Genomic DNA, 115,343 nt, shown 5'->3' on the forward strand with positions numbered 1-115,343 from the left:
ACCGGTGAACGAGATCCGGAACACCCGCGCCGGCACGCCGCCCACCAGGCCCTCCTTCCAGGTCATGAACGGGAAGCCGTCCTTGTCCAGGTCGATATCGGTGACTTCGCTCAACAGTTTGCGGCTGTTGGGGCCCGACAGGGTCATGGTCGCCCAGTGGTCGGTGACGGAGGTGAAGTACACCTTCAGGTCCGGCCATTCGGTCTGCTGGTAGATCTCCAGCCATTGCAGCACACGGGCCGCACCGCCAGTGGTGGTGGTCATGATGAAGTGGTTGTCGCCGACGCAGGCGGTCACGCCGTCGTCGAACACCATGCCGTCTTCCTTGCACATCAGACCGTAGCGGGCCTTGCCCACGTCGAGCTTGGTCCAGGCGTTGGTATAGATGCGGTTGAGGAATTCGCGGGCATCCGGGCCCTGGATGTCGATCTTGCCCAGGGTCGAGGCGTCCAGCAGGCCGACGCTTTCGCGAACGGCCTTGCATTCGCGCTTGACCGCAGCGTGCATGTCTTCACCGTTTTTCGGGAAGTACCAAGGACGTTTCCACTGGCCGACGTCTTCGAATTCGGCGCCGTTCTTCACATGCCAGGCATGCAGCGCGGTGAAACGTACCGGTTCGAAGATGTGCCCGCAGTGCCGGCCCGCTACCGCGCCGAAGGTCACCGGCGTGTAGTTCGGACGGAACATGGTGGTGCCCATCTGCGGGATGCTCACGTTCAGCGAGCGGGCCGCGATGGCCAGGCCGTTGACGTTGCCCAGTTTGCCCTGGTCGGTACCAAAGCCCAGTGCGGTGTAGCGCTTGACGTGTTCCACCGACTCGAAGCCTTCGCGGGTGGCGAGTTCGATGGCGGCGGCAGTGACGTCGTTCTGCAGGTCGACGAATTGCTTCGGCGCCCGTGCGGTGGATTTTTCGTGCGGCACCTGGAACAGCGCCAGGGTCGGCTCTTCATGACGGCTCAGGGCTTTGGGCAACACGCCCTCCACCGCCTTGAAACCGGCCTCGCTGGCTGCGCGCACACCGCCCTCAAAGCCATCGGCCAGGGAATCACCGAGGCTGTAGACACCGTTCACGCCACCGACACACACGCGTTTCTGCGGTGCTTCGCCGGGTACGAAACCGAGGATATCTTCGCGCCAGATCGGCTTGCCGCCCAAGTGCGAAGCCAGGTGGACCACCGGGCTGTAGCCGCCGGAGCTGGCCACCAGGTCGCAGTCCAGCCACTCGCCAGGGCTGGTGACTTTGTGTGCCTTGACGTCGATGGCGGCGATGCGGGCGCCGGTGACGCGCTTGCTGCCACGGGCTTCGATCACGGCGCTGCCGGTGAGGATGCGAATGCCCTTGGCCCGCGCTTCTTCCACCAGCGCACCACGAGGGTTGCTGCGGGCATCGGCAACGGCGATCACTTGCAGGCCGGCATCGAACCAGTCCAGGGCCACGCGATAGGCGTGGTCGTTGTTGGTGGACAGCACCAGTTTCTTGCCCGGTGCCACGCCGTAGCGACGCACGTAGGTGGACACCGCACCGGCCAGCATGTTGCCCGGCACGTCGTTGTTGCCGTAGACCAGCGGACGTTCGCAGGCACCGGTCGCCAGTACCACGCGCTTGGCGCGGACACGGTTGATACGCTGGCGCACCTGACCGATCGGCGCACGGTCACCGAGGTGATCGGTCAAGCGCTCGTGGATGGTCAGGAAGTTGTGGTCGTGATAGCCGTTCACGGTAGCGCGAGGCAACAGCACCACCTCGGGCATCGAACGCAATTCAGCCACAGCCGCGGCGACCCACTCGGTCGCGGGCTTGCCATCCAGGCTCTCACGGGAATCGAGCAGGCTGCCGCCGAACTCTTCCTGCTCGTCCGCCAGGATCACTCGCGCACCGCTGCGACCGGCAGCCAGTGCGGCGGCCAGGCCGGCAGGACCCGCGCCGACCACCAGCACGTCGCAGTGGCGGTTCATGTAGTCGTAGGTGTCCGGATCGTTCTCGGTCGGCGAGCGACCCAGGCCTGCAGCCTTGCGGATGTACTTCTCGTAAGTCATCCAGAACGATTGCGGGTACATGAAGGTTTTGTAGTAGAAGCCCGGCGGCATCAGCTTGCCGCCGACCTTGCCGAGAATGCCCATCATGTCGTTGTTCACGCTCGGCCAGCCGTTGGTGCTGGTGGCGACCAGGCCCTGGTACAGCGCCTGTTGCGTGGCGCGCACGTTAGGGATTTGCGTGGCTTCGGTGGCACCGATCTGCAATACCGCGTTCGGCTCTTCGGCACCGGCGGCGAAGATGCCGCGGGGACGGGAATACTTGAAGCTGCGACCGATGATGTCCACGCCGTTGGCCAGCAATGCAGCGGCCAGGGTGTCGCCTTCGAAGCCTTTGTAGGTCTGGCCGTTGAAGGTGAAGCTCAGCGCTTTGTTGCGGTCGATCCGTCCGCCGTTGGACAGGCGATTGATCTGGCTCATACCTTCTCTCCCAGAGCCTGTGCGGCCGCTTTCGGACTGTCAGCCTTATCGGTGAATTGCGGCTTTTGGCCGATCTTGTAGGTTTCGAGAATCTCGTAGGTCACGGTGTCGCGGGTCGCGTTGAAGTACTGGCGGCACCCGGCAGCGTGAATCCACAGCTCGTGATGCAAACCACGAGGGTTGTCGCGGAAGAACATGTAGTTGCCCCACTCCTCGTCGGTGCAGCTGTTGGGGTCCAGTGGGCGCGGGATGTGCGCCTGGCCGGACGAATGGAATTCCTCTTCGGAGCGCAGTTCGCCGCAGTGAGGACAGAAGATGTGCAACATAGGGATTTCTCCTGTTAGTGGGCGACGGCAGCAGCGCCGTGTTCGTCGATCAATGCACCGTTGTGGAAACGGTCGATGGAAAATGGCGCGGCCAACGGGTGCATCTCACCCTTGGCCAGGCTGGCGGCAAACACGTTGCCCGAGCCCGGGGTGGCCTTGAAGCCGCCGGTGCCCCAACCGCAGTTGAAGAACATGTTCGGCACTGGCGTTTTGGAGATGATCGGGCAGGCGTCCGGCGTGGTGTCGACGATGCCGCCCCACTGGCGGTTCATGCGCACGCGCGAGAGGATCGGGAACATCTCGACGATGGCCTGGATGGTGTGTTCGATCACCGGGTACGAACCGCGCTGACCGTAGCCGACCCAACCGTCGATACCGGCGCCGATCACCAGGTCGCCCTTGTCGGACTGGCTGATGTAGCCGTGCACGGCGTTGGACATGATCACGCTGTCGATGATCGGCTTGATCGGCTCCGACACCAGCGCTTGCAGTGGGTGGGACTCGATCGGCAGGCGGAAGCCGGCGAGCTTGGCCATGTGCCCGGAGTTACCGGCGGTGACCACGCCGACGCGCTTGGCGCCAATGAAGCCCTTGTTGGTTTCCACACCGATGCACACGCCGTTTTCCTTGCGGAAACCGATCACTTCGGTCTGTTGGATCAAGTCCACGCCCAAGGCGTCCGCCGCCCGGGCAAAGCCCCAGGCCACGGCATCGTGACGGGCGACGCCGCCGCGACGCTGGACGGTGGCACCCATCACCGGGTAACGGGTGTTCTTCGAGCAGTCCAGGTAAGGGATCTCCTCGGCCACTTGTTTGGCATTCAGCAGCTCGCCGTCCACGCCATTGAGGCGGTTGGCGTTGACCCGACGCTCGGAGTCGCGGATGTCCTGCAGGGTGTGGCACAGGTTGTAGACGCCACGCTGGGAGAACATCACGTTGTAGTTCAGGTCCTGGGACAGGCCTTCCCAGAGTTTCATCGCATGTTCGTACAGGTGGGCCGACTCGTCCCACAGGTAGTTGGAGCGCACGATGGTGGTGTTGCGCGCGGTGTTACCGCCGCCCAGCCAGCCCTTCTCGACCACGGCCACGTTGGTGATGCCGTGTTCCTTGGCCAGGTAGTAGGCGGTCGCCAGACCATGCCCGCCACCGCCGACGATGACCACGTCGTAGACTTTTTTCGGGGTGGGCGTGCGCCACATCCGTTGCCAGTTTTCGTGATGGCTGAGAGAGTGCTTGAAGAGGCCGAAGCCCGAATAGCGTTGCATAGTCATTTACTCCAAAACCGACTCAGCGATAAACCGGGAAGTCCGCGCACAGGGCCGCCACTTGCTGGGCGACATTGGCCTCGACATCGGCGTCGCCGAGGTTGTCGAGGATGTCGCAGATCCAGCCGGCCAGCGTCACGCATTGGGTAACCTTGAAGCCGCGAGTGGTCACCGCCGGAGTGCCGATGCGCAGGCCCGAGGTCACGAAGGGCGACTGCGGGTCGTTTGGCACGGCGTTCTTGTTGACGGTGATATGAGCGCGACCCAGGGCGGCGTCGGCGTCCTTGCCGGTCAGGCCCTGACGGATCAGGCTGACTAGGAACAGGTGGTTGTCGGTGCCGCCGGACACTACATCGTAGCCGCGCTTGATGAACACGCCAGCCATGGCCTGGGCGTTCTCGATCACTTGCTGCTGGTAGGCCTTGAAGCCAGGTTCCAGCGCTTCCTTGAAGCACACGGCCTTGCCGGCGATCACGTGCATCAACGGCCCGCCCTGGGCGCCTGGGAATACGGCGGCGTTGAGTTTTTTCTCGATCTCTTCGTTGGCCTTGGCGAGGATCAGGCCACCACGCGGACCGCGCAGGGTCTTGTGGGTGGTGGTAGTGACCACGTCGGCGTAAGGCAGCGGGTTCGGGTACAGACCGGCGGCCACCAGACCAGCCACGTGGGCCATGTCGACGAACAGCAGGGCACCGACCTTGTCAGCGATCTGGCGGAAACGCGGGAAGTCGAGGGTCTTGGAGTACGCCGAGAAACCGGCGACGATCATTTTTGGCTTGTGCTCCACCGCCAGACGCTCGACTTCGTCGTAGTCGATCAGGCCGGTGGTGGTGTCGATACCGTATTGCACCGCGTTGTAGAGCTTGCCCGAGGACGACACTTTGGCGCCGTGGGTCAGGTGACCGCCGTGGGCCAGGCTCATGCCCAGAATGGTGTCGCCCGCTTGCAGCAGGGCCAGGTACACGGCGCTGTTGGCCGAAGAGCCGGAGTGCGGCTGGACGTTGGCGTAATCGGCGCCGAACAGTTGCTTGGCGCGTTCGATCGCCAGGGCCTCGACCTTGTCGACGTGCTCGCAGCCACCGTAGTAGCGCTTGCCCGGATAACCTTCGGCGTATTTGTTGGTCAGACCGCTGCCCTGGGCCTGCATGACGCGCTTGCTGGTGTAGTTCTCTGACGCGATCAGTTCGATGTGATCTTCCTGGCGTTGCTCTTCGGCGTTCATCGCCGCCAGCAGTGCATCATCGTAACCCTGGATCTGGTCTTGCTTGCTGAACATCGCGTCTCTCCCAGCGGCGTCATTGCGCCTTTTGTCTTGGTGAGGCACCGCCCGTTCGACAGTGCCCTTTGGATGCGATGGTATGGCTGGCGCAGGCAGGTCAAATGCCTATGGACGCCACGCAACGGCGCGTTTACGACATGCATTCAAAAGCACGGACGCGCCTGGCTCTCCCGTCACGGAATCACGCCACCGCCAGGCGAACCGCTAGCAGCGTCAGAAAATGCGCCGGATAAAGCGCATAAGCCCAACGCCGCATCGCCGGGGGACGAACACGACCCGCCTGTCGCAAAAGCAACAGCCCGAGCCCTGGCGCAAACAGGCAGTTCAGCAAACCCCACACTGCCACTTCGTTGCCGAGCCACGCCGCGCCATACAGAACCCGCCATTGATTGGCCGCCACGCACACAATCCCTGGCAACAAGCCCAGGTACCAGGGCCGGCGCAACACCAACAACATCACCAGCGGCAGCAGCACGCCGAAAACCCCGAACATCAGCCGCGACGAGAACAGCGCCGCCAACAATAACGCTGCTACCGCCAGCATTCGCGCCTGTCGCGTCGGAATCTGCCAACCGCGTGCGACCAACAAACCCAGGACCAGGGTCGGCATTACATTAAGGGTCGCGGGATCGGGAAAGAACAAGCGGTAGGGAACTTCGCTGATGGCGCTGAACAGCAGCAACCAGCCCAGGTAACGCCCCCGATCAACACTCGACCCGCTGCGCGCCAGATTGGCCGCCATCGCCAGGCAAAACCAGGGGAATGCCAGACGCCCTGGCACATACAGCCAATCGGCGGAGAAACCGACATATCGCAGATGATCGAGCACCATCGCCAGCAGAGCCAGCCACTTGAGCAGGTCAAGGGCGCCGTCGCGCTGGTTCATACGGGAGGAAACTCGATGACTTTGTGATTTGCTGACAGAAACATCCGGTGTGTTCCCTCCCTAATCTTGGGTAAAGTGCGCACCAACATTGAACACGGCGTCGTGGACCCAAACACGCCGGACCATGGGATTCCCCACACGGGAATTCCGCCAGGGATCTCTTTACCCAGGACTCTCTATCTAAGGAGCAAGGCCATGACCGACAAGAGTCAACAGTTTGCCAGCGACAATTATTCAGGCATTTGTCCCGAAGCCTGGGCCGCCATGGAAGAAGCCAACCAGGGCCATCAGCGCGCCTACGGCGATGACGAGTGGACCCATCGCGCGGCGAATGATTTCCGAGCCTTGTTCGAAACCGACTGCGAAGTCTTCTTCGCGTTCAACGGCACGGCAGCCAACTCCCTGGCGCTGTCCTCACTCTGCCAGAGCTATCACAGCGTGATCTGCTCGGAAACCGCCCACGTCGAAACCGACGAATGTGGTGCGCCGGAATTTTTCTCCAACGGTTCCAAGCTGCTACTGGCGCGCACCGAAAACGGCAAGCTGACGCCCGACTCGATCCGCGAGATCGCCCTCAAGCGCCAGGACATCCACTACCCCAAGCCGCGGGTCGTGACCCTGACCCAGGCCACGGAAGTCGGCAGCGTCTATACACCGGAGGAAATTCGCGCCATCAGCATCACCTGCAAGGAACTGGGGCTGAATCTGCACATGGACGGCGCTCGCTTCTCCAATGCCTGCGCCTTCCTCGGCTGCTCACCAGCGGACCTGACCTGGAAAGCGGGCGTGGACGTGTTGTGCTTCGGCGGCACGAAGAACGGTATGGCGGTGGGCGAAGCGATCCTGTTTTTCAATCACGACCTGGCCGAAGACTTCGATTACCGCTGCAAGCAAGCCGGGCAACTGGCCTCGAAGATGCGCTTCCTGTCCGCCCCCTGGGTCGGCCTGCTGCAGGACGACGCCTGGCTCAAGCACGCTCGCCACGCCAACCGCTGCGCCCAATTGCTGGCGCAACTTGTCAGCGACATTCCCGGCGTGGAACTGATGTTCCCGGTCCAGGCCAACGGCGTGTTCCTGCAACTCTCGGAACCTGCCATCGCCGCCCTCACCGCTCGCGGCTGGCGCTTCTACACCTTCATCGGCAAGGGCGGCGCGCGGTTCATGTGCTCGTGGGACACCGAAGAAGCACGAGTGCGGGAATTGGCGGCGGATATTCGCGAAGTCATGTCCAACTAAATAGAGACACACTCAAGACCGCTGATCGTTCCCACGCTCCGCGTGGGAACGCAGCCGGGGACGCTCCGCGTTCCCCTGCCCCGCCCCAGCGTCAGAACTCGATCCGCACATCCCCCTTTGGCACGCTGCAGCACGACAGGATGTACCCCTCGGCCTCGTCGTCCTCGGTGATCCCGCCGTTGTGGTCCATTTCCACTTCGCCGCCCAGCTTCAATACCTTGCACGTTCCGCAGATGCCCATGCCACAGGCCTTGGGAATCATCATGCCGAGCTTGGCAGCAGCGGCGTGGACGGTTTCGCCCGGCGCCACGCGAATGCTCTTGCCCGAGGAGGTGAACTCCACCAGGTGCAGGTCCGCCGCATCGACTTCCGGTGCCTCGGCGGCCTGTTCGGCCTGTTCCACCGCGTCGGCACGGGCTTCCGGTGGCGTGGCCCCGAAGGACTCCTCGTGATAGCGCTTCATGTCAAAGCCGGCATTTTCCAGCAGGCGCTTGACCGCGTTCATGTACGGCGTCGGGCCGCAGCAGAACACTTCGCGCTCAAGGAAGTCAGGCGCCATCAGTTCCAGCATCTTGTGGTTCAGGTAGCCGCGATAACCCGCCCACGGCTCGCCCAGGCCGTGTTTCTCGCAGATCAGGTGCAGGCTGAAGTTGTCGATCCGCGACGCCATGTGCTCCAGCTCGCGGTGATAGATGATGTCCTTGGGCGAGCGGGCGCTATGGATGAACACCATGTCGACGTTGCCGTTGGTGTCGTAGTACCAGCGTGCCATGGACATCACTGGCGTGATGCCGACACCGCCGCTGAGGTAGAGCACTTTCGGGGCAGAGAAATCGATGGCATTGAACAGCCCCACCGGCCCGTGCACCGCCAGCTCCTGGCCTTCGTGCAGGGTGTCGTGCAGCCAGTTGGAAACCTTGCCCCCGGGCACGCGCTTGATGGTCACCGAAAAGCTGTAAGGCACCGACGGCGAGCTGGAGATAGTGTAGGAACGCATGACCTGCTGGCCTTCGATTTCCAGCTCCAGCGTCACGAACTGCCCCGGCTTGAAGAAGAACATGATCGGCTGGTCGGCCATGAAGCAGAAGGTACGCACATCCCAGGTTTCCTGGATGACTTTGACGCAACGCACGATATGTCGGCCATTGGCCCAGGTCTGGGTGGTGACCGGGTTCAGGAAATTATTGGACATACTGTTCTCCACGGCCGACTGCCGGCCTTCATGGTGGCGATTGTGCGCAGGCGCCGGGAGCGTCGTTTACCTATTCGCGACATCCACGTACTTATCGCGACCAGCCCCCAACCACCGGGGCTTGCGCGTCGGGAACAGATTGGGCCATGTCGCCCATGGATAAGGTTCCGGCCCTGCGCGGCCCCACACTCGCCCCAACAGACAAACAACGTTTTCTGCCTTGCGTAGCACAACCGATTAGCCATATTTCGCCGGCCACACAGATGGCCATGAGGATAAAACGATGGACGTAACTACAACCCTGAGCCTGGGCGATCCACTGGAACCCGCACGCAAGGCCACCGCACAGATGCTGCAGGAACGCGAGCGCACGTTCTCGCTGCCGCAGCCGTTCTATTGCGATGAGCGCCTGTTCGACATCGACATGCAGGAAATCTTCCAGAAGGAATGGCTGATCGCCGGCATGACTTGCGAGATCCCGACCAAGGGCAACTACCTGACCCTGCAGGTAGGCAAGAACCCGATCATCGTGATTCGTGGCGCCGAAGGCGTGGTGCATGCGTTCCACAACGTCTGCCGTCACCGTGGCTCCCGGTTGTGCACCAGCGACAAGGGCAAGGTTGCCAAGCTGGTCTGCCATTACCACCAGTGGACCTACGAACTGGACGGTCGCCTGCTGTTCGCCGGCACCGAAATGGGCGCCGACTTCGACATGAAGCAGTACGGCCTCAAGCCCGTGAACGTGAAAACGGCCGGCGGTTACATCTTCATCAGCCTGGCGGAAAACCCACCACCCATCGATGACTTCTTGTCCACGCTGAACCACTACATGGAACCGTACGACATGGAAAACACCAAGGTGGCGGTGCAAACCACCTTGATGGAAAAAGCCAACTGGAAACTGGTGCTGGAGAACAACCGCGAGTGCTACCACTGCGGCGGCTCACACCCGGAATTGCTCAAGACCCTGTTGGAATGGGACGACGTCACCGACCCACGCGCCGACCAGGCCTTCAAGGACCACGTGGCCGAATCCGCCGCCGCCTGGGAAGCCGAGAAAATCCCTTACGCCCACAAGAGCTTCGGCCTGCGTAACCGCATCGTGCGCATGCCACTGCTCAAGGGCACCGTGTCGATGACCATGGACGGCAAGCAGGGCTGCGCCAAGCTGATGGGCCGCATCAAGAACCCGGACCTGGGCTCGATGCGCATCCTGCACCTGCCGCACTCGTGGAACCACTGCATGGGCGACCACATCATCGTGTTTACCGTGTGGCCGATCAGCGCCCAGGAAACCATGGTCACCACCAAATGGCTGGTGCACAAGGACGCAGTCGAAGGCGTGGACTACGACGTGGAGCGCATGCGCCAGGTCTGGGACGCCACCAACGACCAGGACCGTCGCCTGGCCGAAGAAAACCAGCGCGGCATCAACTCCACCGCCTACCAGCCGGGCCCGTACTCCAAGACCTACGAGTTCGGCGTGGTGAACTTCGTGGATTGGTACAGCGAGCGTATGCTCAACAACCTGGGAGCTGAGCCGGCGCCGTACCTCAAGGGCGTGCCGGTCCAGGGCTAAAAGCAAAAGCTTCGCGAGCAAGTCCGCTTCCACACGGGATCTTCAGTGCAATGGAGATCCGGTGTGGGAGCGGGCTTGCTCGCGAAGACGGTTCAAGCAGCACCGATCACTTCGAAGACCACCGCACCGACCCATCCTCGCCATAGAACGTCTCTTCGATGTTCTCCCCCACCAACCGCACCTTCACATACCCGTTCAAGACCCGCTCCGGATACGCCGGATCCCCCGCCAACTCCGTCTCCGACCATAGCACCCGGGCGTGCCCGTTCAGCTCGCTGGTGGTGCCGTAGGGAATCGCCCCATGTCCGGCGCAACGTGCATGCAAACCGCCTTGAGGCGCATAGCAGATGCCGTTGTGCAAATGCCCCCAGTACCAGTAGTCCGGCTCGCGCCCGAGGGCGTCGCACACCGGCTGATAAAGCGCAGTCTTGTGGTGTCCGGAAATATCGAAGCCCTGGTGATGACTGAGCACCATCAATTTCTTGCGTATGGGCAGGCCTTTCATCCAGTTGATCTGCTGCTCGTTGAGCGTGCCATCCATGTACAGGTTCATGGCGTCCGAGGCATAGGCGGTGTCCAGACCGACCACCAGCCAGTCGTCGTTGTACAAGGCAAAGTAACTGGTCCCCTGCTGCACGGGGAAGCGCGCCGCCAGTTCCTTGAAATAGCCATGGGCGCCGCTGTACATCTCGTGGTTGGAATTGAGGGTGAACGAGCCATGTTTGCCTTGAGGCCAGCCCGCCATGTCGACATCTTCCTGGGACTGAGTCCCGGCGTAATACACATCCCCCAGGTGAATGGTGAAATCGGCTTGTGCCAACTGCATCTGATTGGCTACGGCCACCGCCGGGGCGTGGCTGTCGAACGGCCCGGTGCCCCAGTCGCCGGCGATGGCCAGGACGACATCGTTGTCCATTTTCACCAAAGCCGGATTGGTCGCGAAGGTCGCATGGTGACGCAGGTTCTCGATCCATTTGAGCAGCGCCTCGCTCCACAGCAGGTCCAGCAACTCCCATTTACGACAGCCCAACAAGGTGCCGTCCTTGAGCACACGGGTCGGCAATTCGTCCTCGCTTTGCGGCAAGGGCGTGGCGTTGCCGATCTTCAGGATCGACAGACCGTGGGCCAGTTCCCATGGGACGGCCGGTTCGTCATCCGGCAGGTCACCGTGCTCGATGACGTGCCGGGCCTGGTCATGACCCCGTTGCAACAGTTTGACGATGGCCTGGAACTCCTCGGGCTCCAGGTCGTTGACGAGTTTTTTCCAGGACATTTCCAGGCGCGTCACCAACCCGTGCAACCGGACCTTGACCTTGTCGAACTCATGTTCCAGATGATGCAGTAATGACATGTGAACGCTCCTTCGCAATGCCCTGGGTCACAGGGTTTTCATGAACTCGATCAAGGCCCGTTTGTCGGCGTCCGACAGCTGCGTGCCATACAGGTGGCCGCCGTTGTGATTGCCTTCCAGGCGGGTGTCGTATTTGAAATCCGCCGAAGCTTTCATCTGCTCGCCACTGGTGATGAAGCCCACCTTCTCCGGGTCGTAGATGTCGGAGCCGGTGTAGAACACCTGCGGACGTCGTTCCGGCGGCTGCAGCAGATCCCACAAAGTCGGTACCGAGCCGTTATGCAGGTACGGCGCCCGCAACCAGATACCGTCGGTAGGCGTGTTGCTGTAGCTCTGGGTCTTGCGGTAGGCGCCGAAGTCGAACGGCGGTTTCTTGAAGCCGTGGAAAGCCGATACCAGCCCTGTGGTAAAGGAGTTCAGGCGATGGGGATCGGTGCCCAGTTGGTCGATGTTGGTGGTGACCTGCCCGGTGTCGGCGCGACCGAAGTCATGGCAACCGGCGCAGTTCTGCTCCCAGATCGGCTTGCCCTGGGCGACTTTTGCCTGATCCAGGGCGAACGGCCAGGCCGGCGCCTTGTGGCCCAGCAGCCAATTGGTGACCCGGTTGAAACTCGGCGGCAGCACCGATTCCGGCGTCGCACCCACCGCCATGGCCGCGGCGTAGTTACGCTCGTGGATCTTGTTGTTATTGCCGTCCCAGTGCAGGTACATCGACTCCCGGGGTTTCTGGTTCCAGACCTGCGGCAAGTCCACGGTGCCGATGGTGGAATCATCCGGGAAGCCGAACACCACCATCTTGGTCGGGTTGAACGTGTCGGTCCGCCCTGGTCCCTGGGCCGGGCGTAGCTTCTGCCAGGCGTAGGCCTGCTTCTGCTTGATCAGCGCGCTTTTGGCCATCGGGATGATCAGGTAGCGGTTATACAGCTTCTCGAAAAAGCCCAGCTGGAATTTGGCGTTGATCGCCGCCATCACCGCATCGACGGTGAATTTCGGGTCACTGGCGCAGTCGTAGGCAAACCACTGGAAGGCCTGCAGTTGCAGCGTATTGGCCGGTGCGCTGGCGACCGGGATCGCTACGTCAGTGGCATTGGCCCGATAGGAACCGGTGTGGCACAAGGCGCAGTTCGGTTCTACCGTGGGATAGCCGAGCTGCCGCTTGGCCATCCCGATGGGCAGGTCGTTGCCGTTTTCATAGAGGAAACCGAACACCTCGTAGCCACCGGGCTTGGGCATTTTTTCCGGGCACATCTGCGGCAGCACGGCGAACAGGTAATAAGGAATCCGCGCCTCGATGCCCAGCCCGATGGCCGCGTATTTGTAATGGTCCTCATCGGACTTGAAGTCCGGTTGCGGCACCTCTCGTATCATCTGGTACCAGGTCTGGTAGCCGATGAATCCCAGCACCAGTACCACGACCAGCGCACCCACCTTGAAGCCATGGCTTTTCCAGCGTTGCGCCCAACCTGCGCGCCACGCTCGCCACCCGGCGCAAAGCAAGGCCAGCGGGCGATTGGCGACCGGACTGCCCAGGTAGAGCAGGGTCCCCAGCACCAGGAACATGGTCAGGTCGCCCATCAGCATCGGCTTGAACAAAGGCCCCTGGTTATTGGTGTTGATCAGGTAGATCCAGAACACCACCGCCACCAGCCGCGACAGCACGCACAACCACGAATGAATCACGAAACGCGGCGCATTGAACCCGGAGGGCATGTAGAACAGGCTGATCCCCACCAGCAACATGCCGGTGTTTTCCAGCCAGGGATCGGACAACACGGGGGGCAGGCCGAGCATGGACGTCAGCAACGCCGGCGCGAACAACGCCGGAATCGCAAAGACCATGTTCATGACGATCCCCACCCAGATGATGCGTTGGAACCAGCGGATGTAGGTATTCATGGGCATCCTTTTTCCTTGGGCCTATTCATGAGGTGCGGTGCTCTTCAGTCCGCCTTCGCGAGCAAGCCCGCTCCCACAGGAGATCGCGTACCCCTGTGGGAGCGGGCTTGCTCGCGAAACAGTCGACTCGATCCGGCCTCAACCCAGGGCCGTCTTCTCCAGGTGTCCGAGGATGATCGGATACACATCCATCACCGCGTCCTTGCCGAAGATGCAGTCGATATGGCCGTAGCCCGGCACTTCATGGCGGCTGAACAGTTGCGGGCCATGCATGTCGCACAGTCGTTCATAGGTCTTGAGGGTGCTCTGCGGCAGGTAGCATTGGTTGTCGGCACCGCTGATGAAGCAGATCGGCAATTTCAGCCGGTCGAAATGCGGCATGTAGACGTCGTTGCCCTTGAAGTCCACCAGATGCCCCTTACGCACAATCAGCGCCAGGTGTTCGAAGGTGTGCATGTTCGACTCGCCGAACAACTCATGAAGGTTGTCGTGCAGGGTTTCATTGAGGGTGTCGTGGCGATACAGCGAGGCGTACATGAAGGTGATGCGGTGGCAAACCGGGTTGGTGCAGTAGCCCTGGGCCTCGATCCGGGCATAGCCATTGAGGGCCTTGTCATAGAGTTTGTTGAACCAGTTCTCCTTGGTGTCGGCATAGGCCGTCAGTGATTTGATGCCGATGGCGTCGAGCATCCCCGGCAGATGCAGGCCGGCCTTCAGTCCGGTGGCGGTGGCAACCACCGTGTCGGCGGCGATCTGCGAGCAGACCACCGAGCGCACCCCTTGCAAGCCCGCCAGCATCGACATAAAGAAGGTCGTCGCGCCATAGCAATGCACCACGCATTGCACGTCACGGGCCAGGGTCGCCTGCTGGATCTGCTCGATGGCAGCCTTGAAGTCGTACTGGGCCACTTGGTCACCGTTCCATTCCCGCTTGCTGGCGGGCAACAGGATGCTCACCCGCAGGTCCAGCAGCCAGACGTCGTACTCGTGCTTGCACAGGTATTCCAACAGGTTGGTATGGATGGTGTCGGTGGAAAAGATGTTCGAGCCCACACCCAGGCCATGCACCAACATCACCGGGCCCTTGCTGCCCGCCTGGTAACGGGTCAGACGCAGTTGGACGTTGTCTTCTGTCTCGAAGAAATGCACCGTCGGCGCCGGCGCGTCCAGCGGTCGCTTGATGCGCGGCGGCGCATCCGGGTTGAAGTAGATGTCGCCGGCAAACACCCCGCCATAGCTCTCCCACAGGATACCGGCAAAGAACTTGCCGAACCGTGCCAGGGCATCCAACCGTTCGCGCTCGTTACGTGCGTTGAGCACTTTCATAGTGGTCATCTGCTTGGCGAAATCGGCCGGCAGAATGTGCATCACCCCCGAACCGATCACCGCGCCGGTCTTGTCCGGCCCGTGGTAAAGCGTGACATAGAGGGTACTGGTGTCGTGCCAGATGTTCAGCACGCCGTTGTCCTCGGGCACGGTTTTGAAGGCGCTGAAGTAATAGTCGCTGCCGTCCTCGGCGGTCAGTTTCATGTCGTAGTTCATGTGCCGCACGCCGACCTGTTCCTGGTATTGCTCGAACAGATTGAACACCCCATTGCTGGCCACCAGCGGTTGTGGTGAGAGCAGCGGCGCATCGAGGGTGCCAACGATGGTCGCGGCGTGTTCTGGCTCCTTGATCAGGCGATTGAGGTCATCGGCGGTGATGGTCAGCGTAAACTCGATGGGCGAATTGTCCGCCTTGCCACGTTTGGCCGCTGCTTCGTACAGCGTAAGGTCGGTGCCCTGCGGCTGGGTGAACGCCGTAGAGAAAAAGCCCTTCATGGTTTCAGTGAACTGCACCCCGAGGGTAGGCGCCGCCACCGGCTTGCGCGGTGCCGAAGGCAGGGTGTAGTCGATCAGCCAGCCATGATCGGCCGCCAGCAGCGCCATGTTGCGCTCGCTCACCGCCGAAATGGTCAGCAGCGGGTTGACCGCCAGGGAGGTCGGAATCACCGCACCGTCGGCCACGTACAGGTTGGGGTAGACCTCCGTGCCGCTGGCACCGCTGAACACCTGCCCCTTGTGATTGACCACGCCCTGGGTGGCATCCTCACCCATCACGCACCCACCCAACGGGTGAACCGAAACGATGCTGTGCTTGAGCAGCTTGGTCCAGATCGGGTTCTCGACCCAGATCCCGCCCAGCGCCTTGGTGCACTGGTGCAGGCGTTCGTTGCCCAGGGTGACGTTCTCCTGCTCGCCGACGCCGGGCCAGTCGATGCGCAACTGATCCTTGTCGTCGAGCACCATGCGGCCCTTGCCATTGTCGTGGCTCATGATCAGGTAGGTCTGCATGTTATGCAGCGCGCCGTGGTAGGGGCCGCGCAGGAAGCTTTCAGCCTCCCGCCCCTTGTATTTGAGGCTGGCACCGAAGCCGGTATCAGTAGGTACGCCGATCATCTCGGCGAACGCCGCCATGCTCGGCACCATCGGCCGGCCGAGGGCGCCGGGGATCGAGCCTTCTTCGATGACCATGCGGCTGCGCCAATCGCCTTCGGTGCGCATGTCGATGATGGAAGTAATGCATGGCCCCACCGGTTCCAGCTCCTTGGCCGAATGGGCACCGAAACCGATGCCGTTGATGGTCTGGTCGCAGTTGTGGCCGAACCCGAGGATGTCGCCGTTGCCGCTCATGTTTTCGCCCAACTGGTTGGACATCGACAGGCCCTTGTCCCGTGAGCGCAGCATGATTTCCGTGGTGCCCAGGGTGCCGGCGGACACCACCACAATGTCGGCCCGCACGAACAACGTTGGCGCCGAGAACAGCTCGCGGCCGCTGTCCAGGTACTGGAAGTGCACGATCCAGCCGTTGCCGTCGCGCTCCAGGTGGCGCACCTCGGCCTGGCAGAAAATCTCCGCACCGTGGTTCCAGGCATCGGGCAGGTAATTCATCAGTGTGGTGTTCTTGGCCTTGTTGTTACAGCCCGAGACGCAATCGCCACAACCGTTGCATGGCAATTGTTCGACGCCGACGTGGTTGAGGTTGTTGGGCAACTTGTCGAACGTCACGTTGATCGGCGGCTTGTAGAAATGTGCGCTCTGTTTGAGATAGTCGGCCGATTTGCTGTGGGCATCGAGCTTGGGCAGGTTTGGCTCCGAGGCCGGATAGGCGTTGGGCTTGAGCATCTCGCGAGCCCGGGCATAGCCTTCCTTGAGCAACGTGTCTTGATGGTCACGTACCGCCTGTGGCCAGCGCGGATCCTCGAACACACCAGGTTCTGGCTCCAGCGAGACGTTGGCATTGATCAGCGAAGTGCCACCCAGGCCGCAACCGACCACCACGTTCTGCTGAGCATTGACGTGCAGGTCGTACAACCCGGTTCGCGAGCCAATGTGACCGTCCGGGTCATGGACCTGCAACTCCTCGGTGGCCGCGAGCATGGTGTTGGGGTACTCGCCGGGCTGGATTTCCCGGCCACGCTCCAACAGGCACACCTTGCGTCCGGCCCGGGACAGGCGCGAGGCGGCAATGCCGCCGCCATAGCCTGAACCGATGACGATCACATCGTAATGTTCCTGGATTTGGCTGATGGGGGTCGATATCCGTGTCATGTTCAAGTCCTCTCAGGCGGAAGGGGCAACTCTGCGGTTGCCTGTCGATCAGGCGTACAGACGCCTGGCCACTCTCTCTTCGGGATTGAGCGGCAGTCAGCGGTGCTACAGGGGAAAAACCAGGTGCGTATCGACGCGCTATAGCCGTGCACGCTGATGAATGGCGCGCCGTCGGGGTAACAGGGTGGGAGGCGTCGGGACGCACTTCACAGGAAGGTTCGGGCAAAAACGGGAGAGCGGGTTATCCATCATGTGTTCTCCCTGAACCTGACATGGATATAAGGTAGCGATGTCCTTGTGCCATTGGAGTGAAGACAGGCGACAGCGCCCCGTCAAGGCAGTTCCTTAGAACTGTATGAAATTTGATCTATCGCGGTTTGAACTAAGCCAGCCGGGCTCCGCAGCCTTTGGCAAACAAGTTATCCACAAGCCCACCCACAGCTATTGGGGAAAAGTGCGTCTTGTTGAGCAATATCCTGATCGACAGAGCCTTGAAAGCTATGAATTATGAACAGGCGAGCCGTTGACTGCGCGCAGATCAATTTTTGATCATTCCCGCTAACGCCTTGAATGGCTTGGCTTACAGGACATAGCGAACACCTTATCCACAGAAGCACCAACAGCGTTTGGGGGTAATTTTGACGTTTCTGTGGAAAACCGCCGTGACGGTCTATAAGCCATGGAAATGTTATGTGATTTCAGAAAAACCGAGGCAATTGATCATTAAATAAACAACTCTCTGCAACCCCCGTTTCACAAGGCCTGGAGACGATAGCGAACATCTTATCCACAGAAGCGCCAACAGAGATTGGGGGCAAGTCGGAGCGGTTTAAGTCACCTGCCAATCAGAAAACCTCAGTAAAAAACCGTCAGTTAGGCTGGTTATTTTTTGAGCGCAGGCTTGAAGGGCTTGATTGGCGTGGGGTGTGGCGATGGACGAACAGGTTATCCACAGTGGGGCGCACAGGTATTGTGGGAAACTTTGCCAAGGTTGTGGGTAAATGAGTTTCCCTGTGGAAGCGGATTTGCTCGCGAAAGTGACGTGTCAGGCAACATCTTCCTGGCTATTACCACACTTTCGCGAGCAAGCCCGCTCCCACAAAGACTCGCAGAGATTCCGAAGCTAGCGAACGACGCCTTCTTCAATCAGCAGCTTGAGAATCGCCTCGGCGCCTGCTTCGGGGCTGACGCCCTTGAGCACCTGCCCGCCTCCGCCGCTGGCCTTGGCCGTGGCGGCTTTCATGCGGTCGGCGCCGCTCTTGGCCTTGATTACTTTCAGGCGCTTGGGCCGTGGTTTGGCCGGTTGCAGAGTGGCCACTGCCAGCAGAGTATCGTCGATCACTTCGACTTCCTCGGCGTGCAGCACGCCCCGTCTGGCCGGGCCATAGGCGCTTTGCCGAGGTTTGGGCGCGGCGTTATCCACAGTTGCCAGGAAAGGCAGGCGCACCTTCAGGCGGCGGCGCTGCCCTCTAGGCAAGGCTTGCAGCACCAGGGCCGCCCCATTCTCGATGGATTCCACCTGGGCCAGCCCTACCACCAGCGGCCAACCGAGGTTTTCCGCCAACAGAAACGGCAGCATGCCCGAGCCCTCGCCGGTCTCCGCCTGACTGCCGGTGAGCACCACCTGGGGCGCGGCGTCGCGCAGGTAATCGGTCAAGGCCGGCAGCGCGTCGGCGCCCGTCGGGTTTTCCAGCACGTGAAGTTCGTCCAGGCCCATACCCAGGTAAGCGCGCAGGGCCGGTTCGGCGACATCGCCCGCATGCAGCACCTGCAAGTCGTTGCCAGCCAGTTGCAGGCCCAGCTCCACGGCGCGGGCGTCCTGCTCGGCGCGCCGAGGGCGACCGGAGGTCGGGTGGGCGCCAATGGACACGAGGCTGATCACTTGAGTCGTCATGGTTGAATCCTTAGCTTAAGCCGCATCGCGTTTGGCTTCGTTGCGGTAAGCCTCTACCGCCGCGATCAGGGCATGGAAAATCGCCGTACTGTCGCCGATCACCGACAAATCCGCCCGTTTGATCATGTCGCAGCCCGGATCGAGGTTGATTGCCACCACCTTGTCGCAGGCACCGATGCCTTGCAGATGCTGGATCGCCCCGGAGATGCCCACCGCAACATAGACCCGCGCCGTGACCCAGGTGCCGCTGGCGCCGACCTGGCGGTCGCGGGCCATGAAGCCATCGTCCACCGCCACCCGCGACGCGCCTTCGGTTGCGCCCAAGGCTGCAGCGGTCTGATGGAACAGTGCCCAGTCCTTGACCCCGTTGCCGCCAGAGAAAATGAACTCGGCTTCGGCCATCGGGATCGCGCCCGGATCCACCGCCACCGCGCCGAGATCTTCGATGCGCGAAAGGCTGCGGGCCACGCTTGTGGATAACTCCACCGGCAAGGCTTCGTGACGGGTTTCGCTGACCGGCTCGGCACATTCGGCCGCTGCCAGGATCAACCGGGCCAACGGCCGGGCCAGGTCTTGCAGGCCCGCGCCAGCGCGGCCGATGCACTCCTCGCCCTTGACCTGCCAGACCCGCGTGGCCGGGCGTTCGCCCAGGGCCGCGGCAAAGCGGCGGCCCAGTTCGGCCCCGCCACTGCGACTGTCAGGCAGCAACCAATGACGTGGGTTGAACTGGTTATCCACAGCCCGCAGGCCCTGGACCCGTTGTTCCGGTGCATAACCGCTGAATTCTTCGCCTTCCAGCACCAGCAGGCGGTCGACACCGGCCGTGGCGAATGCATTTTCCTTATGCTCACCGAAGACCACCGCCAATACCGCACCATCGGAACCGGCCAATTGGTGGGCCAGGCCCAGCAGATCGCGGTCGTGACTGCTCAGGCGCCCACCGACCATGTCGGGCACGACGCTGATGTAAAACGCCGGTTGCGGCACCTGATGCAGCGGCAGTAGCACTTCAGTGGCGGCGCTGCGCTTGGTGGTCCCGCCCTGCTGAGCGCCGCTGCGGTCGATCCGCTTGATGCCGTTGGGACCGATGAAACCCACCCCATGGACATTCTTGCGGACGATGCCGTTGGGCCCCATCCAGCTGTGTTGTACCGGTTGCATGGCCGCATGCAATGGATGCAGACGGTTGCGGGCGATCCGCTCGGCGCGAGGGTCGCGACGGATGATGTCGCTCATTAATGCACCTCCGCAGGTTCACGTTTGGCCGAGGCCATGGGCTTGGTCGGTGCCGCATCTTCGAGCAATGCATCGGCCACCAGCTCGGCGATGTCCTTGATCATCGGGCGAGGCTCGACCACGCCTTCGAGCATTGCGGTGCATTGTGGACAACCCACGGCCACCAGCTCGGCACCGGTTTCGCGGATGTCTTCCATGCGCATGTCGGGGATACGCTGCTTGCCCGGAATGTCGGTGATCGGCGCGCCGCCACCGCCACCGCAGCAGCGGGAGCGGAAACCGGAGCGCTGCATTTCCTTGACCTCGATACCCAGCGCACGCAACACCTGGCGCGGCGCCTCGTATTCACCGTTGTAGCGGCCCAGGTAGCACGGGTCGTGATAAGTCACGCTGTCGCCCTTGTGCTGGCCAAGGCTGAGAGCGCCGGCGTCGATGATTTCCGCCAGGTAGGTGCTGTGGTGTTGCACCAGGTAGTTGCCATCGAAGGCGCCGTATTCGTTTTTCAGCACATGGAAGCTGTGGGGGTCGCAGGTCACGATGCGGTTGAAGCGGTACTTGGCCAGGGTCTGGATGTTGCGCTTGGCCAGGAGCTGGAACGTCGCTTCGTCACCCAGGCGTCGGGCCACGTCGCCGCTGTCGCGCTCTTCGAGGCCGAGCACGGCGAAGTCGATGTTTGCCGCCTTGAGTACTTTGACGAAGGCCCGCAGGGTGCGTTGGTTGCGCATGTCGAAGGCACCGTCGCCGACCCAGAACAGCACGTCGGTGGCTTTCTTCTCGCTGAGCAGGTTCAGGTTCAGGTCCGCCGCCCAGTTCATCCGCCCGCCCGGGGCGAAGCCACCCGGGTTGTCGGTGGCGATGAGGTTTTCCAGGACCTCGGCGCCTTTGTTCGGCGTGGCGCCTTTTTCCAGGGTCAAGTGCCGACGCATGTCGACGATGGCATCGACATGCTCGATCATCATCGGGCATTCCTCGACGCACGCCCGGCACGTGGTGCAGGACCACAGCGTCTCGGCGTCCACCAGGCCGTTGACGATCGGCTGATGAGGATTGCCGCCGTGCTCGCCCACCGGCTTGCCAGGGTACGGGCTACCGGCGAATTTGGCATCGGTGCCGCCGGCCAGGCCGACGACCATGTCCTGGATGAGTTTTTTCGGGTTCAGCGGCTGGCCGGCGGCGAACGCCGGGCACGCGGCTTCGCATTTACCACACTGCACGCAGGCGTCGAAGCCGAGCAGTTGGTTCCAGGTGAAATCCTTGGGTTTCTCCACGCCCAGCGGCGCGGCAGGGTCGTTCAGATCCAGCGGCCTGAGACCGGTGGAGCGACCGCCACCAAAGCGTTCGGCGCGACGGTGCCAGGCCAGGTGCAGGGCACCGGCGAAGGCATGCTTCATCGGCCCGCCCCAGGTCATACCGAAGAACAGCTCCGAGACGCCCCACAGCACGCCAATCCCCAGGATTGCCGCCAGCAGCCAGCCGCCGAAATTCTCCGGCAGGATACCGGCCACCGGCAGGGTCACCAGGAAAAACGATGCCGAGAACGCCAGCAGGCTTTTCGGCAGGCGCATCCACGGGCCTTTCGACAGACGCGACGGCGGATTGCGCCGACGCAGGTAGACGAAGATCGCGCCGACGAACATCACCGCCGACATCAACAGCAGTGCGTAGCCGAGGAAGCGGTTATGCAGGCCAAAACCGTGCACCAGGATCGCCAGCACGATGGACGCCACCGCACCACCGGCCGTGGCAACGTGGGTATTGGCAATGTACTTGTCCCGCGCCACCACATGGTGCAAGTCCACCATGTAGCGCTTGGGCATCGCGAAGAGGCCGCCGATCAAGTCGACCTTGGACGGCCGGCCACGGCGCCACATGTTTACCCGGCGCAAAGCGCCGAGGACCGCTAGGCCCAGGGCGGCGAAGAGCAGGATGGGGAGAAGGGTGTTCAACATAGGTGAAGCTCCCAAAGACCTCAGGGTCTTGCAGGCACAGAAACCTGAATGTCTTGCTCGATTCCTGTGGGAGCGGGCTTGCTCGCGAAGGCGGACTCACATTCAACATCGATGTCGACTGGTCCACCGCTTTCGCGAGCAAGCCCGCTCTCACAGGGTTATCCACAAGCCGTTAGAAATCCTTGCACAACCGCAGGGCGTCATAGATGGCCGCGTGGGTATTACGCTGAGCCACGCAGTCGCCAATGCGGAACAGCAGGTAGCCATCGCCGCTCTGCTCCAGGCACGGTTGAGGCTTGATCGCGAACAAGGCTTCGACATCGATCTGGCCCTTGTTGCGCGAACCTTCCTTCAGCGCGTAGTAGATCTCTTCATCCGGCCGTACGCCGTTCTCCACCACCACCTGGTCCACCACGCGTTCTTCCTTGGCACCGGTGTATTCGTTCTCCAGCACCGCCACCAGCTTGTCGCCTTCGCGGTAGACCTTCTCCAGCATCATGTCCCCGGTCATGATCACTTCTTTGGGGTACATGCTGCGGTAGTAGGTGGGGAACGAGGTGCCGCCAATCGCAACGCCCGGCTTGATGTCGTCAGTGACGATCTCGACCTGGCTGCCCTTGTCGGCCAGGAAGTCGGCCACCGACATGCCGGTGAACTCGCAAATGGTGTCGTAGACCAGTACGTTCTTGCCCGGCGCAACCTTGCCATCGAGCACGTCCCAGCTGCTGACCACCAGCCCTTCGGCGGCGCCCCAGTGTTCGTTCTGCTCCAGGTTCGGATGCCCGCCGACGGCTAGCACCACCACATCCGGACGCAAATCCATGATGGTCGCCGCGTCAGCCGCCACGCCCAGGCGCAGGTCGACTTTCAGCCGTGCCAGCTCCAGTTGGAACCAGCGGGTGATACCGGCAATCTGGTCCCGTTGCGGCGCCTTGGCGGCCGTGGTGATCTGCCCGCCGATGAACTCCTTCTTCTCGAACAGGGTCACGTCGTGGCCACGCTCGGCCGCCACGCGAGCGGCTTCCATACCCGCCGGGCCGGCACCAACCACCACCACCTTGCGTTTCGGCCCGGTGGATTTCTCGATGATGTGCGGCACGCCCATGTATTCACGGGAGGTCGCGGCGTTCTGGATGCACAGCACATCCAGGCCCTGATACTGACGGTCGATGCAGTAGTTGGCGCCGACGCATTGCTTGATCTGGTCGACCTGGCCCATCTTGATCTTGGCGATCAGGTGCGGGTCGGCGATGTGGGCGCGCGTCATGCCGACCATATCGACGTAACCGCCTTCCAGGATCCGCGTGGCCTGGTTCGGGTCTTTGATGTTCTGTGCGTGCAGCACCGGAACCTTGACCACTTCCTTGATACCGGCGGCCAGGTGCAGGAATGGCTCCGGTGGATAACTCATGTTCGGAATGACGTTGGCCAGGGTGTTGTGGGTGTCGCAACCCGACCCCACCACGCCGATGAAATCCAGCATGCCGGTGTCGTCGTAATACTTGGCGATCTGCTTCATGTCTTCATGGGACAAACCATCCGGGTGGAACTCATCCCCGCAGATGCGCATGCCCACGCAGAAATCGTCGCCCACTTCGGCGCGCACGGCTTTCAGTACTTCCAGACCGAACTTCATGCGGCCTTCGAAGCTGCCGCCCCATTCGTCGGTCCGCTTGTTGACCCGCGGGCTCCAGAACTGGTCGATCATGTGCTGGTGCACAGCGGACAGCTCGACGCCGTCCAGGCCACCGGCCTTGGCACGACGAGCTGCCTGGGCATAGTTGCCGATCACCCGCCAGATTTCTTCCGGCTCGATGGTCTTGCAGGTAGCACGGTGCACCGGCTCACGCACGCCGGACGGCGACATCAGGGTCGGCCAGTTGAAGCCGTCCCAACGCGAACGACGCCCCATGTGGGTAATCTGAATCATGATCTTGGCGCCATGCTTGTGCATGGCGTCGGCCAGGTTCTGGAAGTGCGGAATGATGCGGTCGGTGGACAAGTTCACCGAGCTCCACCATTCCTGCGGGCTGTCGATGGCGACCACGGAAGAGCCGCCGCAGATCGCCAGGCCGATACCGCCCTTGGCCTTCTCTTCGTAGTACTTCACGTACCGGTCGGTGGTCATGCCGCCGTCGGTCGCATAAACCTCGGCGTGGGCGGTACTGAGGACGCGGTTGCGGATGGTCAGTTTGCCGATCTGGATCGGCTGGAACATTGCTTCAAAAGCCATGGCGCGATCCTCGACTTACAACGGCTTGACGATGAACAGGCCGTCGTCGTGGCCTTCTTCGGAACCGCCGTAGACCTGCTCGGCCACGGTGCGGATCGAACTGCCGCGGGCGGCGAGGATCTGGTCCATGGCACCGGCGAACCAGCCGGTGAACATGTAGTCGACCTTGCGCCCGACTTTGCCGTACACGTAGACGAACGCCGAGTGTTCGAGCTTGACGCTGGCAGTGCCTTTGTCCAGGTCGATGTCCTGGATCTTGAACAGACCCCAGCCACGCTGCGACAGGCGCTTCATGTAGTGCTCGAACACCGCGACGCCTTCCAGGCCGTGGCATTCGGCTTCTTTCTCGCACCAGTGCCAGGCAGACTTGTAGCCGGCCTTGTAGAGGATTTCGGCGTAGGCTTCGGCGCCCAGCACTTCCTCGATCCCCATGTGGTTGTTGACGAAGAAGTGACGCGGCACGTAGAGCATCGGCAGGGCGTCTGAGGTCCAGACACCGGTTTCGCTGTCGACTTCGATAGGCAGTTGAGGGGCGATTTTAGCCATTGAAACTTGACTCCGGAAATTCGTGATGTTGCCCGCGGCGCGGATGGCCGCAGGTAAAGGATTCGGTGCAGCAGCGGCGTTTATTCGCCCCAGACGTCTTTCAAAACGTTCACCCAGTTCTCACCCATGATCTTGCGTACCACCCGCTCGGAATGACCACGCTTGAGCAGCGTCTCGGTGAGGTTCGGGAACTCGCCCACGGTGCGGATGCCCAGCGGGTTGATGATCTTGCCGAAGTTGGTCAGGCGGCGGGCGTAGCCCTTGTCGTGGGTCAGCATCTCGAAGAACGCCTGATCGTGACCCTGGGTGAAATCGGTGCCGATGCCGATGGCGTCTTCGCCAACGATGTTCATGGTGTATTCGATGGCTTCGGCGTAGTCGTCGATGGTCGAATCGATGCCCTTGGCCAGGAATGGCGCGAACATGGTCACACCGACGAAACCACCATGATCGGCGATGAATTTCAGTTCTTCATCGGACTTGTTGCGCGGGTGTTCCTTCAGGCCGGACGGCAGGCAGTGGGAATAGCAGACCGGTTTCTTCGATTCGAGGATGACCTCTTCGGAGGTCTTGGAACCGACGTGGGACAGGTCGCACATGATGCCGACACGATTCATCTCGGCGACGATCTCACGACCGAAGCCCGACAGACCACCGTCGCGCTCGTAGCAGCCGGTGCCGACCAGGTTCTGGGTGTTGTAGCACATCTGCACCACACCGACGCCGAGCTGCTTGAAGATCTCGACGTAGCCGAGCTGGTCTTCGAAGGCGTGGGCATTCTGGAAGCCGAAGATAATGCCGGTCTTGCCCTGCTCCTTGGCCCGACGAATGTCGGCGGTGGTTTTCACCGGAATCACCAGGTCACTGTTTTCGCGGATCAGTTTCTGGCTGGCGGCGATGTTGTTGATGGTGGCCTGGAAGCCCTCCCACACCGACACGGTGCAGTTGGCCGCCGTCAGGCCGCCCTTGCGCATGTCTTCGAACAGGTCACGGTTCCATTTGGCAATGATCAGCCCGTCGATAACGATGCTGTCGGCGTGCAATTCGGCTGGGCTCATCAGGCAGTCCCCTTTTGTCAGATTTCATGCGCCGAATCGTGTGCCGGCGCTTTGGGGCCAGCATATGCCTGAGGGCCGTGGCGACCGGGTGCAAAAACGACAGGGGAATTGCCGAAAGCGTCAATCGGCGACAAAGGGCAGTGACGGGCCTGCCCACACCGTCTGTTCTTTGCCCGACGCTTGCGCCAGAATCCGCCGCACCACTGGCTTTCACTGGACTCGAGCGGCAGCGCAATGAAATCAATCTTCCTGGCTTTGGCACTGATCAGCACCGTCGCCCATGCGACAGAAGACACCGAACCGAACCCTTGCGACGCCGTCGAAAACGACGTCCAGACCCTGGCCTGCTCGGCCTATGGCAGGGCAGCCGCCGAACAATTGCTCAACGAAAACCTGCAAAGCCTCAACGAACGCCTGCAAACCCGCTACGCCAGTGACAAGACCAAACTCAGCGACATCACCGGCAAGATCAAGGCAGCCCAGCAACTGTGGCAAAAACAGCGGGACGCCGACTGCGCCATCGCCGCCTTCCCGGCCAGACCCGGCAGCGACGCCTACAAAATCGCGGAAAACGACTGCATGGCTCAGGTGAGCGATGACCGGTCGGAGTTTCTGGAGTCGATCGGGCAGGAGTGATGACGGGGCGCTATTCAGCATTAACCACAGGCCAGTAGCCGCCTACTGTCAACTCTGACAGTAGGCGGTCCAAACAGAGAAGCCTAGGATCGGCACGTGACAGGAGTTCACGTACTTCGGCCTAATTGCCAGGGAGCTGATCATGCTGACTCAATATATTCTTCCCCAGACCCGGAAAAACCCCTCATCCGGCAGTGCTGTCGCTCAGCTGGAAGACGGTACGCCGTTCCAGTCCACTCTCATCAATTTTGCCTACGACTATTACACGACGGACCGAAAGCTGCGCCTGACCCTTTCCGCCGTCCAGGTGCCGGACGACACGGCTCCCGAGCGGGTCATTCGCGGTATCGAAATGGTGTTCAACCCAGATGTGACCACCGAGACCCTCATGATCGGAGAGCAAAAGGTGCACGTCACTTACTGGACCATGTGGGCAGAGAACGGCCAGACGCGCTTCCTGACCAACGATGCCGACAACGGCTCCGTCTCTGTGATTTTCAATCATGAGGAAGAAACCTACCTTGGTAGTTTCACTTTCGGCTCAGCCGGAAGCGTTATCCAAGGCAGTTTCTCCATCCAGGGACGGGATAACTTCACCCTTTGAGGCACTCAACGAGCATCGTCGGGTCCAGCCGTATAGACAAGTCGAGCACGACAATCAATGGATTATCGTATGCACGCGCTTACCGTCCTGCCCTTCTACGGCGTGATCATTTTTATCGCCATCATAGTGGGCATCGAGGCTGGTCACCGGATCGGCAATCGCCATCTTGCCCTGGACCCGGAGGGAGCCCGCCAGGGTATTGGAGCGATTGAAGGCGCGGTGTTCGGCCTGTTGGCGCTGTTGATCGCCTTTACCTTTTCCGGCGCCGCCTCGCGCCTGGATCAGCGTCGAGCGCTGATCGTTGCCGAAACCAACGCCATGGGCACCGCCTGGCTGCGCCTGGACCTGTTGCCCGCCAGCGAGCAACCCGGCGTGCGCCAGGCGTTCCGGGACTATGTCGACGCCCGCATCGAGTATTACCGCGATTTGCGCGAGGATCAGGTCGACGAGGCGGCCCATGACCGGGCCAACGCCTTGCAGCGGACCATCTGGAAAAGCACGATCGGCGCCTTGCAGAAGATGCCCACCCCGACGTTGGGAACCAGCCTGCTGCAAGCGCAGAACGAAATGTTCGACATCACCACCACCCGCGCCGTGGCCCACGAAACCCACCCGCCTCTGATCATCTACTTGATGCTGGTGACCATGACCCTGGTCAGCGCCGTGCTGATCGGCTATGGCATGGCCGGCACGGCGCAACGCCATTGGCTGCACAGCCTGGGCTACGCGACGGTCATGGTTTGCGTGCTGTATGTGATCCTGGACTTCGAATACCCCCGCTTCGGTATCATCCGGGTCGATTATTTCGACAAGATCATGCTGGACCTGCGCAGAACCATGGACTGAGGCAAATTCCAGGCGCCCCCGGGTGCCGATGGGGATAGACTTGCGGTCCAGACCTCACATCACGAAGGCTCAAATGATCATCTGCGGCATTGAAATCAAAGGCAGCGAAGCCATCATCGCCGTTGCCTCGCTGGGTCAACAGGGCTTGAGCCATGTCGCGCACAACACAAAGAAAATCACCCTGGACGACGATGACGAAGCTGCCAACGTCAAGGTGTTCGCCGCCCAGGTAAGGGCGTTTGTGCTGGAAAACGGTATCGAACGGATCGCCATCAAGAAGCGCAGCAAAAAAGGCGAGTTCGCCGGTGGCCCGACCACGTTCAAGATCGAAGGGATTTTCCAGCTATTGGAAGGCTGCGAAGTAACACTGCTGTCACCGCAGACCATCAATGCCCAGAGCAAAAAGCATGACTTCGCTTTGCCGACGACGCTGAACAAGTATCAGCATGAGGCGTACAAGGCGGCGTGTGCGGCGTTGGTGAAACAATAATGCCCCCAGGCAAAGCAGATTTCCTGTGGCAGCGAGCAGGCTCGCTCCCACAAGGGTCTGTGTACGCCATCAGACCACCTTGCGCCGATCCTCTCGCGGACAGCGCTCGAACCGAGCTCGATAACTGCGTGTGAAATACGACGGCGACTCGAACCCACAGGCGATACTCACCTCCAGCACGCTCAAGTCAGTCTGGCGCAGCAGTTGCCGGGCCTTTTCCAGGCGCAGGCGCAGGTAGAAGTTGCTGGGGGTGTCGTTCAGGTGCAGGCGAAACAGGCGCTCGAGCTGGCGCCGCGTGACATTGATGGATTCGGCCAGGGCCAGGGTGCTCAGGGGCGGCTCGCTGTGTGCTTCCATCTCGCCGATGACGTGCACCAGCTTCTTGTTGCGAATGCCATAGCGGCTGGCGATCTCCATGCGCTGGTGATCCTTGCGCGGCCGGATGCGCCCGAGCACGAATTGCTCGCTGACCTGGATCGCCAGGTCGGCACCGTGGGCCTGGCCGATCAGGTCGAGCATCAAATCGATGGAGGCGGTGCCACCGGCGCAGGTGATACGACGGCGGTCGATTTCGAACAGTTCCTGGGTCACGCTGAGCGTTGGATAGGATTCCTTGAACGCCTCGATCGCTTCCCAGTGCAGGGTCACGCGATGGCCCTCCAGCAACCCCGCCTCGGCCAGGATCACGCTGCCCGTGTCGATACCGCCCAGGGTCACGCCATCGCTGTCCAACCGGTGCAACCAACGCTCCAGCGTCGGGGTGGCGAATTTCAACGGCTCGAACCCCGCCACCACCCACAAGGTCGCGCCTTTCTTCAAGGGTTCCAGTGCAGCATCGGCGTTGACCGACATGCCGTTGCTCGCCAGCACCGCCCCGCCATCGGCACTCAACACATGCCAGCGGTACAGTTCGCCACGAAAGCGATTGGCAACCCGTAACGGCTCGATGGCCGAAATGAAGCCAATGGCCGAAAAACCTGGCATCAACAGAAAGTAGAAATCCTGGGACATGGCGCACTCGACCGACGGGTAGCGTGGGGACCTTGATACGCCACTTGCCTGAGCCGTTCAAGAGGTCGCTGCAGTGCAAGTGCGCGTCGCCGCAGTGCGTTTTGCAAAGGGGCCGGCTGCGTAACTTGACATCACCGGCGCACAGACGCCGGACACTCATAACAATAAGCTGCCGAGGACCCCGCGATGAAACGATTGATCAGCACCTGCGTTCTTGCTTTGAGCGGTACTACTTTCCTGACCGGCGCAGCCATGGCAGCCGAGCCCGCCGCGTGTCAGAACGTGCGCCTGGGCGTGGTCAACTGGACCGACGTCATCGCCACCAGCGCCTTGACCCAAGTGATACTCGACGGCCTCGGCTACAAGACCAAACAGACCAGCGCTTCCCAGCAGATCATCTTTGCCGGCATTCGTGACCAGCGTCTGGACATGTTCCTTGGCTACTGGAACCCGTTGATGACCCAGACCATCACACCCTTCGTCGAAGCCAGGCAGGTGAAGGTGTTGGACCAGCCCAACCTCGGTGATGCACGCGCCACCCTGGCCGTGCCGACGTACCTGGCCGACAAGGGCCTGAAGACCTTCGCCGACATCGCGAAATTCGAGAAGGAGCTGGGCGGCAAGATCTATGGCATCGAGCCGGGCTCCGGCGCCAATACCCAGATCAAGGCGATGATCGCCAAGAACCAGTTCGGCCTGGGCAAATTCCAACTGGTGGAGTCCAGCGAGGCCGGCATGCTCGCGGCGGTGGACCGCGCCGTACGGCGCAAGGAAGCCGTGGTGTTCTTCGGCTGGGCGCCCCACCCCATGAACGTCAACGTGCAGATGACCTACCTGACCGGCAGCGACGATGCCCTCGGCCCGAACGAAGGCAAGGCCACCGTCTGGACCGTCACCGCACCGAACTACGCCGAGCAGTGCCCTAACGTCAACCGCCTGCTGAGCAACCTGACCTTCAGCGCCGAAGACGAGAGCCGGATGATGCAGCCGCTGCTCGATCACAAGGATCCGCTGGAGTCGGCCCGACAATGGCTCAAGGACCATCCGCAGGACAAACAACGCTGGCTGGAAGGTGTGACCACCTTCGACGGCAAGCCAGCCGCCGACAACCTGAAACTGACCAGTAACTGATCGAACGATCTCCATCTGCGCAGCTGCCGAACGGCTGCGCAGTGACTTAACACGCCTGAAGGAAATCGCACCATGAACCACGACGTCATCATCACCTGCGCACTCACCGGTGCTGGCGACACAACCGCCAAGAGCCCTCACGTACCGGTCACTCCGAAGCAGATCGCCGAGGCCGCCGTCGAGGCTGCCAAGGCCGGAGCCACCGTAGTGCATTGCCATGTTCGCGATCCCCGGACCGGCAAGTTCAGCCGCGATGTGGCGCTGTACCGTGAAGTAATGGAGCGCATCCGCGAGGCGGACGTGGACATCATCGTCAACCTCACCGCCGGCATGGGGGGCGACCTGGAAATCGGTGCCGGTGAACGCCCCATGGAGTTCGGCCCCAACACCGACCTGGTGGGCCCGTTGACTCGCCTGGCCCATGTCGAGGAGCTGCTGCCGGAAATCTGCACCCTGGATTGCGGCACCCTGAACTTCGGCGACGGCGACACCATTTATGTCTCCACCCCGGCGCAGCTGCGCGCTGGCGCCAGGCGCATCACCGAATTGGGGGTCAAGGCCGAACTGGAAATCTTCGACACCGGCCACCTGTGGTTCGCCAAGCAGATGATCAAGGAAGGCCTGTTGGACGACCCGCTGTTCCAACTCTGCCTCGGCATCCCGTGGGGCGCGCCGGCCGACACCACCACCATGAAAGCCATGGTCGACAACCTGCCGCCGGACGCGGTGTGGGCCGGCTTTGGTATCGGCCGCATGCAAATGCCGATGGCCGCCCAGGCGGTACTGCTCGGCGGCAACGTGCGGGTCGGGCTGGAAGACAACCTGTGGCTGGACAAGGGCGTGCTTGCCACCAATGGGCAGCTGGTCGAACGCGCCCGCGAAATTCTCAGTCGCCTAGGGGCGCGGGTGCTCACCCCGGCTGAAGGTCGCAAAAAGATGGGGCTGACCAAGCGTAGCTAGCCAGAACCGACTCCAAACCCTGTGGGAGCAAGGCTTGCCCGCGATGACGATGTATCAGTCGACATTAGCGCTGAATGTATCGCCGCTATCGCGGGCAAGCCTTGCTCCCACGGGAGACAGTTAATCCCCTTTAGGAAATCACCATGCGCTTTATCACGGACATCAAAACCTTCGCCGCCCTGGGCAGCGGTGTGATCGGCAGCGGCTGGGTCAGCCGCGCCCTGGCCCATGGCCTTGACGTCGTAGCCTGGGACCCCGCGCCGGGCGCCGAAGCGGCGCTGCGCAAACGTGTTGCCAATGCCTGGGGTGCGCTGGAAAAACAGGGCTTGGCGCCCGGTGCCTCCCAGGACCGCCTGCGTTTCGTCACCACCATCGAAGAATGCGTGCGCGACGCCGACTTCATCCAGGAAAGTGCCCCCGAACGCCTGGAACTCAAACTCGAGCTGCACAGCCAGATCAGCGCCGCTGCCAAGCCGGACGCATTGATCGGCTCCAGCACCTCGGGGCTGTTGCCGAGCGAGTTTTACGAAGGGTCCACCCACCCGGAGCGCTGCGTGGTCGGCCATCCGTTCAACCCGGTGTATTTGTTACCGCTGGTGGAGGTGGTGGGCGGCAGGCACACCGCGCCCGAGGCGGTCCAGGCCGCCATGCAAGTGTATGAATCCCTGGGCATGCGACCCCTGCACGTGCGCAAGGAAGTACCCGGCTTCATCGCCGACCGACTGCTCGAAGCGCTGTGGCGCGAGGCGCTGCATCTGGTCAACGACGGCGTGGCCACCACGGGTGAGATCGATGACGCCATCCGCTTTGGCGCAGGGCTGCGCTGGTCGTTCATGGGCACGTTCCTGACGTACACCCTGGCCGGCGGCGACGCCGGGATGCGTCACTTCATGGCTCAGTTCGGCCCGGCCCTGCAACTGCCGTGGACCTACCTGCCGGCCCCGGAACTGACCGAGAAACTGATCGACGATGTGGTAGACGGAACGCGTGAACAACTGGGCAACCACAGCATCCCGGCCCTGGAGCGCTATCGCGATGATTGCTTGCTGGCGGTGTTGGAAGCGGTGAAAACCACCAAGGCCAAACACGGCATGGACTTCACCGAATAACCTTGTGGGAGCGAGCTTGCTCGCGAAGAGGCCAGTACATCCGCTAAAAATTTTCTAGCCGATAGACCGCTTTCGCGAGCAAGCCCGCCCCCACATAAACCCAATCTTAATTTGGATGGTCATCATGCCCACCCTCACCACCTACCAAACCCACATCCGCCCCGAATGGGTCGATTACAACGGCCATCTGCGCGACGCCTATTACCTGCTGATTTTCAGCTACGCCACCGACGCGTTGATGGACCTGCTCGGCATGGATAGCCTGAACCGTGACGCCAGCGGCCATTCGCTGTTCACCCTCGAACTGCACCTTAACTACCTGCACGAAGTGAAGGTGGACGTCGACGTGGAAGTACGCACGCAAATCATCGGCCATGATGCGAAGCGCCTTCACCTCTACCACAGCCTGCACTTGGCCGGCGGGGATAAAGCGCTGGCGGGTAATGAGCAAATGCTGCTTCACGTCGACCTGGCCGGCCCGCACTCGGCGCCTTTCACGGAACCGACCCTGGGCAAACTCAAGGCGTTGCTCGAGGCTCAAGCCGACCTGCCGCCCCCGGCCTACATCGGTCGGGTTATCGCCCTGCCCCCTGCCCGATAGGACTGGAGACCGTCATGAACACCGCCGCCGCATTTGCCGACTTCCGCCGGTACCCATTGGTTCAGGCACTGACCGCTGCAACGTCTCTGGCCGACCGGGTGCAGGTCACCTGGGCCGATGGCCGGATCAGTCCGTTTCACCATCAATGGTTGCGGGACAATTGCCCTTGCCCTCTATGCGTCTACACCGTCACCCGCGAACAGGTGTTGGAAATCGTCGATGTGCCTGAAGACCTGGCACCGACCGCGACACGCCTCGACGACGAAGGCTGTCTGTGCGTGGATTGGCAGGACGGTCACCAGAGCCGCTTCGACCCAGGCTGGCTGCGCGCCCATGCCTACGACGACCAGTCCAGGGCCGAGCGCCTGGCGAACAGGCCCCAGCGCCAGCTCTGGCAGCGCGACTTGCAAATACCGGTATTCGATTACCAGGCCCTGATGGACGATGCCGGCGCCTTGCTGCAATGGCTGCTGGCAGTACGCGACATCGGCCTGACTCAGGTGCGCGGCGTCCCTACCGAGCCCGGTTCGCTGAAACGGGTCGCCCAGAAAATCTCCTTCATTCGAGAGAGCAACTTCGGCGTGCTGTTCAACGTGCAATCGAAGGCCGACGCCGACAGCAATGCCTACACCGCTTTCAACCTGCCCCTGCACAGCGACTTGCCGACCCGCGAATTGCAGCCGGGCTTGCAGTTCTTGCATTGCCTGGTGAACGACGCCGAGGGCGGCGAGAGCATTTTTGTCGACGGCTTTGCCATCGCCGAGGCCTTGCGCCAGGAAGACCCGGAGGCCTTCGATGCGCTGTGCCGGATCCCGGTGGAGTTTCGCAACAAGGACCGCCACAGCGACTACCGCTGCCTGGCGCCCATCATCGCTTTGGATGCCCTGGGACAGGTTGCCGAAGTCCGTATGGCGAATTTCCTGCGCGGGCCGTTCGACACGTCGGTCGAGCAGATGCCGAGACTCTATCGCGCCTATCGCCGCTTCATCGCCCTGACCCGCGAATCACGATTCCGAGTCATGCAGCGCCTGGAGCCTGGCCAGCTCTGGTGCTTTGACAACCGCCGCACCCTTCACGCACGCAATGCCTTCGACCCGGCTACCGGAGGCAGGCATTTCCAGGGTTGCTATGTTGATCGGGATGAGCTGTTGTCGCGGATCCTGGTGTTGCAACGCTAGACCGCGTAACGGCGATTCGCGAGCAAGCCCGCTCCCACAGGAGTACGCTTTTCAATGTGGGAGCGGGCTTGCTCGCGAAAACGGTCTCAGCGACGCCACCTCAACACCTGATTCACCCAGGCAAAAAAATCCCCGATCAAGCCGTGACAGGATCGGGGCAGGTTGCGTTACTGGAGGAGCTTTCCCGCGAGGGTGACCAAACCATCGTGATCCAGCTTGAGGCCAGTGTGCCCCAGTCGCCGCCGTGAGGAGTTAACCGAAAACGACCTGTTCATAGGTATCCGTGCCATTGCGACAATCTACCCTTGCCGCCGCTTCGGGTGGCTACCAGAATCGAGGCAGACCCCAATCCCCGAACAAGGAAAAGCGTCATGATGTACGCCGATTTGATCGACCAGGAAGACCTGTTGGGCCACCTCAAGTCCCTGGGCCTGCAGATACCCAACGGCTACACCGCCGAGCAGGCCTGCCTGTGCGCCGTGCGCGGCCTGGACAACGCTCGCGCCAACGACCTGCGTCGTATGGTCAGGGACATGTACACCAGCAGCGCAACCATATTGCCGGCCGTTCGCCAGGCGATCGAAGAGCAGTTGTTGCCGGCATTGGCGGATTACCAGAAAAACCACAACACCTGAAACCAATCGCGAGCAGGCTCGCTCCCACAGGGGACTTTGCGGATGCAACAGATAGTGTGCACACCGCAGATCCTGTGGGAGCGAGCCTGCTCGCGATGAAAGCGCCTCGGTCTACAGCCTCACACTGGCAAACGTCGACTCATTACGCGCCTGGCTCAACGCCGACAGCGGGCCGGACAACGGCGATAGCACCATGGCCTGTGGCAGCGGCACCATGGCGACCTGTTGCGTGGTGTTGGAACCGACGCGCTCGTCCCGTGGCGGAATGCCGAAGTATTCGCGGTAGCACTTGGAGAAGTGCGGCGTGGAGACGAAACCGCACACCGAGGCCACTTCGATGATCGACATCGGCGTCTGCTTGAGCAGTTGCCGTGCCCGGATCAGCCGCAGCTTGAGGTAATAGCGCGACGGCGAGCAATGCAGGTATTTCTGGAACAAACGCTCCAGCTGACGCCGGGACACGGCGACATACACCGCCAGTTCATCGAGGTCGATCGGCTCTTCCAGATTGGCCTCCATCAGCGCCACGATTTCCTGCAGCTTCGGCTGGTTGGTGCCGAGCATGTGCTTGAGCGGCACGCGTTGGTGATCCTGTTCGTTGCGGATGCGCTCATAGACGAACATTTCGGAAATAGCCGCCGACAGCTCGCGACCATGATCGCGACTGATCAGGTGCAGCATCATGTCCAACGGCGCGGTGCCGCCAGAGCTGGTGAAGCGGTTGCGGTCGAGGGTGAACAGACGAGTACTCATCGACACCCGCGGGAAAGCTTCCTGCATCGCGGCCAGGCATTCCCAGTGCACGCTGCAATCGAAGCCGTCCAGCAGGCCGGCGCAGGCCAGGGCCCAACTGCCGGTGCAGACCGCGCCCAGGCGACGCGATTGGCGGGCCTGGCCTTGCAACCAGGACACGTGCTCACGGGTCACGGTGCGCTGGATGCCGATACCGCCACACACGATGACAGTGTCCAGGTGTGGTGCTTTGTGCATGGAGGCATCGGGGGTGATCTGCAGACCGTCACTGGCCCAGACTTGCCCGCCGTCGACGGTGAGGGTGGTCCAGCGATACAGCTCGCGACCGGATAACTGGTTGGCCATGCGTAGCGGTTCTACCGCGGACGCCAGGGAAATCAGCGTGAAATTGTCCAGCAGCAAAAAGCCGATGGATTGAGGCGCACGGTTCTGGGGTTGGGCCCCGGAGTTGGACGTCGTCATCGCGGTATCTCCTCACACAAAGCGGGTGATGGCCTCAGGCGGAGGCTCTTGTTATTGCCATCGTCCTGTTGCCAGAGACGGGCTTTTTGGTGATAGAGCAATTGCCGTGCCTAAAGTTGAATGTGTGTTCAATAACTCCTGAAAACGACATCGCGTCCCGTCTAAACAAGGCGCGCATCGAGTATGGATATCAGCACTATTCTCGGCTGGCGACGGCTGTCACGGTGGACGGTGAGCAGTTCGGTAGCACTTGTGGGAACTGGGCTGCGCCGCTTGCGCAACCGGTATCACCACAGGACGGGTGACGAACGGTCGGGCGCCGTAAAACGGCTGGCCCGACAAATGGCGTCTTGTCTGTTAGCGACGCGCTAAAAGGTGGCGTGTTTTCGACTTGCTGCTCATTTTTCGAGCGATTTGCAGATCACCATCAGGACCGGTGAAGGCTTTCTGTGGCGTGTTGTCAGCACTCCACCGCACTCACCGCCAACCCGCCCCGCGAAGTTTCTTTATATTTGTCATGCATGTCGGCGCCGGTATCACGCATGGTGCGGATCACCCGATCCAGGGAAATGAAATGCTGGCCGTCGCCGCGCAGGGCCATCTGCGCAGCGTTGATAGCTTTCACGGCGGCAATGGCGTTGCGCTCGATGCACGGCACCTGCACCAGACCACCCACCGGATCGCAAGTCAGGCCAAGGTTATGCTCCAGGCCGATTTCCGCCGCATTGCACAGTTGTTCCGGCGTAGCGCCCAGCACCTCCGCCAGCCCTGCCGCGGCCATGGCGCAGGCCGAGCCCACTTCACCCTGGCAGCCGACTTCAGCGCCGGAGATCGACGCATTCTTCTTGCACAGAATGCCCACCGCCGCCGCACCGAGGAAATAATCCACCACGTTGGCGTCGGTGACGTCCTCGCTGAACTTCATGAAGTAATGCAGCACCGCCGGAATGATGCCCGCCGCGCCATTCGTCGGCGCCGTTACCATGCGCCCACCGGCAGCGTTCTCCTCGTTGACCGCCAGGGCGTACAGGTTGACCCATTCCATCGCGCTCAAAGTCGAGCCGATGACATTGGGCTTGTTCAGCTCCTGCAAACTGCGGTGCAATTTGGCCGCACGCCGACGCACGTTCAAACCGCCGGGCAGAATGCCTTCGTGCTTGAGGCCATGCTCGACGCATTCCTGCATGGCTCGCCAGAGTTTCATCAGGCCGCTGCGAATTTCTTCTTCCGAACGCCAGACCTTTTCGTTGGCCATCATCAACTCGGCTACGCGCAGGTTGTGGGTGCGACACAGCTCAAGCAACGCTTCGGCACTGGAAAAATCGTAAGGCAACTCGGTAGTGTCCAGGTCCACCACGCCGCTGGACGCTTGGGCCTGATCGACCACGAAGCCGCCGCCAACCGAATAATAAGTGTCACGGTGCAACTCGCCGTCGTCGCCTTCGGCCACCAGCGTCATCGCGTTGGGGTGGAACGGCAGGTTTTCATCGATCAGGCGCATGTCCCGTGCCCAGACGAATGGCACCGACAGGCGATTATCCAGCAGCAGGGTTTCGGTTTCGCGCAGCCGCTCGATGCGCGGGCCGATCTGCGACGGGTCGATTGCGTCCGGCCACTCTCCCATCAAGCCCATGATCACCGCGTTGTCGCTGCCATGGCCAATACCGGTGGCCGACAACGAACCATATAACTGCACTTCGATCCGGCGCACTTTCTCCAGAAGCGACATACCACGCAGCGCCTCAACGAACAGCGCCGCGGCGCGCATGGGCCCCACGGTGTGGGAACTGGACGGACCGATACCGATTTTAAACAGGTCGAAAACACTGATTGCCATTGCCTAGAACCTCCAGAACGGGCACCGGAGCGCCCAGTGACGGAGCTGCTACGCTCAACGCCGGGATGGCCGCATCATCCGGCTTTTGCCTTGGGGTTCGACGTCTGACACCGACGCAATCATGCCCACCAACGTCGCCCGGTTTACGACAGGCTCCTGCGCCGTTTTTTTGCGTGTCAGAGGCCGACCAAGGGCGGAAAAAATCTGTAAACGACGTCACCGACACTGGATGCGACCATCCCTGTACTGGATACGACCCACCCTGTAGGCGACAGATTTGCACTGGTACATGATCGGTTACGGCTCGTTTTCAAGGCCGCGTGTCGAGACAGTGTTCACGCGCCACCAACCGCAACACTCATACAAAGCGCGGATGTCCGACCGGACACCGCCGATAAAACACCAGGAGTCCACTCATGAAAGGTTCCAAGCCGTTGTTGTTGGCCGCCATGCTGAGTCTTCCGATGCTGGCCAACGCAGCTGAACCCGAGCAATGCAGCACCGTCAACTTTTCCGACGTCGGCTGGACCGACATCACCGTGACCACCGCCACCACCAGCGTGATTCTCCAGGCCCTGGGCTACAAGACCAAGACCACCATGATTTCCGTACCGGTGACCTACAAGTCCCTGGCCGACGGCAAGAACATGGATGTATTCCTCGGCAACTGGATGCCGACCATGGAGAACGACATCAAGGCCTACCGCGATGCCGGCACCGTGGAAACCGTGCGGACCAACCTCACAGGCGCGAAGTACACCCTGGCGGTTCCCGAAGCCTTATATGAAAAAGGGCTCAAGGATTTCAAAGACATCGCCAAATTCAAGAAAGAACTCGACGGCAAGATCTACGGCATCGAGCCGGGCAACGATGGCAACCGTCTGATCCAGAGCATGATCGACAAGAACGCCTTCGGTCTGAAGGACGCCGGCTTCAAGGTCGTCGAATCCAGCGAAGCGGGCATGCTGTCGCAGGTTGAGCGGGCGTCGAAACGCGGCACCGACGTGGTGTTCCTCGGCTGGGCACCGCACCCGATGAATACCCGCTTCAAGATCCAGTACCTGACCGGCGGCGATGATTTCTTCGGTCCGGACTTCGGCGCGGCCACCGTAGCGACCAACACCCGCAAGGGTTACACCCAGGAATGCAGCAATGTCGGCCAGTTGTTGAAGAACCTCGAGTTCACCGTCGACATGGAAAGCAAACTGATGGGCAACGTGCTCGACGACAAGATGAAGCCGGAGGCCGCCGCCAAGGCCTGGCTGCAGAAAAACCCACAAGTACTCGATACCTGGCTCGCTGGCGTGACCACCATTGACGGTAAACCTGGCCTGGAAGCCGTGAAAGCCAAGCTCGCCCAGTAATCGTTATGCCGGGCAGGTTCGCCCGCCCGGGCTGTTTATCCCTTGCATGCGGACGTTCATACCATGCTGATTGATCAGAAAATACCCTTAGGCCAGTACATCGCGAGCTTCGTCGAATGGCTGACGCAACACGGTGCCAGTACCTTCGATGCCATCGCCGCGTCACTTGAAGCGATGATCCACGGCGTGACATTTGCGCTGACCTGGTTCAACCCGCTGGCGTTGATCGGCCTTATCGCCCTGCTGGCACACTTCATCCAGCGCAAATGGGGCCTGACGGTATTCGTCATCGCGTCGTTTCTACTGATCCTGAACCTGGGTTACTGGCAGGAAACCATGGAAACCCTCGCCCAGGTGATGTTCGCCACCCTGGTTTGCGTAGTGATCGGCGTGCCGCTGGGCATTGTTGCCGCGCACAAGCCGATGTTCTACACGATGATGCGTCCGGTGCTCGATCTGATGCAGACCGTACCGACCTTCGTGTACCTCATTCCTACCCTGACCCTTTTCGGTCTGGGTGTGGTCCCGGGCCTGATCTCAACGGTGGTGTTCGCGATTGCCGCGCCCATCCGCCTGACCTACCTGGGCATCTGCGACGTTCCGGAAGAACTGATGGACGCCGGCAAGGCCTTTGGCTGCTCCCGTCGCCAGCTCCTGTCGCGCATCGAACTGCCCCATGCGATGCCCAGCATCGCGGCCGGTGTCACCCAGTGCATCATGCTGTCGTTGTCGATGGTGGTGATCGCCGCGCTGGTGGGCGCCGATGGCCTGGGCAAACCCGTGGTCAACGCACTGAACACCGCCGATATCGCCCTGGGCTTCGAAGCAGGCCTGGCAATCGTACTGCTGGCGATCATGCTCGACCGAATCTGCAAACAACCCGACGCAAAAGCAGGGGGTGACGCATGAGCATCATTCGTTTCGAAGACGTCGATGTCATTTTCTCCAACCGCCCCAAGGCCGCACTGGACCTGCTGGACAAAGGTTTTTCGCGTCCTGAGATCCTGCAGCAGACCGGCCTGATCGTCGGCGTGGAAAAAGCCAGCCTGTCCATCGAGAAAGGTGAGATCTGCGTCCTGATGGGCCTTTCCGGGTCCGGCAAATCCAGCCTGCTGCGCTGCATCAACGGCTTGAACACCGTCAGTCGTGGCAAGCTGTTCGTCGAGCACGAAGGGCGACAGATCGACATCGCCTCCTGCTCCCCCGCCGAACTGAAGATGATGCGCACCAAGCGCATCGCCATGGTGTTCCAGAAGTTCGCCCTGATGCCTTGGCTGACCGTGCGCGAGAACATCAGCTTCGGCCTGGAAATGCAGGGTCGTCCCGAGAAGGAACGGCGCAAGCTGGTGGATGAGAAACTCGAGCTGGTGGGCCTGACCCAGTGGCGCAACAAGAAACCCAACGAGCTGTCCGGCGGTATGCAGCAACGGGTCGGCCTGGCCCGCGCCCTGGCGATGGACGCCGATATCCTGCTGATGGACGAACCCTTCTCGGCCCTCGACCCGCTGATCCGTCAAGGCCTGCAGGATGAGCTGCTGGTACTGCAACGCAAACTGCAGAAGACCATCGTGTTCGTCAGCCATGACCTGGACGAAGCCCTGAAACTGGGCAGCCGTATCGCGATCATGAAGGACGGCAAGATCATCCAGTACAGCAAGCCGGAAGAGATCGTGCTGAACCCGGCGGACGACTATGTGCGCACCTTCGTCGCCCATACCAACCCGCTCAACGTGCTCTGCGGTCGCAGCCTGATGCGCACCCTGGACAACTGCAAGCGCATCAACGGTTCGGTGTGCCTGGATCCGGGCGGCGACTCCTGGCTCGATCTGGCCGAAGGCAACACCATCAAGGGCGCACGGCAGAATGGCGCCACCCTGGACCTGCAGAATTGGGCGCCGGGCCAATCGGTCGAGGGCCTGGGCCGTCGCCCGACGCTGGTGGATTCCAACATCGGTATGCGCGATGCCCTGCAGATCCGCTACCAGACCGGCAACAAACTGGTGCTCCACGACAACCAGAAAGTGGTCGGGATCCTCGGCGACAGCGAGTTGTACCACGCGCTGCTCGGCAAGAACCTGGGCTGAGCCCACACCAACAAAAACGCCGCGAGAGATCGCGGCGTTTTTGTTAGTGCTGAAGATGGGCCGATGCCTCAGGCAGCGGCACGGCTCCCTTGCAGTACCACGGACTCCTGCTCGATCTGCACGTCCCGGCGCATGGCCTTGTGCAAGCCAAACATGAAGAACACCAGCACCACCGAGAACGGCAATCCGGCCAGCACCACCATGGTTTGCATGGCTTCGAAGTTACCGGCAAACAACAGACCGATGGTCACCAGCGTAATCACCACCGACCAGAAGATCCGCAGCCAATGTGGCGCATCTTCATCCACGGTGCCGCCCTTGCACGAAAGGTTGGCCATCATCACTGCACCGGAGTCCGCCGGGGTCAGGAACAGTACGAAACCCACAAAGATCGACACGCCGATCACCACTTTCGACGCAGGGTAATGTTCGAGCAATTGGTAGATCGCCATGGACGGCTGTTCCAATGCCGTCTTGCCCAGTTCCACGGCGCCCTGGTTCATCACCAGGTCCAGGGCCGAGTTACCGAAGATCGACAGCCAGGCCAAGGTAAAACCCAAGGGAATCAACAACACGCCGGCCACCAGTTCGCGCACCGTGCGGCCACGGGAAATACGCGCAATGAACATGCCCACGAATGGCGCCCAGGAAATCCACCAGGCCCAGTAGAACAGGGTCCACAGGCCCAGCCAGCGGTCGGCCTCGGCGCCGTCGCCCTGATACACATACAGGTCGAAAGTCTTCAGTACCACGCCGTTGAGGTAATCGCCGATGTTCTGCACGAAGCCGTTGAGCAGGTGCAGGGTCGGACCGAACAGCAAGACGAAGATCAGCAAGCAACTGAACAGCACGATGTTCAGGTTGGACAGTCGGCGGATGCCGTTTTCCACGCCGGACACGGCCGCGATGGTCGCCACGGTGCTCATGACGATGATCACGATCAGCAGGTTGGTGTTGCTGTGTGCCATGCCAAACAGGTTTTCCAGCCCGGACGCGACCTGCAGGGAACCGATCCCCAGGTTAGTCACCAACCCCAGCAGGGTCACGAACATGCCGAAACCGTCCACGGCGTGTCCGGCAGAGCCCTTGACCCAGCGCTCGCCCACCAGCGGATACAACGCCGAACGCAAAGCCAGTGGTTGGTGATGCCGGTAGGCGAAATACACCACGGCCAGGCCGACCAGGGCGTAGATCGCCCAACCGTGCAGGCCCCAATGCAGGAAGGTCAGCTGCACCGCCTGACGCGCCGCCTGATGAGTACCGGCCGCACCCTCCGGCGGATTGAAGAAGTGATCCAACGGCTCGGAGGCGCCGAAGTACAGCAGCGAAATGCCGATGCCCGACGAAAACAGCATCCCGGCCCAGGCCCCGTAGCTGAAGTCCGGCGTATCGTCCCGGCTGCCCAGCTTGAGCTTGCCGTAGGAAGAAAAGGCCAGGCCGACCACGAAGACCAGATAGGCCGCAATCACCACCATGTAGTACCAGCCGAAGCTGCGGGACAACCACGCCTGGGCGATGCCGAGCAACCGACCGGCCTCCTGCGGCGTGGCGATCAGGACGGCGGTCAGCAGCAGGATCAACACGGTGGAGGTGTAGAACACCCAACCGTTGACCGTCACCTTCTGCGGTGGGTTTTTTATTAGAGAGGCAGAACTCATTGCACGGATGCTCCAGGCAGTGCGAGAGAAGGACAGGACACGCAATCCCCGACCAATCGGTAAGTGGGCAGCCGACCGGCGGGTGTTATAAAGACACCCACAAAGCTCCTGCCCCGCAAATCGTGGGTCACAGGCTTCGGATGTCTTGTTTCTGCGCCATTTACTCGTAGGAAATTTCGGTAAATCGCGACGAATTGTCGCAGAGCTTATTCTTTGTTGATTGAACGTTCAATCAAAACAAAATAGACTGGCCCTCGATGGCTGGACGTGACCCGTCCGCCGGATGGCCTAAGGAGATGTGCAGATGCCCAAGGTCGGTATGCAACCCATACGCCGCCAGCAATTGATCGAAGCCACGTTGCAGGCTGTCGATCAGGTCGGGATGGGGGACGCCAGCATTGCGCTGATTGCCCGCTTGGCCGGTGTCTCGAATGGCATCATCAGTCACTACTTTCAGGACAAGAATGGCCTGATCGCGGCCACGGCCCAGTACCTGATGACTGTCCTGAGCGAGAACGTCACCGCGCGCCGTCAGGCGCTGGAGGATACGAGCCCGCGGGCGCACCTCAAGGTGATCATCGAAGGCAACTTCGACGCCAGCCAGGTCAACGGCCCGGCAATGAAAACCTGGCTGGCCTTCTGGGCCACCAGCATGCATCACCCGTCTTTGCACAGGTTGCAGCGGATCAACGATCACCGTCTGTATTCCAACCTGTGTTGCCAGTTCCGTCGCGTGTTGCCCGTCGATGAGGCGCGCAGTGCGGCACGGGGCCTGGCCGCTCTGATCGACGGGTTGTGGCTGCGCGGCGCGCTGTCGGGAGACGCGTTCGACACCGCCCAGGCACACCGGATCGCTTACGAATACATGGATTTCCAACTGGCCAAGTCAGGGGCGCCAGAGCACACAGAACCGCTCGACTCCTGAACCGCCACCGACCCGCGTAGTCAGCTGTAAAGGACGCGCCCGGTGGATACGCCAACCACTTATGCACTTGCGAGGACTTTATGGCCCGTTTCGAACTGCAAAAACTCTACATCGATGGCGCGTACAGCGATGCCAGCGGCGACGCCACTTTCGAAGCCATCAACCCGGCCAACGGTGAAGTGCTCGCCCTGGTGCAACGCGCGACCAAGGAAGACGTCGAGCGCGCCGTGGTCAGCGCCGAAAAGGGTCAGAAAGTCTGGGCGGCCATGACCGCCATGCAGCGCTCGCGCATCCTGCGCCGCGCCGTGGACATCCTGCGCGAGCGCAACGATGAGCTGGCTGCCCTGGAAACCCTGGACACCGGCAAGGCTTATTCCGAAACCCGTTACGTGGACATCGTCACCGGTGCCGATGTGCTGGAGTACTACGCCGGCCTGGTACCCGCCATCGAAGGCGAGCAGATCCCGCTGCGCGACACTTCGTTCGTCTACACCCGTCGCGAACCCTTGGGCGTGGTGGCCGGCATCGGCGCATGGAACTACCCGATCCAGATCGCCCTGTGGAAATCCGCTCCGGCCCTGGCGGCCGGCAACGCGATGATCTTCAAGCCAAGCGAAGTGACCTCGCTGACCACCCTGAAACTGGCCGAGATCTATACCGAAGCGGGCGTCCCGGCAGGTGTGTTCAACGTCCTGACCGGCAGCGGCCGTGAAGTCGGTACCTGGCTGACCGAACACCCACGCATTGAGAAAGTCTCCTTCACCGGCGGCACCGACACCGGCAAGAAAGTCATGGCCAGCGCTTCGAGCTCTTCGCTCAAGGACGTGACCATGGAACTGGGCGGCAAGTCACCGTTGATCATCTGCGACGACGCCGACCTGGATCGCGCCGCCGACACCGCGATGATGGCCAACTTCTACAGTTCCGGCCAGGTCTGCACCAACGGCACCCGCGTGTTCGTACCGAGCCATCTCAAGGCTGCATTCGAAGCCAGGATCGCCGAACGCGTGGCGCGCATCCGCGTGGGCAATCCAGAGGACGAAAACACCAACTTCGGCCCGCTGGTGAGCTTCGCCCACATGGAGAGCGTGTTGGGCTACATCGAGAAAGGCAAGGCCGAAGGCGCACGCCTGCTATGCGGCGGCGGTCGCCTGACCGACGGCGAGTTCGCCAAGGGCGCGTTCGTCGCTCCGACGGTGTTCACCGACTGCACCGACGACATGACCATCGTGCGCGAAGAAATCTTTGGCCCGGTGATGAGCATCCTCACCTATGACACCGAGGAAGAAGTCATCCGCCGCGCCAACGATACTGATTTCGGCCTGGCTGCCGGTGTCGTGACCCGCGACCTCAACCGCGCCCACCGCATCATCCATCAACTGGAAGCCGGTATCTGCTGGATCAACGCCTGGGGCGAATCCGACGCCAAGATGCCGGTCGGTGGCTACAAGCAATCGGGCGTGGGCCGCGAGAATGGGATCAGCTCGCTGAACAACTTCACGCGCATCAAATCGGTACAGGTCGAGTTGGGCGATTACGCGTCGGTGTTCTGAATCGGCGTCGCCCATGCGGCCGTCATCGCGAGCAGGATCGCTCCCACAGGAGTCCCCCATTCAATGTGGGAGCGAGCCTGCTCGCGATGGAGTGCAAAGCACTCCTCGGCCCTGACCTGAACCCATTAACAGAGGGTACATTTCATGTCCCAAGAATTCGATTACATCATCATCGGTGCCGGCTCGGCCGGTAACACCCTGGCAACCCGCCTGACCGAAGACGAAGGCGTCACCGTCCTGCTGCTCGAAGCCGGCGGTCCGGACTATCGCCTGGACTTCCGCACCCAGATGCCCGCCGCCCTGGCGTTCCCGCTGCAAGGCCGGCGCTACAACTGGGCCTACGAGACCGACCCGGAGCCGCACATGAACGGCCGCCGTATGGAATGCGGTCGCGGCAAGGGCCTGGGCGGCTCTTCGTTGATCAATGGCATGTGCTACATCCGGGGCAACGCCCTGGACTATGACAACTGGGCCAAGCTACCCGGCCTGGAAGACTGGACCTACCTGGACTGCCTGCCGTATTTCCGCAAGGCGGAAACCCGTGACATCGGCCCGAACGACTACCACGGCGGCGACGGTCCGGTCAGCGTGACCACGCCCAAGCCCGGCAACAACCCGTTGTTCCAGGCCATGGTCGAAGCCGGCGTCCAGGCCGGTTACCCACGCACCGAAGACCTCAACGGCTATCAGCAGGAAGGCTTCGGCCCGATGGACCGCACGGTCACGCCGAACGGCCGTCGCGCCAGCACCGCTCGTGGCTACCTGGACGTCGCCAAGAAGCGCTCGACCCTGACCATCATCACCCATGCCCTGACCGACAAGATCCTGTTCGAAGGCAAGCGTGCCGTGGGCGTGCGTTACCTGGTAGGTGCCGCTGAAGAGCGCGTCGAGGCCCGCGCCCGCCGGGAAGTGCTGCTGTGCTCTGGCGCCATCGCCTCCCCGCAGATTCTGCAACGCTCTGGCGTCGGTCCCGCCCAGTTGCTCAAGAGCCTCGACATCCCGGTGGTCCACGACCTGCCGGGCGTCGGTGAGAACCTGCAGGATCACCTCGAGCTGTACCTGCAATACGCCTGCACCCAACCGGTCTCGCTGTACCCCTCGCTGCTCTGGTACAACCAGCCGGCCATCGGTGCCGAGTGGCTGTTCAACGGCACCGGCATCGGCGCCAGCAACCAGTTCGAGGCCGGCGGTTTCATCCGCACCCGCCCGGAATTCGATTGGCCGAACATCCAGTACCACTTCCTGCCGGTGGCGATTAACTACAACGGCAGCAACGGTGTGAAGGAACACGGCTTCCAGGCGCACATGGGCTCCATGCGCTCGCCGAGCCGCGGGCGGATCCGACTGAAGTCCAAGGACCCGCGCCAGCATCCGAGCATCCTGTTCAACTACATGGCCACCGAGCAGGACTGGCAAGAATTCCGCGACGGCATCCGCCTGACCCGCGAAATCATGCAACAGCCGGCGCTCGATGCGTTCCGCGGCCGCGAGATCAGCCCGGGCATCGACGTGCAGACCGATGAACAACTGGACCAGTTCATCCGCGAACACGCCGAAACCGCGTTCCACCCGTCCTGCTCGTGCAAGATGGGCACCGACGACATGGCCGTGGTAGATGGCGAAGGTCGCGTGCACGGTCTGCAAGGCTTGCGTGTGGTGGATGCTTCGATCATGCCGATCATCACCACTGGCAACCTGAACGCGCCGACGATCATGATGGCCGAGAAAATCGCCGACAAGATTCGCGGCCGCCAGCCCCTGCCCCGCAGCACCGCGCCGTACTACGTGGCCGGCGACGCCCCCGTGCGTGGCAAGCCATTGCGGGAAGTCGGCCCTACCGCGCAGTAACTGTCACACCGCCATCGCGAGCAGGCTCGCTCCCACAAGGAATGGTGTCGGGTACAAATCTTGTGTCCGACACCGATCAAAATGTGGGAGCGGGCTTGCCCGCGAAGAGGTCAGCACATTCAACGTCTTCACCGCCTGTCACACCGCCCTTCGCGAGCAAGCTCGCTCCCACAGGGATCTGCGGTGAATACTAATCCGGTGCCGCCCTGACATCCACACCCCCTTGCTCCTTGATCCCTCCCCCACCCCAGGCCTAATCTAGAGCCGCCGCGTCAATGCGCCACACCTCGCTGCACCGTCACTTCCAACAAGGAGGTTCCATGTTCGACTTCCACCCCCAGCTCAAGCAGCGCTTCGCTGCCTTGCGCACGGGCGCCGAATTTTTTTCCCTGCGTTATGTGCGCGAGTCCGGCCAGCATCTGTCGGTACGCAAGAACATCGCCGAACCGCCCAGCCTGAACCGTGACGAAGGCGCGATGCTTACCGTCCGGGTGAACGGTATCGAGGCTTACGCGGCCACCAACGACTTGTCCCAGGCCGGCCTGCAAGCGGCGCTGGAGCGGGCCGAGCAGCAAGCCCGCCGACTCAAGCCCCATGCCTTGCTCGATCTGCGCGAACAAAGGGCGTCCACCGATCGCGCCGATTACTTCTCGCCCCATTTCGACCAGGCGTTCCCCTCGCTGAGCGATTGCTTCCAACTGCTGGGCGACGAATCGGCAGCGGTCCCCCGGGACGAGCGCCTGGTGAACTGGCAAGTCAGCATCGGCCTGACCCAGGTCGAGCAGATCTACCTCAACAGCGCCGGCGCCGAACTGCGCCAGGCCCAACGTTTCATCTACCCGGCCCTGGCAGTCACCGCCTTCGACGGCCATGACAGCCAGACCCGCACCCTGGGGCGCGAGAACTTCGGCCAGCAGGGCGGCTTCGACGTCATCCAGCGTTGCGGCCTGGTCGGCGCCGGACCGAAGATCGCCGACCAGGCCCTACAACTGCTGCTGGCACCGAACACCCCGCAAGGCCCTCGGGACCTGTTGCTGATGCCCGACCAGATGATGCTCCAGATCCACGAATCCATCGGCCATCCACTGGAGCTGGACCGGATCCTGGGAGACGAGCGCAATTACGCCGGCACCAGCTTCGTCAAGACCAGTGATTTCGGGCACCTGCAGTATGGCTCCAGCCTGCTGAACGTGACTTTCGACCCGGACATTCCCGAGGAACTGGCCAGCTACAGCCATGACGATGACGGCAGCCCCGCCAGCAAACAGTTCCTGATCCGCGAAGGCCTGCTGCTGCGTCCACTGGGAGGTGCGCTGTCGCAATTGCGTGCTGGCCTGGACGGTGTCGCCAACAGCCGCGCCTGTGGTTGGAACCGCCCGCCCATCGATCGCATGGCGAACCTCAACATCGAGCCGGGCGATCAGACTCTGGAGCAACTGATCCAGGGCATCGAGCACGGCGTGCTGATGCGCACCAACCGTTCCTGGTCCATCGACGATGCGCGGAACAAATTCCAGTTCGGTTGTGAATGGGGACAGTTGATCGAGAACGGCGAACTCAAGGGCGTGGTGAAAAACCCCAACTACCGGGGCATTTCCGCGCAGTTCTGGAAGAGCCTGCGGGCCGTGGGCGATGCCGCTACTCGACAGGTCCTCGGCACGCCGAACTGTGGCAAGGGTGAGCCGAACCAGGTCATCCGCGTCGGCCATGCATCGCCGGCGTGCGTGTTCAGCAACGTTGATGTGTTTGGGGGGGACGCCTGATGAGTACCGTCAATAATCAGGCCGAGGCGTTCAAGACGCTGGTCGACTGGCTGCACGGTGCACTGCGTGCGTCCGAACAGTTCACCCTTGGCTACGCCGCAGAATCCTCGGCCTTCGTGCGCTTCAACCATGGCAAGGTCCGTCAGGCCGGGCAGGTGCAGCAGGCCAACGTAAGTTTCAAACTGATCGACGACGGTCGCCATGCCGATTTGCAGATCACCTTGTCCGGCGACACCGCAACGGACCTGCAACGCCTGTCCGAAGGGCTGCAACAGCTGCGCGATACCCTGCCGCTGCTGCCAGCCGATCCGTACCTGCTGCTCAACCCCAACCACTGGCAAAGCGACAACACACAGGCCCATCCGCTACCGGACACCGAACAGGCCGTTGCCGAAATCACTGGCGCCGCCCAGGGCCTGGATCTGGTGGGAATCTATGCCGCCGGGCCCATCAGTCGTGGCTTCGCCAGCTCTGCGGGCGCGTTCGGCTGGCATCAAGCCAACAGCTTCAACTTCGACTTCAGTCTGTTCCACGAAAACGGCCAGGCCGTGAAAGCCAGCTACGCCGGACACCAGTGGAGCACCGAAGGATTTGCCCAGCGCTTCGAACTGGCACGCCAGCAACTGGCGTTCCTGGGTCAACCGCTGCGTACGCTGCCACCCGGCGAGTACCGCGCCTATCTGGCGCCGGCCGCGTTGGAAGAAATCATGGGCATGCTCAGTTGGGGCGGTTTCTCGGCCCAAGCGATTGGCAGCAAGCAGAGCCCGTTGCAGAAGTTCTATGCCGGCGAAGCGCATTTCAACCCCAATGTGTGGCTGCGCGAGCAGGTCAGTGGCTCACTGAGCCCGGCGTTCTCCGATGAAGGTTATCCGCGCGACGACCTGGCATTGATCGCCAGAGGCACGGCGCTCGATCGCTTGGTCAACTCCCGCAGCGCCGCCGAATATGGCCTCGCCGCCAACGGTGCAAGCAGCTACGAGTACCCCACGGCGCTGGACATGAAAGAAGGTCAGCTGGCCCAGAAGGACATTCTTGAGCAGCTCGGCACCGGGTTGTACATCAGCAATCTCTGGTACCTGAACTACTCGGATCAAGCCGCCGCCCGCCTGACCGGCATGACCCGCTTCGCCACGTTCTGGGTCGAGAATGGCCGGATTGTGGCGCCGGTCAGCACCATGCGCTTCGACGACAGCGTCTACAGCCTGCTGGGTTCGCAGCTCGAAGGCCTGACCCGGGAGCGGGAACTTCTGCTCTCGGCCAGCACCTACAGCCAACGGGCCACGGCCTCGATGCTGTTGCCCGGAGCCTTGATCAAACGCTTGACCCTGACCCTGTAAAAAAGCATCGCGGGCAAGCCTTGCTCCCACAGATGGAATGCAAGGCCATGTTCAACACCTGTGGGAGCAAGGCTTGCCCGCGATGAAGCCACCACCCATCCTCTGACACCCAAGAGGCCCCATGCCCAACCGCGCCCCGCTTGATGCCGTCACTGCCCGCTGGCTCCCCTGGGTAGTGGCGATCGCCTTCTTCATGCAGTCCCTGGACGGGACCATTCTCAACACGGCCCTGCCCGCCATGGCCACTGACCTGGCGGAAAACCCGCTGCGCATGCAGGGCGTGATCATCGCCTACATGCTCACCGTGGCGTTGTTGATCCCGGCCTCGGGCTGGATCGCCGACCGCTTCGGCACGAAGAAAATTTTCTTCGGGGCGATCCTGCTGTTCAGCTTCGGCTCGCTGCTGTGTGCCCTGTCCAATTCGTTGAGCATGCTGATTGGCGCCCGGGTCATCCAGGGACTGGGCGGCGCGCTGATGCTGCCGGTCGGCAGGCTGGTGGTGCTGCGCGCCTACCCGCGCTCGGAACTGGTGCGGATCATGGGCTTCATCACCATCCCCGGCCTGCTAGGCCCGTTGATCGGCCCGACCATGGGCGGTTGGATGGTGCAATACCTGACCTGGCATTGGATCTTCCTCATCAACCTGCCGGTGGGCGTGATCGGCTGTTATGCCGTATGGAAGTTCATCCCGGACCTGCGCGGCTCCGAACGCACGCGGTTCGACGGGCTGGGCTTCTTGCTGTTCGGCGCGGCGATGGTATTGATCACCATCGCCATGGAAGGCTTGGGTGAACTGCATTTGCCGCACCTGCGGGTGATGCTGCTGCTGTTTGGCGGCATGGCCTGCCTCGCCGCCTACTGGGTGCGGGCCGGACACGTCGAAAACGCCCTGTTCCCGCCCTCGCTGTTCAAGACCCGGACCTTCGCGGTGGGCATCCTCGGCAACCTGTTCGCACGCCTGGGCAGCGGCGCCTTGCCGTTCCTGGTGCCGTTGTTGCTGCAAGTCGCCCTGGGTTATTCGCCATCCCAGGCCGGGATGAGCATGCTGCCCCTGGCGGCGGCGGCGATGGTCGCCAAGTCGGTCGCTCGACCGTTGATTGAGCGTCTGGGCTACCGCATCGTCCTGACCGGCAATACCCTGGCCTTGGGCATCATGTTGGCGAGCATGGGCCTGGTGAGCGAACAGACGCCGTACTGGCTGCTCCTGGCGCAACTGGCGGTGCTGGGGGCGATCAACTCGTTGCAATTCACGGCGATGAACACCGTGACCCTGATCGACCTCGACGACGCCAGCGCCAGCAGCGGCAACAGTTTGCTGTCCGTGGTGGCGCAACTGTCCCTGAGCCTGGGCGTGGCCTGTGCCGGTGCCCTGCTCGGTGGTTTCACGGCCCAGGTCGGTAATGACGGCGTGGACACAGTACTGGGCGCGTTCCAATTGACCTTCGTGACGGTGGGGATCATGGCGATGTTGGCGGCGACGATTTTTTCCCAGTTGTCGAAGGAGGATGGCCGGCGGCGCAAGCGTCCCGATGAGCATATCGAGCACTAGAATTTTGAATGCACAGCTCGTCCAGAAGGTTCGAAGGAAGTGGCACGAGGCTGCTACACTGCGCGACATTTTGTTTTGCAGGCCCGCCCCGTGACCACCATCGCCACCGCTTTCAATACTTTGCCGCTGTCCGCCGCCATGCTGGCTAACCTCGAATCGCTCGGTTATGCCCAGATGACGCCGATCCAGGCGCAAAGCTTACCGGTGATCCTCAAGGGCATGGACCTGATCGCCCAGGCCAAGACCGGCAGCGGCAAGACCGCAGCCTTCGGCATTGGCTTGCTGAACCCGATCAACCCGCGCTACTTCGGTTGCCAGGCGCTGGTGATGTGCCCGACCCGCGAGCTGGCCGACCAGGTCGCCAAGGAACTCCGTCGCCTGGCCCGGGCCGAAGACAACATCAAGATCCTGACCCTGTGTGGCGGCGTGTCTTTCGGCCCACAGATCGCCTCCCTCGAACACGGCGCCCACATCATCGTCGGCACCCCGGGACGCATCCAGCAACACCTGAGCAAGGGCACGCTGGTGCTCGACGGTCTGAACACGCTGGTGCTCGACGAAGCCGACCGCATGCTCGACATGGGCTTCTACGACGCCATCGAAGACATCATCCAGCAGACTCCGGAACGCCGTCAGACGTTGCTGTTCTCCGCCACGTACCCGGTGGGCATCAAGCAGCTGGCCTCCAAATTCATGCGCGATCCGCAGCAAGTAAAGGCCGAGGCCCTGCACTCCGACGCGCAGATCGAGCAGCGCTTCTACGAAATATCCCCTGAAGCGCGCATGGAGGCCGTGATCAAGGTGCTGGCGCATTTCCGCCCGGCCTCTTGCGTGGCGTTCTGCTTCACCAAACAGCAAGTGCAGGAAACCGTCGATCACCTGACGGCCAAGGGTATTTCCGCCGTTGGCCTGCATGGCGACCTGGAACAGCGCGACCGTGACCAGGTGCTGGCGATGTTCGCCAACCGCAGCACGTCGGTGCTGGTGGCCACCGACGTGGCGGCCCGTGGCCTGGACATCGATGCCCTGGACATGGTCATCAACGTCGAACTGGCCCGGGACCCGGAAATCCACATCCACCGCGTCGGCCGCACCGGACGCGCCGGTGAAAAAGGCATCGCTATCAGCCTGGTATCGCCGTCCGAAGCACACCGCGCCCAGGCCATCGAACAGTTACAGAAGTCTCCGCTGAATTGGGATCAACTGGACAACCTCAAGCCCCAGGGCGGCGGCCCGCTGCTGCCGGCCATGAGCACCTTGTGCATCGCCGCCGGACGCAAGGACAAGGTCCGCCCCGGCGACATCCTCGGCGCCCTGACCGGTGAAGCCGGCATTCCCGGCACCCAGGTCGGCAAGATCGCGATCTTCGACTTCCAGGCCTATGTGGCCGTGGAACGCGGCATCGCCAAGCAGGCGCTCAAGCGCCTGAACGAAGGCAAGATCAAGGGGCGGTCGTTGCGGGTGCGGATTTTGTAGAAGCGATCTTCAATCCACCGAAGATCCTCTTGTGGGAGCGGGCTTGCCCGCGAAAGCGGTGCATCAGTCTATTCAATGCTGACTGGCACGCCGCCTTCGCGAGCAAGCCCGCTCCCACCTATTTAGTTGTGTGGCGATTTGAGAGGACACCGTTTTGCGCTCTACCGAAGTCGTGATCATTGGCGCTGGCGCCGCGGGGTTGATGTGCGCGATGACCGCCGCCGGGCGCGGTCGACAGGTCATGTTGCTGGACCACGCCAACAAGGCCGGCAAGAAAATCCTCATGTCCGGTGGCGGGCGTTGCAATTTCACCAACATGTATACGGAACCGGGCAATTTTCTTTCGCAGAACCCGCATTTCTGCAAATCAGCCCTGGCTCGCTACACCCAGTGGGATTTCATCGCCCTGGTGGCCAAGCACGGCGTGCCCTATCACGAGAAGAAACTCGGTCAGTTGTTCTGTGATAACAAGTCCAGCGACATCCTCGGCATTCTCCTGGACGAGTGCGACCAGGCCGGTGTGCGCCTGCACCTGGACACCTCCATCGAGCAGATCGAAAAAACCGACGGCGGCTATCTTCTGCAAACCACCCTCGGCACCGTCGCCTGCCAATCCCTGGTCATCGCCACCGGCGGACTGTCGATCCCGACCCTGGGGGCCACCGGTTTCGGTTATCAGGTGGCCAGGCAGTTCGGCCACCAACTGCTGCCGACCCGCGCCGCACTGGTGCCTTTCACCATTACCGATCAGCTCAAGACGCTGTGCACCGAACTTTCCGGCACGTCGGTGGACTGCCTGGTGAGCTGCAACGGCCAGAGCTTTCGCGAGAACATTTTGTTCACCCATCGTGGTCTCAGCGGCCCGGCGATCCTGCAGATCTCGTCGTTCTGGGAGCCAGGCGATACGGTGCAGATCAACCTGCTGCCGGATCACGACGTGCCGCAGTGGCTGCAACAACAGCAGGCCGAGCGCCCCAACAGTGAGCTGAAAACCCTGTTGGGCGAGTTGTTCACCAAAAAAATGGCCAACCTGCTGGCCGACACCTGGTTCGTCTCCAAGCCCATGAAGCAGTACACCCACGCGGAGCTGGCGGACATCGCCGAGAAGGTGGCGAGCTGGAACGTCATCCCGGCCGGCACCGAAGGCTACCGCACCGCCGAGGTTACGCTGGGCGGCGTCGACACGCGGGAAGTGTCCTCCAAAACCATGGAATCGCTGAAAAGCCCTGGCCTGTATTTCATTGGCGAAGTGCTGGACGTCACCGGCCACCTGGGCGGGTTCAACTTTCAGTGGGCGTGGGCATCGGGGTATGCGGCGGCGCAGTACGTCTGAATGCTGGCGAATATCTCCTGTGGGAGCGGGCTTGCTCGCGAAGGCGGTGTATCAGCCAATTCAGATGCCGGCTGACACACTGCATTCGCGAGCAAGCCCGCTCCCACAAGGGGGCCGGTAGTGCTTTAGAAATCGTATCCACACGCACCGGAACACTTTTTGCTGTCGGATGTGATCGCCCCCATTGCGTCGGCGTCATTACTGCCTCAATTTAGTGTCATTGCCCGTCAGGCCTGTGCATTTCATGTCATCGACCTCGTTCCGTCAGTCTCTGCGTCGCCTTTGGGCGTTGGATAAATTCAGCTACAGCGTGCGGGTATTCATCGCCCTGACCGGCAGCATGGCGCTGTGCTGGTACCTGGACGAAATGACCCTGCTGATCCCCTTGTTCCTGGGCATCATCGCCAGCGCCCTGGCCGAGACTGATGACAACTGGCAGGGCCGCCTCAACGCACTTGCCGTGACCCTGGTCTGCTTCAGCGTCGCCGCGTTGTCCGTGGAACTGCTGTTTCCCTACCCCGTTCTGTTCATCTTCGCCCTGGCCCTGGCGAGTTTTGGCCTGACCATGCTCGGCGCCCTGGGGGAACGCTACGGCGCGATTGCCTCGGCCACGTTGATTCTTTCGGTCTACACCATGATCGGCGTGGACCAGCGTGGCGGCGCGGTCAATGACTTCTGGCACGAGCCCCTGCTGCTGGTGGCCGGTGCCGCGTGGTACGGCATGCTGTCGGTGCTGTGGCACGTGCTGTTTTCCAATCAGCCGGTGCAACAGAGCCTGGCGCGGTTGTTTCGCGAGCTGGGTCGCTACCTGAAACTCAAATCGTCGCTGCTCGAACCGATTCGCCAACTGGACATCGAAGCCCGTCGTCTGGAGTTGGCCCAACAGAACGGCCGGGTAGTGGCGGCTCTCAACACGGCGAAGGAAATCATCCTGCACCGCGTCGGCAATGGCCGGCCGGGTTCGAAGGTCAGCCGCTATCTGAAGCTGTATTTCCTCGCCCAGGATATCCACGAACGCGCCAGCTCATCCCACTACCCTTACAACGCGTTGGCCGAGGCGTTCTTCCACAGCGACGTGCTCTTTCGCTGCCAACGCCTGTTGCGCCAGCAAGGCAAGGCCTGCCAGGCCCTCGCCGAGTCGATTCAGATGCGCCAGCCGTTCATCTACGACGACACGTTTGCAGAAGCCCTCAACGACCTGCACGCGTCCCTCGAACACTTGCGTATCCAGAGCAACCCGGCCTGGCGTGGCTTGTTGCGTTCGTTGCGGGCACTGGCGGCGAACCTCGGCACCATGGACCGTTTGCTCAGCGATGCCAGCAACCCCGACGCTCTGGCCGATGCCACCGATAGCAGCCTGCTCGACCGCTCGCCGCGTAACCTCAAGGATGTCTGGCTACGCCTGCGTACCCAGCTCACGCCCACCTCGTTGTTGTTCCGCCATGCTCTGCGCCTGCCCCTGGCGCTGAGCGTCGGCTACGCCATGGTGCATCTGATCCACCCTTCCCAGGGCTATTGGATCATCCTCACCACCCTGTTCGTCTGCCAACCCAACTACGGCGCGACCCGACGCAAGCTCGGCCAGCGGATCATCGGCACCGCCATTGGTCTGACCGTGGCCTGGGCGCTGTTCGACCTGTTTCCCAACCCGTTGGTGCAATCGTGCTTCGCCATTGCCGCCGGGGTGGTGTTCTTCACCAATCGCACGACCCGCTACACCCTGGCGACGGCCGCGATCACCATCATGGTGCTGTTCTGCTTCAACCAGGTCGGCGACGGCTATGGGCTGTTGCTGCCGCGTCTGTTCGATACCCTGCTGGGCAGCCTGATCGCCGGGCTGGCGGTGTTCCTGTTCCTGCCGGACTGGCAGGGTCGCCGGTTGAACAAGGTGTTGGCGAATACGCTGACCTGCAACAGCATTTACCTGCGCCAGATCATGCAGCAATACGCCGCCGGCAAGCGCGATGACCTGGCATACCGCCTGGCCCGCCGCAACGCCCATAACGCTGACGCCGCGCTGTCTACCACCCTGGCGAACATGCTGATGGAGCCGGGGCATTTCCGTAAGGAGGCCGACGTCGGGTTCCGCTTCCTGGTGCTGTCGCACACGCTGCTCAGCTACCTCTCGGGCCTGGGCGCCCACCGGGGCACGGAGTTGCCGGGCGACGTGCGCGAACACTTGATCGAGGGGGCCGGGGCGAAGCTGGCCTCCAGCATCGACGAGATCGCCCAGGGCCTGACCAGCAAGACGCCCATCGCGATCCAGAGCGATGAGGAAGAAGCCCTGGCCAATGAGCTCGAACAGATGCCCGACGAAATCGATGAAGGCCAGCGACTGGTGCAGACGCAACTGGCGCTGATCTGCCGCCAGCTCGGCCCGTTGCGCACCTTGGCGGCGCACCTGATCAAGGATGCGGCTGAGGCTTGAGGCCGGAACAGCCTCTACATCCCATGCTGCCTCAGTAACCGCGCATAACTTCCATCCGCCTTCATCGCAGCAATCGCCCGATCGAACCCCGCGACGATCTGCTCATGTTCCGGGTTCTTCAGGCTGACCAGGATATGCAGGCTGTTTTCGCTCAGGGGCTTGGGCAGGAACTCTACGGAATTGCGCACCTTGGCCGACTCTCGGGCCAGGTAGTAACGAGCCACGTACTCATCTTCCAAAGTCAGCTTCACCCGGTCGGCGGCGAGCATGCGTACCGCCATTGCAAAGTTATGCACAGGGACTTTCTGCAACTGCTGGTCCTCATCGAATGCCTTGGAATAGGCATAACCGCGAACCACGGCGATGGGATAAGCGTACAGCTGTTGCAAATTGTCGAACTCGACGGCGGCATCCTTGCGTTTGAGAAAGCGCACGCGGTTGAGCAGGTATTCGGCCGAGAACTGGCCTATATGGGTGCGCTCCTCGCTGTACCAGGCATTGACCAGCACGTCATAACGGCCTTCGCTGATCCCCAGCATCGCTCGGGCCCAGGGTACCTGCTCGAACTCACTGGCATAACCCGCCCGCGCCAGCGCGGTACTGACGATGTCGGTCGCCAGCCCTCCATTGACCAGCGTCGAATCGGTAAAGGGTGGCCATCCATCGCCCACCAGACGCAATTTCTGCGCGCAGGCGTCGTAGCCCCATAACAGCAACCCGATCAAAACAAGAGCTCGATGCAATCGCGGCATGCCAAACATCCTTGAAGGGTGCAAAGCCCGTGTTTTTAGCCGAAACTCAGGCACAGCCCAAAATCTGCGTCCTAACATTAGCTCATTGAAGCCACTGCGCAGCGCCTGCCAACAGATTACATAAAGGCGACAGCACCGTGACAAATGAATGATGGCATTTTGGCCTTTTCCAGGTTTTTCCGGTCGCGGCAAAAGAGACATGTGATGACAGGGCGCTTAATATCGGCATCGGTTTTTTCAGGAAATTCAAAATGGACATCGATTGGGTCTGCAAACACCACAGTGACCTGAGCAGGGAACAGCTGTACGCCATTCTGAAATTGCGCGCCGAAGTATTCGTCGTCGAGCAGAACTGCGCCTATCCGGACGTCGACGGCCTGGATCTGGCGGGCGACACCTGCCACTTGATGGCTTGGCAGGATGATCACCTGGTGGCCTACCTGCGCTTGCTCGACCCCCATTCGCAAAACAGCGACGTGATCATCGGACGCGTAGTGATCGCGCCACAGGCTCGGGGGCAGGGCCTGGGCCACGCGCTGATGGAACAGGGACTCAAACACGCCGAAAAGCATTGGCCCGGCACTGCGATTTCACTGTCCGCACAGGCGCATTTGCAGGGGTATTACGGACGCTACGGCTTTCAAGCAGTAGGTGTCGAATATCTGGAAGATGGGATTCCGCATATAGGCATGCATCGTCCTTGAGTACACCATCGCGAGCGGGCTCGCTCCCACACCGCGTGTTTTGGTGGGAGCGGGCTTGCCCGCGAAGAGGCAAGTCCAGACAAAGCCCAAAGTCAGGGATACTCGAGCACCGCCTTGATCCGCTCCAGATTTCCCTCGATCCACCTCCGGTCAATCGCCCCCCAATCGCGTATCCGATAACACCCGGCATGGTGACGAGCCCCTTCCTGCTGTTCGAACTCGCACACGATATCCAGGTCCGCCAGCGCCGCGACGGTGTCCTGGGCGGTACGCCGAGGCATGCCGGTGGCTTCGGTGAGTGCCGGAACGTTGCGGGCCACGCCACTGTCGATCAGATAGGCCACGTACAAGCGGCGATAAAAGCTGCTTTTTGTCTTGCTGACATCCATCCGGTCATTCCTTTTGTGATTGCAGATCGCGCCAGGTCAGGTAAACCCGCAAGTCGAATTCCAGTTGGTGGTACCCCGGCAGCATGTGCTCACAGAGTTGATAGAACGCCTTGTTGTGGTCCGACTCCTTGAAGTGAGCCAGCTCGTGCACCACGATCATTTTCAGGAATTCGGGCGCCGCCTCCTTGAACAGCGATGCGATGCGGATCTCTTTCCTGGCCTTGAGTTTGCTGCCCTGCACACGCGACACCGTGGTGTGCAGCCCGAGGGCCCGATGCGTCAGGTCAAGGCGGTTGTCGAACACCACCTTGTCGATGGCCGGTGCGTTGCGCAGATGCTGTTGCTTGAGATCCAGCGCATAGCCGTACAAGGCCTTGTCGCTCTGGATCGGATGTCGACCGGGATAACGCTGGTGCAGGTAATCGCCCAGGCGGTCCTGGGCAATCAATTGCCGCACCTGGGCTTGCAGGGCGGCGGGGTACGCCTGGAGGTATTTGAGCGCGGTCATCGGCACGGGAACGTCGAAAAAGGCAGACAGTGTAGCGAATTCAAGCCTGAACCGCGCTCCAGTCAAACGGTTTGGCGAAGGCATCGGTGTCTTCGGCCATCAGGGGGTGAGCCACGAGAAAACCCTGCACATATTCGCAGCCGTGTGCTTGCAGCCATTGATACTGCTCCACGGTTTCTACCCCTTCGGCAATCACCCGCAAGCCCAATTGCGAGCACAGGTCGATCACCGAGGCGGCCAGCGCTGCGTCCCGGGGCGAATCCGGTAATCGGGCAATCAGGTGCCGGTCGAGCTTGAGCGTATCGAGCTCAAGGTCACGCAAGTGCGTTAACGAACACGGCCCCGAACCGAAATCATCCAGCGCGACCCGCACCCCTAGATGACGCAGCAAGCGCAACTGCTTGTGAGTTTCGTCAGGGTTGCGCATCAGCGCATCTTCCGTCACCTCGACCTCCAGCTGTCGAGGTTTCAACGCATGACGCTCCAGCACCTGGCGCAGCTCGGTCACCAGGTTGGGCATACCGAACTGGGTGCTGCTCAGGCTCACGCCCAATACCAAATCATCGGAGAACAACCGCTCCCAGACTTTGCGCTGGGCCGCGCTGCGATGATAGATCCAACTGCCCAGCCGACTGATCAATCGCGCCTCCTCCAGCAACGGCAGGAACAGGCCCGGTGGAACATCGCCGACGCTCGGATGCTGCCAGCGCAATAACGCCTCGAACCCACGGATACGTCCATCGCCAATGCTCACCTGAGGTTGGTAGACCAGATTGAAATCGCGGTTCTCGATGGCCGAGCGCACACTCTCTTCGAGCATCAGCCGGGAACGGGCCCGACCGTTCATTTCGTGGTCGTAGAAACGGTATTGCTGGCGACCGGCACGCTTGGCCTCGTACATGGCGATATCCGACGCGCGCAGCAGGCCGTCGAGATTGGCACCGCAATCCGGATACGTCGCGATACCGATGCTGGCCCCCAGCGTGACATCCATGCCCTCGATCTGCTGGCAGATCGAGACACGCTCGATCAGCATCTCGGCAATCTTGGCGGCCTGCTCCGGATGCTCCAGGTCCAGCAGGGCCGTGAACTCGTCACCACCGAGCCGCGCCAGGATGTCGAACGGTCGCAGGCAGGCCTTCAACTGCTCGGAAACCCAGCGCAACACCCGGTCGCCAGCATCATGGCCCAGCGAATCGTTGACTCGCTTGAAGCCATCAAGATCCAGGTACAACAGCACCCAGTTGCTCTCCAGCCGCTCGCTGCGCATCAGCAGGTTCTCGGCGGTCTGATAGAAGCCCCTGCGATTGAGCAAACCGGTCAACGGGTCCGTGACAGCCTGGAATTCGAGTTGCTGATGCAAGTGGCGAACCACCGACATGTCCTGGAGAGTCACCACCATGGCTTTCTGCTCCGAAGGCAACGGTGCGCAGGACAACGCCACCGACACCTGCTGGCCGGGCGCTGTGCGCAACACCGCATCGTGCAGGCGCCAGGTCTGGCCACGGCAATAAGCGACGTGGATATCGGAATCGGTCCACTGGGGAATGTGCGGCTTCTGCAGATAGTCCAGGAACGGCGTGCCCTGCAATTGCTCGGCGGTGGCATTGAGCAGGCGACAAGCCGATGGATTGACGAAGCGGATGCAGCCGTCTTCATCCACCACCAGGATACCTTCCGCGGCGTTATCCAACACCGAGGCGTTGAAAGCCCTGGCCGCTTCCAGATCCTGACTCAGGCGCTGCAAGGCCCGGCGATTGCGCTGGTGCTCCAGCAAGGCATGGACCTTGGGCTTTAGGATCTGCGGATCGAAGGGCTTGAACAGGTAATCCACGGCACCACTGGCATAGCCCTTGATCACCGCATCCTGGGATTGCTCATTGGCGGTCAGGAAGATGATCGGCGTGAGCCGCGTCCGCTGGCTACCACGCATCAGACGGGCCACCTCGAACCCGTCCATGTCCGGCATCTGCACGTCCAACAACACCAGGTCGATGTCATGTTCGAGCAGCAGATTAAGGGCCTCGACACCCGAGGACGCGGTCATGACCTGCCAATCCTGACGCTGCAACAACGCACGCATGCTGAGCAGGTTTTCAGGGTAATCATCAACAACCAGAAGGACGGAGCTGTCTTCACCAAGCGTAGGTTGCACGCATTCCATGCTGCTTCTCTTATCGGGGCGCCATGTCCGGTTTTTAAGTAGCAAAACGGACAAATTACTGTGATCTCACTCTAGACCGGGTTTCCAAAAAGCAGTAGCTGTCATCGCGCCATCATCCTGACAAAGCCCGAAATAGCCGACTAACGGTCACCCGCCTCAGGCACAGAAACTGCAATAGACCTCAGCGACGCACCATTGACGTCAAACATCCGCCGAACAAACCACAAAAAGCTCATTCCGGTGTTATCAGGGCGCCCCGAACGCGCGGGTTAGAGCCTTCGCGGTGGCGTGCACATTTTTTTCACGACAGGATCTGAACATGATTGACCTTAACACCTGGAACCTGAGCATTCCCGAAGGTAGCCCAGCTATCACCATCGAAACCCCACGCCTGGCACAAGGGTTCAAGGACCAGTACTTCAACGCCGAAACCGGTGTTGCCTTCTTCTGGGCCCCGGTCACCGGCAGCACGACCGCCAACGCGATCTACCCGCGCAGCGAACTGCGGGAAACCTACAGCGATGGCTCTTTGCGCAACTGGCTGTACTCGGCGGCGGATAACAAGCTGCGCGCGACCCTGGCCGTCAACCAGGTGCCCAGCACCGGCAAGATCGTGATCGGCCAGATCCATACCAAGGACAGCAACAGCCCCATGGTCAAGCTGGAATACCAGTACAAGACCTACAGTTCCACGGGCAACATCGTCGCCAAGGTCCGCATGCGTCCCGACGACGAAACGGGCCAGGTCATCACCATTGCCACGGGTGTGAAGCTCGACCGCAACTTTTCCTACCAGATTCACCTCAGCCCGAAGGGTGCACTGGGGATCAGCGCAGCGGGCTATAGCTGGCGAACCACCATCGACCCGAGCTGGAAAGTCAAACCGCTGTATTTCAAGGCGGGCGCCTATGTACAGGACAACACCGGCTACACCACCGAAGGCGGAAAAGTGACGTTCAGCCTGCTGGAAATCCAACACAACATCTGACTTTCACGGGGCACAGCAGCAGGGACCGCTGCCTGTGCGAGGCGCTCAAACGACAGATGCCATAGGGCCATCGTTCAAAATATTTCCAGCTTGGCCGACCAACGGTCATGCTCCTCGGGCACAAAATCGACCAGGGCCACTCTGACGGACAGGAAAAAGTTCACTCCACGCATCATCCAGTCGTCTGAAAAGCTCGAACTAGAGGCTTCGGCTAGGTTTTGCAACTTTTTACTCTGTAGAGGGCCCGCACATGGTCGATCTTGCAACCTGGAACTTGAGCATCCCCGAAGGCAGCCCGCCGAAAACCATTGAAACGTCTCAACTGGTGGATGGTTTCAAGGATAAATATTTCAACTCCGAAGGCAGCACGGTGTATTTCTGGGCGCCGGTCACCGGTACAAAGACTGAAAACGCGATCTATCCGCGCAGCGAATTGCGCGAGACCTACAAAGACGGCACCTTGCGTAATTGGTTGTACCCCGAGGCCGACAACTTTCTGAATGCCACCTTGACCGTCAACCAAGTGCCCAGCAGTGGCAAGGTGGTGATCGGTCAGATCCATACCAAAGACAGCAACAAACCCATGGTGAAACTGGAGTACCAGTATAAGGACGCCAACGACCTCGGTGACATCGTGGCCAAGGTCCGCATGCGTCCCGATGACAGTAAGGCCCGGATCATCACGGTTGCCAGCGGGGTAAAGCTTTCCCAGGCGTTTTCCTACCGTATTCATCTGGATCGTACCGGTGATTTGGGCATTACGGCGGCGGGTCGGAGCTGGTATACCACCATCAGTTCCACTTGGCGGGTCAAGCCGTTGTACTTCAAGGCTGGGGCGTATGTGCAGGACAACACGGGGTATACCAGCGAAGGTGGGAAGGTGACGTTCAGTCGGTTGGATATTGATCACAACACTTGATACTCGCTTAGGCGCTCGAACTGATGTCAGCTTTCATGGCGCTATCAGAAAGGGGTGTATATCCGTTTCTTCGGTAACGGCGGCTTAGGGTTCCGCCCTTACGGCGGGTTACTTTTGAAAAGGCGCCAAAAGTAACCAAAAGCGCCTTGCCCCACCACTGGGCACCTCGCTTACGCGAGGTGTTCCCTCACTCCGGCATTGCTCCGTGGGCCCGCCGCGAAGGGCCATCCATGGCCCAGCGCGGCTAACCCGGCATCCATGCCGGGTTGCCCACTGCGCAATGCCTGCGTTCGGCCCTTGTGGTTAATGGGGCGCTCCAGATCAAAAGCAAAAGCAAAAGCAAGGCGGCCTAAAGGCCGACCTGTTTCTTGCCGGTGTATCCGATCCAAATGTGGGAGCGAGCCTGCTCGCGAAGGCGGCCTGACAGCCGACCAATCTCTCCCTGTTGCCCGATCCACCACAGCATCGACATCCCCCAAGCGCTACGGCAGCGAAAATACCGCGCACCTGCCCTTCTGAAAACCTCGTAGGAAAACACGCACCGTGGCGAGGGAGCTTGCTCCCGCTGGGCTGCGAAGCAGCCCCTTCTTTTCGTCAGACCTAGCCGAGGTCCAATGTCTACGGCGGCTACGCCCCCGAGCGGGAGCAAGCTCCCTCGCCACGGCTTTTGCGGGCGTCCTACAGGTCGGTTGTTGCGTCAAAAATCCGCTCTGAATTCGCTTTATAGTTAGGTCGTCACTGGCTTTGGTCGGTGACGGGGTTTCGCAGCCCCCGGTGAGTTAGAATCACAACCGTCAAAAAACGACTTGGCAACATTTGCCTGAGCTCGGCTTTTCATGGCGGCTGTGTGTGGGAGATCTTCGGGTCTGCCGGGTCCTAACTCCTCGGTCTGCGAACCCGCACGCGGCTGCCACCCATTTGTTTCGCAGCAAAGCAGTGGTCACTTTTCTTCGAGTTAGGAAATGCCATGACAACCGAACGATCTTTTCGCCGTTTCACACCACTTACCCCAATCGCCACCACCCATCCCACGTTGTTCATCGACAGCGCAGCCCCCCTGTCCGAACTCCACGCCTGCGCCAGCGAACGCCTGCACGCCACCCTCGACTACCTGACCCTCATGGCCTGCACCACCCTGCGCGACTCGGCCGAGAACGACATCAATACCGTCACCAATGTCGCCCGTATCATGGTCCAGGACGTGGCGGATGTTTTCGGAGTGATCGAACAACGCGGACTTGAAGAACAATAAAGTGCTCGCGATGCGCCGGGTCAGCAGAATAAACAACTATAAAAATTGGCAGTCCTTATGGCCGGGTGCTTATACGAATTGACAGCAACAAAAAAATGGGCAACCCCGTAAAGTTCTAAAGAACTGTTACTTATTACAGTAGCCAAAAATTCAACATTCTCCAGACTGAGCTTACCCATATGGGTAAACCTCAAAAACAGGGAGTTAGGACATGATCAGCAAACCTTTATTTTTGGCGCTGCCGCTGTTGCTTGGCGCCGCCGCCCAAACGCATGCAGCCTGCGACAGCTCTTTGGTCCAAAGCTTCGTGGGCAAGGTAGCAGACGCCACAACCGTGGAAGAAGCCGTTAAAACCGCGAACGCAAGCCTTGCCAGGACAATCCCACCGCCAGGCAAAGCAACAAAGGACTTCGTTCAGGATCGTCTTAACATCTACACTGACGAGGACAATAAAATCACATCGTTAAGTTGTGACAAAGGCTCGGCAATTAAACTTCAGTAATTCAACACACTGCCATAAAAAACCCGCATCACTGCGGGTTTTTTATGACACTTGAAAATCAGTTGACCTTAGCGTTCAACTCACCCTTCAGATACCGCTGATACATGCCTTCCAACGAGATCGGCTTGATCTTCGAAGCATTACCCGCAGTGCCGAACGCTTCATAACGCGCGATGCATACATCACGCATGGCGGTCACGGTGGCGCCGAGGAATTTGCGTGGGTCGAATTCGCTCGGGTTGGTCGCCATCAGGCGGCGCATGGCGCCGGTGGAGGCCAGGCGCAGGTCGGTGTCGATGTTGACCTTGCGCACGCCGTGCTTGATGCCTTCGACGATTTCTTCAACCGGTACGCCGTAGGTTTCCTTGATGTCGCCACCGTACTGGTTGATGATCGCCAACCACTCTTGCGGCACCGAGGACGAGCCGTGCATCACCAGGTGGGTGTTGGGGATGCGTTTGTGGATTTCCTTGATGCGGTCGATGGCCAGCACGTCGCCGGTAGGCGGCTTGGTGAACTTGTAGGCGCCGTGGCTGGTGCCGATGGCGATGGCCAGGGCGTCGACCTGAGTCTTCTTCACGAAGTCGGCGGCTTCTTCCGGGTCGGTCAGCATCTGGCTGTGGTCCAGCACGCCTTCGGCGCCGATGCCGTCTTCTTCACCGGCCATGCCGGTTTCCAGCGAGCCCAGGCAACCCAATTCGCCTTCCACCGAAACGCCGCAGGCGTGGGCCATGGCAACGGTCTGCTGGGTGACGCGCACGTTGTATTCGTAGTCGGTCGGGGTCTTGCCGTCTTCGCCCAGGGAGCCGTCCATCATCACCGAGCTGAAGCCCAGTTGAATGGAGCGCTGGCAGACGTCCGGGCTGGTGCCGTGGTCCTGGTGCATGCACACCGGGATGTGCGGGAATTCTTCGATCGCCGCCAGGATCAGATGACGCAGGAATGGCGCACCGGCGTATTTGCGCGCACCGGCCGAAGCCTGGACGATCACCGGAGAGTCAGTCTTGTCAGCGGCTTCCATGATGGCGCGCATCTGCTCGAGGTTGTTGACGTTAAAGGCTGGAACGCCGTAGCCGAACTCGGCTGCGTGGTCCAGCATCTGACGCATGCTGATAAGTGCCATTGTGTGTCTCTCCCGGTCGAGGGTCGTTAATCGTGCCAGCCTGCCGGAGCGGCGGCGGCTCTTCAAGTCATTGCGGATCGGGGGGTGTCCCCGGCCCGGGTGTTCGGTGAAGCAAAATTCTCGAAACTACAGGGCGCCCTGTGGGAGCGGGCTTGCTCGCGAATGCGGTTTCACATTCAACGAATGTGCAAGCTGATCCACTGCATTGGCGAGCAAGCCCGCTCCCACACTGGATCTCTGTGAGTCAATCGGCCTTGCAGCCACGCCCGATCAGGTCATTGGTCGCGACCCAGTACGCCAGGCCTTCCTCGCCCTTGATGTGGAACGCCAGCATGTCGTCGCTGTACAGCGCACCCGACGCCCCCGGTTCCAGTTTCAGGCGATAGACCTGCTCGGCGCCGCCGAGGCGGACATCGACGGTCTTGTGGGCGTCATCGGTGTAGCGCCAGATCACCTTGGCTTCGCTGTCGCAAGTCCAGGTGGTCCAGCCCGCCACAGGCTCGGACGGATGCAGCAGATTCAACTGCGCGCAACCGGCCAGCAATGCCAACGCCATGACGGCGATAAAGCCTTTCATCCGTGTTCCTCGACTGACGACACACGCCGCCAGCCCTGAGTTAAAGGGTCAGACCCGTCAAGGACAACCATGTTCCTTGGCCGGGGTTTGCGTTTCGTATTTGTCCAGACCGTCCGGCCCCGAACGCTTGTTCAGGACCGGGTTGGTTTCCGCTTGCCAGTCCGCCTGGTAGCAGCCCGACGCGGGCTCACTGGGGGCCGGCTCCGGGGTGGCTTGCGGCTGACTGCCGCAAGCGGTCAGGGCCACGGTCAGTGACAAAAGCATCCACGTTTTGACCATCGGAACACTCCCTTGCCTGGTCATCGGAATCTCAGGCCTTGGCCCGGCTTTCCAAGACTTCTACCGCCGGCAGCACTTTGCCTTCGACGAATTCGAGGAACGCACCGCCGCCCGTCGAAATGTAGGAAATCTGCTCGGCCACGCCGTACTTGTCGATGGCCGCCAGGGTATCGCCACCACCGGCAATGGAGAACGCAGCGCTTTCAGCGATGGCCTGGGCCAAGACCTTGGTGCCGTTGCCGAACTGGTCGAACTCGAATACACCGACCGGACCGTTCCACAGAATAGTCTGGGAAGATTTCAGCAATTGGGCGAAGTTGGCCGCGGTCTGTGGGCCAATGTCCAAAATCATGTCGTCTTCGGCTACATCGGCGATGGCCTTGACGGTGGCGGCAGCGCTTTCAGCGAATTCCTTGGCAACCACTACATCCACGGGCAACGGCACGCTGACCTTGGCGGCGATTTCACGGGCGGTGTCCAGCAGATCCGGTTCGTACAGGGACTTGCCGACCGGATGACCGGCCGCCGCGAGGAAGGTGTTGGCGATACCGCCACCTACGATCAATTGGTCGCAGATCTGGCTCAGGCTGTTCAGCACGTCGAGCTTGGTAGAGACCTTGGAACCGGCCACGATGGCGGCCATCGGCTTGGCGGGGGCGCCCAGGGCCTTGCCCAGCGCATCCAGTTCGGCGGCCAGCAATGGGCCCGCCGCCGCGATCTTGGCGAACTTCGCCACGCCATGGGTCGAACCCTCGGCACGGTGCGCGGTACCAAAGGCGTCCATCACGAACACGTCGCACAGGGCAGCGTACTGCTGGGCCAGTTCGTCGGCGTTCTTTTTCTCGCCCTTGTTGAAGCGTACGTTTTCGAACAGCACGACGTCGCCGGCCTTCACGTCCACGCCGCCCAGGTAATCCGCCACCAGCGGCACTTCGCGGCCCAGGGCGCGGCTCAGGTAGTCGGCCACCGGCTTGAGGCTGTTCTCGGCCGAGAACTCGCCCTCGGTTGGACGGCCCAAATGCGAGCAGACCATCACGGCCGCGCCTTTTTCCAGGGCCAGCTTGATGGTCGGCAGCGAAGCCAGGATACGCGCGTCGCTGGTGACGACACCGTCCTTGACGGGGACGTTGAGGTCTTCGCGGATCAGTACGCGCTTACCTTGCAGATCGAGGTCGGACATCTTCAACACGGTCATGGGTCGCAATTCCTGGATAACTGTTTAGTTAGAGAGCAGGTTTGTTGGAAGCAGAACGCGAAGTCGCTGCTTGCAGATAATGTTCGGCAACGTCCAGCATTCGATTGGCAAAACCCCATTCGTTGTCGAACCAGGCCAGGATGTTCACGAGCCGTGGCCCGGAGACACGGGTCTGGCTGGCATCGACGATGGCCGAATGTGGGTCATGGTTAAAATCACAACTGGCATGGGGCAACTCGGTATAGGCCAGAAGGCCTTTGAGCGGGCCGCTGGTGGCGGCATCGCGCAGGATCCGGTTGACCTCGGTGGCGTCGGTATCGCTCACGGTCTGCATCGTCATGTCGAGGCAAGACACGTTCACCGTCGGCACCCGCACCGCTTTGGCCTGAATTCGCCCAGCAAGTTCCGGCAGCAGCCGTTCGATGCCCCGCGCCAGACCAGTGGACACCGGAATCACCGACTGGAACGCCGAACGGGTGCGGCGCAAGTCTTCATGGTGATAGGCGTCGATCACAGGTTGGTCGTTCATCGCTGAGTGGATGGTGGTGATCGATACATACTCCAGGCCGATGGCCTGGTCCAGCAGACGCAACAGCGGAACGCCGCAGTTGGTGGTGCAGGAGGCGTTGGACACCAGCAGCTCATGTCCGGTCAGGCAATCCTGGTTCACGCCGTAGACGATGGTGGCATCCACATCCGCTTCGCTGGCCATCGGCTGGGAGAACAGTACCCGTGGCGCACCGGCCGCGAGGAAACGCTCGCCATCTTCGCGGGTGTGGTAGGCACCGGAACACTCGAGCACCAGATCGACACCCAGGGACGCCCAATCGATGCCTTCGGGGGTAGCGCTGCGCAGGACTTTCACGCAGTCGCCATTAATATGCAGACAATCGCCGTCGACCCGCACGTCACCGGGAAACCGACCGTGGGTGGAGTCGAAGCGTGTCAGGTATTCGATACTGGCCATGTCGGCCAGATCGTTGATCGCCACAATTTCGAACCCGGCCTTCGCCCCTCGCTCGAACAACGCACGCAAGACGCAACGACCAATCCGGCCGTAGCCGTTGAGTGCAACTTTGTAGGGACGCGGTTGGGGCATGGGATTCTCTGACCAGGGTGAATCCATCAGGGCAGCGTTGGCTGAACCGACGCTATCGCGAGCAGGCTCGCTCCCACAGGGTCGGTGAAGATCCTTGTGGGAGCGAGCCTGCCCGCGATGGCGTCAGAACAGGCGATGCATGCCTGGACTTAGTCTTCCAGCAATTCTTCAGCCTGACCCAAGATATTTTCCAGGGTGAAACCGAACTCCTCGAACAACGCCGACGCAGGCGCGGACTCACCATAGGTGGTCATGCCGATCACGCGGCCTTCCAGGCCCACGTACTTGTACCAATAATCGGCGTGAGCGGCCTCGATGGCGATCCGGGCGCTGACTTGCAGCGGCAGCACCGACTGCTTGTAGCCGGCGTCCTGGGCATCGAACACGCTGGTGCACGGCATGGACACCACGCGTACGTTGCGGCCCTGTGCGGTCAGCTTGTCGTAAGCCTGGACGGCCAGGCCGACTTCCGAACCGGTGGCGATCAGGATCAGCTCAGGCTCGCCAATGCAGTCCTTGAGCACGTAGCCGCCACGGGCGATTTCGTCGATCTGACCCGCTTCGCGGGGCTGGTGCTGCAGGTTCTGACGGGAGAAGATCAGCGCCGATGGGCCATCGTTACGCTCGATGGCGTATTTCCAGGCCACCGCCGACTCCACGGCGTCGCATGGGCGCCAGGTGTCCAGGTTCGGGGTGCAGCGCAGGCTTGCCAGTTGCTCGATCGGCTGGTGAGTCGGGCCGTCTTCGCCCAGGCCGATGGAGTCGTGGGTGAACACATAGAGCACGCGCTTTTTCATCAGCGCCGACATGCGCACGGCGTTGCGAGCGTACTCCATGAACATCAGGAAGGTGGCGCCGTAAGGCACCAGGCCGCCGTGCAGGGCTACGCCGTTCATGATGGCGCTCATGCCGAACTCACGCACGCCGTAGTACATGTAGTTGCCGCTGGCGTCTTCGGCGCTGACACCTTTGCAGCCTTTCCACAGGGTCAGGTTGGAACCGGCCAGGTCGGCCGAACCGCCCAGCAGCTCCGGCAACAGCGGGCCGAAGGCATTCAGGGTGTTCTGGCTGGCCTTGCGGCTGGCGATGGTTTCGCCCTTGGCAGCCACTTCGGCGATGTAGGCCGAGGCTTTTTCGGCGAAGTCGGCCGGCAGCTCGCCACTGAGACGACGCACCAGCTCGTTGGCCAGCTCAGGGAATTCGGCGGAATAGGCGGCGAAACGCTGATCCCAGTCGGCTTCCAACGCACGACCTTTTTCCTTGGCGTCCCATTCGGCATAGATGTCGGCCGGGATTTCGAATGGACCGTGTTCCCATTTCAACGCGGCACGGGTCAGAGCGATTTCCTCGGCACCCAGCGGGGCGCCGTGGCAGTCTTCCTTGCCTTGTTTGTTGGGCGAGCCGAAACCGATGGTGGTCTTGCAGCAGATCAGGGTCGGCTGGGCGCTTTTGCGAGCCGTTTCGATGGCGGTCTTGATCTCTTCCGGATCGTGGCCGTCGACGTTACGAATCACCAGCCAGTTATAGGCTTCGAAGCGTTTCGGGGTGTCGTCGGTGAACCAGCCTTCGACTTCGCCGTCGATGGAAATGCCGTTGTCGTCGTAGAAAGCGATCAGCTTGTCCAGGCCCAGAGTACCGGCCAGGGAGGCGACCTCATGGGAAATGCCTTCCATCATGCAGCCATCACCCAGGAAAACGTAGGTGTGATGGTCGACGACCTTGTGCCCCGGACGGTTGAATTGCGCCGCCAGGACTTTTTCCGCCAGGGCAAAGCCCACGGCATTGGCCAGGCCCTGGCCCAGCGGACCGGTGGTGGTTTCCACGCCTGGGGTGTAGCCGTATTCCGGATGGCCCGGGGTGCGGCTATGCAGTTGGCGGAAGTTCTTCAGGTCGTCGATCGACAGGTCATAACCGGTCAAATGCAACAGCGAGTAGATCAACATCGAACCATGGCCGTTGGACAGCACAAAGCGGTCACGGTCAGCGAAAGCCGGATTGGCCGGGCTGTGCTTGAGGTAGTCGCGCCACAGCACCTCGGCGATATCCGCCATGCCCATCGGGGCACCGGGATGGCCGCTGTTGGCTTTCTGCACGGCATCCATGCTGAGGGCACGAATGGCATTGGCACGCTCACGACGGCTGGGCATCGCTGTTCTCCTGCGGGAATTGAGTAAGTGAATAACGAAACTGAAAAAAGGCGTGCATTTTCCCTCACCCACCCCCTGGGAGCAATGACAGATAGACGTCCAGAGCGGTTTTTCGGGTGGATAAAGTCGCTTTCGCCAGGTGAAACCTGTCCACTGGAAGCTTGTAGAGTCCATAAAGACCAGCGAAGTGCCATTTATCGAGCAATATCAAAAGTTTTTGATATTGAACTTGCGGTGATGCCACCCCCTGTCTAGACTGCCGCGTTATGAACTTACGCGCGCCCTCCATCCAGCATCACCCTAGCGACGAACTGGCGGCCCTTTGCAAGGCCGGTGGCGACCCGCTGCGGCTCAATGTATTGCGCGCCCTGGCCAATGACTCATTCGGCGTGCTGGAACTGGCGCAGATCTTCGGCATCGGTCAGTCCGGCATGAGCCATCACCTCAAGGTCCTCGCCCAGGCCGACCTGGTGGCGACCCGTCGTGAAGGCAACGCCATTTTCTACCGCCGCGCCCTGCCCCACACCGATCTTATGGGTGGCAAGCTGCACGCTGCATTGCTTGAGGAAGTGGACGAACTGACCCTGCCGACGGACGTTCAGGCTCGTATCGCCCAGGTGCACGGACAACGGGCCGCGGCCAGCCAGGATTTTTTCGCACGTGTGGCGGAAAAGTTTCGTGCCCAGCAAGACCTCATCGCGGGCTTGCCGCAGTACCGCGAAAGTGTCCTGGCGCTGCTCGACAAACTGAGCTTCGAGCCTACAGCCACGGCCATCGAGGTCGGCCCCGGCGACGGTGCGTTCCTGCCGGAACTGGCACGACGTTTCAGCCAGGTCACGGCGCTGGATAACAGCCCGGCCATGCTCGATCTGGCTCGCCAGGTGTGCGAACGTGAAAACCTGACTAATGTCAGCCTGCGTTTGGCCGATGCTTTGGGTGGCGTGCACCTGCAAGGCGACTGCGTCGTGTTGAACATGGTACTTCATCATTTCGCCGCTCCGGCCGATGCACTCAAGCACATGGCCGGCCTGTTGCGACCGAGCGGAAGCCTGTTGGTGACAGAGTTATGCAGCCACAATCAGAGCTGGGCCAGGGAGGCCTGCGGTGATCTCTGGCTGGGGTTCGAACAGGACGACCTGGCCCGTTGGGCCACCACTGCGGGCCTCGTGCCCGGGGAAAGCCTCTATGTAGGCTTACGAAATGGTTTCCAGATCCAGGTCCGCCATTTTCAGCGGCCGGCTGGTGACACTCACCATCGGTAACTTGTAGGAAAACATCGAGATGAGCGAATACTCCCTTTTCACCTCCGAGTCCGTGTCTGAAGGGCATCCGGACAAAATCGCCGACCAGATTTCTGATGCGGTGCTGGACGCCATCATTGCTGAAGACAAGTTCGCCCGCGTGGCGTGCGAGACTCTGGTGAAAACGGGCGTGGCGATCATTGCCGGCGAAGTGACCACTTCGGCCTGGGTCGACCTGGAACAGATCGTCCGCGACGTCATCCTGGGCATCGGCTACAACAGCTCCGACGTCGGTTTCGACGGCGCAACCTGCGGCGTAATGAACATCATCGGCAAGCAGTCGGTGGACATCGCCCAAGGCGTTGACCGCAGCAAGCCTGAAGACCAGGGCGCCGGCGACCAGGGCCTGATGTTCGGTTATGCCAGTAACGAAACCGACGTGTTGATGCCGGCGCCGATCACGTTCTCGCACCAACTGGTGCAGCGCCAGGCCGAAGCCCGCAAGTCCGGCTTGCTGCCGTGGCTGCGTCCGGATGCCAAATCTCAGGTCACTTGCCGTTACGAGAATGGCAAGGTGGTTGGCATCGACGCCATCGTGCTGTCGACCCAGCACAACCCGGAAGTGTCCTACAAAGACCTGCGCGAAGGCGTGATGGAGCTGATCGTCAAGCACGTGCTGCCTGCCGAGTTGCTGAACAAGGACACCCAGTTCCACATCAACCCGACCGGCAACTTCATCATCGGTGGTCCGGTGGGTGACTGCGGCCTGACCGGACGCAAGATCATCGTCGACAGCTACGGCGGCATGGCCCGTCACGGCGGTGGCGCGTTTTCCGGCAAGGATCCATCGAAGGTCGACCGTTCGGCGGCCTATGCCGGCCGCTACGTGGCCAAGAACATCGTCGCCGCCGGCCTGGCCGAACGCTGCGAGATCCAGGTGTCCTACGCCATCGGTGTTGCCCAGCCTACGTCGATCTCGCTGAACACCTTCGGTACCGGCAAGATCGGTGACGACAAGATCATCAAGCTGGTCCGCGAAGTGTTTGACCTGCGTCCATACGCCATCACCACCATGCTTGACCTGCTGCACCCGATGTACCAGGAAACCGCAGCCTATGGCCACTTCGGCCGTACGCCGCAGACCAAGACTGTCGATGGTGATACCTTCACCACCTTCACCTGGGAAAAAACCGACCGCGCCGACGCCCTGCGCGCTGCTGCCGGCCTGTAATACCCGTTGAGATAAAAAGCCCCTGGCGACCCGTTCGCCAGGGGCTTTTTCATTCCGGATGTTTCTCCCTCCACCGAGGGGGGGAGATAAGCTACGTCCGCCGGGCCACCAGTAAAAACGAAGCCGCACTGGCCAACAAGCCAGCACACAGCCGGTTGAACAGACGCTTGCCGCTGGGGTGGGCGAATAGTCGCCGCGCGTAGATCCCCATGTAGCAATACAAACCGATGGCGATGCACTCCAACGCCAGGAACAGCCCGCCCAATACAGAGAACTGCTGGACGACGGTGCCGGAACGGTCGACGAATTGGGGCAGGAACGCCGTGAACAGCAGGATCGCCTTCGGGTTGCCGATGGCCACCAGAAACTCCTGGCGCGCCAGACGCCCCATGCCCATCGAGCCGACCGTTGTCTCTTCACCGGCCTGAGGTTGCGCACGCCACAGCTGTACGGCGAGATAGAACAGATAGCCGGCGCCAACAACCTTGATCCCCAGGAACAACAGTTCCGAGGTGTGCAGCACTGCGGTCAGTCCGGCCGCGGCCAGGGCAATCATGATCGCAAATGCCAGCAGCCGACCGATGCCACCACTGCACGCCCGCACAAAGCCATAACGCGAGGCGTTGCTGATGGACAGCAGGTTGTTCGGCCCAGGCGCCATGTTCAACGCAAAGCAAGCCGGAATAAAAACGGCAAGTGTCGTCAGGTCCATCGCGGGCACTCCTGGCAGGGTGGATCGAAACGCCATTCTGCCCGGCCCGACGACAGGTTCAAGGGACAGTTGCACGGCTAAATCACGCTGCACTGTACCGCCACGACGTTGCCATCAGCACCGCAACGTTCGGTAACGCTCCAGGCCTCGCAGCTTGCGCAACCGTGGCTAGCCTTGAAAGACCTGACCAAGCAAGGATGCTTCAATGCCATCGTTATTTCACGCGCTGCTCTTTTCACTTTTCATCGCTGCCCCTGCTATCGCGGCGCCCTGTCCTGACTGGCCGGTCGAACGTACCCAGGCAGAAATCGAAGCCCGGCAACGGCAGATCGACGCCTGGGACGACAGTTATCATCGCCTCGGCCAATCGCTGGTGGCCGACGAGCTTTACGATCAGTCCCGCGCACAACTGGAGCATTGGCGCAGTTGCGTCGACCTGCGCACGCCAACCGATCCTTTGCGTACGGCGCGGGGAAAAGTGCCGCACCCGGTGGTCCATACCGGCCTTGAAAAGCTCAAGGATGCGACTGCCGTACAAGCCTGGCTGAATGGTCGAAAGGACGTCTGGGTGCAACCGAAAGTCGACGGCGTGGCGGTAACCCTGGTCTACCGCGACGGACGCCTGCACCAGGCGATCAGCCGCGGGGATGGCATCCTAGGTCAGGACTGGACCTCCAACGCGCGCAAAATCGGCGCCATCCCGCAACGGCTGCGCCAACCTCGGAACCTGCTCGTACAGGGCGAGCTGTATTGGCGCCTGGGCACCCACGTCCAGGCCGAAACCGGCAGTCTCAACGCCCGCGCAACCGTGGCGGGCCTGATAGCACGCAGCAACCTGACCGCGCAGGAAGCGTCGGACATTGGTCTTTTTGTCTGGGAATGGCCGGAAGGGCCTGACACCCTGCCCGGACGAATGGCCGCGCTGGCTGAGCTGGGTTTCGCCGGCACCCTCGACTACAACCAACCTGTCCGGGCATTGGCCGATGCCGAACATTGGCGCGACCACTGGTATCGCACTCCGCTGCCCTTCGCCAGCGACGGGATCGTCCTGCGCCAGAGCCGCCGCCCACCGGCCAACCGCTGGCAAGCCCGGCCGCCGTCCTGGAGCGTGGCCTGGAAATACCCTTATGCCCAGGCCCTGACCGGGGTGAGGAAGGTGCGCTTCAACATCGGTCGAACCGGGCGCATCACCCCAGTACTGGAACTTGAGCCCGTCCTGCTGGACGACCGCAGGATCCGCCGAGTGAGCGTCAGCTCCCTCAAGCAATGGGAGGAAATGGACATCCGTCCCGGCGACCAGGTCGCCATCAGCCTGGCCGGACTGACCATTCCGCGCCTCGACAGCGTCGTGCTGCGCAGCATCGTGCGGGAGGACGTCAATGTCCCGGTGGCAGCCGACCATCACTTGCTGAGTTGCTGGCAACCGACACCAGGCTGCGAGAGCCAATTTCTTGCGCGCCTGAACTGGCTAAGCGGCAAGCAGGGACTTGCCCTGCCCCATGTCGGCCCCGGCACCTGGGAAAAACTCCTGACTGCGGGTCGACTCGACGGATTGCTGGATTGGATGACACTCGATGCCGCCGAGCTTGCTAACATGACCGGCTTCAGCGAACGCAGCGCAGCCCGTCTGCTCGAAGGCCTGCACAGTGCTCGCCAACGGCCGTTCGGACAATGGCTCAAGGCGCTGGGCCTGCCGCCTGTCGGTGAAGCCCGGCTGGAAGGGCCATGGCACGCGCTGGCCGAGCGTGACACCGAACAGTGGCAAGCCGAGGCCGGTATCGGGCCGGGACGTGCTGCGCAATTGAGCGCTTTTTTCCGCGACCCGCAGGTACGAGCGTTGAGCGAAGTATTGCGGGCTGCCGGGATCGACGGTTTTTGATCGGCCCGTGCGGTTGAACCCAAGGGGCACGTGTGCGTTCCAACAGCGCACCTGAGCCGGATGAATCGCGCGCTTTCACGGATTTGTTTTTTGGAGTTGCTATGAATTTCCTGCCACCCGCTATCCTGCTGGCCTTATGCAGCGTCATGGCCGCCCCCCTGTGGGCGGACGAGCAAGTACCGGAACTCACTGGCTGCGCCGCCAAGCGTCAAGGCATCGTCAACCAGATCGAACTGGCCAAGTCCCAGGGCAACCAGGACCAGCAGGCCGGCCTGGAAACCGCGCTGAACGAGGTTACCACCCATTGCACCGACGCCTCCTTGCGCAAGGAGCGTGAAAACAAGGTGCTCGAAGCCAAGCACGAGGTCAGTCGTCGCCAGGAGGACCTGGAGAAAGCCATGAAGAAAGGTGATCCGGAGCGGATCAACAAGCGCAAGGATAAACTGGCGGCTTCCCGCAAGGAATTGCAGGAAGCCGTGGAGGAGCTGGATAAATGAACGAACGCCTTCAGTAATCCCGAAACTCTTTATGGCAGGCACTGCAGGCGTCTTCTACTTTCTGCACCGCCGGGCCCAGGTAACTGGCCCTGTAGGGCTGAACCTTGCTGGCAGCCACCAACTCAGCGGTGGCTACCTCCAGGCTACGGGCCAGTTCCTGGAAGCGCGCCTGCTTTTGCCAGACCTCATCCCGGGCGCTGGTGTGATCCTCCTCGCGTACTTGCGGGAAATGCTTCCACGGCTCGCGGGACAGTTGATCCAGTTGCACCGCGCCTTCGGCGAAACGCGGACCATTGAACGGAACGCGACCGCGCAACATACCGCCCAGTTCTTCATTGGTCTTGAGCATCTGCTTGAAAATAGCCTTGCGCTGGCCCAATGGAGAGTTGGGGTCGACACCGCCGCAAGCGGAGAGCATCAGGCAGGCCAGCACAGCCACGGAAAAACGTTTTGCAAACATCTTGGCCTCGGGTCGGGAAACGGCAGCCAGTATCCTCGTGTCGCCGGCAAAGACCAATAGCCCTATTCACAATGCGGTTGTCTGCATGCCCTGAACATGCACGCCATCCGCGAAGGACATTTCATGAACCGCTTCAAGACCTGGCATAAAAGCCTGGCACTGTCCCTCTCGCTCATTGCCTTGTTGAGCGCCTGCAACCGCGGCGAAAAAACCGAGGAGCCCAAGACTCATGCACTCGCCACTTATGTCAGTGCACCGTGGGAAGCGTTGCCGACGGTCTCCAATGAAGACCTGCTGGCCGGTTTCGGTTCCTGGCGCAGTGCATGCACCCGGCTCAAGGCCGATGCGACCTGGGGCGCGACCTGCGCGGCAGCGGCCAATGTGCCGCTGGTGGCCGCCGATGTGCGCAAATTTCTGAAGCAACACCTGGACGTCTATGGCCTGCGTTCCGGGGATAACAGCCCCAACGGCTTGATCACCGGTTATTACGAGCCGGTTTACCCCGGCAGCCTGACCCGAACCGCCGCTGCCAACGTGCCAGTGTACGGCGTACCTGACGACATGATCATTGTGTCGCTGGACAGCATCTACCCCGAGCTCAAGGGCAAACGCCTGCGCGGCCGCCTCGAGGGCCGGGTGCTCAAGCCCTACGACGACGCTGCCGCCATCGAAAACAACGGCGTGAAGGCGCCCGTGATCGCCTGGCTGACCGACCCGATGAACCTGCAATTTTTGCAAATCCAGGGCTCGGGCCGCATTCGACTCGATGACGGTCGCCTGTTGCGCATCGGCTATGCCGACCAGAACGGCCACCCTTACCGCCCCATCGGCCGTTGGCTGGTGGAACAGGGCGAGTTGAAGAAAGAAGAGGTGACCATGGGCACCATCAGCGCCTGGGCCAAGGCCCACCCGACCCGGATTCCCGAGTTGCTGGGCAGCAATCCCAGCTACGTGTTCTTCAACCGCAACCCCGACAGCAACGAAGGGCCACGCGGCTCGCTGAATGTACCGTTGACTGCCGGCTATAGCGTGGCGGTGGACCGCAAGGTGATCCCGCTGGGGAGCCTGTTGTGGTTGTCCACCACTCGACCCGATGGAACCCCGTTGAACCGACCGGTCGCCGCCCAGGACACCGGTGGCGCCATTGCCGGCGAGGTCCGGGCGGACCTGTTCTGGGGTACCGGCGAAGCCGCGGGGGAACTGGCCGGGGACATGAAGCAACAGGGCCAGATCTGGATGCTCTGGCCCAAGGGCATGCCATTGCCGCAAGTGCCGCAGGTGTCGAATACCGTGACAGCTAATCCTTGAGCGTCGTGTTGCCTGTGGGGCCCCCACAGGCAACAACGAAATCAACAGGCTCAGATCGAAACAAAGAAGAAACTGGCGATGAGCCCCAGCCCCACCAACCACACCAGAGAACGCAGGATTGCCCAGTCCGCCAGGTAGCAAATGATGTAGAGCAGACGACTGGTGATGAACAGCACCGCCAGCACGTTGATGGTCACCAGTTCGGCATTGCCGGCCAGGTGCGCAACGATCACAGCGGCGGCGAATGCCGGGGTGATTTCAAAGCTGTTCAGATGCGCGGCATAGGCACGCCGGGGTGCGCCTTCGAGACTCTCCAGGAAATCCCGGGGGTCGTGGTTATCCTGCAACCGGTATCTTCCGCCGATCTTGGCGATGGCAATGCACACGTAAGGCAGGATGATGGCGATCAAAATACACCACAGGGCAACCGTCATGACGCAGTTCCTTCTTTGGGTTTCATGGATAAATCAGGGATCCGGTCTCCGGTCAGCGCTTCATCACCAGCATGCCGACCAACACCAGTGCGCAGGCTAAGAGCCGCAGCCGACCAAAAGGTTCTTTCAAATAGCGCGTACAACAGCGCCGCCACCAACATCAGGACCGTTGCAAGCACAGCACACTCCTTTTCGTACCCGTCAAACGACCGATGATTTTTTCGCGATCCGTCGACAGCTGTTTATACTGCAAACGACCACGCCGCATTCAGTTGCGCATAAATCAATTCCAATAATTTCGCTGCTGCCCCCGTTTGCTCGAAGGGCATCGGCATGCGTATGCCTGATCAGAGCGTCAAGACTACAGACAGAGACCTTGCGCATGCCACTCGCCTTGCTTGCCCTGGCCGTTGCCGCTTTCGGCATCGGCACCACCGAATTCGTCATCATGGGGCTGCTACCGGATGTCGCCCGCGACCTGGCCGTGAGTATCCCCCAGGCCGGGCTGCTGATTACGGGCTATGCCCTGGGCGTCGTGTTCGGCGCGCCGGTGCTCGCGGTCGGCACCGCCAACATGCCGCGCAAGGCCACGCTGCTGGGCATGACATTGATGTTCATTCTGGGCAACGTGCTCTGCGCGCTGGCCCCGAACTACCTCACCCTGATGGCTGCGCGGGTCATCACCGCTTTGTGTCACGGCGCATTTTTCGGTATCGGCTCGGTGGTAGCTGCCGGGCTGGTGGCGCCGAACAAACGGGCCCAGGCCATCGCGATGATGTTTACCGGTCTGACCCTGGCCAATGTCCTGGGCGTACCGCTGGGCACGGCATTGGGACAATACGCCGGCTGGCGCTCGACGTTCTGGGCGGTGTCGGTGATCGGCGTGATCGCTGCCATTGCCCAATGGGCCTGGCTGCCCAGGGAGATACCCATGGAAAAAGCCAACCTCGCCAGCGAGTTCAAGGTCCTGGGCAAGGCGAACGTGCTGCTCGCTCTGGGCATGAGCGTGCTGGCGTCCACCAGCCTGTTCAGCGTTTTCACCTACATCGCGCCCATCCTGCAGGACATCACCGGCGTCAGCCCCCACGGCATTACGATCATGTTGCTGTTGTTCGGGGTCGGATTGACGGCGGGCAGCTTTCTTGGCGGGCGCCTGGCGGACCGACGCCTGCTGCCGTCACTGGTAGGCATGGCCCTGGCCGTGGTGCTGGTACTGGCGGCGTTCAGCCAGACCAGCCAATCCGTGATCCCGGCGGCGATCACGCTGGTGTTGTGGGGGATATTCGCCTTCGCCCTGTGCCCGATCCTGCAATTGCTGATCATCGATCAGGCCCACGAAGCGCCGAACCTCGGTTCGACCCTGAACCAGAGCGCGTTCAATCTTGGCAACGCGACCGGTGCCTGGATCGGCGGCCTGGTGGTGTCCAGCGGGGTCAACCTGGCCGACCTGCCGTGGACCGGCGCCCTGGTCGGCGGATTGACCGTGCTGACCGCCGTGTATTTCATTTATCGCCAGCGTCGCCAGGAGATCCCGCTGGGTGCGGCCGACTAGGCGTGCCGCTCTCGCTGCGCACCTGTGCGTGACTGATCAGCGCGAAGATGCAACTGCCGCCGATGATATTCCCCGTCAGGGTCGGCGCGGCGAACACCAGCCAGAAGTCCTCCCATGACAACTGGCCGGCGAAGACCAGGTAGGACACTTCGGCCGAGCCGACGACGATGTGGGTGAAGTCCCCGAGCGCCATCAGGTAGGTGATGAGAATGATGATCCACATCTTGGCGCTTTCCATGGAGGGGATCATCCAGACCATGGTGGCGATCATCCACCCGGAAATGATGCCCTTGGCGAACATCTGGCCCGTGTCGTTTTCCATGACCTTGCGGCCGATTTCCAGGAAAGCCAGGTCGGTGCGGCGGTCGAAGATCGGCAGGTGCAACATCACGTAGGCCACCAGCAGGGTACCGCACAGATTGCCCACCAGCACCACCCCCCACAGCCGCAACAAACGGCCGAAATTGCCCAGGGTGGGCTTGCTCATGATCGGCAGCACGGCGGTCAGGGTGTTTTCAGTGAAGAGCTGCTGGCGCGCAAGAATGACCGCGAGAAAACCGGCGCAGTAGCCGAAACTGGCGATCACCTTGAAGCCTTCGTGATCCGGCAGTCGGGAGTTGAGCAGCCCCATCGCCATCAACGACAGGCCCATGGTCAATCCGGCTGCCAGGGCCGACCACCAGAGCGCGGCGACACTGCGTTCCAGCTCCTGGTTGCCCTGGGTGCGGATGATTTCGTGCAGCACCGCCGCCCGCGGGGGCTGGTTGCGGTCCACATCGTGTTGCTCCTGAGCCGACAGGTCAGGGGTCTTGCCTTCTTCGTGGGTGTTCATACAGCTCCTGAACCGGTGGCGTGATGTAGCTACGACACGCGGCGTTCGGAGCTGTTCAGTGGTGCACTGAAGTTCCTGGGCCTTGAAACCGCCCCCCTCACTCGACTACAGCATCCTTGAACTGATCCTTGACGTACTTGATCTCGGTCCGGCCATGGGGCGCTGGCAAGCCATCTTCGCCGAGATTGACGAAGACCATCTTCTCGACGGTCAGGATGCTCTTGCGGGTGATTTTGTTGCGCACTTCGCAGGTCAGGGTGATGGAGGTGCGGCCGAACTCGGTGGCGGTGATACCCAGCTCGATGATGTCGCCCTGGCGAGAGGCGCTGACGAAATTGATCTCGGAGATGTATTTAGTCACCACACGCTGGTTGCCGAGCTGGACGATGGCATAGATCGCCGCCTCTTCGTCGATCCAGCGCAACAGGCTGCCACCGAACAGCGTGCCATTGGGGTTGAGATCTTCGGGCTTGACCCATTTGCGGGTGTGGAAATTCATGATCACTCCTGAGTATCGACCGCTGAATAGCCGCATCATGGCAGACCCGGCGGGCAGGCTCTACGTCGCTGTTTCAATAACGTCCATCGGCATTTTTGATTTGCCGACAGAAACCCTTTGGAAGATCCGATTAGCCCGTTATAATCGGCCCGTTTTATCCGGCCATCCCATAGGGCCGTTCCCGCCACCTGTCCGAGGGGCGCTGCAGCAGGCTCGACCTGTCAGGCTCGGATGGGGCGTTGTTCGTACGGGTTACCCGCACGGACACTAAACGCACAACGGCGCCCATTCGCATACATTACGAATGGAGGCTCTTCATGAGCGCTGTCATCACGCCTGCCGCTTTTACCGATTACAAAGTCGCCGACATGTCCCTGGCTGCCTGGGGCCGTCGCGAGATCATCATCGCCGAATCCGAAATGCCTGCCCTGATGGGTCTGCGTCGCAAATACGCCGGCGAGCAACCGCTCAAGGGTGCGAAGATCCTTGGCTGCATCCACATGACCATCCAGACTGCCGTGCTGATCGAAACCCTGGTTGCCCTGGGTGCCGAAGTGCGCTGGTCGTCCTGCAACATCTTCTCGACCCAGGACCAGGCCGCTGCCGCCATCGCCGCCGCCGGTATCCCGGTATTTGCCTGGAAAGGCGAGACCGAGCAGGAATATGAATGGTGCCTGGAGCAGACCATCCTCAAGGATGGCCAGCCATGGGACACCAACATGGTTCTCGACGATGGCGGCGACCTGACCGAGCTGCTGCACAAGAAATACCCGGCCGTGCTGGACAAGGTCCACGGCGTGACCGAGGAAACCACTACCGGCGTGCACCGCCTGCTGGACATGCTGGCCAAGGGCGAGCTGAAGATCCCGGCCATCAACGTCAACGACTCGGTGACCAAGAGCAAAAACGACAACAAGTACGGCTGCCGTCACAGTCTGAACGACGCCATCAAGCGCGGCACCGACCACCTGCTGTCGGGCAAGCAGGCCCTGGTGATCGGCTACGGCGACGTGGGCAAGGGTTCGGCCCAGTCCCTGCGCCAGGAAGGCATGATCGTCAAGGTGTCCGAAGTCGACCCGATCTGCGCCATGCAGGCCTGCATGGACGGCTTCGAGGTGGTTTCGCCGTTCATCGATGGTAACAACGACGGCTCCGAAGCCAGCATCGACAAGGCACTGCTGGGCAAGATCGACCTGATCGTGACCACCACCGGCAACGTCAATGTCTGCGACGCCAACATGCTCAAGGCCCTGAAGAAGCGCGCCGTGGTCTGCAACATCGGCCACTTCGACAATGAAATCGACACGGCTTTCATGCGCAAGAACTGGGCGTGGGAAGAAGTGAAGCCACAGGTCCACAAGGTTCACCGCACTGGCGCTGGCAGCTTCGACCCACAGAACGATGACTACCTGATCCTGCTGGCCGAAGGCCGCCTGGTGAACCTGGGCAACGCCACCGGTCACCCAAGCCGCATCATGGACGGTTCGTTCGCCAACCAGGTCCTGGCCCAGATCTTCCTGTTCGGCCAGAAATACGCCGACCTGCCACCGGCTCAGAAGGCCGAGCGCCTGACCGTGGAAGTACTGCCCAAGAAACTCGACGAAGAAGTGGCCCTGGAAATGGTCCGCGGTTTCGGCGGTGTGGTCACCAAGCTGACCAAGCAACAGGCTGACTACATCGGCGTCACCGTCGAAGGCCCGTTCAAGCCGCACGCCTACCGGTACTGACAGCAGCTGCAAGCCTTGAGCTTCAAGCTGCAAGTAAAAGCTGTTTGTTTACTTGCGATTGAAGCTTGGGGCTTACCTCTTCATCGCTATTACGCAGCCGCGGGTTACAAGCCAAGCACAAGAATCGGCATACCGAACGCTTGTGGCTTGAAGCTCGCAGCTGGAGGCCCTCCATGTCCCAAGACCGTCGCTACAGTTTCGAGTTCTTCCCGACCAAGACCGATGCTGGACATGAAAAACTGATCGCCACTGCTCGTCAGCTGGCCAGCTACAACCCCGACTTCTTCTCCTGCACCTATGGTGCTGGTGGTTCGACCCGTGACCGCACCCTGAACACCGTGCTGCAGCTGGAAAGCGAGGTCAAAATTCCCGCCGCTCCGCACTTGTCCTGCGTGGGTGACAGCAAGGACGATCTGCGCAACCTCCTGACCCGTTACAAGGCCGCCGGCATCCAGCGCATCGTTGCCCTGCGCGGTGACCTGCCGTCGGGCATGGGCATGGCCAGCGGTGAGCTGCGCCACGCCAATGACCTGGTGAGTTTCATTCGCGAGGAAACCGGCGATCATTTCCACATTGAAGTAGCCGCCTATCCGGAAATGCACCCCCAGGCGCGCAATTTCGAAGATGATCTCCTCAATTTCGTACGCAAGGCCAACGCTGGCGCGAACAGTGCCATCACCCAGTATTTCTTCAACGCCGACAGCTATTTCTACTTCGTCGAGCGTGTGCGCAGGCTGGGTGTGGACATTCCTGTCGTACCGGGAATCATGCCGATCACCAACTACAGCAAGCTGGCGCGCTTCTCCGACGCCTGCGGTGCCGAGATCCCGCGTTGGATCCGCAAGCAACTGGAGGCCTATGGCGATGACTCCACCAGCATCCAGCGCTTCGGTGAAGAGGTCATCACACAAATGTGTGAGCGTTTGTTGCAGGGTGGTGCACCAGGGCTGCATTTCTATACCCTGAATCAGGCCGAGCCCAGCCTTGCGGTCTGGAACAACCTCAAGCTGCCGCGTTAACGCTTAATGTGGTGGTAGATCAAGGCCTTGGCGAAAACCAAGGCCTTTTTACTATCCGAGAACACCAAGGATTGCAGCCGATGCCAAACGGTCAAAGGTCAACGACCCCACAACTCATTTATCTGGTCTACGGGGCCGAGACCTATCACCAGGAAGCAGTATTCAGCATCGCCAGTGCCATCGCCGGCCTGCGCGAGACGCCGGATGAAAAGCTGGACATCCAGGTATTTACCGACAACCCGATGCCTTACACCGGGCTGCCGGTGCGCTTGCGCGCCCTGGACAACGAAACCCGCCAAACCTGGATCCAGCCCTACGGCTATCACTTTCGCGCCAAGCATGTGGTCATGCAGAAGGTACTCGAAGAAGCTGAACTGGCCCTGCTGATCGATACCGATACCTTCTTCCATTGCTCGCCCCTGGAGCTGTTCCGGCGCGTCCAGCCAGGTACGCTGCTCTGTAACGCAATCACTCTGAACTATGGCGCCAACAAGGACGCCGAGCTTTACGTGACCCTGTCGCAAGCCCTGCGGCAACGGCACCTGGCGGACGATGACATGCCCTTGCTCAACTCCGGAGTGATCGGCATGCATTGCAGCGATGCGCACGTGCTGGACCGCTCCATCGCCCTGATGGATGAGTTTTATCCAATGGCAAAAGGTGCCTACACCCTGGAAGAGTTCTGCCTGTCAGTGGCGGCCTATCGCCAAGCGCAGGTACGCGAGTGTCCGGACCTGATCCATCACTACTGGAGCCGCAAGCAGCTGTTCCGCGCCAAGACAAAGGCGTGGCTCGATAAACACCATGCTGCGCCTGTATGTCAGCGAGCCCTGGATGAAACACGGCAGGTCACCGCAACCCTTCCCCGTCCCCCAACCATGCAGCGCCTGCTCTATAAGCTCGTCACTGTGGCATTGCCGGGTCAAAAGCGGCAGTTCATGCGCGAAATTCTCTACGGTTGCTATCGCCACGCCAATCAGTTCGACCAGGCTTGCGCCCCGGTCTGGTGGGAAAAGGCCCTGGAAAACGTTGAGCACCGCCTGAAAAAACCGTTGGAAGATCATGAACTCAAACGCTGGCTCAACCACCCGTTGATCCGCCTGGTATTGGGCCGGCGGCGCGAAGCGATCTACCAGCACCTGATGCAGGCAAAAAGCAACTGAACCGCAAGCCAGAGCGCTCTGGCTATTTGTAGTGCACTCGTCGTAACCTCCGGCCATGCCCATCATTGCCCGGTTACTGACTGTCTTTCTTCTCTTGTGCCTGAGCATGGCTGCCCGGGCCGAGAAGTTGCGCATCGTCACCGAGCCCTGGGCACCTTACGTTTACGAGGAAGGCGGCAAGATCATGGGCCTTGACTACGAAACCGCGGTCATTGTCTTCAAGCGGTTGGGAATCGATGTCGAATGGCAGCTCCTGCCTTGGAAACGTTGCCTTGCGATGCTGGAGCAAGGCCTGGCGGATGGGGCTCTGGATATCTTTCGCAGCGACGAGCGCGAAGCCCTGCTGCTCTACCCCAGCGAACCGTTGTCGGAAGTCGAATTCGTGCTGTTCCATGCCAACGCACGGCCCCATCCGTTTCGCACGCTCGACGACCTGAACGGCCTGACCGTCGGTACATCCCCCGGCTACCTGTACAGCCAGGCCTTCCGGGAATCGACCTTGTTCAAGCGCGAAACGGCGCCCACCCATGAAGCCAACTTCGGCAAGCTGCAACTGGGTCGGATCGACCTGCTCATCACCGATCGACGAGTGGGCCGGCAATTGCTCAAACAGATGCAACTGGACGACCAGATCACCGAAAACCCGACGGTTGTGAGCCGCCAGAGCCAATATCTGGCGGTACGACGCAAGGCCGGAATGGATTTGCTGGCACAACGCTTCAGCGCCGAACTCAAACGGTTCAAACGTGAACCAGCCTATGCCGAGCTGAGCGCTCGCTATGACAGCGCCCCATCGGCGCGACGCTGAAATCAGCCGTTGAGCAGCAGGAAAGCAACGCAAGGCGATTGCTCTGTTATACTCGCCCCTTCCCGCCAGGCTCACGCCCGGACGCCCGGTCTTGCAAAAGGCACCCCGACACCGCTACAGCGCAGCTTTCAGCCCGCGCGAGCCTTGTCCGGCCCCGCCTTCCAGACCCGGCAGGACCGGACGGGATGACGTCTTGTTGAACGTCATTCGCGCCAGGCAAGACATCCCTTGGGCCAGGCCCTCACTAAAACAGGATTACTCATGTCCTTTGCTTCCCTCGGTCTCTCCGAGGCTTTAGTCGGCGCCATCGAAGCCGCCGGCTACACCGAGCCTACCCCGGTGCAACAGCGGGCCATCCCCGCCGTGTTGCAAGGTCGCGATCTGATGGTCGCAGCACAGACAGGTACTGGTAAGACTGGCGGTTTCGCCCTTCCGATCCTGGAGCGGCTATTCCCCAACGGTCACCCGGACAAATCCCAGCGTCACGGCCCGCGCCAGCCGCGCGTACTGGTCCTGACGCCAACCCGCGAACTGGCCGCCCAGGTGCACGAGAGCTTCAAGGTCTACGCTCGCGACCTGAAATTCGTCAGCGCCTGCATTTTCGGCGGCGTCGGCATGAACCCTCAGGTCCAGGCCATGGCCCGTGGCGTCGACGTGCTGGTGGCCTGCCCGGGTCGCCTGCTGGATCTGGCCGGTCAAGGCAGCGTCGATCTGTCCCACGTCGAGATCCTCGTGCTGGACGAAGCCGATCGCATGCTGGACATGGGCTTTGTCCATGACGTGAAGAAAGTCCTGGCCCGCCTGCCCGCCAAGCGCCAGAACCTGCTGTTTTCGGCGACGTTCTCCAAGGACATCACCGACCTGGCCAGCAAACTGCTGCACAACCCGGAACGCATCGAAGTCACGCCGCCGAACACCACGGTCGAACGTATCGAACAGCGTGTATTCCGCCTGCCGGCCAGCCACAAGCGTGCGTTACTGGCACACCTGATCACCACGGGTGCCTGGGAACAGGTTCTGGTGTTCACCCGTACCAAGCACGGCGCCAATCGCCTGGCCGAGTACCTGGACAAGCACGGCCTGCCGGCCGTCGCGATCCACGGCAACAAGAGCCAGAACGCCCGTACCAAAGCCCTGGCCGACTTCAAGGCCGGTGAGATGCGCATCCTGGTTGCCACCGACATCGCCGCCCGCGGCCTGGACATCGACCAGTTGCCCCACGTGGTCAACTTCGAGCTGCCGAACGTCGACGAAGACTACGTACACCGTATCGGCCGTACCGGCCGGGCCGGTCGTTCGGGCGAGGCAATCTCGCTGGTCGCGCCGGATGAAGAGAAGCTGCTCAAAAGCATCGAGCGCATGACCAAGCAGAAGATCCCGGACGGCGATCCGATGGGCTTCGATGCCAGCACGATCGAGGCCGAAAAGCCTGAAGTGCGTGAGCGTCCGGACGTGCGTAACCCACGCAATGCCCGTGGCCCACGCGGCGACGGCCCGAACGGCAGCGGCGGCGGTCGCAAGGACAAAGGCAAGGACAAGGGTAAGGAAAAACCGGCCGGCAACGGCCGTGGCGAACGTCCGGCCCGTGAACACAAGCCTCGCGAAGGTACCCCGGCCCGCGAAGCGCAGCGCCAGACACCTCCTCGCCCTCCCGCCGATCGCGCCCCGGATGAGTTCCTGGACGACGATATCGACAACTTTGGCAACCGCGTCGATTACGTGCCACAGCAGAAACCCTCTCAAGGTCGCGGTCGCCGTCCAGGCGCCCCGGCCCAGGGCTCGGGTGCTCCGCGCGGTGGTCAGTCCCAGGGTCGTCAGAATGGCCCGCGCAACGGCGGCGGCTCCGCCAACGGCAGCCCATCGGGCAAGCGCAGTGGTCCACGTAGCGGTGGCGCTCGTGACGGTCAGGCTCGCCGCGAGGACTCCCGCCCTCGCCGCCCGGCCCGTGACGACCAGGCGCGCCAGGAACCAGCAGTGCAGAGCCCACGCGGCAACCAGCCGAAAATCATGCACAAGGAATCGAAGCTCGATCGTTTCCCGACGCCTGAACAGCTGGATCAACTGCCCAGCCGCCCACGGGGCGAGAAACCAGCGCTGCTGACCCGCAATCGCTGAGTTTTCCAAGCCGTAGAAAATGCCCCTGATCCCGCGATCAGGGGCATTTTTATTGGAACAGCCCATATATCCCTATGGGACACATTCCTGATGTGGGAGCGAGCCTGCTCGCGATGGCGGCGCATGGATGAACATCTCTGTTGGCTGATCCGACGCTATCGCGAGCAGGCTCGCTCCCACAGGGGTTCGGGGTTGGCTGTACCTTATTCATACAGCAATAAAAAAACGCCCTCGACCGTAAGGCCGGGGGCGTTTTTTTGTCAGGCGCGAAAATTACTTCGCTTTGACACCTTCAAAGGTCACATACAGCTCAACCACATCGGACGATGGGCCCAGGTCTTTCTGTTTGCCGAAATCGGAACGCTTGATGCTGGTCGTACCTTCGAAGCCAGCACGGTAGCCGCCCCATGGGTCTTTGCCTTCACCCAGGAACGTGGCCTTGACCACAATCGGCTTGGTGACGCCCAGCAGGGTCAGGTTACCGGCTACATCAGCCGTTTCCTTGCCATCGGCGTTCTTGCCGGTGGGCTTGACGCTGGTGGAAACGAACTTGGCGTCGGCGAACTTGCTCACGTTCAGGAAGTCACCGCTGGCGATGTGCTTGTCACGCTCGGCGTGGTTGGTGAACACGCTGGCGGTGCGAACGTTGAATTCGATCTTGCTGTCTTCCGGCTTGGCCGCGTCGAAGCTGAACTTGCCGTCGATATCCTTGAAGGTACCGGTGATGTAGCTGTAGCCCAGGTGGCTGATCTTGAAGTCGACGAAGGCGTGCTGGCCTTCCTTGTCGACCACATAGTCGGCAGCCATGGCCTGACCAGCCGTCAGCAGGGCGGAACCGATTGCCAGGGCGGCGAGCGTCTTTTTCAACATGCTTTCTATTCCTTTGGAGTCGAGGTTGAACATCAGGCTTGGCGCCCCAGCATTCGCTTGAGGGTCGCGTCACGGTCGATAAAGTGGTGTTTCAATGCTGCCAACGCATGGAGGCCGGAAAAAATTACCAGCGCCCAGGCGAGGTACAGGTGAATCTCGCCGGCGACGTCTGCCTGGTCGGGCAGTCCGGACACCAGCGCGGGGACTTCGAACAAACCAAACACCGGTATCCCGACACCGTCTGCGGTGGAAATCAGGTAACCGGCGATCATTACGGCGAAAAGGCCGAAATACAGCGCGCTATGGCCAAGCTTGGCACCGACGCGGGTCAGGCGACCGTAGGTGGCCAGGGTCGGTGGCGGCGGGCTGACGAAGCGCCAGATCACCCGCAGCAACATCACCGCCAGCAACACCAGGCCGATGCTCTTGTGCAGGTCCGGCGCATCTTTGCGCCAGCTGCTGTAGTAGTCCAGGCCGACCATCCACAAGCCCAGCGCAAACAGCCCGTACACCACCAGCGCAACGCCCCAGTGCATCACGATACTGACCCAGCCATAGCGGGAAGAAGAGTTGCGTAGCTGCATTGCTCATATCCTGTAAAAACTGCGATCAAGACTAGCGAGTTATCTATCGAATTAAAGCGGAAAATTTCGCTTTGAAATATCGAGAAATACGATCATCAGTTTGGTTGGGGTCGGTTAAGGAAAGATTAAAACGAAATACAACCTGTGATAATCAGGATCACAGCGCCCCTCATCGCGAGCAAGCTCGCCCAAGAATCGCATTCGGCGCGGTCACCACAGTCCCATGTGGGAGCAGCCTGCTCGCGAAGGGTTTTTCCAGACAAAAAAAACGCGGCTGACTCGCCGCGCTTTTTTTGTAACACCTGTTTTACTGAGTTTTGGTCTCAGTGGCTGCCGGTGTGGATGCTGCCGGCTTGGCTGCTGGCTTCTTCGCCGGTTCGGCCTTTTTTGTCGGAGCCTTGGCCGGCGTCTTTTTCGCCGGGGTCTTGGTGGCCGGTTTCTTCGCTGGTGCCTTCTTGGCAGGCTCGGCTTTTACCGGCGCCACAGGTTTCGGCGCTTCTACCGGTGCGGGTGCCGGCGCCGGAGTTGGCGCCGGAGCGGGCGTCGGTGCTGGCGGAGCCACCGGTTCTGGAGCCTTGACCGGCTCAGGCTGCTTGGCGTCATCCGAACCGCCAAACAGGTTGGTGAAAAAGTTGCCCTTCTTCGCCGCGACCGCACCGGCAGCTGCTGCCGTTGCAGCCGGAACGACCTTGGGCGGCTCGAACGACTTGCCCGCCGCCAGGTCTTGCACTTGGCTGGCAGCACGCTGACCGCTGCGCAGCGCGCCTTCCAGAGTGCCTGGATACAAGGCGTCGGTGTGTTCACCGGCAAAGGCTACACGCTGCAGCGGCTTTTCCCACAGGCGCCAGAATTTGCTGATCTGGCCCGGGCCGAAGGCCAGGTAGGAACCGCCGGTGGACGGGTCGGTGCTATAGCGACGGATTTCGTAACCGGTAAACGCGCCACGGGCCTGTGGATAAAACGCGTGCAGGCGGATCAGCACCTGATCGACCATTTGTTTGTCGCCAAAGGCCTGCATCACCCGGGCGTTATCCCCTGAAAGGTTGATGATGACATTGGCGCCACCTTTGAGGGCCGGTTCGATCCACATCATGCCCAGGCCGGTATTGCTGAAGATCTCACCCGACATGCGCGCCTTGCTGTCCCAGACCGGGGTCTTGAACTTGAGCATGATCTGGTCGCGCCAGCCGTAGTTGGTGCCCTTTATCGCGGCCTGGTGCTGGGCGTCCAGGGCCGGTGTCAGTTGAATCTTGTTCAGCGCGCGCAGCGGCACGGCCAACACCACGTAATCGGCCTGATAGCCCACGCTGCCGACCTTGACGGTCACACCGTCCTTGTCCTGGGAAATGGCCGACACCGGCGAGTCGGTCTTGATGGTTTTCAATTGCTTGAGGAAGGCCTGGGCCAGCACCTGGCTACCACCAAGCAGGCGCGAAGCCCGCAGGTCGCGGTCGGACACTCCACGATTGACCCGGTTCTGCTGTGCGAAATACAGCAGCGACAGACGCGAAGGTTCGTCGTAACGGGTACGAATTTCCTGATTCACCAGTTGCCGCGCAGTGGCCGGAAGCTGCAAGCGGTCCAGCCAGGCGGATACGGTCATCTGGTCCAGCGCGTGCAGCGTGCTGGTGGCCGTCGGATTCAGCGGGTCCTCGATGGAACGCGCCAGCTCGTCCAGGGTGGTTTCGTAGCGCTTGAGCGCTTCGGCGGTGGCCGGCTGCTTAGTGGTCAGGTCGGCGGCGGTGAAGTAGGTGCCGTCAATCAGATAGCTGGGGGTGCGCACGAATTCCGGCGCCGGCGTGGTGCCCAGCTTGAAAGTAGAGACGTATTTATTCAGCACCGGCTGAGTCTTTTCATTGCCGATCCACTCACTGGTGGCCATGCCCGAACGGCCGCCCACGCTGGGCTTGGCCTCCAGCAGGGTCACCGTCCAGCCTTTATTCTGCAACTCGTAGGCCGCCGTGAGCCCCGCCAGGCCGCCACCGATGACGATGGCCGTCGGTTGCTTGTCCTTCGCCAGCGCCGTAACGCTGAACAGCCCTATCACCACCAGCGCACACGCGCGCAGCCAACCAGCAGACATTCTGCGAACTCCGGAATAAAAACCTGGGAAATTTCTGTTCTTTCGAGCCAGCCGGCTCAGAGAACGGCGAAGAATACGTCAGCCATCATAACGCCGCCAGCGACGTCTATCGCCTGGCTCAAAGTAGCGGGGACCGACACAATGGGTTGTCCCCGGGGCCGCCATTGCATAGGCTTGCCCGATTGTTTGGCCCGCGCCCGCCGCGAGCCGCCTCGAGGAGACTGTACATGGGCCTGAATAACCAGTGGATGCAACGCGATCTCGCGGTGCTATGGCATCCCTGCACCCAGATGAAAGATCACGAACGACTGCCGCTGATCCCTATCAAGCGCGGTGAAGGCGTGTGGCTGGAAGACTTCGAGGGCAAGCGCTACCTCGACGCCGTCAGCTCCTGGTGGGTCAATGTGTTCGGTCATGCCAACCCGCGCATCAACCAGCGGATCAAGGACCAGGTCGACCAGTTGGAACATGTGATCCTCGCCGGCTTCAGCCACCAACCAGTGATCGAGCTATCCGAACGCCTGGTCAAGATCACGCCCGAAGGCCTGACCCGTTGCTTCTACGCCGACAACGGCTCGTCATGTATCGAAGTGGCGATGAAGATGAGCTTCCATTACTGGGTTAATCGCGGCCGTCCCGAGAAGAAGCGCTTCGTGACCCTGAGCAACAGCTACCACGGCGAAACCATCGCCGCGATGTCGGTGGGCGACGTGCCGCTGTTCACCGAAACCTACAAGGCGTTGCTGCTGGACACCCTCAAGGTGCCAAGCCCCGACTGCTATCACCGCCCTGAGGGCGTGAGCTGGGAAGAGCACTCGCGCACGATCTTCGCGGCCATGGAACAGACCCTCGCCGAGCACCACGACAGCGTGGCCGCGGTGATTGTCGAACCGCTGATCCAGGGCGCCGGTGGCATGCGCATGTATCACCCGGTGTACCTGAAATTGCTGCGCGAGGCCTGTGACCGCTACGGCGTGCACTTGATCCACGACGAAATCGCCGTTGGGTTCGGCCGTACCGGGACGATGTTCGCCTGTGAACAGGCCGGTATCACGCCGGATTTCCTCTGCCTGTCCAAGGCCCTGACCGGCGGCTACCTGCCATTGGCGGCGTGCCTGACCACCGATGAGGTCTACAACGCGTTCTACGACGACTACCCGACCCTGCGCGCCTTCCTGCATTCCCACAGCTATACGGGCAACCCGCTGGCTTGCGCGGCGGCGTTGGCGACGCTGGACATCTTCGAGCAAGACAACGTCATCGAAAACAACAAGGCCCTGGCCTCACGCATGGCAAGCGCCACCGCGCACCTGGCCGACCACCCCAACGTGGCCGAAGTGCGCCAGACCGGTATGGTGCTGGCGATCGAGATGGTCAAGGACAAGGCCAGCAAGACCGCCTACCCCTGGCAGGAGCGTCGCGGCCTGACTGTGTTCCAGCACGCCCTTGAACGCGGTGCGTTGTTACGGCCACTGGGCAGTGTGGTGTACTTCCTGCCACCGTATGTCATCACGCCCGAGCAGATCGACTTCCTGGCCGAAGTGGCCAGCGAAGGCATCGACATTGCCACCCGGGACAAGGTCAGCGTGGCGGTGCCTGAAGATTTTCATCCGGGCTATCGCGATCCGGGCTGAGCCTGAGCAACAGCCATCGCGGGCAAGCCTTGCTCCCACAGCAAGTCCACTGTCCTAGTGGGAGCAAGGCTTGCCCGCGATGGGGCCGGTGGCATTACCCGAGATTTTCATTTTTACAGAGATCCAGCATGAGACTGTCCCGCTTCTTCATCGACACCCCCCTGAGTCTTGGCGAGCACGAACTGCCCGAGGCCCAGGCCCATTACATCAGCCGTGTACTGCGCATGGCCGAGGGGGATGCGGTGCAGGTATTCGACGGTTCGGGGCAGGAGTTCAGGGGTATCCTGGCCGAAGTCGGCAAGAAACATGTGCGGGTACAGGTGAACGAGCAGTTCGACGGACAACCGCAATCGCCGCTGCACATCCACCTCGGCCAGGGTCTGTCCCGGGGCGAACGCATGGACTGGGCCATCCAGAAAGCCACGGAGCTGGGCGTCAGCGAGATCACGCCGATATTCAGCGACCGCTGCGAAGTGCGCCTCAAGGACGAACGCGCCGACAAACGCCTGTTGCATTGGCGTCAGGTGGCGATCAGTGCCTGCGAGCAATGCGGTCGCTCGACCGTGCCGCTGATTCACCCGCCGTTGCTGCTGGCCGACTGGCTGAAGCAGACCGACGCCGAGCTGAAACTGGTCCTGCACCCGGTGGCCGAGCCGCTGGTCAGCCATGCCCGGCCATCGACTCTGGCGTTCCTGATTGGTCCCGAGGGCGGATTGTCCGACGCCGAAGTCGAACAAGCCAAGACCGTCGGCTACCACGCTGCCCGTCTCGGCCCACGCGTGCTGCGCACCGAGACCGCGCCGGTGGTGGCCCTGGCGGTGGCGCAGCAGTTGTGGGGGGATTTCTAAGGCTGGAATGCGAGCGTTTCCTTGTGGGAGCCGCTACTGCACCGGATCGCTCACAGGCGTGGCAATGATCGCCTTCAGCTCAGTGGTCATCGGGAACTCCAGATTCAATCCCTTGGGTGGAATCGGTTTCTGGAACCAGCGGTCGTAGATGTCGTTGATCTCCCCGGATTTGTACAAATCCCCCAGGGTCGCGTTGACCAGCGCCAGGAATTGCGGATCATCCTTGCGCACCATGCAACTGTAAATTTCCCGCGATTGTTCTTCGCCTACCACCACCCACTTGTGCGGGTCACGAGCCTTGGCCCGCTCGCCATACAGCAGCGCATCGTCCATGTAGAACGCCGCGGCCCGACCCGTTTCGAGCATCTGAAAGGCTTCGCCGTGGTCCTTGGCGCTGATGACGAACATGTCGGTCTTGTTGTCCTGGTTGTAGCTTTTCAGAAAACGTTCGTTGGTGGTGCCGGCGGTGGTGACCACGTTTTTACCGCGCAAGTCGGCAAAGCGGTGGATGCCGCTGTCCCTGGCCGTCAGCAATTGGCCCTTCACGTAGATAAAGCCATAGGAGAACGCCACTTGTTTCTGCCGCTCCGCGGTCACACCGGTGGAGCCGCACTCCAGGTCCACGGTGCCATTCTGCACCAGTGGGATGCGGGTCTGGGACGTGACCAGGTTGTACTTCACGTCCAGTTGCGGCAGCGCCAGTTGAGTCTTGATGCGCTCGACGACCTTGTTCGCCAGCTCCACCGAATAGCCCATCGGCTTACCGCTGCCGTCACCGATGTAGGAAAACGGCACCGATGCATCGCGATAACCCAGAGTAATGCTTCGACTGCTGGCGATCTTCTCCAGGGTGCCGGTCAGGGGCTCTTGCGTCGCGTGGGCCTGGAAGCTCAACAACAGGCTCAGGGTACAGCCGATCAACGTGTGTTTTGGCATTGTTATTCTCCGTTGCGGGTGGGTCAGGCGGCACGGGGCGCGAGGCCCCGCAGATCGATGGACGGTTCGCGCTGGCGGATCAGTTCGCTGAGCAGGCGGGCGCTGCCGCAGGCCAGGGTAAAGCCCAGCGCACCGTGGCCGAGATTGAGCCACAGGTTAGGGTAGCGGGTGGCACCGATCAGCGGCACGCCACTGGGGGTGGCCGGGCGCATGCCGGCCCATTCGCTGGCGTGCTCGTAATCCGCGGCCTGGGGAAACGTTTCCCGGGCCTGGCGCTTGATCAGGGCCAGGCGCCGAGGGTCGGGCGTCGGGTCGAAGCCGACGATGTCCACCATCGCCGCCACCCGCCATTGTTCACCGATACGGGCGTAGACGATTTTGCGGTCATAGTCGGTGATGCTCAGCTCCGGTGCTCGATGCCGAGCGCCGATGGGCGCCGTCAGGCTATAGCCCTTGAGCGGATACAGCGGCATTTGCACCCCCGGCAGTCCCAGGGCCGCACTGCGGTGGCCGGCCGCGATGACGAGGTTGTCCACGGGTAACAACTGCCCACCCGACTCCAGCGCTCGTACCCGGCCGTCGGCGTGGTGAATCCTGGTCACTGTCCGCCCCATCAGGAACTCGCAACGGCCCGAGGCCCGCAAACGGGCCGCCAATTGCTGGCAAAAGCCATGACAGTCGGCAACTTCTTCATCCGGCGTGTAGATGCCGCCCACGTAGGGCACGCCGTTCAATGCCGGTTCCAGGCCCACGCACTCGGCGGCGCCCAGCACCTGTTGATGGAAGCTATCGGTCACCCGCTTGCGGGCATGTTCGAAATGTCCGGCATCGCGGAACGTGACCAGTTTGCCGTTGCGCCGCCAATCAAAGCCATCGAGGCGGTCATCTTCACGCCAATCCTGCAAGGTAGACTGGCTCAGCAACGCCAGGCGCAACAAATGAGCACCGTTACGTCGGTTGATCGACGTCCGGCACGCGCCGATGAACGAGGCCATCCAGCGCCACTGCGCCGGATCCAGGCGTGGCCGCAACTTGAGTGGCGAATCACCGCGCAGCATCCAGCCCAATGCCTGCCATGGCACACCGGCATCCGCCAGCGGAGCGACGTAGCGGTAGGACAACTGGCCGCCATTGGCAAAACTGGTTTCGCTGCCCAGGGTGTCCCGGGCTTCCAGCAACGTCACGTCGATACCCTCACGCACCAGCGCATAGGCCGTCGTCAACCCGACCACGCCGCCACCGATGATGCAAACCCGCTGAGCCATGTCCGTCTCACACCTGTTTCGAATGGCCTCAGATTAGGGGCAGGTGACAGCCACTGAACAATCAATAAAGATGCACCGCCTATAAGCAAAGGTTATGGAGTTGCCATGCGCCTTCGTCACATCGAGGTTTTCCAGGCGATCCGCCAGACCGGTTCCATCAGTGGTGCCGCGCAGTTGCTGCATGTCTCCCAGCCGGCGGTGACCAAGGTGCTGCAGCATGCCGAGCAGCAACTGGGCTTTGCCCTGTTCCTGCGGGTTCGCGGTAAGTTGCAGGTCACGCCCGAAGCGTTGGCGCTGGAGCGTGAAGTGGACAAGGTCAGCGAAAGCCTGCAAGGCGTGCGACGGCTGGCCCAGAGCCTGCGCCGCGCGCCGGGTCATCGTCTGCGCATCGGTGCGACGCCGGCCCTGGCCCTCTCGCTGCTGCCTGAGGCCGTTCATCAATGGACCCAACGTCACCCGGACATCGTCTGCGAATTGTCCAGCGCCCATAGCCGCGAGCTGGTCCAGAACCTGTTGATGCGCGAAATCGATGTCGCCCTGACGTTGCAACCGCCCGAGCATCCCGGACTCAAGGCCCAGGCCCTGGCCAACGGCGTATTGGTGGCGTTGGCACCGAAGGGGCATTGGGACGAAGCGGCGGTCGGCACGCCGATGCCATTACAGGCACTGGCCAATGCGCCTCTGATCGGCTTGTCCAGTGCCGACCCCCTGTCCGCCAGGCTCGACGGCTACCTCGAGTCCGTGGAGCCGCCACCGCGGGTCAGCATCGCCGTGCAGACTTACTCACTGGCCCGGGCCATGGTGGAGTCCGGCGCCGGATTGGCGGTGATCGACCCGTTCACGGCGCTGGGCGCTTCGGCCAGCCGCACGGCCATCCGACCGCTGTCGCCACCGCTGCCCATATCCCTTTATGCCGTGACCCGCGCCAACGAGGCGCCGGTGCACACCCTGGGCGCGCTGCTGGAGATTTTCGCCTCGCGGGCACAAGCGCAGCTGGATCGCCTTTCCACCTAGAGAACGTAAAACAGAATCGCCACGAAATGCAGCAGGCTGCCGGCGATCACGAACAAATGCCAGATGCCATGGGCATGGCGCAGTCGCTTATCAAGCGCAAAAAAGATGATACCCACGGTGTACAACACACCACCCGAGGCCAGCCAGGCGAATCCGGCGCTGCCCAGCGCCGCCAGCAAAGGCTTGACCGCCACCAGCACGATCCAGCCCATTACGGCGTAGATCACGATCGACAGGATCCGTGCTTCGGAACGCGGCTTGATCTCCTGCAGGATCCCGATCAGCGCCAGCCCCCAGACAATCCCGAACAAGGTCCAGCCCCATGGTCCGCGCAACGTCACCAGGCAGAACGGCGTATAACTCCCGGCAATGAGCAGGTAGATCGAAAAGTGGTCGACCTTCTGCATGATCGCTTTCTTGCGCCCGCGCACGCTGTGATAGACGGTCGAAGCGCTGTACAGCACCAGCAAGGTAAATCCATAGATCGCCACGCTGACGATCTTCCACGGATCGCCGGCCATCCCCGCAATCACCAGCAACCACACCGCACCGATAAACGCTGCGACCGCCCCGACCAAATGGGTCCAGGCATTGAGTCGTTCCCCGTGGTACATCCATCCCCCTCACATTCCCGAACATGCGCCAAGGCTCGGGCCTGGCGCGTCAAAGTGCAATGGTTTGCCACAAGATAGGTCTCCCAGAGGTATTGGGGCACAATCGGATGACACGACCAAGAGCCCCGCCCATGCTGATCGACGAAGAATTGACCCTGAAGAAACTCGAGGTGTTCCTGGCCTTCATGCGCACCGGCAACCTGGCGCGGGCGGCGGCCGAGTTACAGACCAGCAACGTCAGCGTGCATCGGGCCATCCATTCCCTGGAGAGTGCCTTGCGTTGTCCGTTGTTCAAGCACGAAGGACGCAACCTCACGCCGTTGGAGAGTGCCTACGTGCTTGAAGAACGAGCGCAAAGGCTGATCCAGGACGTGGTCGACAGCGTGCGCCTGACCCGCGAAGCCGCCGGGTTCTCCGCCGAACGCTTCAAGCTCGGTTCGCTGTATTCGCTGACGGTCAAGACTGTGCCGCAGCTGATCATGGGTTTGAAAATCCGCCGCAGCGAACTCAACATCGACCTGATCATGGGTTCGAACATCGACTTGCTGTACAAGCTCAAGAACATGGAAGTCGACGCGATCCTGGTGTCCCTGGACGACAGCGTCAACGACCCGGACTGCGAGCACATCGCCCTGTTTTCCGATGACATTTTCCTCGCCACACCGGCAGACTCGCCGTTTGCCCAACGGACCGAAGTCGACCTGGCCGAGGTGCGCGACGAGACGTTCATCACCCTGACCCAGGGCTTCGCCACGCATCAGGACGGGATCAGAGTATTCAGGCAAGCGGGGTTCGAGCCGAAGGTGGCGATGCAGGTCAACGACATCTTCACCCTGCTGAGCATGGTCAGCTCGGGGGTGGGTTATGCCCTGCTGCCAGGGCGGATTGCGGCGGTGTACGAAAACCGGGTGAAGTTGATCCCATTGCAGGAAAAGTACCGGTTGCAGCAGCACATCGGCGTGGTGTTCCTCAAGGCCAAGGAACGCGATCCGAACCTGCTGGCATTACTTGCCGAATGCCGGATGTATGCCAATCGCCAGGTTTGAAACGGTGGTGCCTTCAACGCGAGCAGGCTCGCTCCCACAATGTCCGCGGAGGGAGGGGCACCACCGCCCCTCTGTGGGAGCGAGCCTGCTCGCGATGGCGTCATGACAAGCGCAACATCAGCCGGAACCTAGCCAACAATCCCGCGAACAATGAAAAACAGCAACGAAGGCCCCAGCAGGCAGCCAAGCCCGGTGTGGAACGTTGCCGTCAACGCACCGTACGGCACCAGTCGCCGATCCGTCGCGGCCAACCCGGCCGTCACCCCGCTCACGGTTCCGGCGAGCCCGCCGAAGACCATGGCCGAACGCGGATTGTCCAGGCCCATCCAACGTGCCGCCACAGGGGTGCCGACCATCACCAGGATCGCCTTGATCAACCCGGTGGCAATCGACAACGCCATGACATCGGAAGTGGCACCAATCGCCGCGCCGGTCACTGGCCCAACGATATAAGTCACCGCGCCCGCGCCAATGGTGGTCATGCTCACCGCATCGCGATAGCCGAACGACCAGGCCACGCTCGCACCGACAATAAAGGGCAGGATCGTGCCCAGCAACAGCGCGACGACGCCAATCATCCCGGCCTTCTTCGCTTCGGTAGCCTGGACCTCGAACGCCGTGGCGACAATGGCGAAGTCACGCAGCATGGCCCCGCCCATCAGGCCAATGCCGGAAAACAGCGACAGATCCGCCAGACCTTTCTGCCCACCGGTCATGGTTCCACCCACCCAGGCCAGCACCAGGCCAATGACGATGGCGATTGCCGAGCCGTGAATGCGTCCGAAGGTCAGGCGTTTGGACAACACTACCGACACCCACATGATCACGCCGACGAAAGCGAACGCCGTGATCAGGCCGTTATGTTCCAAGCCTTTCTCGATGAGATCCCACATATCAGCGACCTCCTACAGGCGTGCCGAGGGGCGTCACTTCGGTCGGTTCGTCGGGCAAGGGTTCGCCCTTGTGGGTCCGGCTGATCAGCGCAATGGTCACGCCGCACAGCAACACCGAGCCAATCGCCCCCAGTACAGCCACCGGGCCGCCGTGCAAGGCCGTGACAACATTCTGTTGCGCGGCCATCGCGACCACCACCGGAATGTACATGGCGCCCCAGAAGGCGACGCCCATCTCGCAATCCTTGGTCATGCCGCCGTGCCGGTGCATCCACAAGCGCGCGCAAATCAGCAGGATCATTGCAATGCCGACTCCGCCGACGTTGGACTTCACCCCCAGCAGCACGCCCAGCATGTCGCCCAGGATCACCCCTGTCAGCGTACAGATCGCCAACAGTGCCACACCGTAAATAATCATTGTCGTAGTCCTCAAAATGCATCGTCGGGATTGTTGTTTTTGTCGTTCGAAGCCTGAGTCGGTGGTCTAGAGTCGTTGGCTTCCCTCCTCACGCAACAGGGCCTGCAAGGTGTCGAGCCGCGCACCGTCGAACGCAATGACGGTGCCCTGTTCGAACACCCGGCGGGCCAGCCCGGTCAGCACCGCTCCGGGCGGCAATTCGATCTGCAGGCGCACGCCGCGCTCATAGGCGCTTTGCACGGTGCCGCGCCAATCGACGACGCGGCACATATTGAACGCCAGGTCGTCGCGCAGGGCCTCGGTGCTCATCACGGGCCGGGCACGGCTGCCGCTGAGGTAACCCAGGCCAGGCAGTTTCAACGACACATCGCTGAACGCCTCGGCGAGCGTTCGCGCCGGAGCCTCCAGCAACGGGCAATGGGACGGTACGCTGACGGCCAGCCGACACGCTTTCGCGGCGCCTTGGCTCCGTGCCTGTCCGGCGACGATGGCCATGGCCTCTTCGCTGCCGGCGATAACCACCTGATTATCGGCATTGATGTTGGCCAGGTAGACCGGTGTTGCATCACTGTGCACCTGGGCCAGCAACGTCTCCACCGTCACCAGCTCCAGGCCGATGATGGCGGTCATGCCGTAGCCTTTTGGATATGCCTGCTGCATCAATTCGCCCCGCAGGCTGACCAGCCGCAAGGCATCGGCAAACCCCAACGCACCCGCCACCACAGCCGCCGGATACGCACCGATGGACAGCCCCGCCACGTAATCCGGCGCAGGCGCCTGTTCCAGCAAGCGCCGGGACGCCGCTACGCCAGCGATCAACAGGCACAACTGCACCGCACGGGTCGATTGCAACGCCTCAGCGCTGTCCAGTTGCTTCACGTCCTCACCCAGCACCTCGCTGGCTTCCTCCAGGATCTGCGGTGCCAGCTCACGGAGCATGCCCGCTCGCTGCGCACCCTGGCCGGGGAACACGAACATTTTCATGGCATCGGCTCCAGCGACGGCTGCCAGGGATCGCACACCAGGCGCGCCTGCCGATTGTCCTTGAGCAGCACCCGGCGCGCCGGACCGGCCCACTCCCTCAACGCGACGGCACCGTGGGGCGTTTGCAACTGCATGTCCACCACGCACACCGACGCATCCAGTTGCGCGAGCAGCTCACGGGCATGACCGCGATCCAGCGGATGCGGCATGCGCAGGATCAGGTCGAGGTCGCTGCGCTCATGCAACGCTTCGACGCCGCTGGCGAGTTCGAACCCGGCGGCGCCGCTGACCCCCCACACCCAACTGCAACCATCGAGCACCGGCCTCAGCCGGGCCAATGCGTGCAGCGCTGGCAGATCGCGGACCAAGACAGCGTGGCCGAGATCTTCCGGCCTGACCCGTCGGGTAATCGCGGACTTCGCCATCGTTGTGGCATAACGCTGCTCACGCAAGCGTCCACGAACCCCGACGGCGATACGGTTCGCTGCCGTCGTGGCGCGCCGGACCACCACCGGTTGACCGGCACCCAGGGCTTCGTACGCCCACGCAGGTGCGTCCACCGGCAAGTGCTCCGGCGTCATGCCCCACAGCAGGTCGTGGGCCAGGAACGTGTTCACCACTGTGCTCTCAACAATTGGCGAACCTTGCTCGAGGCCATGCGATTGGCGGCGCCCAGCCGCCCGCGCAGGTCCCGCGGACCGGTTTCGACGTCCCGGATGGCCTGGATGAGGCATTCGTGGACCCGCGCCAGGTCCGCCGCCGACGGTTGCTCGATCCGTTCCACCGACAGGGTTTCCCACAACAGCCCAAGGCTGGCATAACTGTCGATGTCATAGGCCATCGGCGGCACGCTGGCGGCCAGGGCTTCCAGCGCCTCGACACTGCGCAGGGTCACCCGCGCCGCCGAAGCCTTGCCCATGGCGTGGACCATCACCCCTGGGTCGCGCAGCGCAATCAAACGGTTGGCTTGATACCCATGGGCCAGGAACGCACCGGACATCGCCTTGCCCACCAGCAGGCCGATCACCGGATGTCCACCCAGACGGGCGCGGGCATAGCAGTCCGCCGCCCCGGCCAGTGCCTGATGGATGCCCAGGGCTTCTTCCCGACGGCCATAGGCCTGGCTCGGAACGTCGACGATGGCGATCAGCGGCCGCTTGACCGGCGCATCACGGTCGGCTTCCATGGCATCGTTCACGGCCTTGGCCAAGCCCCAACCTTCCAGCAAGCCAACCTCACCGTTGCGCGCCCGAGGGAAACGGTTATCCGGATCGGCCACCACCGCCAACAGGCGCACGTCTTGTCCGCCCAATTGGGTGTCGGCCACTTTCAACGAAGCCGGCAGGCCTGGAAGCGGCCTGACGCCGTTGCTCAACGCTTCGAACCAGCGCAGGCCTCTCAACGAATACGAACTCATGAGCGTTCTCCCTGATACAGCTGGCGAACCGCTGCCGGTTCGATTTGCGCCTCGGTGTCCAACCGCCCCAGGCGTCGCAGGAACAGTTCGGCCTGGCTACTGCGATGCTCAGCGGGCACGCCCAGGTGCAGCAACTGACTGACCTGCTGGCGAATCTGTGCAACGTCATCACTGGCATAGCGATCCACCAGACCAGTGGCGAAACGCTGTTCGCCACCGGTCAGGCTCCAGATGAACGGACGGTCCCGGGCGTCATATTCCTCGATACCGGCCTCCTGCTCGATCACCTGCGGGCCGTTCAGGCCCAGCCGCGCTTCCTGGGTGACCAACAGGTAACTGCACAGGCCGGCGGCGATGGACATGCCGCCAAAGCAGCCGACGCTCCCGGCCACCACGCCAACCACCGGTTGATACTGGCGCAGGTCGACGATGGCCGAGTGGATTTCCGCGATGGCCGCCAACCCGAGGTTGGCTTCCTGCAAACGCACGCCGCCGGTTTCCAGCAGCAGCACGGCACGGGTCGGAATTGCTTTGCGATTGTCTTCGGCGGCCAGCTCCAGGGCGCCGGCGATTTTCGCCCCGCCGACTTCACCGAGGCTGCCGCCCTGGAACGCTCCTTCGATGGCGGCAATCACCACCGGCAGGCCATCTAGGGTGCCCTTGGCGATCACCACGCCGTCATCGCTTTGCGGCACCACGCCCTGGCGCGACAGCCACGGCGACATGACCCGTTGGAACGGATCGAGCAGCTCGCGGAATGAGCCGTCATCGAGCAAGGCCTGGGCCCGTTGCCGGGCGCCCAGCTCGACGAAGCTGCGTTTATTCAAAAGCGTTGTGCTGTCAGTCATGACCGATCTCCTCGAAACCCTGTTCCAGGCGCAGGCGCACCACGCCGGGGGTGGCGCCGAAATCGTGGATATCAATCGCCAGCGCCGGTGGCGTCTGGCCGTCAAACATGCGGGCGAAGAGATGCTGCCAGCGTTGCTCGCTGCCATTGACCGAGGTCTGCACCTGGATGGTCAACTTGCCCGCCAGCCCGGGCTCGATCAGCACTTCCAGGTCGCCCGAGCCAACACAGCCCACCAGCGCCCGGCCCCGTGGCGGCTGCCCGGCGGGGAATTCAAAGGATAAGGTTTCCATCAGCACACTCCTGGGAAGAAGCCATCGCCACGCTCGACACGGTCGAGCAGCAGGCAGGCGGCGAGCAGGTCCGCAGCGCCGCCGGGCGAGGCGTTTAAGGCAATCAGTTGTTGGTCCAGCGCGTGCAGTTGGCGACGACCACCGAGGCTCGCACAGCCGCCAGCGTCGAGTACGGCTCTGGCACCTTGTTGCATGGCCTTAAGGCCCGCTTCGCCGGCGCGATACAGCACGCAGGTGTCGGCCAGGGTGGTCATGATCGCCAGCAAGGCATCGAGCCGGGCGTTCTGCTCCCCTGCCCCGGCTGCGCGACTGCGCTTGAGTTGCGGCAGGCCCAGGCCCGTCACGGCCGGGAAAGCCAGCTGTGCTTCTTCACGGGCACCACGCACTCCGTAACGCTGGGCGACCTGGGCGCCGTGGCTCAAGGGTCTTGGCGCGTAGCGGTCGTCGAGCAAGGCCAGGCGTGCTGCGCGCAACGTGACGGCGCCCGCAACGCTGGATTCAGGTTCCAGCGCGGCGGCAGCGACCAACAGGCCCAAGGCCCAGATCGCGCCGCGGTGCGTGTTCACGCCGCCCGTGGTGGCAAGCATCGTGGCTTCGCCTTCGCGGCCGATCCGTCCGAGGGCTTCGCGCAGCGGCAGGCCGATTTCAGCGTAATCGATGGCAGCCTCGGCCATTTCCTTGAACGCCGGCCACAGCGACAGCGCCGAGGCGTGCATCAGGCCCAGGTGCAGATCGGTATGGGCACCGCTGCCACGGCGGTCCACCAAGGCCGGTTTGGGCGACAGGTCGGCTTCGTCGATCAGCGCGTCGACTGCCAGGTCCGCCAGGCGCTCGGCCAGGGACAGCGTGTCGGGTTGCCGGTTGAGTGCGTGCATTTACCAGCTCCTGAATTTGGCGGGGGGGTTGTAGAGGCCACCGGACCACTCCACCAGATCGGCCACGCTTTTGGCGGCGAGCCATTCGCGGGTGGCGTCGGTGCGGCGGATGCCGAGGTCTTCGGGCAAGGCGATCAAACCTTCACGACGCATGCGGGCCGTCTCTTTCGGGTTGTGCCGCAGGCCGATGGCGGTGACGCCGGCCACAGCCGCGATCATGGCCTGGCGCTCTTCCAGGGAGCGGGCCTTGTACAGGTAGGCAATGCCTTCCTCGGTGAGCAGATGGGTGACGTCGTCGCCATAGATCATGATCGGCGCCAGGGGCATGCCGGCTTTCTTCGCCACATCCACTGCATCGAGGGTGTCGACGAAGGTGGGTTTGCCGCCTTCCTGGAACGTCTCGACCATCTGCACCACCAGTTTCTTGCCGCGCTCGAGCAGTGGTGCGTCGCCATCGCCGTGGCGCATGTCGAGCCAGGCCGGCGTGCCGTGACGCCGGCCGCGCGGATCATGGCCCATGTTCGGCGCCCCCCCGAAACCGGCCAGCCGGCCACGGGTAACGGTGGAGGAATGACCGTCGCCGTCCACTTGCAACGTGGCTCCGATGAACAGGTCCACCGCGTATTGCCCGGCCAGTTGGCAGACCATGCGATTGGAGCGCAGCGAGCCGTCATGCCCGGTGAAGAACACGTCGGGCCGGGCGGCGATGTAGCGTTCCATGCCCAGTTCGGTGCCGAAGCAATGCACGCTTTCGACCCAGCCGCTTTCGATGGCCGGGATCAGGGTCGGGTGCGGATTGAGGGTCCAATTACGGCAGATCTTGCCCTTCAGGCCGAGGGATTCACCGTAGGTCGGCAGGATCAGCTCGATGGCGGCGGTGTTGAAACCGATGCCGTGGTTGAGGGACTGAACGTTGTGTTTTTCATAGATCCCGCGGATCGCCATCATCGCCATCAACACATGCACCGGCTTGATATGGCGTGGATCACGGGTGAACAGCGGTTCGATGTAGAAGGGCTTATCGGCCACCACCACGAAATCCACCCAGGATGCCGGGATGTCGACTCGCGGCAGGTCGCTGACGTCGTCCACCAACTGGTTGACCTGGACAATGACAATGCCGTCGCTGAAGGCCGCCGGCTCGATCAATGCCGGGGTGTCTTCGGTACTGGGGCCGGTGTAGATGTTGCCGGCCCGGTCAGCCATGAAACCGGCCGAGAGCACCACGTTGGGGATCAAGTCCACCACCAGCCGGGCGTAGAGCTCGATGTAGGTGTGGATCGCGCCGATTTCCAGCAGGCCGTCCTCCAGCAACTGGCTGATGCGCAGGCTCTGGGTGCCGGCGAAGGAAAAGTCCAGCTTGCGGGCGATACCGCGCTCGAACAGATCGAGGTGCTCGGAACGGCCGACGCTGGGCATGATCATGTGCAGGTCGTGCAACTTAGAAGGGTCGGTCTTGGCCAGAGAGCGCGACAGAAAATCCGCCTGCTTCTGGTTATTGCCCTCCAGCACCACGCGGTCACCCGGCAGGATCAACGCCTCCAGCGCCGCGACGATTTTGTCGGTGGGCAACACCACACCGTCGGCAAGCCCCTTCACCAGTTCGAGCCGCCGCTGCTTCTCGCTGCGCCGCCGCGTCCAGCGCGAGTCGGGGGATATTGTTGTTGTCATGACCACTCCACGGGTTCGCTGTCGTGGGGCTTACCTTAGGAGTGTCATGGTGGGTGCATCAATCAAGCTCAGCGGTGGATCGTTACGGTTGGAGTAATGATCTGCACCAACCCGGCGGCGATTACCAGCTCTTCCAACGCCAGCAGATCCGGCACCTTCGCCACATGATCCCCAACCTGCACCGCCGCTTGTTCCAATCCGCACAACGGCACATCCACATAGCTCAGTTGACTATCGAGCTTGTGGGAGCGCGGGATGCCTTGTACCAGCAGTGCGATGAACTTCAGTTCGGGGCGGCCGCCCAGGGCGTTGAGCACGACGATGCGCGCTCGTTCGCCGATCATGGTTTTCTGGCCGCAGGCCGATTCGAAGCTCAGTAGCGGGATCTGCCGTTCGCGCCAGCTGACCCAGCCCAGGAACCACGGCGGGGTGTCCATATCGAAGGCGCTGCTCTGGTAGTCGATCAGCTCGGCCACCGCGACGTTGGGCAACACCAGATGCCGATCGGACAGAGGCAGCAGCAGACCGGTGAGGTAACGGGTCCGGTCTTCATGCATGGGTTCTGCTCCAGTGGGCAATGCTCTCGAGCAGTACCGATTCCTGATACGGCTTGCCCAGGTAGTCGTTGACGCCGATGGCCATGGCCCGATCGCGGTGTTTCTGGCCCGTACGGGACGTGATCATGATGATCGGCAGGTGTGCCAGGCGCGGGTCGTTGCGCACCTGGGTCGCCACTTCAAAACCGTCCATGCGCGGCATTTCGATGTCCAGCAGCATCAGGTCCGGGGAGTGTTCGCTCAGCAAGGCCATGGCATCCACCCCGTCCTTGGCGGTAAGCACATGCATGCCGTGGCGCTCCAGCAAGCGACTGGTGACCTTGCGCACCGTCACCGAATCGTCCACCACCAGCACCAGCAGCGGCCGTTGATGTTCGCCGTCACCTTCGGCCAGTGCCTGGCGCCGTGGGGTCTGGCCAGGCAAGGCGCGGATCGGCGCCAGCAAGTCGAGGATGAGCACCACCCGGCCGTCCCCCAGGATGGTCGCGCCGGACAGTCCCTGCACCGAAGAGAATTGCGGGCCTAGACTTTTGACCACGATTTCCCGAGTCCCAAGGGTCGCGTCCACCTGCACCGCGACATGCCGCTCATTGCACTGCATCAGCAGCAGCGGCAAGGGCTGGCTCTGGCCCAGCAGCTTGGCACGGGCGCCAGTCTTCAGTACTTCGCCCAAGTAGTACAACTCATGGCGTTGCCCGGCGTAGGTGTAGACCGGCGGATCGAGTTGGTAATAGGCATCCAGCTCGGCGGGCAGCACCCGCACAATGCTTTCGATGGTGTTGAGCGGGATCGCGTACTGGTCTTCATGACACTGCACCATCAGTGCCCGGTTGACCGCCACGGTAAACGGCAGGCGAATACGGAAATGCACGCCCTGCCCCGCCGTGGAATCGATCATCATGCTGCCGCCCAGTTGCCGCACCTCTTCATGGACCACGTCCATGCCGACGCCGCGCCCGGAGATCTGGGTAATTTTCTCAGCGGTGGAAAAACCCGGCTGCAGGATGAACTGCAAGACATCGCGGTCGCTGATGTCACTGTCCGGCGCCAGCAGTCCACGCTTGATCGCCTTGTTCCGCACCGCCTCCAGGGGCACGCCGGCGCCATCGTCGCGGATGTCGAAAATGATGTCGCCGCCTTCCCGTGAAAGTTCGAGGCTGATGCGGCCGCGCGCCGGTTTGCCGGCGGCGATGCGCACATCGGCGGGTTCCAGGCCATGATCGACGGCGTTGCGCAACATATGCTCCAGCGGCGCGGCCATGCGTTCCAGTACATTGCGGTCCATCTCGCCTTCGGCGTTATCGACCACGAACTCCACATCCTTGCCCAGTTCCTGGGCCACCTGCCGGACGATGCGTTTGAGGCGCGGCAGCATGCGCTCGAACGGCACCATGCGCGTGCGCATCAGGCCTTCCTGGAGTTCGGTGTTGATACGGCCTTGCTGTTGCAGCAGGTTTTCCGCGTCGTGATTACCCTGGTCCAGGGTTTCCTTGAGGTCGAGCAGGTCCGAAGCGGATTCGAACAGTGCCCTGGACAACTGCTGCAACTGGGAATGGCGGTCCATTTCCAACGGGTCGAAATCTTCGTAGCCCAGCCGCTCAGCTTCTACCTGCTGGCGACTGAGGATCCGTCCCTGGGTTTCGGTGTCGAGGCGCCGCAATTGATCGCGCATGCGCTCGATGGTGGTTTCCATCTCGCCCAAAGCCACCCGCGCGTCATTGACCTGCTGTTCGATACGACCACGAAAGATCGAAGCCTCCCCCGCCAGGTTCACTAGGTCGTCCAGCAGTTCGGCGGAGACCTTGACCATGTCCGCGCCTTCGCCCGACGCGCCCGGCTCAGGCTTGGCAGGCGCGGGGATCGGAGCAGGAACCGGCACAACCGCGGCTTCGGGCGCCGGGCTTGCCTGTGGCTGGTTGACCGCCTGGATCTGCGCGATCAGGCGGTCCGCCGGCGGACAGGGCTGGCCGGCCCGCACCGCGTCGAGCATGTGCGCCAGCCGGTCATGGCTGCTTTGCAGCAGCGTGAACAGCGTCGGGGTCGCTTGCAGCAGACCTGCCGACAACCCCTCGTAGAGGTTTTCCAGTTCGTGAGCGAGATCGCCGATGGGACCGATTTCCACCATCCGCGCCCCCCCCTTGAGGGTATGCAGGTCGCGCAACAGGGTTTCGACGGCCTGGCGGTTCGACGGCTCGGCCTGCCAGCGCAGCAACGCCGCGCCGGAACTGTCGAGGATGTCGAAGCCTTCCTCGAGGAAGATCTCCAGCAGCTCGGGATCATGATGGGTGCCGTCGCCCTGGGTCACTCCGCTTGCCTCGACGACGTGCGGTTTGTCCTGGCGGAACCTGCGGATGGCGTCGATCAGCGAAACGGGATCGCCCAACACTTGGCCCTGCTGCAATTGCCCGAGCAGCAGCTCAAGGCGCTCATGGCTGCTGTTGAGCAGTTGCGCCAACTCGTCACTGTAACTGTAGCGGCGGTCCACCAACCCTTCATAAAGGTTTTCCAGCTCCTGGGCCAGGTCGCTCACCGGCCGGATATCGGCCATCCGGGCACCGCCCTTGAGGGTATGCAGGTCCCGTTGCAGCGAGGACAGTGGCGCGCCGTTGTCCGGATCGGCCAGCCAGCGTTGCAGGGCCTGGGCGGCGCTTTCCAGGATGTCCTGGGCCTCCTCGAGGAAGATCGAGGTGATGTCGTCGTCCACGGCCGCATCGTCACGTTCCAGCTCGGTCATCGCATCGCCCAGTTCGCGGATGCTCAGGGTCCGGCTACCGTCGCTGCGGATCAGGCCCGTGGCCGACGGATCGAGACCTGCCTCGAGCAAGCGACGCAAGGCCTGCACCCGCTCGGGCTGCGGATGGACCTGTTGCCCGGCCGCCAATTCATCGAGCATGTCGACCAACGCCTCATGGGCGAGTTGCGCTTGCTGGAAAAATTCATCGTTGACCGCCAGGCTGCTTTCCTCCACCGCGCCATAGAGGTCGAGCAAGGCTTCGCACAGCTCATCCATCGGATGCAGCTCGGCCAGGTGCGCGCCTTCACCGAGGGTGGTCAATTCGTCCAGCAGCGCACTCAGCTCCTGGCCTTGGCCGGGATGCTCCTGCCAACGCTGCAACAGGCTTTCGGCATCCAACAGAATGTCCATGCCCTGGGCGAGGAAATCATTGATCAGTTGCGGATCCCGCTTGGGCCGCAGGCCTTTGTCTGGTGCGTTGAGCGCCGCCCGCAGGCGCTCGGCCAACAGGGCCTGGGTTCGCTGGATCAGGTCCTCGGCGCCGGGAATCGGCGCCAGCGGATCGCTTTGCAGCTGGCGCAGCCCCAGGCGCAGCAGGCCCTCGGCCTCCAGCAGACATTCCACCTCATCGAGGTCGAGGGCAATCAGGTGCGCCCGGAATTCCCGGGCGAGCTGGTCCATCGTCCCCGCCAGTTCGGCGATGGGCAGCACGCCGGCCATGAACGCACTGCCCTTGAGGGTGTGCAAGGCCCGATGCAATTCATCGCCCGCCTGCAACGGCATGTGTTCGACGGCCTGGTCGAGAAAGCGCCGCAAGCTGGCGAGATGGCCCTGGGCTTCGTTGTCGAAGATTTTCAACAGCAAAGGGTCGAGGGCGGCCACGTCCCGCTGGTCCTCATCCTCCTCGTCGCAGCCCCTGGCAAGGGCATGGGCGCGGGCAGCCAGACGGTCGACATCGTCGCGCTGGCGCTGGCGATGGTCGGCGAACTCAGCCACCAGGCCGGGGAGCAGTTGCACCGTGTCGTCGACCAACCGTTGTACCGAGGCTCCCGGCTCGACGCTGCGTTCCAGCACGCGGTTGAGCAGGTTCTCCACCGCCCACGCCAATTCCCCCAACACCAGTGCCCGGACCATGCGACCACTGCCCTTGAGGGTATGAAAGGCCCGGCGCAGTTCACCCAGGATGCCTTGATCGTCGGGTCGCGCCGTCCACCGGGGCAGGTACTCGCGCAGCACCTCCAGCACTTCCTCGGCTTCTTCCAGGAAGACTTCGCGCAACTCGTCGTCCACCGGGTGTTCGTCCACCGGCGGCGGCAACAGGCTGCCCGGCGTGCTACGCGCCGGGGGGTTGACCGCCGAGACCGGACTGGCCAGCACCTCGGCCAGGGACTGCACGGTCTGCGGATCATCCAGCTCCTGCAGGTCCTGCATGAGCTGCGCCTCGTTGGGGCTCAGCACATCGTCGAGCAATGGCACCCGGGCTTCGTCGGGGAAATAACCGAGGGCCGCCAGGCTTCGCTCCACCTCATCGAGCAGCGACTCACCGGGATTCTGCGGATCGTCGCTCAAGCGCTCCAGATAGTATTCGAGACCGCTGATCACATCGGCGAGGTGATCGAGTTCTTCCCACCCCGGCTGGGCCCGCTCCAGCAGCAGATGATCGCGGATGAAACCGTTGCAGGCTTCCACCAGGCCGGCGGCGCGCCCCAGGGGAATCATCGCCAGCGCGCCGCGCACCTGGGTCAGCAAGGCGGGCAAGCCCTGTAGCTGCTCGCTGTTCCAGTCGGCCTCGATGTAGTCGACGATCATGTCCTTGGCCTGCTGCAGGCAGGTGTGGGCTTCCTTGATGACGATCTGGTGGATCTGGGTCAGGTCGGTGGTGGGCAGCGGGTTGTCTTCAGGGCTTTCGGGCTCGACGGTGCCGACCATGCCGGCCAGGGTGGCCTCGACGTAGAGCAAGGCGCCGGCGACGTCCATGAGGGTCGCGTCATCGGGTTCGCGCTGGCCTTGGGCGAGGCTCAGGACCACCGCCAACTGATCGATGATGACCTTGCGCGGCTGACCGAAACCGAGCACCGCCAGGGTATCGGCGATCTGCCGCAGGGGCGCCAGCAGGCTGTCCAGCTCCGAGGCGTGCTGGCGGTCGCTGCGCACGAACAGGTCCAGCCGCTCCTTGACGCGCACCAGTTCTTCACAAAGTGCGGTGAGTACCGAACGCATGGCATCGCGGTCGGGGCCCGCCAGGCGCGCACGTTCTTCGTCGACCATGGCGCTGTCGGGTAGCGCGTCTTCCAGTGAGTAGCGTTCTTTCATGATCTGCATCTGCCCGCTGGGATGTTCAGCCTTGGCAATATAGAACAACAAGCTCTTGAGCAAATGGGGCGGCGCCGGTTGATTGATGCCCGGCATGCCCTGCTCCAGCAGGCGTTTGAGCTCCTTGTCGGCTTCCTTGAACAGGCTGCGCAGCGCCGGGCTGTTGGCGATGCGCCCCTCGCGCATGCCTTCGACCAGCGCCGAGGCCACCTGCCACAATGCATTGAGCGGCGCCCCGGCACACAGCCCTTCCAGGCGGTGGAAGACTTTGGTCAGGTAGCCCAGGTGTGTGGCGTCGTCCTGTTCGCGCAACAGACCTACCAGGGCCATCTGCAGGGTCTGGCGCAGCTTGCGTAACGTGTTGGGCAGCTCCGGCGGTTCGAGCCGCTTCAGGGCCGCGTCGCTGAGTGGTGCGATTTCCGGCAGCTCGGGACTGAACAGACTGGTTTCCGACAGCAGGCCCTCGCCCCGGGCGCTGCGCAGGTCGTTGATCAGCGGCAGCACCACCAGCGGCAAGTCGCGACGCGCGCCCTGGACGCGATCCAGGTACATCGGCAACTGCCCGAGGGCCTGACTCAACAGGCTGATGGCCTCGTCGCGATGAGCAACGCTGTTGTTGCGCAAGGCGGCACACAGTTGCTCCATCTCTTCGGCCAGCAACGCCGCGCCGTAGAACTCGACCATCTGCAGGCCGCCGTGGACCTGATGAATACAAGCCAGGCATTGGCCGAGGGCATCCGACGCCTGCGGATCCTCCACCAGGCGGTTGAGGGCCAGATGGGCCTGCTTCAGCGTTTCGGCAATCTCGCCCTTGACCCATTCCAGGGCCACGTAGTCGTGCCGATCACCCATAACCACTCCCAATCGACAGAACCGTCACACCTTGTCCTCGTCCAATTCGGGCGCTGCCGGCAAGGTGAACCCCGACACCGAACGACGCAGTTGGCTGGCCATCTTCGCCAGGTTACCGATGCTCTCGGCGGTAGCAGTTGAGCCGGACGATGTCTGCGTGGTGATCTGCTGGATCACGTTCATCGTCAGGGAAATCTGCCCCGCCGAGGTGGTTTGTTGTCGCGCTGCGTTGGAAATGCTCTGGATCAGCGCCGCGAGGGTCCTGGACACGCCTTCGATTTCCTCCAGGGCCACACCGGCATCCTGGGCCAGGCGGGCGCCGCGCACCACTTCGCTGGTGGTCTGCTCCATGGAAATCACCGCTTCGTTGGTGTCGGCCTGGATCGCCCGCACCAGCGTTTCGATCTGCCGGGTTGCCGCGGAAGAACGCTCCGCCAGCCGCTGCACCTCGTCGGCCACCACCGCGAACCCGCGCCCGGCATCGCCGGCCATGGACGCCTGGATGGCGGCGTTGAGGGCCAGGATGTTGGTCTGGTCGGCGATGTCGTCGATCAGGCTGACAATGTCGCCGATTTCCTGGGAAGACTCGCCCAGGCGCTTGATGCGTTTGGCGGTGTCCTGGATCTGCTCGCGGATATTGTCCATACCATGAATGGTGTTGTGCACCACCTCGTTGCCCTTGTTGGCGATCTCCACGGAGCGCTCGGCCACCGCCGACGACTCGGCGGCGGTGGCCGAAACCTGGTCGATGGACTGAGCCATTTCATTGATTGAAGTCGAAGCTTCGCTGATTTGCTGGGCCTGGTGTTCGGAAGCCTGGGCCAGGTGCATGGCGGTGGCCTGGGTTTCCTGGACCGCCGCGGCGACCTGGCCGGCGGTGAGATTGATGGTGGCGACCAAGTCACGCAGTTGGTCCACCGAATAATTGATGGAGTCGGCGATGGTACCGGTGAAGTCCTCGGTAACCGATGCCGTGAC

Annotated in this window: 97 protein-coding genes and 1 riboswitch (2 of these 98 running past the window's edge); of the genes, 44 read left to right on the forward strand and 53 right to left on the reverse strand. The window is 61.8% G+C overall.

Annotation, left to right across the window (positions count from 1 at the left end; genetic code table 11):
• The 5 genes from LCU97_RS12895 to LCU97_RS12915 all read right to left on the reverse strand — a co-directional run.
• A protein-coding gene (locus tag LCU97_RS12895; RefSeq protein WP_232776686.1) for a sarcosine oxidase subunit alpha crosses the window boundary here: on the reverse strand, window positions 1-2,454 show its 5' portion. Its footprint begins 564 nt before the window's first position; only the first 2,454 of its 3,018 coding nucleotides appear in the window; it begins with the start codon at window positions 2,452-2,454; its stop codon lies off the left edge, out of view.
• A complete protein-coding gene (locus LCU97_RS12900; protein WP_053156193.1) occupies window positions 2,451-2,780 on the reverse strand; it encodes a sarcosine oxidase subunit delta in 330 nt (109 codons plus the stop codon). The genes LCU97_RS12895 and LCU97_RS12900 overlap by 4 nt, the downstream gene beginning before the upstream one ends.
• Before the next feature lie 14 nt (window positions 2,781-2,794).
• Entirely contained in the window at window positions 2,795-4,045 is a 1,251-nt protein-coding gene (locus LCU97_RS12905; protein ID WP_053156190.1) for a sarcosine oxidase subunit beta, read from the reverse strand.
• Window positions 4,046-4,067: 22 nt separating this feature from the next.
• Complete coding sequence (gene glyA, locus LCU97_RS12910; protein ID WP_053156187.1) at window positions 4,068-5,321, reverse strand: serine hydroxymethyltransferase; 1,254 nt, start codon at window positions 5,319-5,321, stop codon at window positions 4,068-4,070.
• Between the two features lie 184 nt (window positions 5,322-5,505).
• Window positions 5,506-6,210 carry a TraX family protein gene (locus LCU97_RS12915; RefSeq protein ID WP_232776688.1) on the reverse strand — a complete coding sequence of 235 codons (705 nt, stop codon included), beginning with the start codon at window positions 6,208-6,210 and terminating at the stop codon, window positions 5,506-5,508.
• A 195-nt stretch (window positions 6,211-6,405) separates the two neighbouring features.
• On the opposite strand from LCU97_RS12915, the gene LCU97_RS12920 reads away from it, so the two are divergent.
• Entirely contained in the window at window positions 6,406-7,446 is a 1,041-nt protein-coding gene (locus LCU97_RS12920; RefSeq protein ID WP_053156181.1) for a threonine aldolase family protein, read from the forward strand.
• Between the two features lie 91 nt (window positions 7,447-7,537).
• Here LCU97_RS12920 and gbcB read toward each other — a convergent pair whose 3' ends face one another.
• Entirely contained in the window at window positions 7,538-8,638 is a 1,101-nt protein-coding gene (gbcB, locus tag LCU97_RS12925; RefSeq protein WP_053156178.1) for a glycine-betaine demethylase subunit GbcB, read from the reverse strand.
• 283 nt (window positions 8,639-8,921) lie between these two features.
• Between gbcB and gbcA the strand changes: the two genes are divergently transcribed.
• Window positions 8,922-10,217, forward strand: coding sequence for a glycine-betaine demethylase subunit GbcA (gene gbcA / locus LCU97_RS12930; protein WP_053156175.1), 1,296 nt, complete (start codon window positions 8,922-8,924; stop codon window positions 10,215-10,217).
• Between the two features lie 106 nt (window positions 10,218-10,323).
• Here the strand turns inward: gbcA and LCU97_RS12935 are convergent, their stop codons facing one another.
• From LCU97_RS12935 to LCU97_RS12975, 9 genes are all read right to left on the reverse strand, one after another.
• Window positions 10,324-11,568 (reverse strand): metallophosphoesterase, encoded by a 1,245-nt coding sequence (locus LCU97_RS12935; RefSeq protein ID WP_232776690.1) that lies wholly within the window; start codon window positions 11,566-11,568, stop codon window positions 10,324-10,326.
• Between the two features lie 27 nt (window positions 11,569-11,595).
• Complete coding sequence (locus LCU97_RS12940; protein ID WP_053156169.1) at window positions 11,596-13,464, reverse strand: c-type cytochrome; 1,869 nt, start codon at window positions 13,462-13,464, stop codon at window positions 11,596-11,598.
• Window positions 13,465-13,602: 138 nt separating this feature from the next.
• Window positions 13,603-17,055, reverse strand: a complete 3,453-nt coding sequence (locus LCU97_RS12945) for a GMC oxidoreductase (RefSeq protein ID WP_053156165.1) — start codon at window positions 17,053-17,055, stop codon at window positions 13,603-13,605.
• A gap of 1,123 nt (window positions 17,056-18,178) precedes the next feature.
• Complete coding sequence (gene etfB / locus LCU97_RS12950) at window positions 18,179-18,949, reverse strand: electron transfer flavoprotein subunit beta (protein WP_232776692.1); 771 nt, start codon at window positions 18,947-18,949, stop codon at window positions 18,179-18,181.
• A gap of 15 nt (window positions 18,950-18,964) precedes the next feature.
• Window positions 18,965-20,185, reverse strand: a complete 1,221-nt coding sequence (gene etfA, locus LCU97_RS12955; protein ID WP_053156158.1) for an electron transfer flavoprotein subunit alpha — start codon at window positions 20,183-20,185, stop codon at window positions 18,965-18,967.
• Window positions 20,185-22,134 carry a dimethylglycine demethylation protein DgcB gene (gene dgcB, locus LCU97_RS12960; RefSeq protein ID WP_232776694.1) on the reverse strand — a complete coding sequence of 650 codons (1,950 nt, stop codon included), beginning with the start codon at window positions 22,132-22,134 and terminating at the stop codon, window positions 20,185-20,187. The genes etfA and dgcB overlap by 1 nt, the downstream gene beginning before the upstream one ends.
• A gap of 172 nt (window positions 22,135-22,306) precedes the next feature.
• The gene (dgcA, locus tag LCU97_RS12965) at window positions 22,307-24,367 is read right to left on the reverse strand and encodes a dimethylglycine demethylation protein DgcA (protein ID WP_053156152.1); all 2,061 of its coding nucleotides are present in this window, start codon (window positions 24,365-24,367) and stop codon (window positions 22,307-22,309) included.
• Between the two features lie 15 nt (window positions 24,368-24,382).
• Complete coding sequence (locus LCU97_RS12970; RefSeq protein ID WP_053156148.1) at window positions 24,383-24,913, reverse strand: DUF5943 domain-containing protein; 531 nt, start codon at window positions 24,911-24,913, stop codon at window positions 24,383-24,385.
• An 80-nt stretch (window positions 24,914-24,993) separates the two neighbouring features.
• Window positions 24,994-25,971, reverse strand: coding sequence for a dipeptidase (locus tag LCU97_RS12975; RefSeq protein WP_053156145.1), 978 nt, complete (start codon window positions 25,969-25,971; stop codon window positions 24,994-24,996).
• Window positions 25,972-26,205: 234 nt separating this feature from the next.
• Between LCU97_RS12975 and LCU97_RS12980 the strand changes: the two genes are divergently transcribed.
• The 4 genes from LCU97_RS12980 to LCU97_RS12995 all read left to right on the forward strand — a co-directional run bounded on the left by LCU97_RS12980 (window position 26,206) and on the right by LCU97_RS12995 (window position 28,547).
• Window positions 26,206-26,607: a lysozyme inhibitor LprI family protein gene (locus LCU97_RS12980; protein ID WP_053156142.1), complete on the forward strand. Its 402-nt coding sequence runs from the start codon at window positions 26,206-26,208 to the stop codon at window positions 26,605-26,607.
• A gap of 142 nt (window positions 26,608-26,749) precedes the next feature.
• A complete protein-coding gene (locus LCU97_RS12985; RefSeq protein ID WP_232776696.1) occupies window positions 26,750-27,211 on the forward strand; it encodes a hypothetical protein in 462 nt (153 codons plus the stop codon).
• A gap of 69 nt (window positions 27,212-27,280) precedes the next feature.
• Window positions 27,281-28,057, forward strand: a complete 777-nt coding sequence (locus tag LCU97_RS12990) for a bestrophin-like domain (RefSeq protein ID WP_232776697.1) — start codon at window positions 27,281-27,283, stop codon at window positions 28,055-28,057.
• Between the two features lie 73 nt (window positions 28,058-28,130).
• Window positions 28,131-28,547: a DUF3010 family protein gene (locus tag LCU97_RS12995; protein WP_232776698.1), complete on the forward strand. Its 417-nt coding sequence runs from the start codon at window positions 28,131-28,133 to the stop codon at window positions 28,545-28,547.
• 69 nt (window positions 28,548-28,616) lie between these two features.
• Here the strand turns inward: LCU97_RS12995 and LCU97_RS13000 are convergent, their stop codons facing one another.
• Window positions 28,617-29,558 (reverse strand): GlxA family transcriptional regulator, encoded by a 942-nt coding sequence (locus tag LCU97_RS13000; RefSeq protein WP_232776702.1) that lies wholly within the window; start codon window positions 29,556-29,558, stop codon window positions 28,617-28,619.
• A 186-nt stretch (window positions 29,559-29,744) separates the two neighbouring features.
• On the opposite strand from LCU97_RS13000, the gene choX reads away from it, so the two are divergent.
• From choX to LCU97_RS13030, 6 genes are all read left to right on the forward strand, one after another.
• Entirely contained in the window at window positions 29,745-30,689 is a 945-nt protein-coding gene (choX, locus tag LCU97_RS13005) for a choline ABC transporter substrate-binding protein (protein ID WP_053156126.1), read from the forward strand.
• 72 nt (window positions 30,690-30,761) lie between these two features.
• On the forward strand, window positions 30,762-31,649 hold the full coding sequence (locus tag LCU97_RS13010; protein ID WP_232776704.1) for a BKACE family enzyme: 888 nt from the start codon (window positions 30,762-30,764) through the stop codon (window positions 31,647-31,649).
• A 143-nt stretch (window positions 31,650-31,792) separates the two neighbouring features.
• Window positions 31,793-32,758, forward strand: a complete 966-nt coding sequence (locus LCU97_RS13015; RefSeq protein WP_232776706.1) for an L-carnitine dehydrogenase — start codon at window positions 31,793-31,795, stop codon at window positions 32,756-32,758.
• A 124-nt stretch (window positions 32,759-32,882) separates the two neighbouring features.
• On the forward strand, window positions 32,883-33,359 hold the full coding sequence (locus LCU97_RS13020) for a thioesterase family protein (protein ID WP_053156116.1): 477 nt from the start codon (window positions 32,883-32,885) through the stop codon (window positions 33,357-33,359).
• 14 nt (window positions 33,360-33,373) lie between these two features.
• Window positions 33,374-34,537, forward strand: a complete 1,164-nt coding sequence (locus LCU97_RS13025; RefSeq protein WP_232776709.1) for a gamma-butyrobetaine dioxygenase — start codon at window positions 33,374-33,376, stop codon at window positions 34,535-34,537.
• A 371-nt stretch (window positions 34,538-34,908) separates the two neighbouring features.
• Window positions 34,909-35,172, forward strand: coding sequence for a hypothetical protein (locus LCU97_RS13030; RefSeq protein WP_053156105.1), 264 nt, complete (start codon window positions 34,909-34,911; stop codon window positions 35,170-35,172).
• A gap of 111 nt (window positions 35,173-35,283) precedes the next feature.
• On the opposite strand, the gene gbdR is transcribed toward LCU97_RS13030, so the two are convergent.
• Both gbdR and LCU97_RS13040 read right to left on the reverse strand, forming a co-directional pair.
• Entirely contained in the window at window positions 35,284-36,387 is a 1,104-nt protein-coding gene (gene gbdR, locus LCU97_RS13035; protein ID WP_053156102.1) for a choline metabolism transcriptional regulator GbdR, read from the reverse strand.
• A 460-nt stretch (window positions 36,388-36,847) separates the two neighbouring features.
• Window positions 36,848-38,224: an L-serine ammonia-lyase gene (locus LCU97_RS13040; protein WP_053156099.1), complete on the reverse strand. Its 1,377-nt coding sequence runs from the start codon at window positions 38,222-38,224 to the stop codon at window positions 36,848-36,850.
• Window positions 38,225-38,640: 416 nt separating this feature from the next.
• On the opposite strand from LCU97_RS13040, the gene LCU97_RS13045 reads away from it, so the two are divergent.
• From LCU97_RS13045 to choV, 3 genes are all read left to right on the forward strand, one after another.
• Complete coding sequence (locus LCU97_RS13045; RefSeq protein WP_053156096.1) at window positions 38,641-39,588, forward strand: choline ABC transporter substrate-binding protein; 948 nt, start codon at window positions 38,641-38,643, stop codon at window positions 39,586-39,588.
• A gap of 63 nt (window positions 39,589-39,651) precedes the next feature.
• A complete protein-coding gene (gene choW, locus LCU97_RS13050) occupies window positions 39,652-40,497 on the forward strand; it encodes a choline ABC transporter permease subunit (protein WP_053156093.1) in 846 nt (281 codons plus the stop codon).
• Window positions 40,494-41,672 carry a choline ABC transporter ATP-binding protein gene (gene choV / locus LCU97_RS13055; RefSeq protein ID WP_053156090.1) on the forward strand — a complete coding sequence of 393 codons (1,179 nt, stop codon included), beginning with the start codon at window positions 40,494-40,496 and terminating at the stop codon, window positions 41,670-41,672. The genes choW and choV overlap by 4 nt, the downstream gene beginning before the upstream one ends.
• Window positions 41,673-41,740: 68 nt before the next feature.
• Here the strand turns inward: choV and LCU97_RS13060 are convergent, their stop codons facing one another.
• Complete coding sequence (locus tag LCU97_RS13060; protein WP_232776972.1) at window positions 41,741-43,273, reverse strand: BCCT family transporter; 1,533 nt, start codon at window positions 43,271-43,273, stop codon at window positions 41,741-41,743.
• A gap of 361 nt (window positions 43,274-43,634) precedes the next feature.
• Between LCU97_RS13060 and betI the strand changes: the two genes are divergently transcribed.
• From betI to yccS, 9 genes are all read left to right on the forward strand, one after another.
• Complete coding sequence (gene betI, locus LCU97_RS13065; protein ID WP_232776710.1) at window positions 43,635-44,255, forward strand: transcriptional regulator BetI; 621 nt, start codon at window positions 43,635-43,637, stop codon at window positions 44,253-44,255.
• Window positions 44,256-44,335: 80 nt separating this feature from the next.
• Window positions 44,336-45,808 (forward strand): betaine-aldehyde dehydrogenase, encoded by a 1,473-nt coding sequence (betB, locus tag LCU97_RS13070; RefSeq protein WP_053156084.1) that lies wholly within the window; start codon window positions 44,336-44,338, stop codon window positions 45,806-45,808.
• Window positions 45,809-45,952: 144 nt separating this feature from the next.
• Window positions 45,953-47,656: a choline dehydrogenase gene (betA, locus tag LCU97_RS13075; protein WP_053156081.1), complete on the forward strand. Its 1,704-nt coding sequence runs from the start codon at window positions 45,953-45,955 to the stop codon at window positions 47,654-47,656.
• A gap of 320 nt (window positions 47,657-47,976) precedes the next feature.
• Window positions 47,977-49,419 (forward strand): TldD/PmbA family protein, encoded by a 1,443-nt coding sequence (locus tag LCU97_RS13080; RefSeq protein ID WP_232776712.1) that lies wholly within the window; start codon window positions 47,977-47,979, stop codon window positions 49,417-49,419.
• Complete coding sequence (locus LCU97_RS13085; RefSeq protein WP_232776715.1) at window positions 49,419-50,756, forward strand: TldD/PmbA family protein; 1,338 nt, start codon at window positions 49,419-49,421, stop codon at window positions 50,754-50,756. Before LCU97_RS13080 ends, LCU97_RS13085 begins: the two co-directional genes overlap by 1 nt.
• A gap of 121 nt (window positions 50,757-50,877) precedes the next feature.
• A complete protein-coding gene (gene mdtD, locus LCU97_RS13090) occupies window positions 50,878-52,305 on the forward strand; it encodes a multidrug transporter subunit MdtD (protein ID WP_053156073.1) in 1,428 nt (475 codons plus the stop codon).
• A gap of 138 nt (window positions 52,306-52,443) precedes the next feature.
• On the forward strand, window positions 52,444-53,781 hold the full coding sequence (dbpA, locus tag LCU97_RS13095) for an ATP-dependent RNA helicase DbpA (RefSeq protein WP_232776973.1): 1,338 nt from the start codon (window positions 52,444-52,446) through the stop codon (window positions 53,779-53,781).
• Between the two features lie 154 nt (window positions 53,782-53,935).
• Window positions 53,936-55,114 carry a BaiN/RdsA family NAD(P)/FAD-dependent oxidoreductase gene (locus LCU97_RS13100; protein ID WP_232776717.1) on the forward strand — a complete coding sequence of 393 codons (1,179 nt, stop codon included), beginning with the start codon at window positions 53,936-53,938 and terminating at the stop codon, window positions 55,112-55,114.
• 244 nt (window positions 55,115-55,358) lie between these two features.
• Window positions 55,359-57,542, forward strand: a complete 2,184-nt coding sequence (gene yccS, locus LCU97_RS13105) for a YccS family putative transporter (protein ID WP_053156067.1) — start codon at window positions 55,359-55,361, stop codon at window positions 57,540-57,542.
• A 14-nt stretch (window positions 57,543-57,556) separates the two neighbouring features.
• Here yccS and LCU97_RS13110 read toward each other — a convergent pair whose 3' ends face one another.
• Window positions 57,557-58,294 (reverse strand): substrate-binding periplasmic protein, encoded by a 738-nt coding sequence (locus LCU97_RS13110; protein ID WP_053156064.1) that lies wholly within the window; start codon window positions 58,292-58,294, stop codon window positions 57,557-57,559.
• A 251-nt stretch (window positions 58,295-58,545) separates the two neighbouring features.
• Here LCU97_RS13110 and LCU97_RS13115 point away from each other — a divergent pair, with 251 nt between their 5' ends.
• Window positions 58,546-58,998 carry a GNAT family N-acetyltransferase gene (locus tag LCU97_RS13115; RefSeq protein WP_053156061.1) on the forward strand — a complete coding sequence of 151 codons (453 nt, stop codon included), beginning with the start codon at window positions 58,546-58,548 and terminating at the stop codon, window positions 58,996-58,998.
• 92 nt (window positions 58,999-59,090) lie between these two features.
• On the opposite strand, the gene LCU97_RS13120 is transcribed toward LCU97_RS13115, so the two are convergent.
• From LCU97_RS13120 to LCU97_RS13130, 3 genes are read right to left on the reverse strand one after another with little or no spacing between them, the layout of a single operon-like run.
• Window positions 59,091-59,387 carry a winged helix-turn-helix domain-containing protein gene (locus tag LCU97_RS13120; RefSeq protein ID WP_053156058.1) on the reverse strand — a complete coding sequence of 99 codons (297 nt, stop codon included), beginning with the start codon at window positions 59,385-59,387 and terminating at the stop codon, window positions 59,091-59,093.
• A 4-nt stretch (window positions 59,388-59,391) separates the two neighbouring features.
• Window positions 59,392-59,895 (reverse strand): M48 family metallopeptidase, encoded by a 504-nt coding sequence (locus tag LCU97_RS13125; RefSeq protein ID WP_053156468.1) that lies wholly within the window; start codon window positions 59,893-59,895, stop codon window positions 59,392-59,394.
• 40 nt (window positions 59,896-59,935) lie between these two features.
• Entirely contained in the window at window positions 59,936-62,059 is a 2,124-nt protein-coding gene (locus LCU97_RS13130; protein ID WP_053156055.1) for a putative bifunctional diguanylate cyclase/phosphodiesterase, read from the reverse strand.
• A gap of 319 nt (window positions 62,060-62,378) precedes the next feature.
• On the opposite strand from LCU97_RS13130, the gene LCU97_RS13135 reads away from it, so the two are divergent.
• The 4 genes from LCU97_RS13135 to LCU97_RS13150 all read left to right on the forward strand — a co-directional run bounded on the left by LCU97_RS13135 (window position 62,379) and on the right by LCU97_RS13150 (window position 65,720).
• Window positions 62,379-63,047: a polysaccharide lyase family 7 protein gene (locus LCU97_RS13135; RefSeq protein ID WP_053156052.1), complete on the forward strand. Its 669-nt coding sequence runs from the start codon at window positions 62,379-62,381 to the stop codon at window positions 63,045-63,047.
• 250 nt (window positions 63,048-63,297) lie between these two features.
• Window positions 63,298-63,966: a polysaccharide lyase family 7 protein gene (locus LCU97_RS13140; protein ID WP_232776720.1), complete on the forward strand. Its 669-nt coding sequence runs from the start codon at window positions 63,298-63,300 to the stop codon at window positions 63,964-63,966.
• 967 nt (window positions 63,967-64,933) lie between these two features.
• Window positions 64,934-65,218: a fructose-bisphosphate aldolase gene (locus LCU97_RS13145; protein ID WP_232776721.1), complete on the forward strand. Its 285-nt coding sequence runs from the start codon at window positions 64,934-64,936 to the stop codon at window positions 65,216-65,218.
• A gap of 211 nt (window positions 65,219-65,429) precedes the next feature.
• Window positions 65,430-65,720: an I78 family peptidase inhibitor gene (locus tag LCU97_RS13150; RefSeq protein WP_232776724.1), complete on the forward strand. Its 291-nt coding sequence runs from the start codon at window positions 65,430-65,432 to the stop codon at window positions 65,718-65,720.
• 58 nt (window positions 65,721-65,778) lie between these two features.
• Here LCU97_RS13150 and fba read toward each other — a convergent pair whose 3' ends face one another.
• From fba to tkt, 6 genes are all read right to left on the reverse strand, one after another.
• Window positions 65,779-66,843: a class II fructose-bisphosphate aldolase gene (gene fba / locus LCU97_RS13155; protein WP_053156043.1), complete on the reverse strand. Its 1,065-nt coding sequence runs from the start codon at window positions 66,841-66,843 to the stop codon at window positions 65,779-65,781.
• A 244-nt stretch (window positions 66,844-67,087) separates the two neighbouring features.
• Window positions 67,088-67,420, reverse strand: a complete 333-nt coding sequence (locus LCU97_RS13160; protein ID WP_053156040.1) for an MliC family protein — start codon at window positions 67,418-67,420, stop codon at window positions 67,088-67,090.
• Between the two features lie 57 nt (window positions 67,421-67,477).
• Window positions 67,478-67,699, reverse strand: a complete 222-nt coding sequence (locus LCU97_RS13165) for a hypothetical protein (protein ID WP_053156035.1) — start codon at window positions 67,697-67,699, stop codon at window positions 67,478-67,480.
• Between the two features lie 31 nt (window positions 67,700-67,730).
• The gene (locus tag LCU97_RS13170) at window positions 67,731-68,894 is read right to left on the reverse strand and encodes a phosphoglycerate kinase (protein ID WP_053156034.1); all 1,164 of its coding nucleotides are present in this window, start codon (window positions 68,892-68,894) and stop codon (window positions 67,731-67,733) included.
• A gap of 28 nt (window positions 68,895-68,922) precedes the next feature.
• Window positions 68,923-69,993 carry an erythrose-4-phosphate dehydrogenase gene (gene epd, locus LCU97_RS13175; RefSeq protein WP_232776727.1) on the reverse strand — a complete coding sequence of 357 codons (1,071 nt, stop codon included), beginning with the start codon at window positions 69,991-69,993 and terminating at the stop codon, window positions 68,923-68,925.
• Between the two features lie 149 nt (window positions 69,994-70,142).
• Complete coding sequence (gene tkt, locus LCU97_RS13180; protein WP_053156029.1) at window positions 70,143-72,140, reverse strand: transketolase; 1,998 nt, start codon at window positions 72,138-72,140, stop codon at window positions 70,143-70,145.
• A gap of 266 nt (window positions 72,141-72,406) precedes the next feature.
• On the opposite strand from tkt, the gene LCU97_RS13185 reads away from it, so the two are divergent.
• Complete coding sequence (locus tag LCU97_RS13185; RefSeq protein ID WP_232776730.1) at window positions 72,407-73,402, forward strand: ArsR/SmtB family transcription factor; 996 nt, start codon at window positions 72,407-72,409, stop codon at window positions 73,400-73,402.
• A gap of 19 nt (window positions 73,403-73,421) precedes the next feature.
• Complete coding sequence (gene metK, locus LCU97_RS13190; RefSeq protein ID WP_053156023.1) at window positions 73,422-74,612, forward strand: methionine adenosyltransferase; 1,191 nt, start codon at window positions 73,422-73,424, stop codon at window positions 74,610-74,612.
• A gap of 91 nt (window positions 74,613-74,703) precedes the next feature.
• On the opposite strand, the gene LCU97_RS13195 is transcribed toward metK, so the two are convergent.
• Window positions 74,704-75,324 (reverse strand): LysE family translocator, encoded by a 621-nt coding sequence (locus LCU97_RS13195; protein ID WP_053156020.1) that lies wholly within the window; start codon window positions 75,322-75,324, stop codon window positions 74,704-74,706.
• A gap of 205 nt (window positions 75,325-75,529) precedes the next feature.
• On the opposite strand from LCU97_RS13195, the gene ligB reads away from it, so the two are divergent.
• Window positions 75,530-77,203: an NAD-dependent DNA ligase LigB gene (ligB, locus tag LCU97_RS13200; protein WP_232776732.1), complete on the forward strand. Its 1,674-nt coding sequence runs from the start codon at window positions 75,530-75,532 to the stop codon at window positions 77,201-77,203.
• Between the two features lie 101 nt (window positions 77,204-77,304).
• The gene (locus tag LCU97_RS13205) at window positions 77,305-77,700 is read left to right on the forward strand and encodes a DUF1090 domain-containing protein (RefSeq protein ID WP_232776734.1); all 396 of its coding nucleotides are present in this window, start codon (window positions 77,305-77,307) and stop codon (window positions 77,698-77,700) included.
• Window positions 77,701-77,710: 10 nt separating this feature from the next.
• On the opposite strand, the gene LCU97_RS13210 is transcribed toward LCU97_RS13205, so the two are convergent.
• Window positions 77,711-78,160 (reverse strand): c-type cytochrome, encoded by a 450-nt coding sequence (locus LCU97_RS13210; RefSeq protein ID WP_232776735.1) that lies wholly within the window; start codon window positions 78,158-78,160, stop codon window positions 77,711-77,713.
• A 123-nt stretch (window positions 78,161-78,283) separates the two neighbouring features.
• Between LCU97_RS13210 and mltA the strand changes: the two genes are divergently transcribed.
• Window positions 78,284-79,468, forward strand: a complete 1,185-nt coding sequence (gene mltA, locus LCU97_RS13215) for a murein transglycosylase A (protein WP_232776737.1) — start codon at window positions 78,284-78,286, stop codon at window positions 79,466-79,468.
• A 50-nt stretch (window positions 79,469-79,518) separates the two neighbouring features.
• Here the strand turns inward: mltA and LCU97_RS13220 are convergent, their stop codons facing one another.
• The gene (locus LCU97_RS13220) at window positions 79,519-79,902 is read right to left on the reverse strand and encodes an MAPEG family protein (RefSeq protein WP_053156004.1); all 384 of its coding nucleotides are present in this window, start codon (window positions 79,900-79,902) and stop codon (window positions 79,519-79,521) included.
• Window positions 79,899-80,081 carry a hypothetical protein gene (locus LCU97_RS13225; RefSeq protein WP_156315971.1) on the reverse strand — a complete coding sequence of 61 codons (183 nt, stop codon included), beginning with the start codon at window positions 80,079-80,081 and terminating at the stop codon, window positions 79,899-79,901. Before LCU97_RS13225 ends, LCU97_RS13220 begins: the two co-directional genes overlap by 4 nt.
• 203 nt (window positions 80,082-80,284) lie before the next feature.
• Here LCU97_RS13225 and LCU97_RS13230 point away from each other — a divergent pair, with 203 nt between their 5' ends.
• The gene (locus LCU97_RS13230) at window positions 80,285-81,454 is read left to right on the forward strand and encodes an MFS transporter (protein ID WP_053156001.1); all 1,170 of its coding nucleotides are present in this window, start codon (window positions 80,285-80,287) and stop codon (window positions 81,452-81,454) included.
• On the opposite strand, the gene LCU97_RS13235 is transcribed toward LCU97_RS13230, so the two are convergent.
• Together LCU97_RS13235 and LCU97_RS13240 are read right to left on the reverse strand one after the other, a co-directional pair.
• Complete coding sequence (locus tag LCU97_RS13235; RefSeq protein ID WP_053155998.1) at window positions 81,405-82,286, reverse strand: formate/nitrite transporter family protein; 882 nt, start codon at window positions 82,284-82,286, stop codon at window positions 81,405-81,407. The two genes, LCU97_RS13230 and LCU97_RS13235, sit on opposite strands and share 50 nt — an antisense overlap.
• Before the next feature lie 97 nt (window positions 82,287-82,383).
• On the reverse strand, window positions 82,384-82,785 hold the full coding sequence (locus tag LCU97_RS13240; RefSeq protein WP_003206420.1) for an acyl-CoA thioesterase: 402 nt from the start codon (window positions 82,783-82,785) through the stop codon (window positions 82,384-82,386).
• Between the two features lie 188 nt (window positions 82,786-82,973).
• Window positions 82,974-83,079: riboswitch (S-adenosyl-L-homocysteine riboswitch) on the forward strand.
• Window positions 83,080-83,102: 23 nt separating this feature from the next.
• On the opposite strand from LCU97_RS13240, the gene ahcY reads away from it, so the two are divergent.
• From ahcY to LCU97_RS13265, 5 genes are all read left to right on the forward strand, one after another.
• Entirely contained in the window at window positions 83,103-84,512 is a 1,410-nt protein-coding gene (gene ahcY / locus LCU97_RS13245) for an adenosylhomocysteinase (protein ID WP_053155995.1), read from the forward strand.
• Window positions 84,513-84,685: 173 nt separating this feature from the next.
• Entirely contained in the window at window positions 84,686-85,531 is an 846-nt protein-coding gene (gene metF / locus LCU97_RS13250; RefSeq protein WP_053155992.1) for a methylenetetrahydrofolate reductase [NAD(P)H], read from the forward strand.
• Between the two features lie 80 nt (window positions 85,532-85,611).
• The gene (locus LCU97_RS13255; protein WP_232776739.1) at window positions 85,612-86,694 is read left to right on the forward strand and encodes a hypothetical protein; all 1,083 of its coding nucleotides are present in this window, start codon (window positions 85,612-85,614) and stop codon (window positions 86,692-86,694) included.
• 55 nt (window positions 86,695-86,749) lie between these two features.
• Window positions 86,750-87,502, forward strand: coding sequence for a substrate-binding periplasmic protein (locus LCU97_RS13260; RefSeq protein ID WP_232776741.1), 753 nt, complete (start codon window positions 86,750-86,752; stop codon window positions 87,500-87,502).
• Window positions 87,503-87,763: 261 nt separating this feature from the next.
• Entirely contained in the window at window positions 87,764-89,617 is a 1,854-nt protein-coding gene (locus tag LCU97_RS13265; RefSeq protein WP_232776743.1) for a DEAD/DEAH box helicase, read from the forward strand.
• A 273-nt stretch (window positions 89,618-89,890) separates the two neighbouring features.
• On the opposite strand, the gene LCU97_RS13270 is transcribed toward LCU97_RS13265, so the two are convergent.
• The 3 genes from LCU97_RS13270 to LCU97_RS13280 all read right to left on the reverse strand — a co-directional run bounded on the left by LCU97_RS13270 (window position 89,891) and on the right by LCU97_RS13280 (window position 93,154).
• Window positions 89,891-90,487 carry a YceI family protein gene (locus tag LCU97_RS13270; RefSeq protein WP_053148178.1) on the reverse strand — a complete coding sequence of 199 codons (597 nt, stop codon included), beginning with the start codon at window positions 90,485-90,487 and terminating at the stop codon, window positions 89,891-89,893.
• Window positions 90,488-90,519: 32 nt separating this feature from the next.
• On the reverse strand, window positions 90,520-91,071 hold the full coding sequence (locus tag LCU97_RS13275) for a cytochrome b (RefSeq protein ID WP_053148180.1): 552 nt from the start codon (window positions 91,069-91,071) through the stop codon (window positions 90,520-90,522).
• 307 nt (window positions 91,072-91,378) lie between these two features.
• On the reverse strand, window positions 91,379-93,154 hold the full coding sequence (locus tag LCU97_RS13280) for a flavin monoamine oxidase family protein (RefSeq protein ID WP_232776746.1): 1,776 nt from the start codon (window positions 93,152-93,154) through the stop codon (window positions 91,379-91,381).
• Window positions 93,155-93,381: 227 nt separating this feature from the next.
• Here LCU97_RS13280 and LCU97_RS13285 point away from each other — a divergent pair, with 227 nt between their 5' ends.
• Window positions 93,382-94,788, forward strand: coding sequence for an adenosylmethionine--8-amino-7-oxononanoate transaminase (locus LCU97_RS13285; protein ID WP_232776748.1), 1,407 nt, complete (start codon window positions 93,382-93,384; stop codon window positions 94,786-94,788).
• A 128-nt stretch (window positions 94,789-94,916) separates the two neighbouring features.
• Window positions 94,917-95,636 (forward strand): 16S rRNA (uracil(1498)-N(3))-methyltransferase, encoded by a 720-nt coding sequence (locus LCU97_RS13290; RefSeq protein WP_232776750.1) that lies wholly within the window; start codon window positions 94,917-94,919, stop codon window positions 95,634-95,636.
• Window positions 95,637-95,669: 33 nt separating this feature from the next.
• Here LCU97_RS13290 and LCU97_RS13295 read toward each other — a convergent pair whose 3' ends face one another.
• Both LCU97_RS13295 and LCU97_RS13300 read right to left on the reverse strand, forming a co-directional pair.
• Window positions 95,670-96,572 carry a transporter substrate-binding domain-containing protein gene (locus LCU97_RS13295; protein WP_053148188.1) on the reverse strand — a complete coding sequence of 301 codons (903 nt, stop codon included), beginning with the start codon at window positions 96,570-96,572 and terminating at the stop codon, window positions 95,670-95,672.
• Window positions 96,573-96,595: 23 nt separating this feature from the next.
• Window positions 96,596-97,837, reverse strand: a complete 1,242-nt coding sequence (locus tag LCU97_RS13300) for a D-amino acid dehydrogenase (protein WP_232776753.1) — start codon at window positions 97,835-97,837, stop codon at window positions 96,596-96,598.
• A 105-nt stretch (window positions 97,838-97,942) separates the two neighbouring features.
• On the opposite strand from LCU97_RS13300, the gene LCU97_RS13305 reads away from it, so the two are divergent.
• Window positions 97,943-98,851: a LysR family transcriptional regulator gene (locus LCU97_RS13305; protein WP_232776755.1), complete on the forward strand. Its 909-nt coding sequence runs from the start codon at window positions 97,943-97,945 to the stop codon at window positions 98,849-98,851.
• Here LCU97_RS13305 and trhA read toward each other — a convergent pair.
• Window positions 98,848-99,465, reverse strand: coding sequence for a PAQR family membrane homeostasis protein TrhA (trhA, locus tag LCU97_RS13310; protein ID WP_053148194.1), 618 nt, complete (start codon window positions 99,463-99,465; stop codon window positions 98,848-98,850). The two genes, LCU97_RS13305 and trhA, sit on opposite strands and share 4 nt — an antisense overlap.
• A gap of 131 nt (window positions 99,466-99,596) precedes the next feature.
• Between trhA and LCU97_RS13315 the strand changes: the two genes are divergently transcribed.
• Window positions 99,597-100,511, forward strand: a complete 915-nt coding sequence (locus tag LCU97_RS13315; protein WP_232776757.1) for a LysR family transcriptional regulator — start codon at window positions 99,597-99,599, stop codon at window positions 100,509-100,511.
• Window positions 100,512-100,639: 128 nt separating this feature from the next.
• Here the strand turns inward: LCU97_RS13315 and madM are convergent, their stop codons facing one another.
• The 12 genes from madM to LCU97_RS13375 form a co-directional block, all read right to left on the reverse strand.
• Window positions 100,640-101,404 carry a malonate transporter subunit MadM gene (madM, locus tag LCU97_RS13320; protein ID WP_053148198.1) on the reverse strand — a complete coding sequence of 255 codons (765 nt, stop codon included), beginning with the start codon at window positions 101,402-101,404 and terminating at the stop codon, window positions 100,640-100,642.
• A gap of 1 nt (window position 101,405) precedes the next feature.
• Entirely contained in the window at window positions 101,406-101,822 is a 417-nt protein-coding gene (gene madL, locus LCU97_RS13325; protein ID WP_053148200.1) for a malonate transporter subunit MadL, read from the reverse strand.
• 66 nt (window positions 101,823-101,888) lie between these two features.
• Entirely contained in the window at window positions 101,889-102,806 is a 918-nt protein-coding gene (gene mdcH, locus LCU97_RS13330) for a malonate decarboxylase subunit epsilon (protein WP_232776758.1), read from the reverse strand.
• On the reverse strand, window positions 102,803-103,426 hold the full coding sequence (locus tag LCU97_RS13335; RefSeq protein ID WP_232776759.1) for a malonate decarboxylase holo-ACP synthase: 624 nt from the start codon (window positions 103,424-103,426) through the stop codon (window positions 102,803-102,805). The genes mdcH and LCU97_RS13335 overlap by 4 nt, the downstream gene beginning before the upstream one ends.
• On the reverse strand, window positions 103,420-104,223 hold the full coding sequence (gene mdcE, locus LCU97_RS13340; protein ID WP_232776760.1) for a biotin-independent malonate decarboxylase subunit gamma: 804 nt from the start codon (window positions 104,221-104,223) through the stop codon (window positions 103,420-103,422). Before mdcE ends, LCU97_RS13335 begins: the two co-directional genes overlap by 7 nt.
• A complete protein-coding gene (locus LCU97_RS13345; protein WP_232776761.1) occupies window positions 104,220-105,071 on the reverse strand; it encodes a biotin-independent malonate decarboxylase subunit beta in 852 nt (283 codons plus the stop codon). The genes mdcE and LCU97_RS13345 overlap by 4 nt, the downstream gene beginning before the upstream one ends.
• A complete protein-coding gene (locus LCU97_RS13350; RefSeq protein WP_053148210.1) occupies window positions 105,064-105,363 on the reverse strand; it encodes a malonate decarboxylase subunit delta in 300 nt (99 codons plus the stop codon). Before LCU97_RS13350 ends, LCU97_RS13345 begins: the two co-directional genes overlap by 8 nt.
• Window positions 105,363-106,238, reverse strand: coding sequence for a triphosphoribosyl-dephospho-CoA synthase (locus LCU97_RS13355; protein ID WP_053148212.1), 876 nt, complete (start codon window positions 106,236-106,238; stop codon window positions 105,363-105,365). Before LCU97_RS13355 ends, LCU97_RS13350 begins: the two co-directional genes overlap by 1 nt.
• Window positions 106,239-107,909, reverse strand: a complete 1,671-nt coding sequence (mdcA, locus tag LCU97_RS13360; protein WP_053148214.1) for a malonate decarboxylase subunit alpha — start codon at window positions 107,907-107,909, stop codon at window positions 106,239-106,241.
• Between the two features lie 68 nt (window positions 107,910-107,977).
• Entirely contained in the window at window positions 107,978-108,466 is a 489-nt protein-coding gene (locus LCU97_RS13365) for a chemotaxis protein CheW (RefSeq protein WP_053148216.1), read from the reverse strand.
• Window positions 108,459-114,365, reverse strand: coding sequence for an Hpt domain-containing protein (locus tag LCU97_RS13370; RefSeq protein ID WP_232776762.1), 5,907 nt, complete (start codon window positions 114,363-114,365; stop codon window positions 108,459-108,461). Before LCU97_RS13370 ends, LCU97_RS13365 begins: the two co-directional genes overlap by 8 nt.
• Before the next feature lie 24 nt (window positions 114,366-114,389).
• Window positions 114,390-115,343 carry the 3' end of a methyl-accepting chemotaxis protein gene (locus LCU97_RS13375; RefSeq protein ID WP_053148219.1) on the reverse strand. Its footprint extends 1,107 nt past the window's final position, so 954 of the gene's 2,061 nt are visible here — the last part of the coding sequence; its start codon lies beyond the right edge, outside the window; it ends in the stop codon at window positions 114,390-114,392.

It is taken from the genome of Pseudomonas uvaldensis (genome assembly GCF_021271205.1).
Classification (GTDB): Bacteria; Pseudomonadota; Gammaproteobacteria; order Pseudomonadales; family Pseudomonadaceae; genus Aquipseudomonas; species Aquipseudomonas uvaldensis.

What these genes read in the sequence shown, in the direction of transcription:
- LCU97_RS13160 (WP_053156040.1), bottom strand. Translation starts at nt 67,420, where the DNA reads ATGAAAGGCTTTATCGCCGTCATGGCGTTGGCATTGCTGGCCGGTTGC.
- LCU97_RS13020 (WP_053156116.1), top strand. Translation starts at nt 32,883, where the DNA reads ATGCCCACCCTCACCACCTACCAAACCCACATCCGCCCCGAATGGGTC.
- LCU97_RS13030 (WP_053156105.1), top strand. Translation starts at nt 34,909, where the DNA reads ATGATGTACGCCGATTTGATCGACCAGGAAGACCTGTTGGGCCACCTC.
- LCU97_RS12985 (WP_232776696.1), top strand. Translation starts at nt 26,750, where the DNA reads ATGCTGACTCAATATATTCTTCCCCAGACCCGGAAAAACCCCTCATCC.
- choX (WP_053156126.1), top strand. Translation starts at nt 29,745, where the DNA reads ATGAAACGATTGATCAGCACCTGCGTTCTTGCTTTGAGCGGTACTACT.
- etfB (WP_232776692.1), bottom strand. Translation starts at nt 18,949, where the DNA reads ATGACGACTCAAGTGATCAGCCTCGTGTCCATTGGCGCCCACCCGACC.
- ahcY (WP_053155995.1), top strand. Translation starts at nt 83,103, where the DNA reads ATGAGCGCTGTCATCACGCCTGCCGCTTTTACCGATTACAAAGTCGCC.
- LCU97_RS13235 (WP_053155998.1), bottom strand. Translation starts at nt 82,286, where the DNA reads ATGAACACCCACGAAGAAGGCAAGACCCCTGACCTGTCGGCTCAGGAG.
- LCU97_RS13040 (WP_053156099.1), bottom strand. Translation starts at nt 38,224, where the DNA reads ATGGCAATCAGTGTTTTCGACCTGTTTAAAATCGGTATCGGTCCGTCC.
- mdcA (WP_053148214.1), bottom strand. Translation starts at nt 107,909, where the DNA reads ATGACAACAACAATATCCCCCGACTCGCGCTGGACGCGGCGGCGCAGC.
- mltA (WP_232776737.1), top strand. Translation starts at nt 78,284, where the DNA reads ATGAACCGCTTCAAGACCTGGCATAAAAGCCTGGCACTGTCCCTCTCG.
- LCU97_RS13000 (WP_232776702.1), bottom strand. Translation starts at nt 29,558, where the DNA reads ATGTCCCAGGATTTCTACTTTCTGTTGATGCCAGGTTTTTCGGCCATT.
- LCU97_RS13220 (WP_053156004.1), bottom strand. Translation starts at nt 79,902, where the DNA reads ATGACGGTTGCCCTGTGGTGTATTTTGATCGCCATCATCCTGCCTTAC.
- LCU97_RS13115 (WP_053156061.1), top strand. Translation starts at nt 58,546, where the DNA reads ATGGACATCGATTGGGTCTGCAAACACCACAGTGACCTGAGCAGGGAA.
- LCU97_RS13170 (WP_053156034.1), bottom strand. Translation starts at nt 68,894, where the DNA reads ATGACCGTGTTGAAGATGTCCGACCTCGATCTGCAAGGTAAGCGCGTA.
- LCU97_RS12995 (WP_232776698.1), top strand. Translation starts at nt 28,131, where the DNA reads ATGATCATCTGCGGCATTGAAATCAAAGGCAGCGAAGCCATCATCGCC.
- LCU97_RS13085 (WP_232776715.1), top strand. Translation starts at nt 49,419, where the DNA reads ATGAGTACCGTCAATAATCAGGCCGAGGCGTTCAAGACGCTGGTCGAC.
- mdcH (WP_232776758.1), bottom strand. Translation starts at nt 102,806, where the DNA reads ATGAAAATGTTCGTGTTCCCCGGCCAGGGTGCGCAGCGAGCGGGCATG.
- metK (WP_053156023.1), top strand. Translation starts at nt 73,422, where the DNA reads ATGAGCGAATACTCCCTTTTCACCTCCGAGTCCGTGTCTGAAGGGCAT.
- LCU97_RS12900 (WP_053156193.1), bottom strand. Translation starts at nt 2,780, where the DNA reads ATGTTGCACATCTTCTGTCCTCACTGCGGCGAACTGCGCTCCGAAGAG.
- LCU97_RS13120 (WP_053156058.1), bottom strand. Translation starts at nt 59,387, where the DNA reads ATGGATGTCAGCAAGACAAAAAGCAGCTTTTATCGCCGCTTGTACGTG.
- LCU97_RS12975 (WP_053156145.1), bottom strand. Translation starts at nt 25,971, where the DNA reads ATGAGCCCAGCCGAATTGCACGCCGACAGCATCGTTATCGACGGGCTG.
- LCU97_RS12970 (WP_053156148.1), bottom strand. Translation starts at nt 24,913, where the DNA reads ATGGCTAAAATCGCCCCTCAACTGCCTATCGAAGTCGACAGCGAAACC.
- LCU97_RS13345 (WP_232776761.1), bottom strand. Translation starts at nt 105,071, where the DNA reads ATGACTGACAGCACAACGCTTTTGAATAAACGCAGCTTCGTCGAGCTG.
- trhA (WP_053148194.1), bottom strand. Translation starts at nt 99,465, where the DNA reads ATGTACCACGGGGAACGACTCAATGCCTGGACCCATTTGGTCGGGGCG.
- LCU97_RS13240 (WP_003206420.1), bottom strand. Translation starts at nt 82,785, where the DNA reads ATGAATTTCCACACCCGCAAATGGGTCAAGCCCGAAGATCTCAACCCC.
- madM (WP_053148198.1), bottom strand. Translation starts at nt 101,404, where the DNA reads ATGTGGGATCTCATCGAGAAAGGCTTGGAACATAACGGCCTGATCACG.
- LCU97_RS13295 (WP_053148188.1), bottom strand. Translation starts at nt 96,572, where the DNA reads ATGCCAAAACACACGTTGATCGGCTGTACCCTGAGCCTGTTGTTGAGC.
- LCU97_RS13255 (WP_232776739.1), top strand. Translation starts at nt 85,612, where the DNA reads ATGCCAAACGGTCAAAGGTCAACGACCCCACAACTCATTTATCTGGTC.
- LCU97_RS13165 (WP_053156035.1), bottom strand. Translation starts at nt 67,699, where the DNA reads ATGGTCAAAACGTGGATGCTTTTGTCACTGACCGTGGCCCTGACCGCT.
- LCU97_RS13025 (WP_232776709.1), top strand. Translation starts at nt 33,374, where the DNA reads ATGAACACCGCCGCCGCATTTGCCGACTTCCGCCGGTACCCATTGGTT.
- LCU97_RS13280 (WP_232776746.1), bottom strand. Translation starts at nt 93,154, where the DNA reads ATGTCTGCTGGTTGGCTGCGCGCGTGTGCGCTGGTGGTGATAGGGCTG.
- betB (WP_053156084.1), top strand. Translation starts at nt 44,336, where the DNA reads ATGGCCCGTTTCGAACTGCAAAAACTCTACATCGATGGCGCGTACAGC.
- LCU97_RS13110 (WP_053156064.1), bottom strand. Translation starts at nt 58,294, where the DNA reads ATGCCGCGATTGCATCGAGCTCTTGTTTTGATCGGGTTGCTGTTATGG.
- LCU97_RS12920 (WP_053156181.1), top strand. Translation starts at nt 6,406, where the DNA reads ATGACCGACAAGAGTCAACAGTTTGCCAGCGACAATTATTCAGGCATT.
- LCU97_RS13210 (WP_232776735.1), bottom strand. Translation starts at nt 78,160, where the DNA reads ATGTTTGCAAAACGTTTTTCCGTGGCTGTGCTGGCCTGCCTGATGCTC.
- gbcA (WP_053156175.1), top strand. Translation starts at nt 8,922, where the DNA reads ATGGACGTAACTACAACCCTGAGCCTGGGCGATCCACTGGAACCCGCA.
- mdtD (WP_053156073.1), top strand. Translation starts at nt 50,878, where the DNA reads ATGCCCAACCGCGCCCCGCTTGATGCCGTCACTGCCCGCTGGCTCCCC.
- dgcB (WP_232776694.1), bottom strand. Translation starts at nt 22,134, where the DNA reads ATGTTGAACACCCTTCTCCCCATCCTGCTCTTCGCCGCCCTGGGCCTA.
- LCU97_RS13350 (WP_053148210.1), bottom strand. Translation starts at nt 105,363, where the DNA reads ATGGAAACCTTATCCTTTGAATTCCCCGCCGGGCAGCCGCCACGGGGC.
- LCU97_RS13080 (WP_232776712.1), top strand. Translation starts at nt 47,977, where the DNA reads ATGTTCGACTTCCACCCCCAGCTCAAGCAGCGCTTCGCTGCCTTGCGC.
- LCU97_RS13010 (WP_232776704.1), top strand. Translation starts at nt 30,762, where the DNA reads ATGAACCACGACGTCATCATCACCTGCGCACTCACCGGTGCTGGCGAC.
- metF (WP_053155992.1), top strand. Translation starts at nt 84,686, where the DNA reads ATGTCCCAAGACCGTCGCTACAGTTTCGAGTTCTTCCCGACCAAGACC.
- yccS (WP_053156067.1), top strand. Translation starts at nt 55,359, where the DNA reads ATGTCATCGACCTCGTTCCGTCAGTCTCTGCGTCGCCTTTGGGCGTTG.
- LCU97_RS13315 (WP_232776757.1), top strand. Translation starts at nt 99,597, where the DNA reads ATGCTGATCGACGAAGAATTGACCCTGAAGAAACTCGAGGTGTTCCTG.
- mdcE (WP_232776760.1), bottom strand. Translation starts at nt 104,223, where the DNA reads ATGAGTTCGTATTCGTTGAGAGGCCTGCGCTGGTTCGAAGCGTTGAGC.
- LCU97_RS13205 (WP_232776734.1), top strand. Translation starts at nt 77,305, where the DNA reads ATGAATTTCCTGCCACCCGCTATCCTGCTGGCCTTATGCAGCGTCATG.
- LCU97_RS13265 (WP_232776743.1), top strand. Translation starts at nt 87,764, where the DNA reads ATGTCCTTTGCTTCCCTCGGTCTCTCCGAGGCTTTAGTCGGCGCCATC.
- LCU97_RS13285 (WP_232776748.1), top strand. Translation starts at nt 93,382, where the DNA reads ATGGGCCTGAATAACCAGTGGATGCAACGCGATCTCGCGGTGCTATGG.
- choW (WP_053156093.1), top strand. Translation starts at nt 39,652, where the DNA reads ATGCTGATTGATCAGAAAATACCCTTAGGCCAGTACATCGCGAGCTTC.
- choV (WP_053156090.1), top strand. Translation starts at nt 40,494, where the DNA reads ATGAGCATCATTCGTTTCGAAGACGTCGATGTCATTTTCTCCAACCGC.
- LCU97_RS13275 (WP_053148180.1), bottom strand. Translation starts at nt 91,071, where the DNA reads ATGCAGCTACGCAACTCTTCTTCCCGCTATGGCTGGGTCAGTATCGTG.
- LCU97_RS12945 (WP_053156165.1), bottom strand. Translation starts at nt 17,055, where the DNA reads ATGACACGGATATCGACCCCCATCAGCCAAATCCAGGAACATTACGAT.
- LCU97_RS13015 (WP_232776706.1), top strand. Translation starts at nt 31,793, where the DNA reads ATGCGCTTTATCACGGACATCAAAACCTTCGCCGCCCTGGGCAGCGGT.
- LCU97_RS12980 (WP_053156142.1), top strand. Translation starts at nt 26,206, where the DNA reads ATGAAATCAATCTTCCTGGCTTTGGCACTGATCAGCACCGTCGCCCAT.
- LCU97_RS13045 (WP_053156096.1), top strand. Translation starts at nt 38,641, where the DNA reads ATGAAAGGTTCCAAGCCGTTGTTGTTGGCCGCCATGCTGAGTCTTCCG.
- gbcB (WP_053156178.1), bottom strand. Translation starts at nt 8,638, where the DNA reads ATGTCCAATAATTTCCTGAACCCGGTCACCACCCAGACCTGGGCCAAT.
- LCU97_RS12905 (WP_053156190.1), bottom strand. Translation starts at nt 4,045, where the DNA reads ATGCAACGCTATTCGGGCTTCGGCCTCTTCAAGCACTCTCTCAGCCAT.
- epd (WP_232776727.1), bottom strand. Translation starts at nt 69,993, where the DNA reads ATGCCCCAACCGCGTCCCTACAAAGTTGCACTCAACGGCTACGGCCGG.
- etfA (WP_053156158.1), bottom strand. Translation starts at nt 20,185, where the DNA reads ATGAGCGACATCATCCGTCGCGACCCTCGCGCCGAGCGGATCGCCCGC.
- LCU97_RS12915 (WP_232776688.1), bottom strand. Translation starts at nt 6,210, where the DNA reads ATGAACCAGCGCGACGGCGCCCTTGACCTGCTCAAGTGGCTGGCTCTG.
- fba (WP_053156043.1), bottom strand. Translation starts at nt 66,843, where the DNA reads ATGGCACTTATCAGCATGCGTCAGATGCTGGACCACGCAGCCGAGTTC.
- dgcA (WP_053156152.1), bottom strand. Translation starts at nt 24,367, where the DNA reads ATGGCTTTTGAAGCAATGTTCCAGCCGATCCAGATCGGCAAACTGACC.
- dbpA (WP_232776973.1), top strand. Translation starts at nt 52,444, where the DNA reads ATGCTGGCTAACCTCGAATCGCTCGGTTATGCCCAGATGACGCCGATC.
- betI (WP_232776710.1), top strand. Translation starts at nt 43,635, where the DNA reads ATGCCCAAGGTCGGTATGCAACCCATACGCCGCCAGCAATTGATCGAA.
- LCU97_RS13195 (WP_053156020.1), bottom strand. Translation starts at nt 75,324, where the DNA reads ATGGACCTGACGACACTTGCCGTTTTTATTCCGGCTTGCTTTGCGTTG.
- LCU97_RS13370 (WP_232776762.1), bottom strand. Translation starts at nt 114,365, where the DNA reads ATGGGTGATCGGCACGACTACGTGGCCCTGGAATGGGTCAAGGGCGAG.
- LCU97_RS12935 (WP_232776690.1), bottom strand. Translation starts at nt 11,568, where the DNA reads ATGTCATTACTGCATCATCTGGAACATGAGTTCGACAAGGTCAAGGTC.
- LCU97_RS13150 (WP_232776724.1), top strand. Translation starts at nt 65,430, where the DNA reads ATGATCAGCAAACCTTTATTTTTGGCGCTGCCGCTGTTGCTTGGCGCC.
- LCU97_RS13290 (WP_232776750.1), top strand. Translation starts at nt 94,917, where the DNA reads ATGAGACTGTCCCGCTTCTTCATCGACACCCCCCTGAGTCTTGGCGAG.
- LCU97_RS13270 (WP_053148178.1), bottom strand. Translation starts at nt 90,487, where the DNA reads ATGTTGAAAAAGACGCTCGCCGCCCTGGCAATCGGTTCCGCCCTGCTG.
- ligB (WP_232776732.1), top strand. Translation starts at nt 75,530, where the DNA reads ATGCCATCGTTATTTCACGCGCTGCTCTTTTCACTTTTCATCGCTGCC.
- LCU97_RS13135 (WP_053156052.1), top strand. Translation starts at nt 62,379, where the DNA reads ATGATTGACCTTAACACCTGGAACCTGAGCATTCCCGAAGGTAGCCCA.
- LCU97_RS13185 (WP_232776730.1), top strand. Translation starts at nt 72,407, where the DNA reads ATGAACTTACGCGCGCCCTCCATCCAGCATCACCCTAGCGACGAACTG.
- LCU97_RS13260 (WP_232776741.1), top strand. Translation starts at nt 86,750, where the DNA reads ATGCCCATCATTGCCCGGTTACTGACTGTCTTTCTTCTCTTGTGCCTG.
- LCU97_RS13145 (WP_232776721.1), top strand. Translation starts at nt 64,934, where the DNA reads ATGACAACCGAACGATCTTTTCGCCGTTTCACACCACTTACCCCAATC.
- LCU97_RS13130 (WP_053156055.1), bottom strand. Translation starts at nt 62,059, where the DNA reads ATGGAATGCGTGCAACCTACGCTTGGTGAAGACAGCTCCGTCCTTCTG.
- betA (WP_053156081.1), top strand. Translation starts at nt 45,953, where the DNA reads ATGTCCCAAGAATTCGATTACATCATCATCGGTGCCGGCTCGGCCGGT.
- LCU97_RS13230 (WP_053156001.1), top strand. Translation starts at nt 80,285, where the DNA reads ATGCCACTCGCCTTGCTTGCCCTGGCCGTTGCCGCTTTCGGCATCGGC.
- LCU97_RS13125 (WP_053156468.1), bottom strand. Translation starts at nt 59,895, where the DNA reads ATGACCGCGCTCAAATACCTCCAGGCGTACCCCGCCGCCCTGCAAGCC.
- LCU97_RS13140 (WP_232776720.1), top strand. Translation starts at nt 63,298, where the DNA reads ATGGTCGATCTTGCAACCTGGAACTTGAGCATCCCCGAAGGCAGCCCG.
- gbdR (WP_053156102.1), bottom strand. Translation starts at nt 36,387, where the DNA reads ATGACGACGTCCAACTCCGGGGCCCAACCCCAGAACCGTGCGCCTCAA.
- LCU97_RS13365 (WP_053148216.1), bottom strand. Translation starts at nt 108,466, where the DNA reads ATGCATGAAGACCGGACCCGTTACCTCACCGGTCTGCTGCTGCCTCTG.
- tkt (WP_053156029.1), bottom strand. Translation starts at nt 72,140, where the DNA reads ATGCCCAGCCGTCGTGAGCGTGCCAATGCCATTCGTGCCCTCAGCATG.
- LCU97_RS13300 (WP_232776753.1), bottom strand. Translation starts at nt 97,837, where the DNA reads ATGGCTCAGCGGGTTTGCATCATCGGTGGCGGCGTGGTCGGGTTGACG.
- LCU97_RS12990 (WP_232776697.1), top strand. Translation starts at nt 27,281, where the DNA reads ATGCACGCGCTTACCGTCCTGCCCTTCTACGGCGTGATCATTTTTATC.
- glyA (WP_053156187.1), bottom strand. Translation starts at nt 5,321, where the DNA reads ATGTTCAGCAAGCAAGACCAGATCCAGGGTTACGATGATGCACTGCTG.
- LCU97_RS13355 (WP_053148212.1), bottom strand. Translation starts at nt 106,238, where the DNA reads ATGCACGCACTCAACCGGCAACCCGACACGCTGTCCCTGGCCGAGCGC.
- LCU97_RS13305 (WP_232776755.1), top strand. Translation starts at nt 97,943, where the DNA reads ATGCGCCTTCGTCACATCGAGGTTTTCCAGGCGATCCGCCAGACCGGT.
- LCU97_RS12940 (WP_053156169.1), bottom strand. Translation starts at nt 13,464, where the DNA reads ATGAATACCTACATCCGCTGGTTCCAACGCATCATCTGGGTGGGGATC.
- madL (WP_053148200.1), bottom strand. Translation starts at nt 101,822, where the DNA reads ATGATTATTTACGGTGTGGCACTGTTGGCGATCTGTACGCTGACAGGG.